This window comes from Pedobacter sp. WC2501, from assembly GCF_052682415.1.
In genome coordinates, this window is sequence record NZ_JBQZFI010000001.1 from 3,688,408 (window position 1) to 3,803,750 (window position 115,343).

The following is a 115,343-nucleotide window of genomic DNA, read 5'->3' on the forward strand; positions in this document are numbered from 1 at the left end:
ATAAAAGGCCACTACAGTAACAGAATCGTTTATTACAGTTGTCGCTTTGCGGCATTCGTAACCTGCAATCTGGCGCACATCATGCATAATTTTCCAACGGAGATGGGGGATAGTGTCTTTTAAAATGAAGTCTTCACCATTTATTGGTTTTCTGATTACCCTTGCTTTTTTGCTAAAATCGGTATACATTTCATTGGTATTCTCACCAGCAATAAAGAAGAAATTATTATCGTTTAAGGTTTCCTTTGGTTTAACCTTATAAATGGAGCTACTGTCGTTAAAACTATAATCCCAGCTGGAAGTCCTGTATTTGCTCATTTTATCTTTAGCATCGTCTGACATCCAATCGTTTTCTGCCAATTGCTGCTTTTGGTTTATCTTTTTCTCAAATGTTATTTTTGCACTTCTGATGAAAACAGTTTGTGCCCTGATTATGGTAACTGCAAAAAATAAAATTATGCTTAATCCTAAATATTTCATCTGATGTTATTTTTTGTCTTGTTTAACAAAGTTTCCGGTTAAATTATAGGTGACACCAATCAGGACATACCTTGGAATAAAACTGTTGGTGTTCTCACTAATACTGTTGCCGCCAACGTATCGATTGTAACCTATTTTTTCGGCTAAAATATCTGAAATCGCTACTTTTAATTCCAGTTCCTGGGCTTTAAGCATCTTCTTTGATAAATAGGCATTCCAGATGGCAACATTTACCGGCTTGCTAAATGAAGTATTGGCAGGTTGGTATGATAATGATATTGAGGTATTGAATTCGGTATTGTATGGCAGTTCTATAGTGCCGGAAATTTCATGGTTATGGAAAAAGTTTTTACCATTATTTATGGATCCGATGGATGAGCTACTGTTTGAAAAGGTAAAGGATGGATCGTACTGAACTTGAAATTTATCGCTGTAATAACTGAAACGAGGACGTAAACTGATACTGTTGTTTGCATTTTCATTCAGTTTATTGTTTAAAATAGAAACCGAGTTTGAATGGTTATAGCTGGCATTTAAGCCTGTACTAAAATTAATTTTGCTGAAACTTTTATTAAAACTTGCGCCTGCGTAAAAATTGTTATTACCATTTAGATTGATGTAACTGCTTGTGGTTTTGTTTACCTCATCTACTGTGTTCATGCTTACCACTGCATTTTTGGTAAAACTGTAGCCCCCATACACGTATGCATACATTTGCGATTTTTGCTGGTAGGTGTTTAAATTAAAGCCAAAATTATTGTTGAATGATGGTTTTAAATTTGGATTACCTTTTATTTCGTAAAGTGGATTGTTTATTTGCCTGATGGGTTGTAGTTGGTCTAAGCTGGGCTGTCGCGTATTGCCGTTATAGTTTAAGGATACACTAGTGTTTTTACCAAGTTTATAGTTGAAGTTACTCTGTGGTGCCCAGTTTAAATAATTGCGGTCAAATTTGTTGCTGCGGTCTAAATCATTCAGCTCGAATGTTGTTTGTGTAGCCTCTGCACCGCCAGATAAAGTAAATTTCTTTGCCCGATATTGTAATACCACCTTACCTATATTCGAAAAATTATTGAAATCGAAATTATTACTTAGCGAATCGATCCGTTTATTATTTAATGACTTATCGAAAACCAGTTTATGACTATTGGAGTTTACCGTTTTAAAGCTATAGGCGGTTTGCAAGGAGAATTGTTTGTTCAGCGGTTCAGTATACGATATTCTTGCGCCAAGTGACGTTTCCCTGCCCGAGTTATCATTGAGGAAGTCCTGAGTGATCGGCGGCCCTTTTGATATACCACTGTCATCATAATAATTGGTGACACTTTTACTGTTTCCGATACTGGTGCCGTTTTTGGTTTCTGGTTGTAAATCGATAGACAGCGTTCTTCCTTTTTTGGCAAACTTTTTCGAATAATTGATATTGCCGTTAAATAGATTGTCAACTCCGTTACTGTTGTTTGTTTGATCACTGTTGTTTACAAAAAATCCTACGCCGTTTTTGGTTTCGTTAGTGCTTTTGTATTCATTACTGTTTTTGTTTTTGCTCGCAGCAAATGATATTTTTAATGTAGACAGTGAGTCTATCTTAACATTAACACTTCCTTTTAAACCTTGGCCCGAACTCTTAGTTTCGCTGTTTGCACTGCCGGAACTAAAGAAATTTGTTCCATTAGGCAATAGTGACTGGTTTTTAGAGGTTGTTCTATCTATAACATCCCGATTGTTACCTTTATAATTGAGTTTCAGACCTACTTTATTTTCATTCCATTTATCTGAGAAATGTGCACCATAACTGGTGATATCAGGCAAGCCGTTTGTTGGCGAGAAACCATCATCATCTCGATTGCCGTACATAATCATAACGGTACTGCCATCATCACCAACTTCAATTACATCATAATCATTTCCTTTTAATCTGCTCATGGCTTCACTTGCTTTCGAATCCTGGTTGGTATTAGAGTTAAATCCAAATACTGCAGCTTTTAATTTACTTTTGTAGATACCAGCCATGCCCCCAACGTTTTTAAAATGATTTAAATCACTGTTGGCATCCAGAGTGCTGAGATAGCCATTTTTAGCATTCTCCTTGAGTTTAATATTCATCACCTTCTCTTTGGCATCACCCTCTTTTATTCCGGATAATTCTTCCTCTTTGGTTTTTTTGTCGTAAACCTGAACCTCACTAACTGCATTAGCCTTTAAGTATTTCTGAGCCAGAAGCGGATCATCGCCAAAAAACTCTTCTCCATCAACCAAAAGCGTATTTACGTCTTTTCCACCTGCTTTTATTGCACCATTTTTATCTACCTCAATTCCCGGTAATCGCCTTAACAGATCCTGCAAGTTGGCATGTGGCTTAACTGCAAAGCTGTCTGCCTGGTAGGTTATCGTGTCGCCTTTCATGCTGATAGCTTGTTTTTGTGCCTTAATTGTCACCTCATTCAAAAGTGTAGCTTTGCTATCCATCGCGATATTACCCAGATTAAATTTCGATGAATCTGACAACTGGATGTCTCTTATATAATCGGCCATTTTAGGAAAGGTGATGACTAAAGTATAATTGCCTTTTTTTAGGTTCGATAACTCGAATTCGCCATTGGCCTTGGCCCGCGTATCTTTAACTAAAACGGAATCTTTACCTGATATCAGCAGGATAGAACTGTTTTGTAATTTTTTTTTCTCAACCGTATCAACAACGACGCCTTTTATGCTTGCTTTTTGTGCGAGTGCTGGAAAAAATAGTAGTGAAAAAATAAAAACAGGGAAGAGTTGCTTGAGCATGTATGTTTTAGAGAAACGTTAAATAATCTGTGTTTGGTTATGTGCTCTAAAATACAACTATTTGTTTAGTTTATGAATAAATGTTAAAATATTTTTTTATAGTGGAAAGAGGAGGGAAAGCTTAATGTACAGAATGATGGCATTTTATTTCCCTGCTGCCAAAATCAATTTTTTGATGAGTACAATCTGTCCTAAATGATAATAAATGTGTTCAATTACAGCTTCTATATTCCGCAGGTAAGTGCCATACTTTTCGTTTACAAATATCTCGTTTAACTTTTTATCTGGCATTTTTTCTACTGCGATAGCAAAAACTGAAGCATTGTCAAATAATTCTGAAGCTAATTTATTCCAATCAGCTTCAGAATGTATAGGGGGAAGATCGAAACTATATTGGTCTTTTATTTCTAGCAGACCACCATTAAATACAGTTAAAATTCCGGCTAAATAATAATTGATATGATAGGTTATGGCCGCAATGGTATTCAAATTTTCTACCTGATGGATGGCCTGTTGCCAGGTAATTTTTTCTAACTGATCTCTATAATTGGTATTAGCTATCCAATAGCCATTTAAAAAAATCTATTTTAAGCGATTTGCAATAAAATCAGATTTTTTCATAAGAAAGATTCCTTAAGCAAATTCGTTATGGCTTTTTTCAGCAAGTTCGATTACCTCATCTGCTAAATAATCAGTTAAACCAACCGATGCGCTGGTTTGGATTAATCGTTGTTTTAAAGATTGAGGCAAATCATTAAGCGATTTATCGTCGTCAAGGATAATGAAATCATCATTATTATCTTGTGATTTAAACCAGTTTAGGATTTCACTCTTTCTGTTCACTAAATCGATGTTATCAGGAAGGCGGCCAATTTTGCTTAAACTGATATTTCTTGTTTTAAAAATATCGAGCCATTGATTCAAACTGTACTTAAACTTGTGCGAAGTGGTAAGAACAATTTCAAAATCATGATTATAGAGGATTTTATTTAGTGCTTTAACTGCTTTTGGATTAAACTCAACAAAGCCATCTGCTAAAATCTCTGGTCTTCTCCATGAGTTAGCAGGTACCATTACTCCGTCTATGTCTAATAATAAAAACATAATACAAATTTACGTTTTATTTTGTCAATTCGAATATTTTTTCTAGCGATATATTGTTAAAATTTGCGTCTAACTCATTCATTCTCTTGATCTTTAACTCAGTGTCCCATTCTTCATCAACGAATTCTACTTTGTGCCATTCACATAGATTTGTTGCGCTGGTTTTACATGATGGTACCCTGCCTAGATCAATATCTGCCAATATCGAACTAATTAACGGTGATGACCATCTATTATAAAGTTATCACTTACCTTAATGTCATCAAATTTAATTCCGTTAATCATCTTTTTATACATCCGGTTAATTACCGGTATCGAAAGTTTGGTATGCGTTGAAAGTAAGTCAATCCTTTTTAACTTTAAATTTTCAGAAATAATTTCGCTATTGATATCCCCCATATTATTCTTTTTATAAATTTCATGGGATGTTTTTAGTGCTTAGCTAGCATCAAAATATGATGTCTGATTTATAGATAAAACATTATCGAACTAAGCAGAAAATAAGAATAGATTTTAGCGCAACTATATATATATGTTACCCCTTCAAATAAATATAGTAATTAATTTTATGATTAGGAAATAGCTTAGCAACAATTATAATAAATTTTCACCTTCTGCTCTTTTTCGCTCCAGGCAATATAGATGTTATTCTCTTTGCCTAAACGGTATTTAAAGCCGTTTAAACCTGATTTTTTTAGTTCCTCATAAAGGGCTTTATCGGGGGTGTATTTATCAGCCTTATCTTCAGGCATTACTGCTGGCTCCAGAAAATTATCATCACTGAAAAAGTCGTCTGCAATGGTTTTTAAGAAAATAACCTGGTCTTTCTCTTTCGAAAGGTCAACATTGGGGTCGGTATTGTTAACCAGTTCTGTTCCCTTGATTTTAGCATTGTAAATCTCTTTTCCATCAGCATTTTTGATTGTAAAATTCAATACCATTTCCTCTGGTTTTCTGCCGGTAAGTTCTATCTTAAAAGTGTCCAAACGTTTTAAATCGGAAAAAGATTTAGCCAGACTTTGGTTCACATTTTTAAACTCAATGGCATTGGTTTCTTTTTTGCCATTCGAATTACAGGCAACAAGCGCTAAAAGACAGATAGCAAGGAAGAGCGATGTATTTCTCATATTTCAAAACTACAAATTTTATCATGTGGTTTAAAATTAAAAGGAGTGACCACCCGATAACCACGATTGAAAATCGAAATATCGATTAGGCAATTTGCTGTTTAAATTATTCTGAACAATAAAATAATTTCCATAGTCTAACGATAATGAAGCGTGTTTGCTTTGTGACAGGTAAACTAAAATACAAAAATATTAGCGATACCATTAAATGTTTTTGGATGGGTCAATTTTGTTATTATATTTGCGTAACTGATTACGTAATTTATGTTATGAATTTTTTTGAAGAAGTAGGCAAAGTAGCCATTGGCAGCAGGTTAAGAATGTTGACCGATAAATTGACTGAAGATGCCGCTCAGATTTATAAGTTGTATCAGATTGATATGCAGCCCAAGTGGTTTCCTGTATTTTATGCTTTAGTCCGGGAAAAAGAAAAAACAATTACCGAACTGGCTAGAGATATTGGCCATTCCCATCCATCTGTCAGCAAAATTATCAGTGAGATGCTGAAAAAAGGTTATGTTAAAGAAAGTAAAGACAAAGCCGACGGACGTAGAAATGTAGTGAGCCTTTCTAAGAAAGGCGTGGAGATCTCGAAAGAAATAAAAGATCAAATCATTGATGTAAATGCCGCTATTGAAGAGATCTCGGCACAAGCACAGCATAAACTTTGGGAAGCAATAGGCGAATGGGAATTTTTATTGGAGCAAAAAAACTTGTTAAGAAGAGTAATCGAAAAGAAAAAGGAAAGAGATAGTTTAAAGGTTGAAATTGTAGATTACCTGCCTAAATACCAGGAAATATTTAAGTCGCTGAATGTAGAATGGATTTCACAATATTTTACCATGGAAGAATCTGATTATAAAGCGTTAGACAATCCTCAAGGCTATATTTTAGATAAGGGAGGTTTTATTCTCGTTGCGCTTTACGAAGGTGAACCCTTGGGCGTTTGTGCATTAATTAAGATGGATGATGGCGAATATGATTTTGAACTCGCCAAAATGGCCGTATCGCCAAAAGCCCAGGGAAAAAATGTTGGGTTTTTACTGGCGAGTGCCATTGTTGAAAAAGCCAGGTCATTAGGTGCCTCTAAAATTTATTTAGAAAGCAATACCATTTTAAAACCAGCCATAAATCTTTACCATAAATTGGGTTTTAAAAAAGTGGCTGGCAAGCCTACGCCTTACGCACGATGTAATATTCAGATGGAACTGGTGGTAAAATAGTCTAAAGTCGGTAGTCCGGAGTCCGAAGAGGATTGATCTCAAGTCATTAGCACTTGGCCATGAACCATCAAACTATCAACCATGAACCAACCAATGAACTAATGAGTAATAAACCAATAACCTTAGTCGTGCTTCAGCGCCTCCAATAGATTATTTAATTTCAATAAATCTTCAGGGGTATCTATTGCAACTGTTTCAAGGTCGGTAACTTTGGTTTGGATATAAAATCCATTTTCAATCCAGCGCAGCTGTTCCAAACTTTCGGCAATCTCTAAAGAGGATGGAGGAAGTTTGGTAATGGCTTTTAACGACTCCGTGCGGTAACCGTAAATCCCGATGTGTTTATAAAACTGGTGTTTCTCTGCCCATACACCTGGTTCACCATTTCTGATAAAAGGGATTGGACTTCGGCTAAAATACATCGCCCTGCCATTCACATCAATCACTACTTTAGGGCTATTGGGATTGTATACACTTTCCTGACTTTGAATAGATTTGATTAATGTTGCTAGCTGTACTTTTTCTTCAATAAAACAGCTTGCCAATAAATCGATCTGGGCAGGTTCGATAAAAGGTTCATCGCCCTGGATATTGATCACAATATCGTATCCTGTTAAAGTTTCAATCACTTCTGCGCACCTGTCCGTTCCGCTTTGGTGATTAGATGAGGTAAAGATAAATTCTCCACCAAATCTGGTCACTTCATCTGCAATCCGTACATCATCGGTGGCAATTACTACTTTTGATAAGCTTTCGGCTTTCGATGCTTGCTCATAAACCCTCTGGATCATGGTTTTTCCGGCAATATCTACCAAAGGTTTTCCGGGAAAGCGGGTAGAGGCATATCGCGCCGGAATAATGCCTATAATCTTCGCATTTACTGATGAATTTTTATCAATCATATGTTATTCAGGTAAAATTGATAAAAAGCAAATACAAATATTCAACCATTTACCACAATTTAACTCCACTTCAGAGGATTGGATTAAAATAAACCGTTAATCTCCGCCTCAATAGATTGGATTACCGTTCCTAAATCTTCCGGATTATTGGTGAAATCTAATTTATCCTTATCTAAAATTAATAATTTTCCGAGTTTATATCCCTTAATCCAGGCTTCGTATTTTTCGTTTAGTTTAGAAAGGTAATCAATACGGATACCAGCTTCGTATTCACGGCCACGGCGCTGAATATTGTTAACCAATGTAGGTACCGATGCACGCAGGTAAACCAATAAATCTGGTGGTTTAATAAAAGAGGTAATATTGTCAAAAATAGCCCTGTAATTATCGTGATCGCGGGTGGTCATTAAGGCCATATCGTGGAGGTTTTCTGCAAAAATATGTGCATCCTCGTAAATGGTCCTGTCCTGGATTACGTTACGTTTATTAACCTCAATATCAGTGATTTGCTGAAAACGGCTGTTCAGGAAATAAATCTGAAGATTAAAGCTCCAACGTTTCATGTCGCTGTAAAAATCTTCCAGGTAAGGGTTATTATCTACAGCTTCGTATAAAGCTTCCCATCCATAATTCTTAGCCAATAAGCCTGTTAAGGTAGTTTTACCGGCACCTATATTTCCTACAATTGCTATGTGCATATTTTTTAGATTGGAGATGTGAGATGTGAGATGTGAGACAGAGATATAATCTCAAATCTAATGTCTCGCTTCTCAAATCTATTAATTATTAAAAACTTTTAAACCCGATTAAACTGCGAACCTCTCTGATGGTTTTTTGAGCACTTTCACGAGCCTTTAATGCACCATGTTTAGCCACCTGTCTTAAATAGGAATCATCTTTGGCAATATCCTGAATGCGCTCGCGCATAGGCGCAGTAGCAATAATCATGTCTTCTGCCAGTTGCTTTTTGAAATCGCCATAACGGATCTGCATTTTGTTGTACAGGTCGTCAAAATGCTGATGGGTATCTACGCTTGATACCACTTTCATTAAATCGAAAAGGTTCTGGATAGGTTCAGGTTTTGGTTGGTTCTCTTCTGTTGGACCACCATCACTAACCGCTCTCATTACTTTTTTACGAATGGTTTCAGGATCATCAGATAGGTATACCGCATTGGCTTCACCTTCTGATTTGCCCATTTTGCCTTTTCCATCTAAGCCTGGTACTTTAACCAGTTTATCAGAGTAGCTAAAAGCGTATGGTTCAGGGAAATATTCTGTATTATACAATCTGTTGAAACGGTTTCCGAAAGTACGGGCCATCTCTAAATGTTGTTCCTGATCTTTTCCAACAGGTACTTTGGTCGCCTTATGGATTAAAATATCGGCTGCCATTAATACCGGATAAGTTAATAAACCTGCATTTACGTTATCGGGGTTGGCACGTACTTTATCTTTAAAAGAAGTACTACGCTCTAATTCACCCATATAAGCGTTCATATTTAGGTATAAATATAGTTCCGCAATTTCGGGAACATCACTTTGTATATAAATAGTGCTATTTTCTGGATCGATTCCACTTGCCAGGTACTCAACCAAAACATGTTTAATATTTCCATGTAAATCGGCTGGAGTTGGATGTGTAGTTAAAGAATGTAAATCGGCGATAAAAAAGTAGCAGTTATATTCGTTCTGCATTTGAACAAAGTTTTTAACTGCACCATAATAATTACCCAAATGTAATTTTCCTGTTGAGCGAATGCCGCTCACCACTGTTTCTTTCATAATGGCACGAAATTAAAAATAAAATACAAGCAAATCATAAATCGCCTCGATTTTAATGATAAGATTTTTAGTGTAGTCGTCCTCTCGACCGTAGCACAGCGCAGAGATTTGCATATTAGGTTTCCCTCTAATGGTTGATGTCTCACCGACCACAAGAATTTATTTAATAGATTTGAAAATGAAAGTCAGCATTTCATCGGGGGTTTCAGTCCTTCTTTCCGTTGCAAGTCCTCGCTGCGCTGTGGGCTTTACACTTCAATAAGGTTTATAAACAAAGGTTTCTACAAACGTGGAGCCGTTTTAACCTGCTAGCATCATTGAATCCAGAGTCTTCATCAAGCGGTCGTCATCTCCGGAGCGTAGCGAAGTGGAGAGATCCGTGAATTGGTTGTTCCTCACCACAATCTTAATCCTTAGTTTGAAATATCAAACTATTTTATATTTTTGGTATATCTATGATCAACTTTCTAAGGCAAGTACACCGGGTTTGGTTTCTATTCTGGATACTGTTTTTTTTCGCTCTGTTCTATCCTTTATATTACATTACGTCACGTAATGAGAAATATTACGGTATTTTAAACTTTTTCCGTAAAGCCAATAGTTTTTTATGCAGCCTGTTTTCGGGTGTTTTTTTTCGTTACCACTACGAAGAAAAGCTTAATCCTAAACAAACTTATATTTATTGCGCCAATCATACCTCTAATCTGGATATTATGATTTTTTGCATCATGGGGCGTGGTAAATTCCATTTCATGGGAAAAGATGAGTTATTGAATAATCCTGTATTGGGTATTTTCTTCAAAACCATCGATATTTCTGTAAACCGCGACAGCAAGATTTCTGCTTTTAAAGCATTTAAAAAAGCTGGCGAAAACCTTGAAAAGGGGATGAGCCTGGTCATTTTTCCGGAGGGTAAAATTGATGACCATTATCCACCGAAATTAGGCGAATTTAAAAATGGTCCGTTTCGTTTAGCCATCGATAAAAATATCCCTCTGGTGCCTGTGAGTATTACCAATATTTGGAAAATTAATTGGGATGATGGCGCAAAGTATGGAAGTAAGCCGGGAATTTGCGATATTTACGTCCACAAACCCATAAACACCTCAACTTTGGCTGATGTTGATTCTGATGTATTGAAAGAAAAGGTTTACAAATTGATAGATAGTAAGTTAGTATAGATGAATTTAGACGCAAAAACCATCCATAAAATAGCCGATCTGGCTCGAATTCATATTGATGAAAAGCAGGTGGAGACACTGATTCCTGAAATGAACAAAATTTTATCATTCATGGAAAAGTTAAATGAATTGGATACTTCGAATGTAAAACCGTTGGTTTATATGAACGAATCAGTAAATGTTTGGAGGGAAGATGTAGTTAAGCAGGAAATAACTACAGCTGATGGTCTGAAAAATGCAGCAAAGCATACTGACCAATTTTTTATGGTCCCAAAAATTATTGAAAAGTAATGGTGTAATCGTCATGCTGACCTGTAGCGCAGCGGAAAGCTACGCAGTAAATTTAATTCAGCATTTTTAAGCTTAACATTTGTTTGGTAATTTTTATCCCTCTTGTAACATCTTACCCTTTACGCTTGTCTAAAAAAGAAAAAACATGGAGAAACCACTCATCACTATAAAAGAAATTGGCCGTAAATATGTTATTGGATCTGAAGTGATTCACGCTTTAAAATCAGTTTCTTTAGATATCAATAAAGGCGAATTCGTAGCATTGATGGGGCCATCTGGTTCTGGTAAATCAACCCTTATGAATATTTTAGGCTGTTTGGATACACCTTCAAGCGGAACATATATTTTAAATGGAACGAATGTAAGTCAAATGAGTGATGATGCCTTGGCAGAAGTACGCAACCAGGAAATTGGTTTCGTTTTCCAAACTTTTAACTTATTGCCACGATCAACATCTCTTGATAATGTTGCTTTACCTTTAATCTATGCCGGAACAAGTAAAAAGGATCGGGATGCGAGGGCAGCTAAAGCATTGGAAAATGTTGGTTTAGGCAATCGTATGGATCATAAACCCAACGAACTGTCAGGTGGTCAACGTCAGCGTGTGGCAGTGGCCAGGGCTTTAATCAATAATCCTTCTATTATTCTGGCCGATGAGCCAACCGGTAACTTAGATACCAAAACATCAGTAGAAATTATGGGCCTGCTTGAAGAAATTCACAGTAAAGGCAATACCATTATTTTAGTTACGCATGAGGAAGATATTGCACAGCATGCCCACCGCATTGTACGCATGCGTGATGGTTTGATTGAAAACGATTATTTAAACACCGATATAAAAAATGTATCTCCACGCTTGCAGGCCTTTAAAGATAACGGCAGCGATTGGGAAAAAATAAACTAGCACTAAGGTTTAAGGCTTAGGGCGTAAGGTTTAAGGCTTTTAAAACCCTATACCTTAAACCTTTTGCCTTTAACCTTTCTAAATGAAAATCTACACTAAAACTGGCGATAAGGGCCAAACATCACTTATTGGTGGTACGCGTGTACCTAAATATCATTTACGTATCGAAACCTATGGCACTGTTGACGAGTTAAATTCGCACATCGGTTTAATTATGTGTCAGGATATTGAAGCGTACGACCAGAAACTGCTAAAAGAGATTCAGGATAGGTTATTTACCATTGGCTCGTCGCTTGCTGCAGACCCGGAAACATCTAAAATGAAGATCCCCGATCTGCACGATACTGATATTACCCTGTTGGAAAATGAGATGGATCTGATGAACGACAAGTTGCCTGCCTTAAAACATTTTGTGCTACCTGGCGGAAATACTGTTGTTTCTTACTGCCATATTGCACGCTGTGTTTGCAGAAGGGCAGAACGTTTGACAGTTGCACTTGCAGAAAATAGCTTTGTAGATGAGCGGGTAACAGTTTATCTGAACCGTTTAAGCGATTATTTATTCGTTTTGGCACGAAAACTGACTGTCTATTTTGAGGCTGAAGAAAATGTTTGGATTCCTCGGGTATAATAGTGGAAAAATAAGTTTGTTTTGCTCAAAAATTTTAATATACTTTGCGCAATAATAAGAATTTAATTGAATTGAAGATATGTATTGGACATTAGAATTAGCATCGCACTTGGAAGACGCACCATGGCCTGCAACTAAAGACGAATTAATTGATTATGGTATCCGCTCTGGTGCCCCGGTAGAAGTAATTGAAAACCTACAGGCATTAGAAGATGATGGCGAGCCTTATGAAACTATTGAGGAAATTTGGCCTGACTACCCAACTAAAGAAGATTTCTTCTTTAACGAGGACGAATACTAGGATTGTAAAACAGATAAAAGAACCTTTCAGTAAAACTGGAAGGTTTTTTTGTTTATTATTTTAATGATGTAAATCAGCAAGATAAGCGAAATCTTTACATTTTCTAAACAAAATCTAAAAGCCGTGTGTTAATAATGCAAAAATGTAACATTACTTAAAAAAAATTAACACTATGGGAAATTTATTGTACTTAGTCGCAGTAGTATTGGTGATACTATGGGTGATCGGATTTGTATTTCACGGCTTCGGCGATGTTGGTAATATAATCCACGTATTATTGGTAATCGCAGTAATTGCCATCTTATTAAAAGTAATTGGCAGGGCAGCGTAAAAATATATCGCACCGACATTCATTCGTTTAGAAGTGGGGAACACCTTGAAATAGATGGATTAAAAAAAGGAGTTTCATTTTTGGAACTCCTTTTTTTGTTATAAAAAGATGTTGATAAATCTTGAACTCCCTTGCGCAAAGTTTATGATGATCAGTATTTATTTTCTTTGCTCAGAGAATCAGAAAGATTTTTAAGGAACATTTCCCGTATAACAGTGGTTTTCCCTATGTCCCCTTATTCAATTTGTATTCGAAACCTTGTTATTTCAACCTTATTTTCATCATTTTTAAATCTCGTGAGGTAACAAGACTATCTAAACAGTACTCAAATTGTACATCATGCCTCCAATAATCGCACATTGCCAATGTAATCTAGATCAGCATCCAGTCCAAATGCACAAAATATTTCCATTTTGATCTCCCTATTAGCAGGGTTTCGCAAATCATGGCGCAGGGTGTAATGATTGGGGTCCCAAAAAGAGTCGTTGGATTTTTCTTTTATGCACTTTTCAAGATTTGTATCAGTCAGTCCATAACCTATCGATTCATTGCGATATGGATTTTCATCATCATAAGAATTTTTACCTTTCAGCGTGAGGTATTTATTAAATTTCGATATATTAGTTTCTCGATAAATTAGGCCATACTGCAGATACACGATATTTTTATCACCTGATGTGATACTTCGCGAGTAAGAAATTAGCATGTCTAATTCATCTATCCTTAGCGGTATATGGCCAATTATGATGTTTTGACCATAATAAAAGTGATTGTCCATAACGGCCTCAGATGGTAAGGCCAATATAGAAGATAATTCTTCGAGGTCTACATCCAGTTGATCACTTATTTTATGGTACACTTTTACGATTAAGGGTTTACCCATTAAATGGGCTAATCCATAATTCTTTTGTTTTTTAAATTCATCAGTTTTTCTAAGCTTGGCAACATCCATTAGAATTCTTCCAAAACCCCAGGTCCTTCGATTAATCTTGAATGCAAAGAAATCTTCTTCTTTGAACTTGTAATGCTTGCGAGTTGCATTTTTATAGTTTTCAATTTCCTCTAAATCAGTAATGGAACTCTCTTTTACCCACTTCTCCACCCAGTTTAGGGTATCAGAAAGATCACCTTCCTTCGAATTTTCAGAAAAATAAGTGGTTTGGGTAGTGTAATTGGAGATCGAAACATAGTTATCTTTTCTAAAAGAAAAGTAAACCCCAAACGGACTAAATGATTGGGTTGCCGTGTAATTGAGTTTCTTAGGTTTCCCTTTTTCGGTTTTGGGAAGCAAAATATGTCTGTCTTCGGCAGTTCGTTCACAAAGTTCTTGTTCAACATAACCCTCTTCATCTGATGTGATCCTTTTTCTGATGATGTCGCCATCAAAGTAAAGCAGCATACCATTCAACGGAATTACTTCCCAGTGATTCTCCACCAGGCAGAGACCAAGATATCTCCGTTGTTCATTAGATAGCAGAAATGGTATTTTTTCCATAGCCGGTTATTTATTGGAATTCAGGATATTAACATAGGGGAAAGAAATGTGTTTGATCAAAAACTGAATATATGGTCAGATCTTTTTACCATTGTTAAAATAAATTCATTTCTCCAGCAGCACTTATGGAATTTCTTAGTTGCGATGTTTAACCTTTAGGTACTGGGAATTTAAATTTAACCAGTAGATTTAGCTAACCTAAATCAATGATCTTTCCTACAGCTTTTAATTCTTCAACAATAGCTCTGCCAGCTCAAGATCAATTGGATAGGTGATTTTAATATTTCCTCTTTCTCCTTCGATGATATTAATCTCATACCCGATAGATTCTACCACACTTGCATCGTCGGTGAAATGGGCTTTAAACTCCTGGTTGTAGGCTTCTTTAAGAATATTGTGGCTAAAAGTCTGAGGTGTTTGAACCAGAAAGATTTCATCACGATTTAATGCCGTTGTTTTGTCGTTTCTAAGCAAGCGTACGCTATCGCTGGATTGTACTGCCGCAATAACATTTCCCTGTAGCTCAGCTGCTTTAAAACAGTTGTCTATAAGAGATTTGGAAACGAGTGGACGTACAGCATCGTGAATGGCAACATAACTTTCCTCTTCAATAGCGGAGATTGCATTTTTTACAGAGTAAAAACGCTCTGTTCCACCGTCGATAACCTGATGCGGTACATGGAAATTAAATTCTTCGCATAATCTGGCCCAGTAAGCCTGTTGATCTTTGTTTAGGACTAATAAAATTTTAGGTTGAGTATCGCTTTGTGCAAAAGCTTTTATCGTATGCATTAAAACCGGAAGGTTTTTGAGCAGTAGAAATTGTTTTGGGGTTTCTGTTTGCATCCGATTGCCAGAACCGCCTGCTACAATTATAGCGTAGTATTTCATTTTTGAAGATATGAGATGATAGATTTGAGATATGAGACTTGATTTAACTCAAATCTCATATCTCAATACTCAAATCTATATAATTAGCATGGCATCGCCATAGCTGTAAAATTTATATTTTTCTTTTACTGCAACCTCGTAAGCATTCATTACATTTTCATATCCGCCAAATGCACTAACCATCATCAATAAAGTAGATTCTGGGGTGTGGAAATTGGTAATCATTGAGTTAGCAATACTAAAGTCATAAGGAGGGAAGATGAACTTACTGGTCCAGTCGTTAGCTGCTTTTAAGGTTCTGTTAGCAGAAACAGCCGATTCGATAGCACGCATTGAAGTGGTTCCTACCGCACAGATTTTTCTTTTCTCCTCTAAAGCTTTGTTTACAATGTTCGCATCTTTTGGTTCGATGATAAACTGCTCCGAATCCATTTTATGTTTGGTTAAGTCTTCAACCTCAACCGTTCTGAAAGTCCCTAAACCAACATGTAAAGTTACTTCTGCAAATTCTACACCTTTAAGCTCTAGGCGCTTCATTAACTCACGACTGAAGTGTAAACCAGCAGTTGGAGCTGCTACTGCACCCTCGTGTTTAGCGAAAATAGTTTGATAACGTTCTTTATCATCGGCGGTAGCTTTACGTTTGATATATTTAGGAAGAGGGGTTTCACCTAAAATTTCAACGTTTTTTCTGAATTCTTCATCAGTACCTTCAAATAAGAAACGGATAGTACGGCCACGTGATGTGGTATTATCTACAACCTCAGCAACCAATAAATCGTCGTCGCCAAAGTATAATTTATTGCCTACGCGGATTTTACGTGCCGGATCTACCAAAACATCCCATAAACGTAATTCCTTGTTTAATTCACGTAGTAAGAAAACCTCGATGGTTGCACCGGTTTTCTCTTTATTACCATATAAACGGGCTGGGAAAACCTTGGTGTTGTTTAATATCATTACGTCTTTGTCATCGAAATAACCTAAAACGTCTTTGAAAATTTTATGTTCAATTTTACCGCTGTCTTTGTGTAAAACCATCAGGCGAGCTTCATCGCGTTGTTCTGCCGGATTGTTGGCAACTAATGATTCAGGTAAGTTGAATTTGAATTGTGATAATTTCATTCTTGATGAATTTTTTGAGGTGCAAAAATACGAATTTAATTTTTCTTTTCCGTATTTTATCAAACGCAATTTGTGTATATTATGTTTTGAACATTTTAAATCAAATAATACAGTGCGATTAATGCATTGTAGACGTAAAATTAATTAGTTTTGAAGATAAGCTGTAACCTTTTGAGAGGCTTTGCATCTAACCTTTAATTATGATAATCTTTAGGCTAATAGGCGAGAGTTTCCGTTTTGCATTTGATGCACTGCGCCAGAATAAATTGCGCACCATGTTATCGCTTCTGGCTATAACAATTGGTATTTTTACCATTATCGCTGTATTTTCTGCAGTAGATACCTTTCGTGGTAAATTGCAGGCCAGTGTAGATAAATTAGGTTCTAACACCATTTATGTTCAAAAATGGCCCTGGAGTTTTGGTGATAATTACCCTTGGTGGAAATATATGAACCGTCCTCAGCCTTCGTTACGCGATTTTGAAGCCCTGCGGGAACGAATTGAAAATGCACAAGGCGTTACTTTCGAAATATCGACCAGCGATAGGACCATCAAATATAGAAGTAGTTCGGTTGAAGGGATTTCGGTATGGGCGGCATCGCACGATTTTAATAAAACCTGGAATTTCGAACTTCAGGATGGACGCTATTTTACTGAAAATGAAAGTAAAAACGGATCACCTGTTTGTATTTTAGGTTCTGATATTGCCGATGGACTTTTTGATGGAGATGCGGCGGTAGGTAAACAGGTTCAGATTTTAGGAAGAAGATTGACTGTGGTAGGCGTTTTTAAAAAAGAAGGGGAAGATATGTTGGGTACTTCTCTTGATAAAAATGTAAATATTCCCATTGCTTTTGCGAAAGGTGTTTTAGATATCCAGAGTGAACGTTATGGTCCGCAAATTACCGTTCGTGGTAAGGATAATGTAAGTTTAGAAGAAGTTGAAAGCGAATTAAAAGGCTTAATGCGTTCCATCCATAGAATTAAACCAGGCCAGGAAGAAGATTTTGCATTAAATAAAACCACTATTATTTCTAACCAGTTAGATTCGATGTTTAAAATGGTGAATATTGCCGGTTGGGTAATTGGTGGATTTTCGATTTTGGTTGGTGGTTTTAGTATTGCCAATATCATGTTCGTTTCGGTTAAGGAACGTACCAATATTATCGGTATCCAGAAATCATTGGGCGCTAAAAATTATTTTATCCTGCTTCAATTCATATTTGAATCCATCTCGTTATGTATTTTAGGTGGTTTGCTGGGTTTATTACTCGTCTTTTTACTCGCGCTGGGGATTGGTGCTGCCACAGATTTCCATATTATATTGGGCTTGAATAATATTGCCTTAGGTATTGGAATATCGATCATTATTGGTACGATCTCTGGTTTTTGGCCTGCATATTCAGCCTCGAGGTTAGATCCGGTAGAGGCGATTAGAAGTTAATTCAGTTGATAGTTTTTAGTTAGCAATTTGCAGTTGTCTGCACTTACCGTAGTGAATAAACCTTATTGAAGTGGAAGCCCGCAGCATAGCGAGGACTTATAACGGAAAGAAGGACTGGATTCTCAGATGAAATGCTTGCTTCATTTTCAAAATATAAAGAAATACTCTTATGAGGTCTAAATTAAATAAGAAGATTTCTGGCGATAAAATCGCCTTTCTCATTAATCCTCGTTACAAACGAGGACTATAGTAGTTGACAGTTTTTAGTTTTCAGTTGCACTTACCGTAGTGAATAAACCTTATTGCAGTGGAAAGCCCACAGCGCAGCGAGGACTTGCAACGGAAAGAAGGGCTGAAACCTCCGATGAAATGCTGGCTTTCATTTTCAAATCAAAAATATTATTCTAGTGGCCAGTGAGGAACCAAACACAAAGGGACTTGTTGTTATAGATCTCTTCACTACGCTGTGCTCTGGTCGAGATGACGGACTGGAGATGGGGATGTAGTCAAGATGATTAGATTATGCCATAGAAATTCGGCTGAAGACCGTTTTCAGTTGCACTTACCGTAGTGAATAAACCTTATTGCAGTGGAAAGCCCACAGCGCAGCGAGGACTTGCAACGGAAAGAAGGGCTGAAACCTCCGATGAAATGCTGGCTTTCATTTTCAAATCAAAAATATTATTCTAGTGGCCAGTGAGGAACCAAACACAAAGGGACTTGTTGTTATAGATCTCTTCACTACGCTGTGCTCCGGTCGAGATGACGGCCTGGAGATGGGAATGTAGTCAAGATGATGATCATACTATAGAAAATAAAACCCCTCGCTAAATTTAATAACGAGGGGCTTTTATTATATTAAGTCAACTGAAAACAGCCAATTGCAAAAGACTAGGCTAATTTACCTAAAGCTTCTTTAATTCTTCTTAATGCTTCAACTAAACTTTCGTCGGATGCTGCATAAGATAAACGGATATAGTTATTGTTTCCGAATGAATCTCCACCAACGGTTGCAACGTGACCAACGTTTAATAAATATAAGGCTAAATCTGATGAATCTTTAATTACGTTTCCATCTGCATCTTTTTTACCGAAGAAAGAACTGATTTCAGGAAAGAAATAAAATGCTCCATCAGGAAGATTTGTTTTTACGCCTGGAATTTCGTTTAACAAATTGTACACCAATTCTCTACGGCGTAAAAATGCTTCTTTCATTTCTAAAACACTTGCTAAACCTTGCTCGTAAGCAACAATCCCGGCTCTTTGTGCAATAGAACATGTTCCGGAAGTTGTTTGTCCTTGCAATTTATCGTTGGCGGCTGCAATTTCCTTATTGGCTGCAATGTAACCTAATCTCCAGCCAGTCATAGCAAAAGCTTTAGAGAAACCATTAACAATGATTACGCGGTCTTTAATGCTGTCAAATTGAGCAATAGACTCGTGTTTATCAACAAAGTTGATGTGTTCATAAATCTCATCAGATAAGATATAGATATTTGGATTTTTTTCGAAAACGGCAACCAGGGCTGCTAATTCTTCTTTGCTGTAAACCGAACCTGTTGGGTTACAAGGCGAAGAAAACATAAATAACTTCGATTTAGGCGTAATGGCTGCTTCTAATTGTGCTGGAGTAATTTTGAAATCACTTTCGATATCCGTATCAATAAAAACAGATTTTCCTTCTGCCAGGGTGACCATTTCTGAGTAAGAAACCCAGTAAGGTGTCGGGATAATTACTTCATCTTCCGGATCGATCAAGGTTAAAATAACATTCGATAAAGATTGTTTTGCACCTGTTGAAACCACGATCTGAGAAATATCATAATCCAGGTTGTTTTCTGTCTTTAGTTTGTTTACGATTGCCTGGCGCAGGTCTGGATAACCCGGTACCGGTGAATAACGTGTATAATTTTCGTCTAATGCCTGTTTAGCAGCATTTTTGACGTGATCGGGTGTATTGAAATCGGGTTCGCCAACGCTTAAACTAATGATGTTAATACCCTTAGACGCTAATTCGCGACCAAGTTTAGTCATTTTAAGGGTTGCAGATTCGGAAAGGTTGTTGATTCTTTTGGATAAGGTGCTCATGGTTAATTACTTTGAGCGCAAATATATAAACCAAATATTATTCTGCACTAAAAAAGACATAGTTTTTCTTATTTAATTTATTCGATAAGCGTATTTTTGAAAAAAATATCCTTGTGTCGGTAAAAAAGAAAGCGATAATAATTTCTCTAGTGGTGAGTGTGGTGCTGATGCTGGCCAAGTTTGCAGCGTATTTTATTACGGGATCAAACGCCATATTAACAGATGCGGCGGAGAGTATTGTAAATGTAATAGCCGGGAGTTTTGCTTTTTATAGCATCTACCTAAGTACACAACCCCGCGATGAAAATCATCCTTATGGACATGGTAAAGTTGAATTTTTTTCTGCATTTGTTGAAGGAATATTGATTTTGATTGCGGGCGTAGTGATTATTTTCAAATCATCGTACAACTTTATTTATCCTCATGTAGTGGGTGAGCTTTTAACCGGAACGCTGATCATTGGTATTACTGGCTTGATTAATCTGATTGTTGGTTTGTATCTTATAAACGTTGGTAAAGATGAACATTCGGTTACCTTGCAGGCTGATGGCAAACATTTATTAACCGATACTTATACAAGCGGTGCAATTGTGATTGGATTAATTTTAATTCAGTTAACAAATATTATTTGGCTGGATAGCTTACTCTCTTTTTTTGTAGGCTTTTACATTGTTTATTCTGGTTATAAACTCACCCGTGGTTCGGTGGGTGGTTTAATGGATGAAAGCGATTTTACCCTGGTTGAAGAAGTAGTAGATGTTTTGCAGAAGAACAGACACAATCCCTGGATTGATGTACATAACCTGCGTACGCAGCAATATGGCCCTGAATTTCATATTGATTGCCATGTAACATTGCCCTATTATTTTGACTTGAATAAAGTTCACCGCGAAATCTCGCAGATTGATGAACTGATTAATAAAAACGGCTTCCGTAAAGCAGAGCTTTTTATACATGCAGATCCATGTTTGCCCGAATGCTGTAATTATTGCCACATGAGCGAATGTCCGGTGAGGGCAGAGGCCTTTAAAAAAGAAATTGTGTGGACGCCTGAAATAGTAATCAAAAATAAAAAGCATTTCGAAAATGAGCTACTTTAATGTCAGGGTTTATGGATTGTTAATTAACCAGAATAACGAGGTTCTGGTGAGTGATGAAGAGGAATACGGTTTTCGTTTCAGTAAGTTTCCTGGTGGTGGATTAGAGCTTGGCGAAGGCTTAATTGATGGATTAAAACGTGAGTTTATGGAAGAGTGTAATGCTGAAATTGAAGTATTGTCTCATTTTTATACCACAGATTTTTTTGAAAAATCTTCATTTAATGATAGCCAGGTGATTAGCGTGTATTATCTCGTTAAAGAAAAAGCTCCGTTGCTATTGGCCTTTAAGGATACGATTTACGATTTCGATGGATCAGGCGAAATTCTTCAGGCTTTCAGGTGGGTAAAAATTGAAGATTTAAACATTGAAGATATCACCTTTAAAACAGATAAAACTGTAGCTCAGCTTTTAAAAAATCAATATTCAGTTAAAGTATAATATGATGCCCGATAATTCCCAAGTCTCAGCCTCTTCCGCCAAACTCAATTTAACAGAACGCGATAAAAAGGTAATCTGGCACCCTTATACCCAAATGAAAAATGCACTTCCTCATATCCCAATTGTTAGGGGAGAAGGAGTATACGTTTTTGATGAGGATGGAAAAAGGTATATCGATGCGGTTTCATCCTGGTGGGTGAATATTCATGGTCATTCACATCCTTATATTGCACAAAAAGTAGCTGAGCAACTCAATGTACTCGAACATGTAATTTTTGCAGGTTTTACGCACGAGCCCGCTGTACTACTTGCAGAAAGGCTTTTACCCATATTGCCTGGCAAACAAGATAAAGTTTTTTACACTGACAACGGATCAACAGCAGTAGAGGTTGCCTTAAAAATGTGCCTGCAGTACTGGGACAATAAGGGTACTCCTAAAACGAAGATCTTAGCTTTTAAAAATGCCTATCATGGCGATACTTTTGGCGCCATGTCAGTAAGTGGGCGCAGTATTTTTACCGATGCTTTTAATAGTTTATTATTCGATGTTGAGTTTATCGATCTCCCCGATGAGGGCAATATCTCAAATCTAACCTCTCATATCTCAAATCTTAAAGATACCGCTTGTTTCATTTTCGAACCCTTAATTTTAGGTTCGGGTGGTATGCTGATGTACGAGGCCAAATATCTTGATGAACTGATTGCTGCCTGTAAAAAAGCATGTATATTAATTATTGCTGATGAGGTAATGACGGGGTTTGGCCGGACAGGCACTTACTTCGCCTGCGAGAAATTAGACCACAAGCCTGATATTATCTGTTTGAGTAAAGGTTTAACCGGCGGTACTATGCCTTTAGGTATCACGACCTGTACCGATGAAATATTTGAAGCGTTTTTAAGTGATGATAAATTAAAAACATTATACCACGGACATTCTTTTACTGCTAACCCGATTGCCTGTGTAGCATCTTTAGCAAGTTTAGATATATTATTGCGGGAAGAAACACTGGCTAATATTAAAAGGGTAGAGGCTAAACACGCTTTGTTTTTACAGGAGATTAAATCGCATCCTAAAGTTAAAGCGGTTAGGCAAACTGGTACCATTATCGCTATTGAGTGGGAAACAGGAAATGAAACTTCTTATTTAAGTAATCTGCGTAATTTATTGTATGCCTACTTTTTAGATAAAGGAATTATATTAAGGCCATTGGGCAATATTATTTATATCCTTCCACCATATATAATCAGCGATGAAGATCTGGATTATATTTATGCAGCGATAAAATCAGCTTTAGAAGAAGTATAGGCGCTTTTAGGTCGTAGCGAGACGCTACCAATGCTATTAAGTTAAGCTATTTATATGTCTGGTGCAACCTGCTTTTATTTTGCCGAACTTTAATTCTGGGAAAGCTTCTTGTTGGCTTTACCGCAACTACAGTTTTAGAAATTTGCTCTATTAGCCGTTTAATTATTGTTTTCAGTTTTGATCCCATGACTAACTCAATTAGGCTGTTCCTAACAAATCTGAATGCATTTTGCCAGTTGAAGATATAATCGTATCTTCTTTTATCCGTGTTTTTTTCAATCGTGTCCTGTGCGGTAATCCCCAGTAAAGCAACGAGATTCATCATGAAAATATGGGCCTCAAATTCCTGGTGTATGCCTTCTGGCTTACGGCTACCAAACTGCTCGAGTTTCATTTTGGGCTTGAGCTTTTTAAAACCCTCTTCAATCCCCCACCTGAAAGTATAAAGCTGGTTAATATCTGCTAAGCTGATATTCTTAGGCTCAAGTGAGGATATCAATAGTTCGATCTCACCTGTTGTTAGTTTGATTTTCGAAACTCTTACTTTTATGGGTTCGCAATCTTGCCCATGCTCGGCACAGGTCCTTTTTTCCCTTAAACTTGGTTGCCACTCCGTAATAAAATCCTCAGATGGATTATTCATTACCTGTTTGGCAAAGGTAGAATTCGATGAGCTAACCCTGATACAAAAGTCACTTTTCTGTTCGATAAGCCTCTTGAATATATTGAAGTAACCAAATCCCCTGTCTAAGATAAAAATAGCCTTATCGACCGCCAGGTTGTTTAGGCAATCCTTGAAAAGAGTTCTCTCTGAGTTCTTCATCTCGCTTATCCGACTCGCCAATACTGTCTTTGTGTTGATGTCAAAAAGCATAAACAATTGGGCAAGACAACTTTTGGCACCATTTTCATTTTCAGAATAAACGCCAAAGTGTTTTTTTATACCCGGTGATGCAGGCAGCGAGACCGTTGAGCCATCGCCGGCGATCAACTGAAAGCCTTTCCAACGTCTAACATAGTGTCGTTGATGAAAATCCACAAGTATGCTGTTCAGATCCTTAAAAAATGAAATTTCGACCTTATAACGAGCCAGTGAGAAAGCTGCCCCAGTAACTGTTTTGACTTTGAATTTGGGCAATAGAGTTGAAATATTGTATTCAACAGATTCCTTGAATAGATTCAAAATTGAGGTAACTACGATAGGAAAGGTAAGTGAGCGCTTTCTGATGAAAAACTTTGCTTTGGTAATATACTTCTCAGGGGTCGGATTTTTTTGAATAAAATCACATGTTTTTTTTAGGAGAAACGATATGTTTCTCCTTGGAAATATTGCTGGAAATTAAACTCATGTATCTTTTTTGATTGTATATAAATATACAAAAAAACTATCTGAAAATCCCAAAACCCTTAACTTAATAGCATTGGAGACGCTACGACCAGTATTAGGCTTTAGTTTATTTTTCTTTTAACAAAACTAACCCAAAGGCATTTTGCTCATGTCCATATAAAGGATACTCCATCTTTGTCCATCAAGGTCAATAAAACCACAGCCATACATCCAGCCATCTTTGTATCCCGGCTCGCCATAGAGTGTACCGCCTGCAGCTACCACTTTTTGAGCAAGGTCATCTACTTCTTCCGGACTTTCTGCATCAAAGGAGAATAATACTTCGCCGCCATTACGTTTATCGGCAATACTGGTTCCTGCAAAACCCTCGTATAATGCTTCTTCGAAAAGCATAATGGCTAAATTATTTTCTCCTACTAAAAAGCAGGCCGAATCTTCGCGGGCACCGTACTGGAGGTTAAGTGTAAAACCAAGTTGCGTAAAGAATAATTTAGACTTGTTAATGTCTTTTACCGGAAGGTTTATCCAAAGTGATTTTGTCATAACGTTTTATGTTTTGTTGTAAGTAAAGATAGGGAACCGATTGTGGGGTTGACCTTGCTGAAAGCGAAAAATTACAGGGGTATTTGAGACAATTATTAAATCAACATGTTTTTTTAGAAGCTATAATGCGATGGATCGTCATTCCCAACTAGATTGGAAATCTTAATTTAATAGGCTTTAAAATTAGCTAAGCACTTTGTTATTAATGCCTGAGCCCAAGGGCATGTACATAATTAATTGTAATATTTTCTACCGCTCTCTGCCGCGGGGCATGGCAGTTTTCACAGTTAATGTTGTTTTTAGCTGTGTTCAAGAATGATACGCATTCTGGAGCGCCAAAGTACCCAAAGCATTTTGTCAATCCAGCAATGAGCCTTTGCACAACCCCATGCGCATCAAAAAAACAGCGGCACTTTGTTTAATCAGATATTGTTGTGTTTATTTGGTCTGATTGAGCCCTGCGGGGTTTGTGTTCAATATTTTTTAAAATTAAATCATCGTTAATGAACACAAAACCACTGCGTTTCAGGTTTGTTAATGCCAATTTATCTGGACTGCATCTGTTTTTTTGATTTCCCCGGCTCTTGGGATTGACAACGTTCTTCGCTAAGGGCTGTGATATTTTAAAGCAAGCTAGCATAGCGGCTTAAATTATGTTTAAAAAGTATATATCCACATAATATGCCAGGAGGGAATGACGACCTTTCAAAAATATTAAGGCAATTTATTTATAACTTATACAATTTCTGTGGATGTTGTTCTGCATAATTCAGAATTAAATTTAAAATATAACTGTTGGATTGATAAATGGATAAATCGTTCTTGATCGGCGCTAATCCATCTGCCAGGTAATTTTTATCTGTAAAATAACCCATTCCATAAAATTTTCCGTTTTCTACTACTAAACAACTAAATTCTTCCTCTTTCCGGCCTTCATCTACCAATGCGAAACTTGGTTGCTGATTTTGAACATCACTTAATGCTGCATTTAGTTTTTTGTTGTAAACGGCCACGGTTTCTATTCCACTGCAGGCACCAAAACATTGCCCATTTTCGTGTGCATAACATTTTGTAGCTGTTTTTTGCAAATAACAGAGCTTTGCACAAAGTTGGTATTTATTAACCAGTTGGTTTAAAAAATTATAACCTTCCAATAAACTGTTAAAACTCTGTATGGCATTATTATTCTTTTTATGTTTATCAACGGCTAAACGCAGGTAGCCGTTCTGATCTTCGAAAACGTATAAATCATATTTATGTTCATAACGTTTCATTGCCCGGTTATTTTCAGGCCATAGGCGCTTAATTTCATTAGCTTCTAAAATTAAGGCCATCAGTTCAGTTCCGCAGATCACGAAGTCAACATGATGGATGGTGCGTAGAAAATCCTGTCGCTGCCGATTGGGTGTATTACCGGTAAAATGACTGGCTACGCGTTTTTTAAGGTCTTTAGCCTTACCTACGTAAACAATTTTGCCTTTACTGTCTTTAAAATAGTAAACCCCAGGCTGATTGGGCAATCTTAAAATAGAAGCTTTATCTAAGTGCGGCGGTAAAACCTGCTCTTTAGATGTTTTCTTCAGCATTTCTGCTATTATGCCTTCCTGATCATACTCCAGCAATAAATTGAACAGGATACTGGTAGCGTCTGCATCTCCTGCTGCCCTGTGCCGGTTTTGAATCGGTATCTCCAAGGCGGTACAAAGTTTCCCTAAGCTATAAGATGATTTGCCAGGAATTAGTTTTCTGCTCAACCGTACCGTGCAAAGTTTTTTGCATTGTAAATCGTATCCTGCAGCTGCTAGATGATGTTTCAAAAACGAATAATCGAAGTTTACATTGTGTGCTACAAAAACCTTATCGCTTAAGAGTTCATAGATTTGTAAAGCAACATCATCAAAAGCTGGTGCATCCATCAACATGCCATCATCAATACCTGTAAGTGCTGTAATATAATCAGGTATAGGTTGTTTTGGATTGATCAGGGTAGTATATGATTCTACAATCTGATTGCCATCATGAATGTTAATAGCAACCTCAGTAATGCCATTTGCTGAGGCATGACCACCAGTGGTTTCGATATCTACAACTGCGTATAACATTAAATTAATTTGAAATACAAATCTATGCTAAAATAATTAGTATAAAAATAATTTTGATTATTTCTTTAGCACAAAAAAAGCGGTTACATATTTAACGTAACCGCTCCCTTATTTTGTATGTAGCTGTTATTTAAGTTTATTGAGCAGTTTGCTTAAATTAGGTTTAATACCTACAGAAATTGGTACAGTATTAAAAGCCCTGTTCTGGATCTTACTAAAACCATACATGTAACTGGCCTCTACAAACAAATTAGCGCCACCAATATTGTATTCAATTCCGCCACCACCTTCGGCAATGCCTAAACCATTTGATTTATTATCTTGTGTAACCTGCAAAGTTGATGCATTAACCGCTGCCTGTGGGGTAAGGATAATTCCACCACCTGCACCAGCAAAACCATAAAAGGCCCATTTATTTACAATTTTACGGTAACCCAATGCCACATTTAATAAATAGGTGGTAGCTCTTCCTTTTTGAAGGGTATAGGTATATCCCGCATCTGGAGTAATCTGATTAAAAGTAAAGGCGTGTAAACTTACCTTGGGGTAAAGGAATAAACCGCCATCGCCTAAACCAAGGTTTAAACCTAATGATGTTGAAAATTTAGGCTTAAAATAATCGGAAGTTTCACCCATTGGGAATGCAAATCCAATTCCACTCATCGAGTAGAGTTTGTCAGGCCTGTTTTGTGCCAATACTCTGGTTGATACCATGGTAACCAGCAATAGAAGCGGTGTTAGTAGTTTTAATTTCATATCTGATTTTTTAATTTTCGGTTAAAGCATCTACTTTTCTGAGTAAATCTGCTATATTAAAAGGTTTTTCTAAATAATCATCGGGGTGGTATTTTTGTGATGCGATGTAATTTTCATCATATCTCGCCGATGCCATTATAATTGGTATATGCGCTGTTTCAGTATTTAATTTTAATTCTTTAAATACGGCACGGCCATCCATTCCATTTAACATGATATCCAAAATGATCAGATCGGGTCTAAAATCTCTTATCGTTTTAAAAATATACCGTGGGGAAAGTAGTGGATAAACTTTATAATGTTCGGTTTCTAATACTTCCTGGAAAACTTCTAACACATCTGGATCATCATCCACAATCAGCACTCTTTTCAAAACAGATAAATCAATTAAACAATAAATAGATTATCCTAATACAAAGTTCTGGACGTAATGTTTTGAATATGCATTAAAATGAATTGGCAATGCTGATGATGGGCGATAAAAGACTATATGCTGGAATCAGAACCGGGTCTTTCTTGCGGCAAATTGTTCTTGATGAAGTTTGCAAAAAGTTCTGTAAAGGTGTCTGAAATGGTAAAAGATATTTCGCCCGAGAGCAGTATTTTATTATTAAGTACACTTTTGATATGCTGTTTTGCAATTACAACAGAAGGGGTAATCTGAATAAATGCGGAATGCTCTTTTAGTATTTTCAAGGTCTTGATAAAATTAGATTTCGAACTCAAAAAAGCATTTTTTGTAGTTTTAAACTGAATATCGTATCCTATTTCCTCAACAGCAATTAACTCATTCAGATCTATTCTTACCAGGTCGCCGTTTTCTCCTTGTAAAGGGATATAAAAGAAATGATCGTCTAAAATGGAAAAAGGATGTTTTGCTTTTTTTCCGGTTGGATAAAGGTTATTTATCGTTTTGGCTAAATGTAAAATAGAATAGGGCTTAAGCAAATAAGCATCCGCCTCTACTTTAAAGGCATCAATGGCATACCTTGGGTGTGCAGTAGTGAAAACGAGGTATGTGGTTTTTTGTCTTAACAAGCTTGCAAGTTCGATCCCGGATAGTGAGGGCATCTCGATATCCATAAAAATAATATCAACAGGGTTAGACGCCGATATTTCTGTCAGGGCCTGGAGCGGTTCAGTGAAAATTTGGATAAGCTCTAAATCAGGCAGCTTTTCCATATATGCCGTCAAGCTCTCTAGCGAATGAGGATCGTCATCAATAGCAATACAACTTATCGACATTTCTTATAGTTTAGTTGATGCAAATTACAATTTCAGGCAGTAAAACGAAAAAAAAACATGTTTGCAATGTATTTTTTATGCATTCGGCAAGGAAAAATAGCTTTTTTTTGAGATGATGTATGATTTGAAAATTTTAATTAAAATTATTAAAACAGTTCCTTATTCCATTTTATAACCATATTATTTTGAAATATTTGTTTAACCAGCAACATTTAATTAGGGAACAGGTTGCGGCTAAACGCTTGCAAGAAGGTAATAGTACAAAAATCAAAGTCAAAATTTAATAAAAAAATATTTAATTGCTTGTATCATAATATATTATATTTTGAAACGTATTAATTTATAGATATATTTAATAACAGAATAATTATCCTCAATTATTAAAACAATATCCCATGGAAAATAGAATCCGCAACCTCAACAGATTAAACGTATCTATTACAAAAAAGGTTATCGAACTGCAGGAACAAGGTTACGACTGTGATTTTCTTTTGCTGGCCAATGGTAGTTTGCAATGTATGCAAACAAATTTAAATTATCCGTTGAGTACAGTAGCTATTAAACAGAGAGAACATGGCTACGATTTCTTTAGCCAATCTTATAAAAATGTTCATACCATAGAAACCGGTAATGGTGAGAAAGGCGTATTACTTACCGAAAAGCTATTTTAACTTACTGTTTCCCGGCCTTCTGATTTATGCTTAACCTAAGATTGAAATTTACTATTCTTAACAGGGTCTATCATAGGCTACTGGCATGAACAAAGAATGATCATGCTGTTCAAGGTCTGTCTTAATGCCATCTAATTCATTTCAATATTTCTTCAAGCTAAGCAGAGCCCAATATGATAAAATTTAAGGAAACTTGTTTTTGTTACAACCTCATCGAATCAAAGCGTTCAATTCTTCGTTTTTAAACTATTTACCTTACCTGAGGTGTTCTTTAACATAAATTTGCTACACATGGAGTAAAAAACTTTTTCTTCTCTTTTTTGTTTAAGTTTTATTGAATATATTTAAACAAAATAATGACTTACTCCATTGCAGATCTTGAACAGCTTTCGGGCATCCATTCTCACACCATCAGGATCTGGGAGCAGCGTTATAATGCGTTGAGTCCATTGCGATCTCAAGGCAATACGCGTTTATATGATGATCAGCAGCTTGTAAAACTATTAAACATTGTAACCTTAAATAAAAGCGGCTTAAAAATTTCTAAAATCTGCAGTCTCTCAGATGAACAGATTGATGAACTTCTCGATCAACAATTTTCTCGTCCTGCTGATGATAAGCAAGATGATTATTATGTTTCTCAACTTATAAAGTATGGTCTGGCTTTTGACGAGTCCTCTTTTAATCATTTAATTGATCAATGTATCGATCAATTCGGGCTTTCTGACTGTTACCGGAAAATAATATATCCCTTGTTATTACGCCTGGGTTTAATGTGGCGAAAAGACGATATTTGTCCTGCGCACGAGCATTTTTTATCAAATATTATCCGTCAAAAAATATTTTCCCATGTCAATAATCTTCCTTTAACTCAGCAATCAGGTCAGCGTTGGCTGCTTTTTTTACCGGAAGACGAAGATCATGATATCGGGCTGCTTTTTGCCAATTATATGCTGCGGATGCACGGTCATCAGGTTATTTTTTTAGGTAGCAAAGTTCCGTTGGATTCGATTAGCCGAATATTTTCAACCTTAAATGTTGGCCATGTTCTGCTTTTTATGATAAAATCCCAATTAGCGTCTGTAGCACAACAATATATCGATCAATTGTCTGAAATATGCCCGGCCACTAAAATCCACCTTGCCGGAAATAGTGAGGTTATCGGCAAACTAAACCATATCGATCACATCAACTGGATTAAAACGCTTGATGAATTTGAAAAAACAATAGAATACCCTGTTTTACATGAAAGAAATTTTTGATCAACTATCTGCCGATTGTAGCCGGCTTACCACTAAATCATATAGTACGAGCTTTTCGCTTGGAATTTATTTTCTTGGTAAAGAACTACGCCAGCCTATACATTCTATTTACGGCTTTGTACGTTTAGCAGATGAAATTGTAGATAGCTTTCATCATTATGATAAGGAATTTTTATTAGCAAAATTTAAGGAGGATACTTTCCAAGCCATTAACCTGGGAATAAGTTTAAACCCTATCTTAAATTCATTTCAAAAGGTTGTGAATCAATACCAGATAGATATGGAACTGATTGTTCTTTTTCTAAGAAGTATGGAAATGGATCTTTCCACACAGAAATATACTCCTGAACTTTACAACGAATACATTTTAGGTTCTGCAGAAGTAGTAGGGTTGATGTGCCTAAAAGTTTTTACCTATGGTAGCGATGTAGGTTATGAACAGTTGAAACCTTATGCCATGAAATTAGGTTCTGCATTTCAAAAGGTTAATTTTTTAAGGGATGTTAAAGCTGACCATCAGGCACTTAACCGGAATTATTTTCCTAATGTTAATTTGGCAGCGTTTTGTGATAATCAAAAAAGGGAAATCGAAAAAGAAATTGAACTAGAATTTGCGATGGCACTAACCGGTATTAAGCTATTGCCTGCTGCTTCCAGAAATGGCGTATATTTATCATACATCTATTATAAAAAACTATTTGCAAAGATAAAGCGCTTAAGTGCTGAAAAAATAATGACTGAACGGATCAGGATTTCGAACACCCATAAGGTTGGTTTGATGTTTGATTCAATTATCCGTAATAAGTTAAATGTAATTTAAATGGAAGAGCAAGTTATTCTGGTTGACCTGGATGATGTGCCCAGAGGGCAGATGGATAAGATGGAAGCTCATGAAAAAGGTATGTTACACCGTGCTTTTTCTGTTTTTATTTTTAATTCTAAATGCGAACTGCTGCTGCAGCAAAGAGCACTGCACAAATACCATTCGATGGGTTTATGGACGAACACCTGCTGCAGTCATCAGCGGATTGGAGAAAGTAATATGCACGCGGCTAAGAGGAGGTTGATGGAAGAAATGGGGATCGATTGCGAATTAAGCTTTTTGTTTAAATTTACTTATAAAGCAATATTTGAAAATGGCTTAACGGAACATGAGGTAGACCATGTTTTTTTTGGCATGAGCGATAAATTACCCGTTATAAACCTGGACGAAGTAGCATCTTTTAAGTATGTGGATCTGGATACTTTAACAAAAGATATTAAGGTTAATCCAGATGCCTATACACCATGGTTGAGAATCTCTTTAGATCAGGTGATCGCACATGCATCAACAGCTAAAACAAAAAACGGGCATACAGCCTAAGCCATATACCCGTATCTAAATTAACGCTCTCGAGGACAAATATAAGGCTACTTTTGAAAATTCCTAAAATTTAATATTTCTTTTACTTTAAGATTATAGTTCGAGGTATCGTAAAAGGTTTTACTATAATTTAAATACTTAATATTTAGTGTTTTATGTTTTTCGCTAAAAAAAATAAACTAAAAAATATTTTTTAGCTAGAGGTATAGTTTCTGGCATTTTTCGCAAAAGTAAGTCTGACGATGTGTTTTGCCAAGTTCCTTTTTCTCTATCTTGTGTTTAAGCGGGCACGCTTTCTGATTGTATATCTCCCAATGTTTACTTAATGTATTTTCCTTTTTCCATTTTAAAAAATCGAAACTATAATTCCTGGCCTCCTTAACCAATGCCTTTAATTTTGCAGGTGGTAAATTTTCAATTTTGGTCAGGGGATGTATGCGGGTACGGTATAAAACCTCATTTTTAATAATATTACCTACTCCACTAAAAATTTGCTGATCGAGCAATATATCGCAAACCATTACCTGGGGATTTTCTTTCAATGTTTTAATAGCTGCGCTACTGCTCCATTCATCAGCCATTACATCGTTTTCCCAATTGTAATGTTTTTTAACGTTTCCTTCCAAAAGGTCAACTTTGCAGGTATAGAAATTTAATTCATCTTTTTTAAAGATCAGGCCCAGCTTTAATGGCGTTTTTTTGCGCTCGTTAATTAAATAACTGCCAAATAGCATAAAATGAATGCGGATGGTGAAATCGTTAAAACAGATCAGGAAATGTTTACCCCAACTCTTAAAATCCTGGATCTTTTGATGGAGCAATCTATCTTTGTCGAAATCTTTTACATTACCTGCCACTTCCAGCACTTCAGGTTTACCCAGATGAAGTTCCTTGATTAAATCTTTTAATATTACGATTGATGGGCCTTCGGGCATATTATTCTTCCTCCAGTTTCTGGAATTTATATTTGTCTTTAATGTTGCTGTTAAAATATCTTCCTTTTGATCCGGATGCCTTTAACATCTTGTAAATCTTTTCAGGAACATTCTTGTACAGATAAACCATGCCGGTTACAAAAATGATTTTTAGTGTTTTTGTAGCTTCATCATAACTAAAATATTTGATTACTGATGATGGCATAATATCAGGGTTATACCTTAAAAACAGCGCCTATTACAAATGGTTTCAATCATTATTGAGTGTTAATTCTTCTTTCTGGACTTTGATTTTTTCCTTCTTCAAATCGATACGGATGATATTGTATAAGCTCATATAAACGTTTGCTATCCATACTATCGAAAAAAAAGAAATAATATAGCCACGCCAATCGGGATAAATCAATGTGAATTTGGTAATAAAGAGCAATATTAAGGTTACATAGTGACTAAAGCAGTATTCGCATGTAAATACATAAAAAAATTTCCTTTTTACCAGTTGATTGCAGTTTTTAGAGCGATTTACGCAGAATTCACGTGCTTCCCTGAAAATCTCTTCTTTAGTAACTGTCCACGCGATGCAGGCTACAGGCAAAGCCATAATAAAGAGATAATATAGGTGTGTTTCCATAGTAAATACAACCTTTAACACTTGAAAATGTTTACTCAAGCCATGAACATTTTAATCATATTTATGTTAAATAAAATATAGCTAATTATTATTTTATGGAAAGATCAGAAATTATATCTCTATTAGAGGTAATTAACCAACAGGTAAGCTCTTCAGTTTTAGGTGGCATGGAAGAAGAATATGAAGAGTTGGAAAGCATGGGGCTGATTAAAATTAACCGCGAATCGGTGCAATGGTCGTCTGCGATAACTCCTGCCGGCATTGCTTATTTGGGGCACGATTGATTCGGTTATTTAAAACCGAAAAATCGTTAGTCAGTCTGAGCGTAGTCGAAGACTATTTAATAAATTAAATTCTTGACCATATAAGAAATATAAGGTCATGTAAGGTTGCGTGTTCTTGTATGGTTAAAATGATTTGGAATCTGTGTAATCATTCAATATCAAGATTATTTTAATTTAACTACTGTTAGTGCCCAGTAGCCCTGATGGCAATGGAAATCCCTTTTGGATGATCGGTGAATTGTCTGATTTAATGATTTTAACCAAAAGGATTGTAATGTACAGCAGGACTGAACCCTTAATAATGGTTACTGACATTGCGCTTCAAAAAACAACTGGCAATTTTTAACGATTGATCTGTAGACCTCCTACCAATATCTTTACGACTAAACTTTGACTAATTTATTTTTGGAATTCTGCTAAATTTGCACCAAGTTTAGAATTGTGCCCAAAATAAATGGCTATTCTATCTGCAGATATGAACGATTTACAACTTAGAACGGTAAATGTAACCAGATACGTTACGCCTTTGCGCGAGGGAGGCTCTATGCCTGCCATTGCCGAGGCTGATGATAACTTTTTATATGTACTGAAATTTAGAGGGGCAGGGCAGGGTACCAGGGCTTTAATTGCCGAACTAATTGGTGGCGAAATTGCCCGTTATTTAGGTTTGCGCGTACCTGAATTGGTTTTTGCCAATTTAGATGAAGCTTTTGGGAGAACAGAGCCCGACGAAGAAATTCAGGATTTGCTAAAAGCCAGTGTGGGTTTAAATTTGGCATTGCACTACTTATCTGGCGCAATAACGTTCGATCCAACAGTAACTACGGTAGACGCTAAACTCGCCTCGCAGATTGTATGGCTTGATTGTTTTTTAACCAACATGGACCGTACCTGCAGAAACACCAATATGTTAGTGTGGCATAAGGAACTTTGGCTAATCGACCACGGTGCTGCACTATATTTTCATCATTCCTGGCAAAATTGGGAAGAGCAGGCTATTAAACCTTTCTTTTTGGTAAAAGACCACGTATTGTTACCATGGGCTACTGAACTGGAAAGTGTAAATGAAGAATTTAGTAAACTACTTAATGCTGAGAAGATTGAATCTGTTATTAATTTAATTCCTGACGACTGGTTGGAAGGCGAAACGAACTTCGAAAGCAAGGTAGAGCACCGTAATGCCTATACGCATTTTCTTACTACCAGATTAGCTCATTCAACTATATTTTTAAAAGAAGCACAGCATGCAAGGGAAATTCTTATTTGAGTATGCTGTGATTCGCGTAATGCCCAGGGTAGAACGTGAAGAGTTTATTAATGTGGGCATTATTTTGTTTTGCGCCAGGCAAAAATTTCTAAAAAGTGTTTTTTTCCTGGATGAGAAAAGAGTAAAGGCTTTTTCTGCAGAGATAGATTTAGAAGAGCTAAAAGAGAACTTATGTGCTTTTGAGAGAATAAGTACGTCTGCGAAAGGATCAGGTCCAATTGGTCAATATGACCAGGCTTCCCGGTTCAGGTGGCTTACCGCAACTAGAAGTACGGTAGTGCAGTGCTCAAAAGTACACCCTGGATTTTGTGATGATGCTGAAGAGACTTTATTGAGGTTGCATCAGGAGCTGGTTCTGTAGCGCCATGCGCATGGCGCTAAGCGTTTGAATTAACTTTATGAACAAAAATATATTCAGTTCCTGAACAATCCATCAATTAATCAGTTTACAATTGGCAGTTTTTAGTTAACAATCAAGCAATCCAACAATTAATCAGTTTAGCAATTCAACAATTAACTAATTTCCACAAATAACCCATCTACCTTGCCAAAAGAATATTTCAAAAAACTTCAGGATCTGCTTGATACCGAACGCAACGAAGATTTACAATCGTACCTAAAACTTACTGAAAATACCTCGGCTGCAGATAGGAGGGCCCTGGGGCTGACCTGGTATCCTATTGCAATCAGGAATACAGAAATAGGCCGTGGCGATTATTTAACCGTTGAACTGGAAAGAACTACCCATCAGGATTTTTCCCATCAGTTCCGTTTTGGTTCTGCGGTGGTATTATTTTCTAATCACGATGCCAAAGAAGATCGGATAGAGGGAATTATAACGCATCAAAGTGGTAGCCGGATGAAAATCAGCTTCCGTGTTGATGAATTACCAGATTGGACCAGAGATGGCAAACTCGGTGTAGATCTACTTTTTGATAATAACAGTTACGATGAAATGCAGAGTGCCCTTAAACAGGCCACACATCTGGCAGAAAATGAATCAGAAAATAAACTGATCCGTATTTTAACGACGGGAGAAAAACCATCATTTCAGGGAGAAGAGAAATTTATCATTCCCAATACACTAAACGACTCGCAGCAATTAGCGGTGAATAAAATTATAGCAGCCGATCATCTGGCTGTGGTTCATGGCCCGCCAGGCACCGGAAAAACGACAACACTGGTACATGCTATAAAATCATTGATTAAACACAGCGATCAAAAAATCCTGGTGGTAGCGCCAAGTAATACTGCTGTTGATTTACTTACAGAGAAGTTAGCCGCTGAAGGATTAAAAGTAATCCGTGTAGGTAATCCGGCGAGGGTTTCAGAAAGATTGCTTGCAGCTACTCTTGATCATCAAATGGCCGATCATCCGGAGATGAAAACCATTAAAGCTTTAAAAAAACAGGCCAGTGAATATAAAAACATGGCCCATAAATATAAACGGAGTTTTGGTAAAGCAGAACGGGACCAGCGTAAGGCACTGTTTGATGAAGCACATAAAATTGGAAAAGAAGTAGAAAAAACGGAGCAGTATATTATGGATAATCTGTTTACCAAAGCACAGATTATTACTGCCACTTTAGTAGGTGCTAACCATTATACCGTTCGGAATTTAAAATATAATACGATTGTAATTGATGAGGCGGGACAGGCCTTAGAACCAGCTTGCTGGATACCAATTTTAAAGGCGCAAAAAGTAATACTGGCTGGCGACCATTTTCAACTTTCGCCAACTATAAAATCTAATGAAGCAGCCAGAAATGGTTTAAGTAATACTTTATTAGAAAAAGCAGTAAATCTTCATCCAGAATCAGTTGTGTTGCTAAACGAACAATACAGGATGAATAAAGATATTATGGGTTATTCATCCCAGGTATTTTACAAAAATGCGTTAAAAGCCCATCAGTCTGTTGCCGATCATTTATTATTTACTGGCGATCAACCGATTCAGTTTATTGATACAGCAGGCTGTAGTTTCGACGAAAAATTAGATGGAACCAGTACAACCAATCCGGATGAAGCCGCATTTTTGGTTAAACATTTAACGCACCTGGTTGGCAATTTATCCGCTATTTCTACAACAGATGCCTTTCCATCCATTGCAATTGTTTCGCCTTATAAACAGCAAGTTCAGATATTAAATGCCCTGGTTCAGGAAAATGAAATTTTAATTCCATACCGGCATAAAATTGCGGTAAATACGATTGATAGTTTCCAGGGACAGGAACGTGATGTAGTTTATATCAGCCTGACCAGGAGTAATGGCGATGGAAGTATAGGGTTTTTATCGGATACGAGGAGAATGAATGTGGCCATGACGAGGGCCAGGAAAAAGCTGGTTGTGATTGGCGATAGCGCTACCTTATCGAAATCTAATTTTTATGCGGAGTTTATCCAATATGCAGAAAAACTGAATGCCTACCACAGCGCCTGGGAATTTATGGATTTATAGCCAGAAATGTTAATTTATACCGGTTGACATGCTGTGTTGTGCAATTTGGCGCTAAACCTTTTCCAGTTTCTTTTCTTCTGCGAGTTTGCCCGATATACTTGCCCCTGCAATTAACAGTTCGTGCGTAATGGTTTTGGTGTATTCTGTAATTTCGGATTTAAAATCTTTTACTGATGAACCTGAACGGATTTCTTCCAGTCTTTTTTCCCATTGTCCGGTAAGTTCAGCCTGCGCGATCTGTTTATCCTTCACTACTTCGTAAACAGCCAAACCTTTATTGGTAGGGACAAGATTTCGCTTTTCCCTTGTAATATATTCTCTGGTAATTAACGTTTCGATAATGGAAGCACGTGTTGCCGGTGTACCTAAGCCACTATCTTTCATGGCATAACGTAATTCTTCGTCTTCAATTTCTTTACCGCAGGTTTCAAGCGCTTTTAATAACGAAGCCTCGTTATACATTGGCTTTGGTTTAGTCTGTTTTTCTAAAAGCGATTTTTCGGTAATAGGCAATTGTTCGCCAGCAGCAACTTTTGGTAATGCTGCATTGTCTTCATCTTTTTTATCATCTTCAGGGTCGTTAAAAACAGCCCGCCAGCCTGCAGAACGGATTACCGTTCCATTGGCTACAAAAGTAACTCCTGATTGAATGGTTATTTTGGTTAACTCTTTGATACATTCCTGGTGAAATGCCTCGATCATACGCCCAACAAGCATATCGTATACCGCTTGTTTATCCGGACTCAATCCATACGCCTGTTCGCCAGTAGGTAAAACAGCATGGTGATCGGTTACTTTTTTAGCGTTAACACTTCGTTTATTTAAAGCAATGGTTTGCAGAAACTGTGCTTGTTTTCCAAAATCAGCATGATCGGTGAATTTTGCAATCAGATCCGGAACGCCGGCAAAAACATCATCGCCAATATAGCGAGATCCGGTACGCGGGTAAGAAACCAATTTGCTTTCATACAGGTTCTGTAAGATATTAAGTGTTTGATCAGCAGTATATCCTTTTTTCTTATTAGCTTCCTGCTGCAAGCTGCTTAAGTCGTGCAGTAGCGGAGGGGGTTCCTTTCTTGGCTTAGCTTCTACAGCCGTAATGTTTCCACCTGTTGGAAAGCCAGAGGCCACATCCTCTACAAGCGCAAATAACTTTTCTACCTCTTTCTTTTCCTTATAGTTGGAGGTTGATATAGCCTTAAAAACCTGTTCATCTTTAGCCAGCAAAATGCTGATCTGGTAATAGGTTTGGGGAACGAAATTTTTAATCTCTAAAAAACGGGCACAAATCATCGCGAGGGTAGGTGTTTGTACGCGTCCCAGCGAAAGGACTGTTCTATTGCCTGCAGAAATACTTAATGCCTGTGTAGCATTCATTCCCACCAGCCAATCCGATTCAGAGCGACAATGGGCCGAATTAAATAAAGTATCGTAATCTGTTCCGGGTTTTAAATTTCTGAATCCATCTTTTATCGCTTCATCTGTTTGCGAAGAGATCCAGAGGCGTTTGAATGGTTTTTTGCATTTCAGGTAATAATAAATGTACCTGAAAATCAATTCACCCTCACGCCCCGCATCCGTTGCTACAATAATTTCGCTCGCCTCATCAAAAAGTTTTTTTATCGTATCTAATTGTTTCCGAACGGCCGGATCTTCAACAAAACCATCTTTCGTTTTAATTTTCCTGACAGCAAGTTTGAACTTTTGTGGAAGCATGGGTAAATGTTGCTTCCTCCAGCCAATAAAACCATAATCCTGAGGAGGAGCCAATTGTAATAAATGCCCAAATGCCCAGGTAAAAGAATATCCTTTACCTTCAATGTATCCATCTTTTCTGGTGGTTGCTCCGAAAACTTTAGCAAGTTCACGACCAACAGAAGGCTTTTCTGCAATTACAATCTTCATGAATGGGCTTATCTTCTCAAGCGCAAAGATGATTAAAATATCGGCAACAGATTAAAAAAATTACTCACAATGCCTTTTAATACTCATTTTGTGTAAACAATTATCAGATAACTTTGTCCATCACTTGAATCGTTAATTTTTATATCGGATTGATTAACAATTTAATAATATCGCCATCTAACTGCTGCAATTATTTTAATGAATGGATAAAATTTACGAACTGAAAGGAAATAAAATTAAAGTTGGACTTGAGCCTCAATTAATCCGTGTGTACAGCAATGCTCAACTTTGGGCTTATCTGGAGGGAAAAGCAGATGCAAGGCTTGAGCGGTTCGAGCTTTTGGTAAATACAATTAAAGCCGATTATGAACAGCATTTCGGTAAAACACTTGCTATTTCCAATGCTTCACTGATTGTAGAAATCCTGGTACATGTGTACTGCGATTACCTGGGTTTATACTTTAACCGTATTGTACAAATAAGATGGATTCAGGATTTTGTTGAAAAACTGCTCAAGCGTGCCGAGGTTGTAGATTGTGGTGAAAAAGATGTGGACAGCAACCGTTGGGTTTGGGATTTGCTTGCAGGCAGCAAATCACTTTTCATTAAGATCCTGCCGAAAAAACTAAATGCCAAAAATATTAAGCACCATTAATCCATTTGAGCTGCTAAAATCTGTTCCTGATTTAGTATAACACTTGCAGCAAGTGTTTCATTTAAAAATGATGAATTGTACTGCTGGTCTGAATTATTGATAAACAGCACCGTCCGGTCTGAAATGGTATTGATGACCTGATCGGCGAGCTTAGCCGGAACAGCAGGGCAACCCTGGCTTCTGCCCAATCTACCTAATTGATCAATGCTTTTTTGACTTACATAACTGGCGCCATGAACCACAATTGATCGTTCTCTGGCATTGCTGTTAAAACCTTGGTCCATACCATCCAACTTGAGCGAACGACCATGCTTACCATTATAAATCTCGCCGGTTAAATAGAAGCCTAAACTGCTCTGGTTTGAGTTGATGTTATTTGAGAAAGATGAAGGTTTATCGCCACCACTGTTTTGTCCGTGTGCTACCCAAGTGTTTAAAATTAGCTTTTTACAGGCTAAATCGATTATATATAAACGTTTTTTAGTGCTTTCCTGATCGAAATCAGCAATTGTTAAAATAGATTTAGCATGTAATAAACCAGAATATTTCATGTTATAAAACCCGGTTAATGCCTTTTCGAAAACCTGTTCATTTAGTCCTGCAGAATCTAAATGAATTTCGTGGTATATATTTAAGATGTATTGATTGTACAGACTGTCTGCCGCTATATTTTTAATCGTATCTTGTTGTGTTTGGGGTCGATCTATCGCTTTCCAACTTGTTCCGACAATGCTCATGCCCACTAAAAAAATCGTAGCAATGTCCAGGATGTATTTCTTCATTCAGTATGGTTTAGTTTGATGTTGAGTTATTTATACGGTTGTTTTGCTTAAATGTTGCCCAAATCAATTCTGTAGTGCTACAATTACATTTGGTTTTACATTCTTGTGACTTAAGGCATGAGCATATAGCTTTTAGGAATTTCAATTTAACTGCTGAAAATGAATATCGCTAACAATCGCTTTTATTTTGTGTTATGTATTAAACCTGTATTATGAAAATTTTATTAACCGGAGCGAACGGTTATATCGGCACCAGACTTATCCCTTTATTGTTAGAAGAAAAGCATGAAATCGTTTGTATGGTTAGGGATAAGCGCAGGTTTGTTTCAGCTTCTGATTTAAGTGATCAGGTGAAGGTTATTACAGGTGATTTACTCGATGCAGAAAGCTTAAACGAAATTCCAACAGATATTGATGCCGCATATTACCTGGTCCATTCCATGTCTTCAAGTCAAACAGGTTTTTCTGATATGGAGAAAGCTTCTTCCGAAAACTTTTCGGCAGCCATACGAAAAACCAATTGCAGGCAGATTATTTATTTAACTGGCATTGCCAATGACGAACATCTATCTAAACATCTGGGATCAAGGTTAGCGGTAGAGGAAGAACTTAAATCATCAGGAAAAGCCTGCACCATTTTAAGAGCGGCTATTATTATCGGTTCGGGAAGTGCCTCATTTGAAATTATTAGAGATTTAACTGAAAAAATTCCTTTCATGATTACGCCCAAATGGGTGGAAACACGCTGTCAGCCAATTGGCATACGCGATGTTTTAGCTTATCTGATCGGTGTACTGCACAATGATAAAGCTTATGATCAAACTTTCGATATCGGCGGACCTGATGTGCTAACCTACAGGCAAATGCTTTTGGGCTATGCTAAAGAACGTGGGTTGAAACGATGGATCATTACTGTTCCGGTACTAACACCGCGACTATCTTCTTTATGGTTGAACATGATTACGCCTGTACCTTATTCATTAGCCCGTAGTTTGGTAGATAGCATGAAGAATGAAGTAATATGTAAAGATAACCGTATCCATGAAGTTGTACCAATAAAATGTTTAAGCTATGCAGAAGCTTTGCACTTAGCTTTCGAAAAGATCGACCAGAATTCTATTGTTTCGAGCTGGAAAGATGCCCTGAACCGGGGTTATTTAAATTCTAATTTTATGGATCAGATTAAGGTGCCACAAAATGGAACCTTACAATATAAAGTTAAAATGCCTTTTGAACGCAAAGCGGAAGAGGTATTTGAAAATATCTGGAGTATTGGAGGGAATAGGGGTTGGTATTTCATGGATTGGTTGTGGCATTTGCGCGGCTTTTTAGATAAAATGTTTGGTGGGGTAGGTACCAGAAGAGGCAGGACCAGCAATATCGATTTACAGGCAGGAGATGTGCTCGATTTCTGGCGTGTACTGCTTGCCGATAAAAAGAGTAAAAGATTGTTACTATATGCTGAAATGAAAGTACCTGGTGAGGCATGGCTTGAATTAAAGCTGGTAGAGTTTCATGGAAAAGCTTTTTTATCACAAATCGCTACTTTCAGACCAAAGGGTTTATGGGGTAGAATGTATTGGTATGCCATGTGGCCATTTCATATTGTTTTATTTAAAGGGATGGCCCGGGAGATTACCACTTACAAGCCCGATAATTAAAACTATTTGCTTATTTTTGCTGCATAAAGAATGTAAAATGCCAAACGAAGAAAATGATTACTCTTTCTGGACCAAATATAAGAGATTTGCTTCAACAGAAATTTTGATGTACCTGATCATGATCATTGGTATTGGGCTCGGGATTATTTTTTTAAGCTAAGGGCGCTTTGTTTCCCACAGATTAGGCAAAAAAGAAGCGCAGATTTTTACCAATTATTAAAGAAGTCGTCTATTTCTTTAAGCTAAGGGCAAGTTTTAAATAATCAGCCGAATTTACAGCGTTAATAAATTTCGAGAAGTCCGCATATTTTTCTGCAGGAAATGTTCCATCGTTCAAAATAAACTTTCTATAGTAGGTTAATTTCTTGCCTTCCACAGATATTTTACACACATATTGCCCAAAATCGCTTTTAAATGTTTTATCCTGTCCGATAATTAATTTGGTATCTACATTATCAGGTAGGGTATATACAATCGTATCTTCATCGGTATAACCACGGTTAATGTATACAGGCAATATTCTGTTTTTAATTTCGGGGATTGATTTTTTGATGTTAAAGGCATTAAGCTGTAAAAACATTTTATTGCTATTAACAGGCGCATAATTGCGTATATTAAGGGTAATTTCTTCCGTTAATTTGGGTGCCATATCCTTTTTCTGTGCAAAGGCTACTGCATCAAAATCTATATTATCAATATTGTAGGTTTCTTTAAGTAGTTTATGTTGTTCGGTAATGGATTTGCCGATCAATTCTTCCTGATTTTCGTATTGTGAACCCTCGTAAACCGTATTCATTTTCCCGGTTATGTTTCCATCGGCTTCGATGATGAGGTTTGCTTTGCGGATCTGCAGGTTCTCTGCAGTTGTTAGTTTTGGCGTATGCAATAGTTTTCCGCCATCGGCAGTACAGGCCAGTACCAGTCTATCATCAGTAAAATCGCTTAAAAAGCCGAAGGGAATTTTTTGGTTCGTGCATTCTAACCAGGTGGTATCACCCTTTAATGGCATACATAGAATGATATGATTGCCTTGCACCATACTGGCGTAGGTTGGATCCATACTTTTCTTTTCGGAACCAGCTGATACTACACAGTAATAAGAATCTATATTTGCTGCATTGAGCAGGCTTTGCATATAATTTACCAAAGCTTTACAGTCGCCATAGCCCAAACGGTCTACTTCACTTGCTGCAATGGGCTGTAAACCACCGATACCAATCTGTACGCTGATATACCTGGTTTTATCTTGTAAATACTGATAGATTTTACGCGCTTTATCTTTGTCTGTTTTTTCGTCTTTTACCAGATCTTTTATCAATTCAATGGTAGCAGTTGGCAGTGCTTTACGCTCTGCCAACAAATTGTCATAAATCCATGTACCCAGCTCTTTCCAGTCCGTATAACTGCCTTTGTGGTTGTAATAATAGAATGCTTGCGGTGTAATCTGGATGTTGGTGGCATAAGTTTCGTGAGCAGGACTGTAGGGCTCAGTTCTAACGGCCATGATATTATTTACTTTCCAGATTGTTTTTTTCTGCTTCTCATCAGTTAAAACGTCTGGTGTTCCGCTATAATTATTGGTTTTAATTCTTACCTGGTCTGTCGGCTTACAAATAAAAATATAGGTACTTTTTTCCACTGAAACATCATCTGCTGGTTTAGGGCTCCAATGGGGGATAATCAGATTTTGCTTATTTCTAATTTCATAATTGTAAACCAGGGTGTAAGGATATTGGTTTACCGATGGCAGATAATGTTTTACACGGCTATCAACAAATAAGGAGAACCCATCGGCCGCACTCATATCAGCAAAATCATTCTGAGAAAACTTGTTGGTGAGTTTGCCTACACTATTGTAAACTTCTCCCTTTATGCTTTTAATCGAAATATTTTTATCGTAATAGATGGCCAAACGGGCCTCATCTTCTCCATTTTGGTTAAAAACTGTAATAGCTTTTTTTACATTGAGCATTACGTTATCAGGTGAGCGCATATCGACAGTTATTTCCTCATTACGGATACAGGCATTGGCGCGGTTACGGAGGTTAGCAGGAATTAAATCAACATCGTAATTGTCTTGTGCAAAGCTTATTACAGAAACTAAAAGGAAGGAAAACGTGGTGAATAGGAATCTCATTTAATTTGCCTGTTTTAATAAAAATTCTGTTTTCTGGTTCTGGATGATTTTGCTATAGAATTCCTTTAAGAAAAGATATTCTTCCGGCTGATAAATAGCATTGTTAAACTGTAAAATCTGACTCATCGAAATGGTGTTTTCATCTAAACCCGTTTGCAATAAATACCTTCCGCCAGCATTAGGTAATGCTATGGCCATATCTTTTGGTTTTTCCAGCAATTGATATTTTTCTGGTAAAAGCACATTGATGATAATCCGCTCATCGGATGCCGCGCCCAGATCAACGGGGTAGGTACGTTCGTTTAAATTAAACGGATTTTTTGAAATGGTACTGATAAAAAACGGGCTGAAATAAAACTGGTCTTTAATGGTGCCATCGTTTATGGTAAACTCTACCTCATATTTTTCTATCAAAGAATTTTCTACACTATCCAGGTTCGAAATTTGATGTTCCAAGATCTTAATTCTGGTTAACCGTTCATCCAATTTCTCTACATATTCATCCGGAGAACTGTAACGTAGAATATCTTTACGTTTGTTATATGCCGCATAACCCATGGTATGGGTGGTTAAAGTACCAATAATTTTTCCATCCGTAGTCATTTTCCCTATAAGGATATAACTGGTAGTTGCTTTCTGGCTTGCCGTTAAATCGATCCAGTAAGATGGTTTTTTTAAGTTGATTACCCTGCCTTGATCGTTAATACACCGTAGGGGTAACAAACCAAAAGGTAAAAGTGGTTCAGTAGCGTCCAATAAATAGCTTTTATCGGCAATATTTACTTTAGCTACCAGGTAATTAAAATCACTCATAACCGGATAAAGTTTGTTTACTGTTCCGTTATCACGGGTAGAAAGGATAACAGCCTCTGCATCTAAACCAGCTGCAGAAAGTGCTGCAATTAAGCTTAGGTTAACATCGGCTATGTTGCCCGATCTGTTTTCCAGTGCTTTTTTGATGTTATCTTCTGAGTATTTTCCGTAATAATTATTCCACTTGATCTGTTTTTTGATGTAATTATAAACGGCTTTTGCTTTATCTAAATCGGTAGCAGTTCCTTTTGTGATTTCTGGAATGAGGTCTTTAAAAACATCTTTCCTTTTCATCTGGTCGCCCAATGTTTTATAAGATGACAGCTCATAATCAATATCTTTCCACGTTTTGGTATAGGACGTTTTACTACCATTTAAATTCTGAACATCCGAAAGCTCGAAATAGATGGCCGATTTGAAGTTACTCGGGGCGGTCATGTTATCTTCCTCAATAAATGCCGGAATATTTTTCATCACGTAGGTAATTTTTGAGCAATCTATAGCAACGCCTGAAAGCCTTAAACATTCTTTGCTCAATTCTGATTTTTGATCAGTCAGTTTTTGAAATCCGCGTAAAGAAACGTTATAGTTGTAAATGCCTGGGATATAAACCAAATATTCGCTAATCACCTTTGGAATGTCGCCTTGAAACTCCCAGGTTCTGAAATTAAATAAGTTAGGCGATTTTAACTTGTAACTATATTCAATTATTGAGCCTTCTTTGAGGTTTGGAAGGGTAAACTTGGTCAATCTGGTATATTTTGACCGGTTTTCGGTAAAAATGGCTTTTTTGTCCATAACCGTTTCTACAAAATTATTAAAGGTAGAAGCTTTTAAATCACTGATCGTCTCTTCGCTGGATTCATCTTTATAGGTTGGAATAACAATATTAGCTTCTTTAAAACCTTCTTTATTGTAAATTTTGATTTTTACATGGTATTCAAAATTCAGTTCTAACCTCCCTGTATTATCGTCTAGTTGAATAGATGCAGTACCAAATTCTTTTAAAACAATCGCATTTGCATTACTGTCTAATTTTTTTCTGTCGAATTCGTAATCGTCGTAGGTAATTGCTCCGAAGTTAAAGTTTTGAGCATAAGTGGTTAACGATAAAGAAAGAAGGAATAGTATGGGAAATATTTTATTCATTTGAGCGTGTATAAATTGTCGCAATTTAACCCTACAAAGTAACATTCTAAAATAATTTGAAAATTAAATTTATAATTAATAAAGCTGTTTTACAGAACTAATGAAACCTTTTTAGCATTTTTGAAAAAAAAGAATTTGACATTCCGATTCAAATCTAATGTCGCCAATCTCACATCATAAGAAATGAAATTAAATTTAAAGCGCCCTTTAGCATTTTTTGATTTAGAAGCTACTGGAGTTAATGTTGGAGCTGACAGGATCGTTGAAATAGCGATTTTAAAAGCCATGCCAGATGGTTCTGAACTTGTTAAAACCTGGCGCGTAAATCCGGAAATGCCAATTCCTTTGCAAACTTCGTTAATACACGGTATTTATGATGAAGATATTGCAAACGAGCCTACCTTTAAAACTTTAGCTGCAGAAATTGCTGAATTTATTGGAGAAAGTGATCTGGCAGGATACAATTCAAACAAATTTGATATCCCTATGCTTTTAGAAGAATTTTTAAGAGCTGAAGTGGATTTTGAGATGAACAATCGAAAGTTTGTTGATGTACAGAATATTTTCCACCAAATGGAGCAACGTACCTTAAAAGCAGCTTATAAATTCTATTGTCAGGAAGATTTAATTAATGCGCATGCCGCAGAAGCAGATGTTATAGCAACCTATAAAGTTTTACTTGGACAATTAGAAATGTACAAGGAAACTGAGTTCGAAAGCAAACAGGGCGTAAAAAGTATTCCGGTTGTAAACGACGTCGATGCATTGCATATCTTCACCAACATTAATAAACCTGTAGATTTTGCTGGTAGGTTGGTTTACAATGATAATGATGAGGTATGTTTTAACTTTGGTAAACACAAAGGTAAAACCGCTGCTCAGGTATTTTCTGTTGAGCCCAGCTATTATGCCTGGATGAAAAATGGCGACTTCCCCTTATATACAAAAAAGAAATTAGACGAGGAATGGGCAAAGTTCAATGCGAAGAAAAACGAGAACAAAGCAGCGCGACCTCAAAATAACGCACCTGCCAATAAACCTCAATATCAGCAGAAACCTCAACCGAAGCCAGAAAAACCTGCAAAGCCGATCGATACGGATATGCTGGAACAATTGAAAATGAAGTTTGGCAAGTAGGGTTGTCTGGTTAACCACAGATAAAAAGGATAAACACAGATAATTAAGTGATTTGGAAGAACTTAATGCTATAACGGAGAAGATCATTGGAGCTGCTTATACAGTCTCAAATATACTTGGTTGTGGTTTCTTGGAGAAAGTTTATGAGAATGCGATGTTCTTGGAGATAGTAAAGCTTAACTTATCTGTGCTCAAACAAAAGCCACTACATGTTTTTTACGATGATCAAATTGTAGGTGAGTATTTTGCAGATTTAATGGTTGAAGAGGAAATTATTGTTGAAATTAAAGCTATAAAGGAATTAAATGAGATTCATCAGGCGCAGCTGATGAATTATTTGGTTGCTTGTAATAAAAGATGTGGACTGTTAATCAATTTTGGGAAGCCAAGAGTAGAAATTAAAAGAATGCTAAATGGCTATTAAACTTTGTATAAAATCTGTGTTTATCTGTGTCCATCTGTGGTAAAAAAATACATCATGAAATCTATAAAAATATTTTGCCTTCTATTGTGTACTGCAATTTATGTAAATGCGCAAACCACTTTACCGATAGAACCGGTATTTCAGAAAACCTATCAGAAAGAAACCAGAAATGCGAATGGGAAACCCGGTAAGCATTATTGGCAAAATACTTCAAAGTATGATTTGAATGTAGATTTTAATCCTGGCAGCAGGTTATTAAAGGGTAAGGTTCAGGTAACTTATACCAATAACAGTCCTGATACTTTGAAGGAAATCTGGTTTAAACTTTATCCAAATCTGTACAAAAAGGGGACACCAAGAAAATCAAACCTGGCAGAGTCTGATCTTGGTAATGGAGTTGCGATAGAAAAAATGGTTGCGAACGGAAAATCAATCACCGATTTTAAAATTGATGGAACAAATATGACCGTTAATGTTCCTGCGGTTATACCAGGCAAAACCATTAGCTTTTCTATCGATTATAGCTATACGTTAAATAAGGGCTCACACATGCGTACTGGTCAGGTAGATGAGGGTTCTCATTTTGTAGCCTATTTTTTTCCCCGGATAGCAGTTTACGATGATGTGGATGGCTGGAACAAATTTCCTTACACAGGTGCAGAAGAATTTTACAATGATTTCGATCAGTTTAATGCTTCAATTACGGTGCCGGGAGGTTACGGTGTCTGGGCAACAGGAGATCTGAAAAACCCTTCGGAAGTTTTCCAGAAAGATATTGTTTCGAGAATGTTATCTGCCGAAAAGAACGATGCTGTAATTGATGTGATTACCGATAAAGATTTAGCCGATAAAAAAGTAACGCAACCTAATGCTTATAACACTTTTAAGTTTGAAGCCAAAAATGTAACCGATTTTGTATTTGCTTTGAGTGATCATTACTTATGGAAATCGAGCAGTTTAGTGGTTGATCCTAAAACGAAAAGAAGGACACGTGTGGATGCTGTTTTTAACCCGAAACATAAAGATTATTATGAAGTGATTGATTTCGCCCGTAAAACAGTAGAATCTATGAGCTATACTTTTCCAAAATGGCCTTTTCCTTATAACCACGAAACGATATTTGATGGTTTAGACCAGATGGAATATCCAATGATGGTAAATGATAATCCGGTTGACAATCGTACAGATGCCATTACCTTAACCGATCATGAAATTTTCCATACCATGTTTCCATTTTATATGGGTATAAACGAAACCAAGTATGGCTGGATGGATGAAGGTTGGGCAACTATCGGTGAGTGGCTAATATCACCAATGATTGATTCTACTATTCTTGATGAATATGGCGTACAACCTACGGCGTCCTCATCTGGCGGGAAAGACGATACTCCGATTATGACCTTGACACCTGATTTAAAAGGATCAGGCTCTTTTACTAACTCCTATCCTAAACCTGGTTTAGCTTACTTGTACGTTAAAGATTATCTTGGAGATGAGTTATTTACTAAAGCTTTACACACTTATATTCAAAACTGGAATGGCAAACACCCAATGCCATACGATTTCTTTAACAGTATAAACGAGGGCAGTGGTAAAAATTTAAACTGGTTTTGGAAAGCCTGGTTTTTTGAAGATGGTGTGACCGATATGGCCATTAAAGCTGTAGATAAAACTTCAGGTGGATATACAGTAAGCATTGAAAATAAAAGTGTTAAGCCTTTGCCTATTGATTTAACGCTAACTTATGAGGATGGTTCTGTTGAAAAGAATCACAGTACTATTGGCGTATGGGAAAAAGGCGACCGACAGGTGAAAATAAATATAACAACTAATAGAAAGTTATCTAAAGTAGTAATGGGGAACCCGCACACGCCGGATAAGGTTAAAAGTGATAACAGCTTTTCGGTGAATTAGATGAATACCAAGGAAGTCAAGTCGAGCCGAGCAAATCGCCCAAAAACTTGACTTCCTTAACATAGTCAAGTTTTTGGGCGATCGTCATCCTGAACTTGTTTCAGGACCTATTTAACCCAATTCTTAATGATAGATGCTGAAATAAGTCCGATAGCTATCGGATCAGCATGAAGCTCGTATTAATCCATGAGTCTATAAACATACTTATTCAGGTTTCAGAAAATTGATATTCCTTTTTAGTCCGGTAAATTTGTTGCGCTTGACAATTTGTTAGTTGATCAGCTGTACATTATAAGCCGGGAAATAGTTGTCGTTGCTAACCAAGTGAAGATTTTCAATAATCGATTGAGATATAATCAATCGATCAAAAGGATCATTATTGAAATGCTCTAGCTTTGAAAGTTGGATGATATGATTTAATGTTATCGGTAATATATCAAATCCACTTTTCTCTATAATATTAAATATCTCTTCAATAGTTGAATTCAAATCTAGTCTTCCAAGAGAATATTTAATAGATAGCTCCCAATAACTCACTATACTAATAAAACATCTGTTATTTGAATCTTCAATAATGTTTTTGATCTTTTTCGAAAGTTTACCATTATTAGTGATAAACCAGATTACGATATGTGTATCAAGTAACAAGTTCATTAAAGATAATCCTCAAAGCCTTCTATTGGATCATTGAAATTATCCTTCATGTTGATTAAGCCCTTTCCTAAACCTGCAATTCTCTTTTGCGGTTTGATTAAAGACCTATCTTTAGCCATTAAAGAATCAATATAATCTGATACCCGCTTTTTTAGTTCAGTAGGTAAGTCTGCTAGCTTGGTATATAATTGAATATCAGTCATCATATCAAATATAATAAAGATTTGTGATTATTCGGGCTTAAGAAAATCGATATTCCTTTTCAGTCCATTAAATTTAGTGCGCTTAACTGCCGATCCTTTAAAAACCTTTTCAAAAACATCATCTGTAATTTCAGTCAGGTCTTTTGCATTCAAATCCAGTAAGCCATTCTCCGGCTTAAAGGCTTCTTCATTGTGTGCTTTAGAGAAACGGTTCCACGGGCAAACATCCTGGCAGATGTCGCAGCCAAACATCCAGTTGCTCATTTTATCTTTAAACTCATTTGGGATCTCATTTTTGAGCTCAATGGTGAGGTAGGAGATGCATTTAGTTCCATCTACAACCTGTGGTGCAATAATAGCATCAGTAGGGCAGGCATCCAAACAGCGGGTACAGCTGCCGCAGTAATCGGCCTGGTATGGATGATCGTAACCCAATTCCAGGTCAACAATCAATTCAGCAAGGAAGAAAAAAGAACCTTCGGTTTTGCTGATCAGGTTGGAATTTTTACCGATCCATCCAATTCCTGATTTTTTTGCCCAGGCGCGGTCTAAAACCGGAGCAGAATCTACAAATGCCCTTCCAGAAACTTCTCCAATATTTTCTTCTATAAAATGAGTCAGTTCTTTTAATTTCTCTTTGATTACAGTGTGGTAATCCTGCCCGTACGCATACTTGGAAATTTTCGGTGCATTGGGGTCTGACTGCTTTTCTTCAGTATAATAGTTTAGCGATAAAGAAATTACAGATTTAGCGCCATCAACCAGTAATCTGGGATCAAGGCGCTTATCAAAATAATTTTCCATGTATTTCATTTCGCCATGACGGTTTTGGTTGAGCCAATTTTCCAGCCTTGGCGCTTCCTCTTCAAGGAACTCAGCTTTAGCTATGCCACAGGCCATGAAACCCAGACGCAGGGCTTCATCTTTTATCAATTGGCTATATTTCGCATAATTGTTATACACCGGTCTGCAAAGATAAGGCTTAGGAATTAAAACATTTTCATTAATCACTTGTTCTAGCTACAGAAACTAAATTAATTAATTATGGTTCGCCCTGTTGGTTTAACACTATACAGGAGAGCTTTTAAAGCATTAGCTATGGAAAATATAGATCCACAACATACGGAATCAGGAGCAGCTCCTAAACCGATTGAAAAAGATTACGAAAGTCATAAAGAAGATCCCGGGCCAGCAAAACCAGCAGTTACAGAAAAGGACGAAAACGGAGGAGGACAAGCTTTGAAATGGGTGCTACCTCTGGCTGTAATTATTGGCCTGATTATCTGGTTTGTAATGAGAAAATAATTAGCTTTAGATTAAAAATGAAATGCCGGTACATTAATTTGACCGGCATTTTTTATAGCAATTATTTTAAAAGTTTAACCTGATAAAGATCTTTCCTCCTGTCTTTTAGCACCTTTACTGTTCCGTAATGATGTAGTTCGTCTAATAAATGTAAATCAACATCTACTACCAATACCATTTCAGTATTTGGCGTTGCTTCTGCTTTTATAGCATTGGTTGGAAAAGCAAAATCGGACGGGGTAAACACTGCTGATTGAGCAAACTGTATATCCATATTATTCACCTTTGGTAAATTACCTACACAACCTGCAATGGCCACGTAACATTCGTTTTCTATTGCCCTTGCCTGCGCGCAGTGGCGAACACGGGTATAACCGTTCTGTGTATCGGTTAAAAATGGTACAAATAAAATCTGCATCCCCTGCTCGGCATAAATGCGGCTTAATTCTGGGAATTCTACGTCATAACAAATCAAAATGCCTACTTTACCACAATCGGTATCAAAAACCTGCACCTTATCACCACCAATCATGCCGTAATATTTTTGCTCATTTGGTGTGATGTGGATTTTTCTGTACTCATCTATTTTACCCGTACGGTGACAGAGGTAAGTAGCATTGTAAAGTTTACCATCCTCAATAAGTGGCATACTGCCCGTAATGATGTTTGTATTGTAACTCAATGAATATTCATGCATTTTTTGTACAATCTCTTCCGTTTTTTCGGCAAGCTTTCGCATCGCCTCAATTTCCGGTAAGTGATTGTAGGGTTGCAACAGGGGCGTATTAAATAACTCGGGGAACATCACGAAATCTGATTTGTAACCGCTCAAAGCATCAACAAAAAATTCTACCTGTTCATAAAAAGCTTCCATATTTGGGAACAAACGCATTTCCCACTGCACCAAACCTAATCGAATGGTCATTGCCGAACGTGCCGAGGCATCAATACCCTGGTAATAAATATTATTCCACTCAATTAAGGTGGCATATTCTTTTGATTCTTTATCGCCAGGTAGATAATTTTTTAATACTTTTCTGACGTGAAAATCATTCGAAATCTGAAAAGTTAAAGTGGGATCGTAAATTTCTTTTGCCTTTACCTTATCTATATATTGTCTCGGGCTTAACTTCTCCGCATATTCATGGTAACCAGGAATTCTTCCGCCGGCAATAATGCTTTTGAGGTTAAGGCTTTCACAGAGTTCTTTCCTGGCTTCATATAGTCTCCTTCCTAACCGTAAACCCCGGTATTCAGGGTGAACGAAAATTTCGATGCCATACAGAGTGTCTCCATTTGGATCATGTGTTGTAAATGAATAATCACCAGTGATTAATTTATAGGTATGCCGATCGCCATATTCGTCGTATTCTACTATAATAGCCAATGAACAGGCCACAACTGTGTCATCCACTGCAATACAGAGCTGCCCCTCGGGAAAAATATTTATAAGTTTTGCAATACTTGATTTCGGCCAGATGGAACCACCCATACTGTCGTAGGCTTGTAGCATTGATTCTTTAAGATCCGCGTAATCTTCTAGCGTTAGTTTACGTAATTCAATATTCATAATGTTTGATTTGTAGCTATTGAACACAAAAGCTGCGTTAATGTTTTCTTGAAAATGTTAATAGGTTGTGAGGTTGTATTTTTGAGTATTCTTTTCTGGAATAAATTATTAAATTTAAGTAATGACGGAAAATGAAGTATCATATATCATTCGAGGAAGTATTTTTAGAGTTTATAATACGCTTGGACCGGGCTTACTCGAATCTGCTTATGAAGCTGCTTTAAAATATGAAATAGAAAAGGCAGGGTTATTTGTGCAAAGACAGGTTTCATTGCCCATGCACTATGAGGAAATTACCGTTGATGTTGGGTATAGATTAGATCTTTTAGTAGAAAAAAAGGTGGTCGTTGAATTAAAATCAGTGGAGTTTATTATGAATGTTCATCATAAACAATTGCTTACTTATTTAAAGTTGTCAGGTTATAAATTGGGATTATTGGTCAATTTTAATACTGATAATATTTCTGATAGTATTTTCAGAAAAGCTTATCGTTTAGATCTTTAACAACCTTGTGGCACTTTTCCCGCAAATTTAGCAGATCAGGCTCGCAGATTTAAAATGATTTTTTTTGATCTGTAGGCCATATATGCTATCTGTGATGATCTGCGTTTTTTATCATTTGGAATCTGCGGGAAAAAAGCATATAGCATTAAAACAACTTCCCGGTTTGGCCAGGATAATTTTTCTTTATTGCTTATAAGCCGCCTCGGTAACTTCTCTGCCACCTGAAGTACGCATGATATATCCTTCCTGGATTAAAAATAGTTCATAAACATTTAAAGTTATCGGGTTATAAACTGGGATTATTGGTCAATTTTAATACTGGATAATATCGTTTATATTATTTTCATAAAAGCTTATCGATTAGATCTTTAACAATCTTGTGGCACTTTTCCCATAGATTTAGCAGATCAAGCTCTCAGATTTAAAATGATTTTTTTTGATCTGTAGGCCACATGTGCTATCTGTGATGATCTGCGTTTTTTATCATTTGGATCTGCGGGAAAATAGCATAAGTATTAAAACAACTTCCCGGTTTGTCCCGGAAAATTCTTCTTTAGATGTTTATAAGCCGCCTCGGTAACCTCTCGCCCACTTAAGGTACGCATGATATATCCTTTCTGGATTAAAAATAGTTCATAAACATTTAAAGTTATCGGGTTATAAATTGGGATTATTGGTCAATTTTAATACTGATAATATTTCTGATAGTATTTTCAGAAAAGCTTATCGTTTAGATCTTTAACAACCTTGTGGCACTTTTCCCGCAGATTTGGCAGATCAAGTTCACAGATTTAAAATGATTTTTTTTGATCTGTAGGTTACATGTGCTATCTGTGATGATCTGCGTTTTTTATCATTTGGATCTGCGGGAAACAGTATATAGCATTAAAACAACTTCCCTGTTTGGCCAGGATAGTTCTTCTTTAAATGTTTATAAGCTGCTTCGGTAACCTCTCTGCCACGTGAAGTACGCATGATGTAGCCTTCTTGGATCAAAAAGGGTTCATAAACCTCTTCAATAGTACCTTCATCTTCTCCAACGGCCGTTGCAATGGTTTTTAAACCTACCGGACCACCCTTAAATTTGTCGATAATGGTAACCAGAATCCTGTTATCCATCTCATCCAAGCCATGCTCATCCACATTTAGTGCATTTAAGGCATAGCGGGCTATTTCGGTGTCGATATTTCCATTTCCTTTAATCTGCGCAAAATCTCTTGTTCTGCGTAAAAGTGCATTTGCAATACGGGGCGTACCACGGCTACGGCGGGCAATTTCATAGGCGCCTTCGTCACTTATAGGTGTTTTTAATATATCAGAAGAGCGTAGCACAATTGTAGTGAGCAACTTAGCATCGTAGTAAGCTAAACGGGCGTTAATTCCGAAACGGGCTCTTAAAGGCGCTGTTAACAAACCAGAACGTGTAGTGGCGCCAACCAGCGTAAAAGGATTAAGCGATATCTGTACCGAACGGGCGTTTGGACCAGTTTCGAGCATAATATCGATTTTAAAATCTTCCATTGCAGAGTACAGGTATTCTTCTACAAGGGGAGATAAACGATGGATCTCATCAATGAAAAGGATATCGCCTTCATCCAGGCCAGTTAATAGACCAGCCAGGTCACCAGGTTTATCCAATACCGGACCAGAGGTTACTTTGATACCGGTAGCCATTTCATTGGCAATGATATGAGAAAGTGTGGTTTTACCTAATCCGGGAGGACCATGCAGAAGAACATGATCCAAAGCCTCACCGCGGAGTTTCGCCGCCTGAACAAAAATCTTCAGGTTTTCCATCACTTTTTCCTGCCCCGTGAAATCTTCGAAAGCCTGCGGCCTCAAAACCCTTTCAATATCACGATCGGTAGGGGTCAGGTTGCTTGCTTCAGGATCCAGGTTCTCATTCATACGGCAAATATAAAATTAAATGCTAAAAAAATTAGGATTTTTTAAATTTATCAGAAACGACTAGTTCTTTTGATCCTGCTGTGTATTGATAAAAGCCTTCGCCGCTTTTGGCTCCTTTTTTACCTGCGGCAACCATATTTACCAGTAAAGGGCATGGTGCATATTTAGGGTTGCCAAAACCATCATGTAATACTTTTAAAATTGCCAAACAAACATCCAGACCAATAAAATCGGCTAACTGCAAAGGCCCCATAGGGTGTGCCATTCCAAGTTTCATCACGGTATCGATTTCGTGCACACCTGCAACGCCTTCGTATAGGGTATAAATGGCCTCATTAATCATGGGCATTAAAATGCGATTGGCCACAAAACCAGGATAATCATTTACCTCAACCGGAACTTTCTCTAAACTTTGAGAGAGTAGCATGATGGTACTGGTCGTTTCATCACTGGTGGCATAACCTCTTATTACTTCTACTAACTTCATTACCGGAACCGGGTTCATAAAGTGCATTCCGATTACCTGATCACCTCTTCCGGTTACAGCAGCAATTTGTGTAATGGAAATAGAGGAAGTATTGGAAGCGAGAATAGCATGTGCAGGTGCATACTCATCTAGATCCTTAAAAATTTTCAATTTTAAGTCTACATTTTCGGTAGCAGCTTCTACAATTAAATCGGAACTTTGAACACCATCCTTAATTGATGTGTAGGTAGAGATGTTATTCAGAGTGACCGCTTTATCATCTTCTGTTAAGGTTCCTTTGGCAACCTGCCTGTCTAAATTTTTGGTAATGGTTTGTATTGCCTTGTCCAATGCAGGCTGATTGATATCAATCAGATTGACTTTATAATTGAATTGTGCGAAGGTATGGGCGATGCCATTTCCCATGGTGCCAGATCCTATAACTGCGATTTGTTTCATCCTTTAAAAGATTATAAAAAGAGAATTACTGGTAAACGATTAGTTAAATGAAGATCTTGCCTTAAAGCCGATCTCTTTTGATTTTGATAAACAACCTTATGGCGCTAACCTGGTTTTAGTCCAGATACCATTAGTCTTTTCGAAGTTTATCCTATCGTGTAACCTGCTTCTTCTTCCTTGCCAAAACTCTATTCTTGTCGGTTTTACAATATAACCTCCCCAGTGTGCTGGTTTCGCAATGCCTTTATCGGAACTTTTAGCTTTAAGTTCTTCAACTTTTTCTTCCAAAAATGTCCTGTTCGGAATAATCTGGCTTTGTGGTGAAACTACTGCTCCAATCTGACTGGCAATAGGTCTGGTGCTGAAATAGGCTTCTGATGTTTCTTTATCCAATTTTTCTACTGTTCCTTCAATTCTCACCTGTCTTTCAAGCTCTGGCCAGAAAAACACCAAAGCTGCATAAGGATTGCGTTTTAGTTCTTTTCCTTTAGCACTCAGGTAATTGGTGAAAAACCTAAAACCATCTCCATCAACGCCTTTTAACAGCACTATACGGGCATCTGGTCGGCCAGCTTTATCGGCTGTAGCCAAAGTCATTACATTTGGTTCGTATATCTGGGCATCAACTGCGTGTTGAAACCATTTTTGAAACTGGACAATCGGATCTTGGTCAACGTCAGATTCGTCCAGTGAAGCGCTTTTGTAATCTTGGCGCAGGTTTTGTAGAAATTCATTTGTAACTTGCATTTAACAAAAATAGGCATCTTTTATGGTGTAACAAATGATTATCATCATGCTGAACAATATAAAACCAAAAACTGGCCGCTTACTCATCTCAGAACCATTTATGGCCGACCCGAATTTTAAAAGATCTGTAGTGCTGTTAACCGAACATGGTGATGATGGAACAGTAGGTTACATTCTTAACCAGGTAGGAAATCTGATGTTGAACGACGTAATTCAGGACTTATGGGATGCAAAAAATTACATTTATTTCGGTGGACCTGTTGCTGCAGATACCTTGCATTTTATCCATAGGTGTTACGATAAATTACAGAGTGGGGAACCTATTGGGAATGGTTTATACTGGGGAGGAAATTTCGAAACACTTAAAATCCTGTTAAATACCAATGCCATAAGCCAGGACGAGGTAAAGTTTTTTATGGGGTATTCTGGCTGGGATTATGGACAACTTGATCGTGAAATTGATCAAAATGCCTGGATGGTGAGTGATACCTTTAACCCTGATCTCATTTTCAGTAATGATGACGAAAAGCTTTGGCGGGATGTAATTGTAAACCTAGGCCCGAAATATGCACATATTAGTAATTTTCCAGTAGATCCGAGTCTAAATTAATCAATTGGCGATTTTCAATTTAAAGGAAGACCAAATAATCTCAGAATACAGCGGGCGATGCAAAATTTATTTTCATTGCCCTTTTACATTTACGAAGGAATAACCTCATCTTTTTTATCAGTATGTCTTTAAAAGATCTTAGGATTTAATCTTAGATCCGTCACCCTGAATTCATTTCAGGGTCTATCATACTGGTAAGATGCTGAAATAAATTCAGCATGACGACCGCCTTGAGAAGCTGCACTAAAATGGCGATTTTAAATAGACTAATTACTCCTGACTTAGGACTCCAGATTATCTGCGCTTTCTTCAACTTTTCTTCTCAACTCATCTTTATAAGCCTGCATTTTAACCGTTAAAGATTCATCAGCAGTTGATAAGATTTGCGTAGCTAACAAACCTGCATTTTTAGCAGCGTTTAAGGCAACCGTAGCAACCGGAATACCATTCGGCATCTGTAAGATTGATAAAATACTGTCCCATCCATCTATAGAGTTTGATGATTTAACCGGAACACCGATTACGGGTAAAGTAGTGATAGAAGCCACCATCCCAGGTAGGTGAGCAGCACCGCCAGCTCCTGCAATAATCACTTTTAAGCCACGGCCTTGTGCTTCTTTCGCATAATTAAACATGCGTTCTGGTGTTCTGTGCGCAGAAACAACCGTAATTTCATAGTTTATTCCAAATTCTTTTAATACATCAGCAGCATCTTGCATTACAGGTAAATCAGATTTGCTACCCATGATAATGCCTACTAATGCCGAATTTGAATTTCCTTGACTCATATCTATTTTATTTCTTTGTTAACTTCTTTTAAAATTTTGTACTTCCACTTCGCTGTTAGTTCCCCCTTCAGCGGGCTAGGAAGCTATGCAATTACCTTCAATGTTTTTTGTACAAACCTTGCTTTTTCGATGGCTTTTTCCCTGTCAATATCTACAATGGTTACATGGCCCATCTTGCGGAAAGGTTTAGTGTATTTTTTGCCATATAGGTGAACATAGACGCCGTCGATAGCTAATATTTTTTCCAGATTTTCATACCTGGCTATACCTTCAAAACCTTTTTCGCCAAGTAAATTAATCATAATGGCATTGGTAATGCTGCTGGTATCGCCTAATGGCAAGTTATAAATTGAGCGTAAATGCTGTTCGAACTGAGAAACATAGTTACCTTCAATAGTCTGATGGCCGCTATTGTGCGGACGAGGGGCTACCTCATTAACTAATAATTCGCCATCTTTGCAAACAAACATCTCAACCGCTAAAATTCCGGTAATATTCATCGCAGAAGCTATGTTTTTGGCAATATTTTCTGCCTTTTGTTGCAAACTTTCAGCAAAAGTTGAAGGGGAAATTAAAAATTCTACCAGGTTGGCTTCAGGATTAAATTCCATCTCAACCATTGGGAAGGTTTTCATATCACCATTGGCGTTCCGGGCCACAATTACTGCTACTTCTTTTTCAAAATCGACCAGTTTTTCAATAATACAAGGCGCATCAAAAGCATTCTCAAGATCGGTGGCATTGTTGATTTTCATTACGCCTTTACCATCATAACCATCTTTCCTCAATTTCAAAATGTATGGAAAATGGAAAGGACTGTTCTCCATATCTTCCTTGGTATTTACAATCTGAAAAGGGGAAGTAGGAATGTCATTTTCCTTGAAAAACTGTTTTTGTACGCCTTTATCCTGAATTAAACGGATCACCCTCGATTGAGGAAAAACTTTTTTACCTTCTTTTTCCAATTGCTCAAGCGCATCGATATTTACTTTTTCAATTTCAATGGTAATAATATCAGCTTTCTTTCCAAAGTTGTAAACGGTGTCAAAATCGGTAATGGAGCCATTTTCGAAATAATTTGAAATGTGTTTGCAGGGAGCATCCGGATCTGGGTCTAAAACTAATGTAGTTACATTGTAATTGATTGCTTGTTGAATGAGCATTCTGCCCAATTGTCCACCACCTAAAATACCTAATTTTAATTCGCTAATCTGTTTTGCCATGCGCTTGAAAATAATGCTACTTTTGTGCAAAAGTAACCATAATAAATTTTATTGATGAATGCTGATGCAATAATTATTGGTGCAGGTGCCTGCGGATTGATGTGTGCCGTGCAGGCAGGCTATTTGGGTAAGAAAGTAATTGTGCTTGAGAAAAATGAAAAACCTGGTGCCAAAATTTTAATTTCTGGTGGCGGCCGCTGCAATTATACCAATCAATTCACATCAGCTGAGCAGTTTATATCTGCCAATTCACATTTTGTAAAATCGGCTTTTACCCAGTGGACGGTTGATGATACCATTAGCTTTTTTGAGACTTATGGCATAACAGGCAAAGAAAAAACTTTGGGTCAATTATTTCCTGATGATAAAAATGCGAAGGATGTTGTTCAGGTTTTTACCTCCATCTGCGAGGATTTTTGTCAGGAAATTAGGTGTAATGCTGATGTAAAAGACATTGAAATATTACCTGATGGCTTTAAAGTAAGTTATGAGAAAAATGGTAAAACGGTTGTTTTAACGGCAGCTAAACTGATAATTGCCGCTGGTGGTCTACCTATTCCGAAAATGGGTGCTACCGATTTTGCCTTACGTTTTGCCAGAAAAAATGATCTAAAAATAATTGAAACTGCGCCGGCTTTAGTCCCCTTAACCATTACCGGTAAAGATGAAGAGTGGTTTGCCCAGCTTTCAGGCAATTCTGTTTTTTGTGAAGTCAGCAATGATGAAATCTCCTTCGAAGAAAATATTCTTTTTACCCATTGGGGATTGAGCGGTCCGGCTATTTTGCAAATCTCTTCTTTTTGGAGAAGGGGCGAAACCATTAACCTGAATCTGTTGCCCCATCAGGATATCGTAGCATTATTGGATGAGGAAAGAAAAACAAATGGTAAAACTTTATTATCTACGCTGTTAAACAGGATTTATACCAAGAAGTTTACTGATGCCTTAGGAAAATTTTTGCCTTTAAGCAAGCCTGTTGCAGCGTTAACAAAAGGAGAAATCGATTTAATTGAACAAACGATCCATCATTTTAAGGTTAAACCCGCAGGCGATAAAGGTTACGACAAGGCCGAGGTGATGCGCGGTGGGATAGATACTAATGAAATCTCTTCTAAAACCCTGGAATGTAAAAAAATACCCAATCTGTTTTTTGGTGGCGAATGTTTAGATGTTACCGGTTGGCTGGGTGGTTATAACTTTCAATGGGCCTGGGCCAGTGGTTTTGTAATTGCGCAGAATATTTAACGGTTGCTAAACCTATCAGGTTTTTTAAGTCTCTCAGGTGGTCAATATTATTTTGGAAATAGGCGGCTGTAATACTTCGGATTTGCAGCCCTGCTATCGTTCCAAGTCCTCACTCGTTCCTCGCTCCGGGCTTTCCACTTTATCAGGTTTATTTACCTAAAACAGTGGTTCTTTGGCAAAAAGCTCAGACGCAATAAAATCATTTAGGCTTTAAAATTTACGATTAAATTTAGTAAATTTGATATACTATGGAATCGTTAAAAGATATAATTTCAACAAATGCTGATATTTTAGGCGGTTTACCTGTCTTTGCAGGTACAAGAGTTCCAGTTGAAACCTTATTTTTCCATGTCGAAAAGGGAATCACCATTGACGAATTTTTAGAAGATTTTCCAAGTGTTTCTAAAAAGCAGGTTATTAGTGTCTTAGAAGTTGCTAATAAATTGATAACGTCAGATCATATAGATAAAATCTATGAAATTGCTTCTTGATGAAAACCTTCCCAAAAGATTAAAAGAACATTTCGAAGAACATGAGATTTATACTGTTCGTGATATGGGCTGGAATGGTGTTAAGAATGGAGAATTACTGAAGTTAATGATTGCGGATGAATTTGATGTATTGATTACTTTTGATAAAAATCTTCAGTTTCAACAAAATTTTTCAAAATATACACTTCCAATAATCGTTTTGAATGCATTTGATAATACTTATTTGACATTAAAAGAATTTATGCCACAAATTTTATTATCACTGAAATCGAATCTTAAAGTTGGTGCTAACATAATCACCTACAAATAAACATTTGGTATAATTTCCCAAGCCCATGGCTTTTTGAAAGTCTTAAATGTTCTCAGTTGAGAAAAATACAATACTTCACTGGTTTTCTTATTGGCAATATCCCTTCTGTGCAAATTACCAGCAGTGGTAAATAATTCGCGTGTTTTAAAATCGTAAACCCTTTCGGTCATATCTCCGGTATTTTGGTTAAAGTAAAGATTGATGGCGCTGGTTAAAAACCAATCGTTGTTTTCGAATTTAAAAGTATAGCCCAATTCCCAGCGCCACTCTGATCCTCCTTGAAAGCGGAGATAAAGTTGCTGGTCTTTAATCGCAGTCTTTTGCAGCGGGTCGCCCAGTTTACCACCTTCTTCCGAACGTAAAATGAAATCATTATTCTGTGTAGATAAATAATAATTTCCAGATGATTTGTCTTTAAAAAATAAAGCCAAAATCCTCGGTTTCTGTGTTTCTTTTATAATCGCGCTGCTGTTGTCGCCATAAACCCGGGTTTCATCAATTGCTTTGTCATATTCTAAAATTACTGCTAAATCGGCTAAACCATCGTTGTTTAAATCGCCGTAGGCCTGGTCGATAACTGTCCAGTCGGCAGGGGTAAACTGTTCAACAGAAGATCCTTGTGTTTTGATTTTAGGAAATATAAATGTTTTTTGCGCAAAGCTGAGTTGCGCGCAGAGCATCAGGATGTAAAGACAAAAAACTTTCATTCAGATAGAAAAGGTGTTGATGTAAGGATAAAACGTGTTAATTGGGCTTTTAGTTTACCATTAAGCTCAGAGAGAATTAACAGCCACGGAATTACTTAAAACACGGAAAATTAATCGCAGTTGATTTTCAGTTAGCACAATAGTGTTAAAATACAGCCTTAAACTTCCGAAAATCCCGTACTTTTGCAGAAAAAACAATTCCTTTTGAAAACCGAAATATTTGCCATTACGCCACCGTTTACTCAACTGAATACCCCATATCCAGCAACGGCGTATATAAAAGGTTTTCTGAATACCAAAAATATCAGCGCAACACAGGCCGACTTAGGAATTGAAGTAATTTTGGAATTGTTTTCTAAAAAAGGATTACAAGATTTATTTAGGGTAGACAATCAAAAACCTAAAAGCGACAACGCTAAACGTATTTTTGCTTTACAGGATGAATATTTAAAAACCATTGATGCCGTAATCGCTTTTCTTCAGGGAAAAAACCCAACCCTGGCCTTACAGATCTGTAGTGATGACTTTTTGCCTCAGGCTTCAAGGTTTGCTGCTTTAGAAGAATTAGACTGGGCCTTTGGAGCGATGGGTACGCAGGATAAAGCAAAACATATGGCCACACTTTATCTGGAAGACATATCTGATTATATTGTTGAATGTATCGACGAAAATTTTGGTTTTAGTCGTTATGCCGAACGTTTAGGCAGAAGTGCGAATTCTTTTGACGAGTTATACGGTGCCTTATTAAAAGAACCTACTTACATCGATCAGATCCTGATTTCGGTTTTAAAAGAGAAAATTGAAGCGGTACAACCTCGATTATTTTTGATTTCTGTTCCTTTTCCGGGCAATTTGTACAGCGCTTTCCGCTGTGCGCAATGGATAAAAGCCAATCATCCTGAAATCAAAATTTCCATGGGTGGTGGTTTCCCAAATACCGAATTAAGGTCGCTATCAGATGTACGGGTTTTTGAGTTTTTCGACTACATCACTCTGGATGATGGAGAGCTGCCAATCGAATTGTTGTACCATAATATTACGCATCCTATCCCGGCTGAAGCCCGCTTTTACAAAAGAACTTTTCTGCTTGAAAATGGCAAGGTGGTTTACCGTAATGATGCTTTCAGAAACGATTATAAACAAGCAGATGTAGGCACACCAGACTATACAGGCCTGCTTTTAGACAAATACATTTCAGTAATTGAAATTGTTAACCCTATGCACCGCATGTGGAGTGATGGAAGGTGGAACAAACTTACCATGGCGCACGGCTGTTATTGGGGTAAATGTACCTTTTGCGATATTTCACTGGATTATATTAAAGTTTACGAGCCTGTAGCCGCTAAGTTAATTGTGGACCGTATTGAGGATTTATATGCCAAAACGGGGCAGAATGGATTCCATTTTGTGGATGAGGCAGCTCCGCCTGCACTGATGCGTGAAGTGGCTTTGGAGATTATCAGAAGGAAATTAGCAGTTACCTGGTGGACGAATATCCGCTTTGAGAAAAGTTTTAGTCAGGATTTATGTTTGTTGCTCAAAGGTTCCGGCTGTATTGCTGTTTCAGGTGGATTGGAAGTTGCATCTGATCGTTTGTTGAAACTGATCGATAAAGGCGTAACGGTAGAGCAGGTAGCTAAGGTTACCCGCAATTTCACCGAAGCAGGAATTATGGTTCATGCTTATTTAATGTATGGTTATCCTACGCAAACGGTGCAAGAAACGGTTGATAGCTTAGAAATGGTACGCCAATTATTTGAAGCAGGTATACTACAATCGGGTTTTTGGCACCAGTTTGCCATGACGGCACATAGTCCGGTGGGGATGTATCCTGAAAAATTCGGGGTTGTAAAAGAAACAGAAGTGATTGGGAGTTTTGCCAATAACGATATCAATTACACGGATAAAACAGGCATTGATCATAATAAATTCAGCTATGGATTGAAGAAATCGCTCTTCAATTTTATGCACGGGATCTGTTTTGATTACGAACTGCAGGATTGGTTCGATTTTAAAATCCCGAGGACAAAAATTCCAGCCGATTTTATTGAAAAGGCATTAAACGACAGCGACCATTTTAATACGAAACCTACTGCAAAAGTAGTGTGGATAGGAGGAAAGCCTTCGGCAGATTATTTCATCAAATCCAAAAAGGGAAATACCTGGGAAATGGCCTCACTCACCTTCCACGATAAAAAGGAAACTTTTATCGTTCAAACCAATAAAAAAGAAGGAGAGTGGTTAACTGCTATCTTGAATAAAATTTCGATCTCTAATGAAAAAGTATATACTTTTCAGGAAGTTAAGACCGATTTTGAGACAGAATTGGAAAACTTTGAACTTTTCTGGTATTCGAAACCCATAAATACGTTAAGGGAATACGGGCTTTTAGTGCTGTAATTAAAAGATGATGATCGTGATCATTTATTTAGGTTATTATGCAAAATATAAAACAGCAAAAATGATTGGTGCAAAAACAAAATATAATCCTGCGCACATATACGCCCATTGGTCGAAAATGGGTGGTGTTTTATAATTTCTTCGTCTATAAGCTATAAATCCCATAATAATTGGTGCAATAAGTGCTAAATAAAAGTAAAACAAGTAGAAAACTGCTGACCATTGTAACAGAAAGAAAATAAAGACTATTTGAATCAGCCCACCATAATTAGCAAAAATCATAAGAAATTCTATGAGAAGAAAACTTTTTGATTTTTCCTGTTTTATTTTTTTTGCCAGGAGTATATAAAATATAATTCCAATTAAAGGAATGATTAAATAAATGATGATTTCTTTGGAATTCATAATATAAAAGTAAGATTTAACGTGAATAACAAAAATCAGATCTTCATTTTGAAATTCGTGAGAAAATAGATAATACAGATGAGTATAATCGAATTTATGATCAGCAATAACCAGGAAATAATGGATTTTCTATTTTTCATCAAGGCTATAAATGAAGTGATATAAGCCATTGCAATTAACACGAGGAATAAATTTACGGTTTGGATGCCCAGGATGTAGTAACCACTATATGAGAAAACCAGTATGCTTAATATTAAGAATATAACTGAAGCTGAGGTGTATAGTTTGTTTGGTTTCATCTTGTGCTTTCTTTAGCGCATTTTTTATCTTAATCTTGAGTTTTCATTCTACCAGGTCAATATCCTCAAATTTGAAATCTGAAGGAAATGTTTATCTCTTGTACTTAGCTTGAGTTTATGTTGTATTGCAGATGAGGCAATCCAAATATCGTTTTCAGGGATAGGCGTGCCTTTTTTTCTTAAATCGGCTTTAATCTTGCCATAAACCAATGTTGTGTCGTTATCAATTTCCAAAATGTTGTAAGTTGCTATCAACTGCTTAATATTCGCTATGTTTTGCTCAACTTTAACCGAATATTCTGCGCCATAAAATAGTTCTCCAATAACAATTGAGGATAGGTATACTTCAGATGTACTGTCAATGTGATTTGCAACGGAAATATCACCTTTCAATAAGGCCGAAATAATATTGGTATCCAATAAAACTTTATTTCCAGCCATCTAAGTCTATGTTTTCACAATCATCTTCAATAGCCTTATCCATTAATTCCATATCTGACTTTGAGATCATGCCTATAAAATCATGAGCTGACTTTTTTTTATCAGTTAATACTGATTTTTTTAAAACCTTTACAATATTCAAGTCTTCCAAATCCTTAAGAAGTTGGTATGCTTTGTTGTTATTGATCTGTAGTAGTACGGTTTCCATAAATCAAATTTACTTAAAATTAGATGATTATACTAAATAATTAATCACAGTTCGGAACGGTAAAAGTCCAGGTTTCTGATTCTCCATTTGGAATAATGTAGCCATTTCCCCTGATATTCTCGAACCACAATTTGCCACGAAGTTTTTCTCTTGTACCTACTTCATTTAAGGTAGCACTATCATAAAGGCGGCCATTGATCATCACATATTTGATTTTTTCCGAATTTCTAATGTCATCCAAAGGGTTAGCATCCATAATCACCATATCTGCCAGTTTACCTACCTCTAATGAACCGATTTCTTTGTTCATGCCCAGATAGCTAGCGCCATTTAATGTTGCCGCCCTAATGGCCTGCAGCGGGCTAAAGCCTCCTTGAACCAACATCCACAATTCCCAATGTGCCCCTAAACCCTGAATCTGCCCGTGTGCGCCAAGGTTAACCTTCGTACCACCATCGGCAATCTGTTTGGTCGCTTTTGCAATGTTGATGTGGTTATAATCGCTATATTCGGATGTGGTTCTGCGTCTTGACCTCGCGTCTATAATGGAGCGTGGGGTATAAGTCATTAATTTTTCGTTTTCCCAGACATTGGTTCTATCGTACCAATAATTTTCGCCCCACTGACCGCCATAAGCCACAATCAGCGTGGGAGTGTAGCCCACTTCGGTATTGTTCCAGAGCGTGGTTACATCTTTATAAACCGGTAATACAGGGATACTGTGCTCAATTCCGGTATGCCCGTCGGCAACCATATTCATATTGGTGAAAAATGTAGAACCTCCTTCGGGTACAACTTCCATTTTTAGCTGTCGTGCGGCTTCTAAAATCTGTTGACGCTGCTCCCTACGAGGTTGGTTGTACGATTTTACCGAAAATGCCCCAACTGCTTTCAACCTGCGTAAATTGGCAAGAGCATCATCTAAACTGTTAATCACTACCTTGAAATCGCCATCGGCACCATATAAAATGGAGCCTGTAGAATAAACCCTTGGACCAACCATTCTACCTGCCTTAAGCATTTCGCTCTGGCTAAAAACCATTTCGGTATTGCTTGATGGATCGTGCGAGGTAGTTACGCCAAAAGCTAAATTAGCCATATAACTCCAATCGTTCTGCGGTGTTATTCCATCCGGACTGGTTCGCAAGTGCGCATGAACATCAACAATGCCAGGCATAATGGTTTTGCCGTTTACATCAATTACTTTGGCATTGGCAGGGATGTTTACCGCATCAGCTTTCCCGATTGCAGTTATTTTATTTCCATCGGTAAGAATGGTTCCGTTTTCAATTACTTCATCACCTTTCATTGAAATGATTCTGGCACCTTTTAAAGCCACAATTCCGGTAGGTACATCAGCTTTTAAAACCAGATTGATATCGATAGCGGAAGCTTCTGTTTTAGGCGTAGTGCCATCAAAATTGAAAGCACTGTTTACATCAATGGTGAAATATTTCGGTCCTAATGTCCAATGCAGGTTTTTACTATCGTTGCTCCATTGAATGTATGTTCCACCGTCTGTTGTCACTTTTGTAACCGGAATAGCATTATTACCTGCCGATGCGTCCTGCGCCGTACCGATATTGATCATCGGTGTGATGTAAACGTTAAATAATTCATTAAACGCCACCCACTTATTGTCAGGACTGATGACGAACTGATTGGCATATTGTGAAGTAAAATGTGTTCTTTCATTTGCTCCGTTTAAATCGATACTTTTCAAGGCTTTTTTACCATCTGCATAACTTTGGAAATAAATGCGGGTATCGGTATTGTTAAACTGTGGACGGATACCGTTATCAGAGACCAAAGTTTTTGCGCCTCCATTTGCCGGCATCATGAAAATCCCCGTTCCGCGACCATAATTGTAACCCAAAACATCATTTCCGCTTCCTTTTCTGAAAACGATTTTATCTCCCTTTGCTGAATATTTAGGGGAGTAGTAAAAACCTTTTTCATCGCTTAGAGTGATGGTTTTACCTGATTTGAAATCGGTTCTTTTTATTGCTCCACGCAATTCATCGCTCCAGGTGGTATAAACCACATATTTTCCATCCGGACTAAAAGCCGGTTCAAATTCGAAATCCAAACCATTTGTTAATCTTTCTGGTGTTCCAGCTGGTAATTCTTGTTTGTATAGATATCCAGCTGCATTAAAAACGATGGTTTTTCCATCAGGTGAGGTTGTAAGTTGCCTCAACATTTTAGCCGAAAACTCGTTGCTGAAAACCTGCTGTTCAAAATGTAAAGCCTGTTGCACAGTTTGAATGGTATTGGCCTGAAAAGGAATGGTGCTGTTGATCAATGTACCTATTTCGGTTTTCCTGATTTTTCCTTTAGCATAAAAAATGATGCTCTTGCTGTCTGGTGTCCAGGCGAAATTCGGATAAACGCCAAAAATTGCCCATGTTTCCTGCTGATCGTGGGATAAATCTTCATTGACTGGCCACTCTTCGCCCGTTTTAAGATTCTGAACATATAGAGTAGATTTTAACCTTACCCGTTTTACAAAAGCAATTAAATTTCCATCGGGAGAAACCTGCGGGCGACAAGCACCTCCTTGCTCGTCAATTAAGGTAATTAATTTACCTGTCGTTAAATCAAGCTGGCGAATGGCATAAATGGTTCCGTTAGGATCTTTACTGTATTCGAAATTTGGACCAGGGCTCACATCTTCACTAAAATAAAGATATCTTCCGTCCGGTGAAACGTTGGGCTCACCCGCATCCTGCTGATCATTTTTACGTTTGGTTAACTGCACACCATCGCCACCATTTATGCTATACATCCACATTTCTCCGGCGCCTAATGATCGGCTGGCCGTAAAGTGTTTTCTTGCAATTAGGTATTCGCTGTTTGGCATCCAGGTGGCGTTATTCAATAACCTGAAACTCTCTTTGGTAACCTGTTTTTTACCCGAACCATCACGGTTCATGATCCAGATATTATCGCCTCCACTCTTATCGCTCGTATAAGAAATGTACTTCCCATTAGGGCTAAACCGTGGTTGAACATCCCATGCAACACCTCCGCTGATCAGTTTGGCTACTCCACCGCTAATGGGCATCACGTAGATATCGCCTAGTAAATCAAAAACAATTTCCTGCCCATCAGCGCTTACATCAAGATTCATCCAGGTACCTTCATCCGTATTTAGCGTGAAATTTTTTGTAGTGCCCTGGTATTTTTCGATATCCCATTTTTTTTCCTGGGCATAAGAACTGAAAAATAATAGTGAAAGAGCTGATAGAAAAAAGAGGTATTTCATTATGTATTAGGATGGTTATTTGAATAATTCGTGTATTTTTCTTTGAAGTAATTTTTTATCGGGTAGTTGTGTTTTGTATTCTGCGACTAAAGTGGGAGATAGACTTCTGCTCAATGCATATTCTACCACTTCGTTATCTTTATCTTTGCAGAGGAGAATACCAATACTTGGGTTTTCATTTGATTTTTTAACATCTCTATCTAAAGCTTCCAAATAGAAATTTAACTGACCTAAATGTTCAGGCTTAAATTTATCTACCTTTAATTCAAATGCAACTAAACATTGTAAGCCACGATGGTAAAAAAGAAGATCAATATAGAAATCGCTATTCCCAACCTGTATTTTATATTCTTCACTAATAAATAAGAAGTCTTTCCCAAGTTCAAGGATGAAATTTCGCATTTCCTGAACCAATTTTTTTTGTAAATCGCTTTCGTTGTGAGGCCCTGGAAGATTTAAAAATTCGAATACATAAGTATCTTTAAAGCTATTTTCCAGATCATTGTGTAATTCTCTCAACACTGTTGAGAGTTTTGTGTTTCCTATAATTGATCTTTCAAAAAAGCCAGATGAGATTTGACGATCTAATTCTCTAAAAGAATAATTCTCTTTTTTAGATAGCTTAATATAGAACTCTCGAGCTTCAGGGCTATTGCATCGCGAAAAGATAGCTAAATTATGTGACCAGCTAATTTCCCTCACCAGTGTTGAGAGTTTTGGATAATCTCTATAGCTTTCATAAAACTGTTTCATTCGCCAAAGGTTTTTATCCGAAAAACCTTTTAAATCAGGTTCATTCTTTGATAAAAATTCTGCTAGTTGCTTTACTACTGATAGTCCCCATTCGGCGTTTTTAACTCTGTTGTGTATATACTCACCAATATTCCAATATAGGTTTATTAATGTAGAATTAACAGTTTTCAATGCCACTGCCCGGGCATTTTTAATTAAGCTGATAACATCTGCAAACTGCGTTTCTAACATTTAATCCTTCTTATTTAGCAAAGTTAATAATCTTTTATAAAGATGATTTTTTCAATTTCTACAATAATAAATGGTGATTTTGGATTAAATGTATAGTTTTGATACCGCCGATTTATGACAGCAATAGAGATTTTACAAAAATATTGGGGACATCAAGCTTTTAGGCCTTTACAGGAAGATATTATTGCTTCTGTTTTAGAAGGAAATGACAGTTTAGCGCTATTGCCTACGGGTGGTGGCAAATCAATCTGTTTTCAAGTTCCTGCCTTGGTTAAAGAAGGAATCTGCATTGTCGTTTCTCCCTTAATTGCCTTGATGAAAGATCAGGTAGAAAACCTTAAATCGAAAGGGATTGAAGCCATTGCTATTTACGCTGGTATGGGAAAACGGGAAATCGATATTCTCCTTGACAACTGTATTTATGGAAAAATTAAATTCCTTTACTTATCTCCGGAGCGTTTATTAGCTGATTTGGTGCGTGTTCGTATTTCCTACATGAATGTGAACCTGATTGCGGTAGACGAGGCGCATTGCATTTCGCAATGGGGTTACGATTTCCGTCCGCCGTACCAACAGATTGCTAAACTCCGCGAAATTTTACCCAATGTTCCGGTGCTGGCACTTACGGCCACAGCAACTGATTTTGTAAGGAAGGATATTATCGAGAAACTGGAAATGAAAGACCCGCAGGTTTTTGTTAAAAGTTTCGCCAGGGACAATCTGAGTTATGTGGTTTTCGGTAATGAAGATAAATATAAAAAGCTGATCGATATCTGCCAAAAGGTAAAAGGAACAGGCTTGGTTTACGTGCGTAACCGCAGGGAGACTGCTGAAGTAGCCAATTTTATCAACAGGAATCAGATAAAAGCCGATTTTTACCATGCGGGTTTAGAACGCGATGTTCGTTTCCTGAAACAGGAAGAGTGGAAAAACAATAAAACGAGAATCATGGTGGCTACTAATGCTTTTGGGATGGGCATAGATAAGGCAGATGTTCGTTTTGTGGTGCATTTAGATCTGCCCGAAAGTCTGGAAGCTTATTATCAGGAAGCGGGAAGGGCAGGACGTGATGAAAAAAGGAGCTATGCCGTTTTACTGGCCAATCAATCTGATATCCTTGGTTTAGAATCCCGGTATTTAGATAGCTTTCCTTCACCGGATGAAATCCGAAAAACCTATCACTACCTTGGCAACTATTTTCAACTGGCATTTGGTGCCGGCGAAGGGCTAACCCTTGCTTTCGATATAGCTGATTTTTGTAAGCGATTTAATATCAGTGTTTTAAAAACAATTTCTGCATTGAAATTTTTAGAGCATGATGGTTATTTAACCTTATCAGAAAGTATTTTTTTACCATCGAGAATAATGTTTATTGCCAGTCATGAAGATATTTACCGTTTTCAGATTGAAAATAAGGCTTACGATGGCATAATCAAAACTATTTTACGCTCACATGGCGGCGCTTTTGATGGTTTTGTTAAGATTAATGAGGCGGATTTAGCCAAAAAAACAGGCCTGTCTTATCAAGAGATTATCGCTTTATTGAATAAGCTGCAGGCCATAGAATTACTGACATATATTCAACAGACCGATCAGCCACAGTTACAGTATGTTAGACCAAGGGTTGATATGGATCATTTTGATCTGGATGTGAAATACCTCGGGCTGAGAAAAGAGATTTTACACAAGCAGATTAATGCGGTGGTGGCTTATGCTAAATCTAATTTTTGCCGGAGTGTTCAATTGCTGAACTATTTTGATGAGCATCATGCTACAAAATGTGGTGTTTGCGATGTTTGCTTAGCTGAAAAAAGAGCCGAAAACCAGAACCAGGTGGGTGAAGAAATTGAATTTGAGATTATTTCTTTGCTACAAAAGCAAGCGCTAAGTCTTGATGATCTGGCTACCAATATTAAAAATGGTACTGAAGCTGAAAGAATTGATGCCATCAGAGAGTTATTAGATGCAGGTAAGATTAAAACTGATGGGAAGAAGTATTATCTTTAGATGTGAGATGTGAGATGTGAGATGTGAGATGTGAGATGTGAGATGTGAGATGTGAGATGTGAGATGTGAGATGTGAGAAAAATGCCTATCAAGTTAGCAATAAAATATTAGTTTTGTAATGAACTATTTAATCAGTGGTATCCAAACAATCAGTTTAGTCTTCCGAGAAGCGAAAAACAAATGATAGAAAAAGATAATAAGAAAACCATACGCTCCTGGGCTTTCTTCGACTGGGCAAATTCTGCCTATAATTTAGTAATTACCTCAACCATTTTTCCTGTTTATTATGTTGCAATTACTACAACAAAAGCGCATGGTGACGAAGTAACTTTTTTTGGTAAAACGTTTATAAATACCGTTCTTTCTAATTATGCGCTTGCTTTCGCTTACTTATTAATGGTGGTTTTGTTGCCGGTACTATCTTCCTATGCGGATGCGAAAGGCAAAAAGAAGTTCTTCATGAAATTGTTTACCTATGTCGGATCTTTCGCCTGCATGGGTTTATTTTTCTTCAAACTGGAAACTTTAGAAGCCGGAATTATTTGCTTTGTGTTGGCTGCAATGGGTTATGTGGGCGGTGTAATGTTTAACAATGCCTATCTGCCCATAATTGCTTCAACCGATAACCAGGATAAAGTAAGTGCCCAGGGATTTTCATACGGCTATGTTGGTAGCGTGATATTGCAGTTAATCTGTTTTGTTTTTGTGCTAAAACCCGAATTATTTGGAATTACGGATAAATCATTGCCGGCTCAAATATCATTTTTGTTGGTTGGTGTCTGGTGGTTTTTATTCGCTCAGATTCCTTTTAAGGCATTGCCTAAAGATGTGCCTAATCCAGGCTCTGTAAATAAAGGAATTATTAAAAGCAGTTTCGGTGAATTTGCAAAAGTGTGGAACCAGCTAAGGCAAATGAAGTTTTTAAAAACTTATTTAATTGCCTTCTTTTTTTATTCGATGGGGGTACAAACCATCATGCTTGCTGCTGCGGGTTTCGGCGCAAAGGTTTTAAAAATGGAATCGGGCAGTTTAATTGCCGTTATCTTAATCATTCAATTGGTGGCAATCTTAGGCGCATGGATGATGTCGCTTTTAGCCAAAAAAATGGGTAACATTAATGTTTTAATAATTGTAGTTTTGGTTTGGGTAGGTTGCTGTATTTATGGCTATTTTATAATTAATTCTACTCAATTTTATGCCTTGGCCGCCATTGTCGGCCTAATTATGGGCGGAATACAATCTTTATCACGGTCTACTTATTCTAAACATATTCCGGAAAACACAACCGACACCGCTTCATTTTTTAGTTTCTACGATGCCACAGAGAAATTGGCAATTGTAATTGGACTGTTTAGTTTTGCATTTATTGAGGGTTTAACACACAATATGCGCCAATCCATTATCGCTTTGGCATCATTTTTTATAGTGGGATTGGTGTTTTTAGTATTCCTGAAAAAAATCGAGCGCAATGAAACTGCAAAATTGTAAGTTTGCAGACTAAAGAATTTGTTGATGAAAGTAGAATTGTTTGTTCCCTGTTTTGTAGACCAGTTATATCCCGAAACCGCTTTTAATACGCTAAGGTTATTAGAAAAATCAGGATGTAAAGTAGAATACAACTCGAAACAAACCTGCTGTGGTCAGCCGGCATATAATGCGGGTTATTGGGATGAAGCTAAAGAAGTGGGTACAAAATTTCTGAACGATTTTTCTGAAAATACTTATGTGGTTGCACCATCAGCCTCGTGTGTAGGGATGGTAAAAGGTGGATTTAATGATCTTTTTACCAATACCATTGTACATAACAAATGCCGTAACTTACAATCGAATATTTGGGAACTTTCTGATTTCCTGGTAAATGTAGCTAAAAAGGATTATTTCGGGGCAGAGCTTGAAGGTAAAGCCGTTTATCATGATTCTTGTAGCGCATTGCGCGAATGTAAAATTAAGGATGAACCCCGCCAGTTGCTTTCTAAAGTACACGGTTTAGAAATGATCGAGATGGAAGATACCGATATGTGCTGTGGTTTCGGAGGTACTTTTGCCGTAAAGTTCGATGCCATTTCATCTGCTATGGCCGAACAAAAAGTTAATCATGCAATGGCCCAACAAGCTGATTATATTATTTCTACCGATTTATCCTGCCTTTTACATCTTCAGGGGTATATTGATAAAAATAACCTACCCATCAAAACCATGCACATTGCCGATGTGCTTTGTAATGGCTGGTTGGAGAGTACAGAATATTAACCTCCGGCCATGGTCTGTGTCCTCACAGACCATCATTATCATTATCATAATCAAAAATTTCGGTCTGTGAGGACACAGACCGAGGGGAAAAAACATTGTGCCTACAGGGTAGGATTAAACCTGCGAGGTTTTCTTTTAAAGAACCACAGTTTTTTGTTAAATAAACCTGACCGTCAGCGTTATCCCGATTTAAAGATCAATTTTAAATTTAAAGATATGTTCAATCGGGATTAAGCAAAGGGCAGGACTGCCGCAACCAAAGAACCACTGCAATTGCTTTTCAAAAACAACCTCCATTGTAAAGAATAAATTACATCTGTATTTAAAGGCCTTATTATGCTAATCCAGGCATTGATTTTAACAAAATTTAACACGCTTACATTACAATCTAAAATACCTTTGTTAAACCTTTTAGAGGCTTTCGTATCTAAAAATCAAAACAAAACCATCAAAATGAAAAAAATATTCATCGCTTTATTAGGAGTAATGTCGATTGCAAGCGTTGCAAATGCACAAAAAAAGACCTCCGGAGCAATACAATTCGAAAATACCATCGATCCGGCGGCGATGGCATCAGCCAGCGGTATACAGTTAACCGACCAGATGAAAGCCAGAATGCCTTCGTCTAGCAAAACCAATTTCGAGTTATTATTTACGGCTACAAATGCCAGTTATATGCCTGTTGAAGAAACGGAAGACAGCAATGGTGCAGGTGGCGGTGGCGGCGGAATGGGTCGTATGATGATGCGCTTTGGTGGTGGTGGCGGCAACCGTGAATACTACTATACTTTTGCGGATAAGGGCCTTAAAGAGGTGTTCGATTTAAACGACACCACTTATTACATGCCCAGTAAATTAACTTTATCTACTTCTGGTCCAATTGGTTCGATGAGGATGGGTGGTGGCAACCCCAGAGATACCACGAAGGCGCAACCTGCTCCGGCACCAAAAATAGAAGTGGTGAAAACAGATTCTACTAAACAGATTATCGGTTTTACCTGTCACCAGGCCATTGTAAGATCTACAAGAGCAATTAAGATATTGGATATGGATAAAAATGTTGTTGAAGAAACTAAAATCTGGTATACAAAAGATCTGGGTTTCGATTTTTCTCCAAATCCAAATATGTGGACAGAAGGTGCCGTTTTAGCTATTGAAGGTAGAGGCAACAGTTCAATTGCTAAAAGTATTGAGTATAGAAATGTGAGCGCAAAAGATGTAACTGCACCTAAAAAAGCAAAATTGATCACCGCTGAAGAATACAAAACTAAAATGGAAAACATGATGAAACGTTTTAGACAGAACAGACCTGGCGGTGGTCAGGGAAGAGCATTTGGAATGAATTAATTCATTCTACGAGACTTCCGAAGTTTGTGCTTTCGGCCAGCCCGCAGGCTAACTTCTGAAGTCTTATCATAAAGCCTTGAAAGTGTATCAGCTTTCAGGGCTTTTTTGTATCATTTTTGAAAGGGTTCTCTTTAGTTTTTGCATCTAGATGGAGAATGGCTATTATTGAGTTAAGATAATAATTAGCCAAATTGATTACAGTGGAGAACAAAACAAACTTATTAGCAACCAGGCCACATTTCGAAATTTTAGACGGATTGAGAGGTATAGCTGCCATTGTAGTGGTAATTTATCACTTTATGGAAATCGCCATTACCGATTACAATAAGAATTTTCTTTCCCATGGTTTTTTGGCGGTCGATTTCTTTTTCTGTTTATCGGGTTTTGTAATTGCATACGCTTACGATACACGAGCAGAAAATATCGGACTGTTGCAGTTTTTTAAGTTAAGACTGATCCGTTTGCATCCCCTGGTTGTTATTGGCTCTATTTTAGGTTTGTTAACCTTTTTATTTGATCCTTTTAGCGATTTTTATAGTATTTATGGCTTCGGTAAAACTGCTTTGTTATTTTTAACTTCATCTTTCCTGATTCCTTATCCGGTGATGCCAGAGCGTTATACCAATCTATTCTGTTTAAATGCACCGGCATGGTCACTTTTTTGGGAATATATTGCGAATATCTTTTACATCCTCATACTTTACAAACTGAATAAAAAAGTTTTGATTGCATTTGCATTAGTTGGAGCGGCAAGCCTTATTTATATAGGTGTAAAGGTTCCCAACGGCAATTTAGGTGGTGGCTGGGGCGGACAAAACTTTTGGGATGGAGGAGCAAGAGTACTGTACTCATTTACAGCCGGAATGCTGGTTTACCGTTTCAATTGGATCATTAAAAATAAACTTGGTTTCCTGGGGATGATAATCCTCTTGCTTATAGCCTTCCTTTTTCCTTATAGGGATGCTTATAACTGGATTACCGAGCCGATCATTGTATTGTTTTACTTTCCGTTTTTAGTTGCTTTAGGTGCGGGTGCCACACTAAATCCTTCAAAAAATATCTGCAAACTTTCTGGCGAAATATCATATCCCTTATATATGACACATTATCCGTTTGTTTGGGTATTTTTAACTTATGTGGCCGTGATAAAACCTGCAATGTTAACCTTATGGATAGTTATTCCGGTTTCAGTATTGATTTTAATTATGCTAGCTTATCTCATTATGAGGTTTGTGGATATTCCATTGCGTAAATATTTGAAAACCAAATTTTTGCTTTAATGTTATGATTAGTTCGTGGAGACACGAACCAATGCTGTTGAGAGATGAACCAAGGCGGTAGCAGATACTTAAATAAAATTTTTAAATGATAACGGTATATGAGAAATTTAAAGCTTGCTCTGTTCTTTTTTCCACTAAGTTTATTATTCAGTTGCACATCATCAACCAGTGATTATGCCTATAACGAAAAAGTAACTTCAATTTTTTTGCGCCAGATGAGGCAAATCGACGAAACGGACAGCGTTTTTAAAGATACTGCGAAAGTTTATATCAAAGGATTCCCGGATTCTATTTCCTTATCGCATAAAGCAGAAAACCTGGTTAATAATTTAAAAATGGAACTTGCTGATATTGCAGGTCTGAAACCAAGCAAGGCAGCTGAAAAGTTTAATGAAGGAGTTGTAGCCTACCTAACCGCTATAAACGATTATGGGAAAAAGGCAAAGGAAATGCTGCAGGCAAAAACGACTGGCGAAAAGAAAAAACTACATGATCAGCTGATGTTGAAATATGAAAAACTGAATACTTACCCTGACCGCCTATTGGCAATACAGAAAACATTCCTCAACGAAACAGGGCTTCAGCCAAAGTAGAATTTTAAGACACTCTGTTTAAATAGCAGGATAAATTTCGTACCTTTGCACAAAATAAAATCACATTGTAAGTGATCTTTAAAACTTTTTATTCAAACTTTAAATCATAGTTGTAGATGATTAACATTACTTTACCTGACGGTTCTGTCCGTCAGTACAAAAAGGGCACTTCTGCCCATCAAATTGCATTGTCAATTTCTGAGGGCTTAGCCCGTAACGTATTAGCCGCTGAGGTTAATGGCGAAGTTTGGGATTCAACGAGACCAATCGAATCTGATTCATCAGTGAAATTGTTAACCTGGAATGATACTGCCGGGAAATCAACTTTTTGGCATTCATCAGCCCACTTAATGGCTGAGGCTTTAGAAGCACTTTATCCGGGAACTAAATTTGGTATCGGTCCGGCTATCGAAACCGGTTTCTATTATGATGTAGACTTTGGCGACCGCGAATTTTCTTCGGATGATTTCAAAGCCATTGAAACCAAAATGATCGAACTGGCCAAACAAAAGGAAACTTTTGTGCGCGAAAGTGTAAGCAAAGCTGATGCGGTAAAATACTTCACCGAAAAAGGCGATGAGTATAAATTGGATTTAATTGATGGCCTGGAAGATGGTAAAATTACTTTCTATACCCAGGGTTCATTTACTGATTTATGCCGTGGGCCACATATTCCGAATACTGGTTTTGTAAAAGCAGTAAAACTGATGAATGTGGCTGGCGCTTACTGGCGAGGTGATGAAACTAAAAAACAGTTAACCCGTATTTATGGGGTAACTTTCCCTAAGGCGAGCGAGCTTACTGAATATCTTTTGATGATTGAGGAAGCAAAAAAACGCGATCACCGTAAATTAGGAAAAGAGCTGGAATTGTTTGCTTTCTCTGAAAAAGTAGGGATGGGTTTACCTTTATGGTTGCCTAAGGGAACTGCTTTGCGTGAACGTTTGGTTAATTTTTTAACCAAAGCACAGGCTAAAGCAGGTTACGAACAGGTTGTTACTCCACATATTGGTCATAAAAACTTATATGTAACTTCCGGACACTGGGAGAAATATGGTAAAGATTCGTTCCAGCCAATTAAAACTCCACAGGAAGGAGAGGAGTTCTTCTTAAAACCGATGAACTGCCCGCACCACTGCGAGATTTACAAAACAAAACCGCGTTCTTACAAAGATCTTCCTGTTCGTTTTGCTGAGTTTGGTACTGTTTACCGTTACGAACAAAGTGGCGAATTACATGGTTTAACCCGCGTACGTGGCTTTACTCAAGATGATGCACACTTATTCTGTATGCCAGAGCAAGTAAAAGAAGAGTTTAAAAAAGTAATCGATTTAGTGCTTTATGTATTTAAATCATTAGGTTTTGAAAGTTACACTGCTCAAATTTCGTTAAGAGATCCTGATAATAAATCGAAATACATTGGTTCTGACGAGAACTGGAGACTATCTGAAAATGCAATTATCGAAGCAGCTGCTGAAAAAGGCTTAAACACTGTTGTAGAATATGGCGAAGCCGCTTTCTACGGTCCAAAGCTGGATTTTATGGTAAAAGATGCTTTAGGTAGAAAATGGCAATTGGGTACTATCCAGGTTGATTATAACCTGCCAGAGCGTTTCGAATTGGAATATACTGGTAGCGATAACCAAAAGCACAGACCGGTAATGATTCACCGTGCGCCATTTGGTTCATTAGAAAGATTTATTGCCGTTTTAATCGAACATTGTGCCGGAAACTTCCCGTTATGGTTAAGTCCGGAGCAATTTATTATTCTTCCTATTTCAGAAAAATATGAAGAATATGCAAAAAAAGTTTTAGATGAACTAAATAATTCCGATATTCGCGGGCTGATTGACTTCCGTGATGAGAAAATCGGTCGCAAAATACGCGATTCAGAAGTTAAAAAGATCCCATACATGCTCATTATCGGTGATAAAGAAATGGCAGAAGGAAAAGTTTCTGTCCGTAAACATGGTGAGGGAGATTTAGGCGAGATGACGTTGGAAGAGTTCAACAATTTATTAAGAAAAGAAATAACAGTTTAAATTAAAATAGTACAAATTTGGCATTAGGAAGACCAGGATTTAACAGGGGACCACGTCCACCTTTTAAGAAAAAAGAAGCAGAGCATAACATTAATCAGTATATTAAATCGCCCGAAGTGCGTTTAGCTGGCGATAATGTTGAACCGGGGATTTATCCTTTGGCAAAAGCTTTGGCACTTGCTGATGAACTGGAATTGGATTTGGTAGAAATATCTCCAAATGCCGTACCGCCAGTTTGTAGAATTATTGATTACAGTAAATTTGTTTACGAGCAAAAGAAAAAGCAGAAAGAAATTAAATCTAATGCGAAACAAACTGTAATTAAGGAGATTCGTTTTGGTCCTAACACCAACGACCACGATTTCCAGTTTAAATTAAAGCATGCAGTAAGCTTTTTAGAGAACGGTGAGAAAGTTAGGGCTTACGTGCATTTTAAAGGTAGAGCAATTGTTTACAAGGAGCAGGGAGAGATTTTATTGTTAAAATTTGCCCAGGCTTTAGAAGATGTAGGAAAAGTAGAGTTATTACCTAAGTTAGAAGGTAAACGTATGTTCCTTACAGTTGCGCCTAAAGTAGCAAAAAAATAAAAATAGGTTTATAAATTAAAAAACAGGTTATGCCAAAAATGAAAACCAATTCCAGTGCTAAAAAGCGTTTTTCGCTTACTGGAACAGGTAAAATCAAAAGAAACAACGCATACAAAAGTCACATCTTAACAAAGATGAGCACTAAACGTAAACGCGCCTTAGGTCAAACAAGTATCGTATCTGATGCTGATATGGGTAACGTTAAACGTATGCTTTGCATCGGAAAGTAATTTATTAATTTCACCAGGTATCAGGCCTTAAGCTTCCGGTTAAACGGAACGCCGCTTACCAAAAAACAACAACAACATGCCACGTTCGGTAAACGCAGTAGCTTCGAGAAGAAGAAGAAAAAAGATCCTTAATTTAGCCAAAGGTTATTGGGGAGCAAGAAGTAAGGTTTATACTGTTGCTAAAAACACAGTAGAGAAAGGTTTGCAATATGCATACCGTGACCGTAAAGTTAAGAAAAGAGAATTCCGCGGATTGTGGATCCAACGTATCAACGCTGGTGCACGTCAACACGGTATTTCTTACTCTCAATTAATCGGTAAACTAGCTTCAAAAGAAATCGGTTTAAACCGTAAAGTATTGGCTGATTTAGCAATGAATCACCCAGAAGCTTTCAAAGCTGTAATTGATGCAGTAAAATAGAAATTTTCGCTTAGGCGATAATCATATTTAAAAAAGGTTCCGATGCAAATCGGGACCTTTTTTGTTAAACAGACTCAGACTTACGAGGTCTACCTGCACTATGCCCATCAGACCTCGTAAGTCTTGCAATGTGAATAATGAAATGATAGGTGCTGAAACAAGTTCTGTATAATGGATTTTCTAAAAAAGGTCGTTACCCTGAACTCTAGCGCGGAAGCTACGCAGTAATTTATTTCAGGGTCTTTTTAACTAACATATTTAATATAAGATAGATGCTGAAATAAATTCAGCATGACGGCCGGGTATTGGAAACGCTGAGCGCTAAACGCTATGCCCTCAACCCAAACTATTCGTAAACCTCATCCTGATTCCGCTTTGAAAATTGAGGATAATTTTAAAGATTTCAATCAGCGTTACTTTTTCAATTTTAGTCAAACTATCAATTTCAATAAAGTTATTAGGGGCAGCCTGATCATTGATAATGAGGTTGGCCTGATGTTTTAATCTTAAACCCATCAGGTAATAGTAGGATTGTGAAAGTTCGGTAAATTGTTCTTCGCTAAAAACACCCAGTTCTTTTAAAGCCTTTAAACGCTCGCCGGTATTTTCTTTCTGAAAAATCCTGTTCTGTAAAGCATAAACCCTGGCTAAGTCTACAATAGGGGTCATGGCTGTTTTAATATCAAAGACTTCTTTTTTATGGATTTTTTGCGTTCTGATATTTCTAAAATAAGTGAGAGGTGGTTCGTAGAGCAAGGCATTTTTGGCCAGGTATACGTAGAATTTTTCGATGGGTTTTTGTAGTTCTTCATCAACAAAAGACCTTAGACTTTCCATAATGGCCAAATCACCATAAATGGCTCTGCAATCGAAAAATGCAGCAAATTTTACAGCAGCCTCAGGTAAAGCCTCTTCTATCCAGTTTTTGTAATTATACTTCCAGTGCGATAGTGAATGCGTCCAGTTAGGGTTGGTGGCCATATAATCACCATCGCAGTATACAAAACCCACAAAATTTAATTTATCAGACACCTGGGTAGCCAGATCGAGAAAATAAGAACGTACAGCTGCTCTATTGTCTTCTCCGGTATCTTCGTAAATAATGGCATTGTCCTGATCGGTTTTTAAGCTAAGCTCTTTCCTCCCTTCGCTACCCAAAACCATAAACACAAATTTTGCAGGTGGCGGGCCTAATTTGGCGATTACTTCTTCAATAATTTTAAAGGAAATAGTATCGGCAATAGTGGTAATTACTTCGTTTACAATTTTCGAATGTACACCCCTGGTCAGCAACTGAGAAACTATGCCTGGTACTTTCTGCCATTTTAGCTTTAAATCGCTGGTATTTACAGCCGATTTTACGGATTGGATAAAAACTAAGGGAGACTCTGCCTGCTCGCTTAACAGGCGATTCCTGCTTAGAAAACCTACGTAATTACCATTGTCGTTTACCAATAAATAGCGCGATTTTTTGCTGAACATCATCAATATCGCCTCATACACATAGGCGTCAGGAGTTATGGTCACAATATCAGTGTCCATTACTTCGTCAATCGGCAAATTTGCATTCAGTTGTCTGGCAATTACGTTATCTCTTAAAGTAATATCGGTTACGAAGCCCAGATAAATGTCCTGATCATTTTTAATAAATAGGCAGCTGGTTTTCTGTTCAGACATTTTAATTGCAGCTTCAAAAATAGGTGTGCCAGGACTGCAACTTACTATCTTTTTGAAAGTAATGTCTCCAATACGGGCGGTATAAATTTGATCAGCTAGTTTATCTTCCATTAAAAAGTCCCTGTAAAATTCTTTTAAACGAAAATTCTTTTTCCTTTTTCTTCTCCAGGTTAAAAGTATGCTCCTGATGGTAGGCTGAAGTTAAGCTAATTTTGCCTGTTTTTAACAAATGAAAGAAAATCTTTGCCGTGTTTAGTGTATCAGATAAAGCATTGTGGATATTTTCGGGTACTTCATTAAATAAAACGGTATAAAATTTATCCAGTTTTAAATGACTGATCACCGTATTGGTAATGTAGGGTGCGCTTGCCTTCATCGTACAGAAAAAAGTCAGGGTTTTAAATATGTTTTCTTTTCCGATGCGGTATAATTCAACATTTACCATGTGATAATCGAGTTCAATAAAATGCCCGATGACTAAAGGTTTATATTTTTCTATATCTTCAGAAAACTTCATCATCACATTTTCTTTATCCTCACCGTACTCATTCAGGTATTCAGGGGTAATTTTATGGATTTTTAATGCCGCCTTATCAATGGTGAAACCGGTATTTTTAATGTAGTGATTCTCCCGTTTAATTTCCTGATAGGACTGATCATAGATAATCCAGGCAATTTGTACAATATGAGGCCAGTTCTTTTCTTTAGAATAAGGTGCCGTCCAATTTCTAGGCAGGCCTGAAGTTTCGGTATCAACGACGAGGAAGTATGCTTGCAATTTTGAATGGTTAGCGTATAAGATTGATCTATTTCAAAGGTAATTATTTAAGAATATAAACTATAATTATTCATTCATCCTTTCAATAAATGCGATTATAATTAATGGGAAATATTTAAAAGACACTATTGGGATATACTTAGTGATGTCAGATGTTACCATCTGACACTAAATATTTTTTGGAATTGAAATTTCAATTCCCGTTTTTAGTCAATGAGTTAAGATTTTTTATAGTCAGATGGTAACATCTGACTACACAGCTAAATATTTTTTGGAATTGAAATTTCAATTCCCGTTTTTGGTCAATGAGTTAAGATTTTTTATAGTCAGATGGAAACATCTGACTACACAACTAACTCAAATGCCATTATTTACTAATCAGTAAAAATGCTACTGCGGCTAATACGGAGCCTATTATAGGACCAACAATTGGTATCCAGGCATAACTCCAGTCGCTACTTCCTTTTCCTTTCATTGGGATTAAAAAGTGAACAATGCGCGGGCCTAAATCTCTTGCCGGATTTATGGCATATCCGGTTGTTCCACCTAAACCCAAACCAATTACCCATACTAAAAATGCTACCGGAATTGCGCCAATTGAGCCTAAGCCAATAGGAGTGGTAACGGTTTCTTTCGTGCCCATACTGGCATCAGTGAAATAGAAAATCACAAATATTAAAACGAAAGTGCCGATAATTTCTGATAACAGATTTGAGGAGACATTTCTGATGGCAGGAGAGGTGGCAAAAGGGGCGGCCTTTAAACCCTGATCATCAGTGGCATTGAAATGGTCTTTGTAAATGAGCCAGACCAAAAAAGATCCTGTCATTGCACCCGCTAACTGTGCCATGATGTAAAATGGAACCAATGCCCAGCTAAAGCCTTTTCCAATAGCAAGTCCGAGGGTTACAGCTGGATTTAAGTGTGCCCCACTATTAGGGCCGGCAACAACAACTCCTATAAATACAGCAAGTGCCCAGGCCGTTGTAATCACAATCCAACCACTGTTATTGCCTTTAGTACCTTTAAGTACTACGTTAGCTACTACACCATTTCCTAAAAGAATCATTAGTGCTGTACCAATAAACTCTGAGAGATATACGTTCATTATAAAATTTTAAGCGATTTGTAAATTAATATATTAGGTTCAATTAGATTAACAGCAATTTGTAATAAGCATCTATTTATATAAGCCAAGGATGCTGTCTCATAAATATAGAATTGTCATCCTGAGCTTGTCGAAGGGACAGGCTCAGTGTGACAAATTTGATTGAATGCATTTATGTTACAGCCCCGACGACAGTCATTTATTAGCCCTCAGCATTTACCCTGGCCGCTTTTACGGCCCTGTTCCAGCCTTTTATTCTTTCGCTGTTATCAATTCCTTCCTCAGCAACAAAGGTTCTGTTAATTTTCCATTGCGAACGGATCTGATCGATACTTTCCCAGAAACCGATAGCCAATCCGGCCAGATATGCAGCGCCAATAGCGGTAACTTCTGTTACATCTGGTCTGATTACTTTACAGTTTAACAGATCGGCCTGAAACTGCATTAATAAATCGTTGGCCGTAGCACCGCCATCTACGCGGAGTTCGGCAATATTTACACCTGCATCTGCCTCCATGGCCTTTAATACATCCATGGTTTGGTAAGCAATGCTTTCTAAAGCAGCCCTTGCAATATGCGATTTATTTGTTCCACGTGTTAATCCGGTTATCGTTCCGCGGGCATGCTGATCCCAGTGTGGTGCGCCTAAACCTGCAAAAGCGGGCACTACATATACACCATCGGTATCTTTTACCTTTTTGGCGAGGGTTTCTACATCTGCAGACCTTGAAATAAAGCCCATTTCGTCCCTTAGCCATTGTACAACCGCACCACCTATAAAAATACTTCCTTCAAGCGCATAATTTACCTGGCCGTTAATCTGCCAGGCGATAGTGGTTAACAAGTTATTGGCAGAAATTTTTGGCTTTTCTCCAATATTCATCAGCATGAAACAACCTGTGCCGTACGTATTTTTTACCATGCCGATTTCTGTACACATCTGACCAAAAAGTGCCGATTGCTGGTCGCCTGCTATACCTGCAATTGGGATTTTAGCTGCCAATATTCTTCCGGCAGTTTCGCCATAAACCTCGCTTGATGATTTTACCTCTGGCAACATTGCTTTTGGAATGGAAAATAATTCGAGTAGTTCTTCATCCCAGTTAAGGGTATGGATATTATAAAGCATGGTACGTGAGGCATTGGTTACATCGGTAACATGTTTTTCGCCTGCTGTCAATTTCCAGATCAACCAGCTGTCTATGGTGCCGAAAGCCAGTTTTCCTGCTTCAGCCTTTTCGCGTGCACCTTCTACATTTTCCAAAATCCAACGGGCTTTGGTTGCAGAAAAATAAGCATCGATAATGAGGCCTGTTTTCTCCTGGATTTTACCCGCCAAACCTTTGGCTTTAATTTCGTCGCAATAAGCAGAAGTACGCCTGTCTTGCCAAACAATAGCATTATAAATGGGCATTCCGGTTTCTTTATCCCAGACTACTGTGGTTTCTCGCTGATTGGTAATACCTATGGCGGAAATATCGTGTACAGTTAGACTGGCTTTTACAATTACTTCGGTAACAACGGCCAGTTGTGTCGACCATATTTCCATCGGATCATGTTCCACCCATCCGGCTTTGGGATAAATCTGCGTGAATTCTTTTTGCGCAATGGCAACAATTTCACCGTCGTGGTTAAAAATAATGGCTCTCGAACTTGTGGTTCCCTGATCGATAGACAAGATGTATTTGCTCATAATTAATAATTTGGTTAGCGGGCTACGCCATTATAGTTATTTTACTGGTTGATGATAAAGGTAACCATCAGCTAATTTATTAAAAATTTCAATCTGACCGGCCTCCCAGTTTTCATCTGCTGATAATTCTCTGGCCAGGAGCGAGGCAACCCGTGGTGCCATATCCTTTGCAGCCTGTGCATCGATAAATAATATCCTAAGCCTTCTGCTTAAAATATCCTCTACGGTTTCTGCCATTTCGTTTCTTGCAGACCAAAGTACTTCGGCTTCTGTAAATGGAAACGCAGGATTTAATTTATTTCCAAGCGCCGGATCTTGCGCAATTAAAGCTTCAATTTTACTACGATCGGATCCATATATGGCTAAATGGCCATTTCCAATAGTTGCCGTGCTGCCATGGATACTTAAATTTTGAGTTACGCATGCTTTCGGTTCTAAACCTGCATGGCTAATGGCCAAATCAACCGTTTCTTCCGCCATTCGGCGATAGGTAGTCCATTTTCCACCGGTTATGGTAATTAACCCCTTTGCAGAAACAATCAGTTTATGATCTCTGCTAATTTCCTTGGTACTATTTCCATCACCATTGGTAGGGGCGGCCAATGGTCGTAAACCAGAGAACACGCTTAAAATATCTTTTTCAAGAGGCACGCGGTTAAAATAGCTTGCCGCAGTACTCATAATAAAATCTACTTCTTCTTTTAAAGCCCGAGGCTCAAGGCTGTGTTCATTTAATGGGGTATCAGTGGTGCCCACAAGCAAATGATTATGCCAGGGAACCGCAAACAATACACGCCCATCAGAAGTTTTCGGGATCATTAAGGCCGATTCACTATTTAAAAAGCTTTTTTCCAATACCACGTGCACCCCCTGACTGGGGCGTACCATCTTTTTCGAATCTGGATTGTTCATGTGCAGGATATCATCTACAAAAACACCTGTGGCATTAACAACTACTTTGCCCTTAAACTGTGCTTTTAAGCCTGTGATGGTATCTTCTATCTCAATTCCCGTAACGGTTTCGCCATTTTTTAATAAACCATTTACTTTGGTGTAATTTAATAATGTAGCGCCTTTCTCAATGGCTGTTTGAGCAATATTGATCGCTAAACGGGCGTCATCAAACTTTCCGTCATAATACCTGATGCTTCCTTTTAATCCTTTTTCTTTGATGCCAGGCATCATACTTAGGGTTTCTTTTTTAGAGAAAAATTTAGATTTTCCGAAACTGTATTTTCCTGCCAGCCAATCGTAAAGCGTAAGCCCGGTTAAATATTTTATAACAGAGAACCAATCGTAACAGGGAATCAAGAATTGTTCTTTGTCTACCAGGTGCTTCGCATTTTGTTGTAACAGGCCACGTTCTTTTAAAGCGTGTTTAACTAAACCGATATCGCCCTGTGCAAGGTAACGAACGCCGCCATGTACCAGTTTGGTACTCCGACTGGATGTGCCTTTGGCAAAATCAGATTGTTCCACCAGTAGCGTTTTAAAGCCACGGCTTGCAGCATCTAAAGCGGTACCCAAACCTGTAGCACCTCCGCCGATAATAATAAAGTCCCAATTGATGTTATCTGCCAGATGATGCGCGTGTAATCTCTTCATTAGGTTTGCGAAAAATAATAAAACGAAACAATACGCAATTATAAGAAATCATAATCGAAATAATTTAATATCTGCGTTAAAAATTTATTAAATATTTGTGTAAAATATTTTAAAGCATGTTTTTATTACTAATTTGCAGCACGCTAATTAAATATATTATGATGAATTTGGCTGAGAGGCACCAGTTTATTTTAAGTCGACTGCAACGTGATCAGTACATCAATGTGGTTGATTTATGTAAGGAACTGAAAGTGTCGTCGGTAACAATAAGAAAGGACTTAAAACTACTTGAAGACAAGAGCCTTCTGTTTAGAACACATGGAGGTGCAACCGTAAACAATCCATATACGGTAGATCGTCCGGTTAATGAGAAAGAGAAAATACAATCTACCGAGAAGAATAAAATCGGGATAGCTGCAGCAGCATTGCTGAACGATAACGATTCTATTGTGATTGCATCGGGTACCACAGTGCTTTATTTTGCGAAGAACATTGCACCGGCAACAAACTTAACCGTGGTTACGTCTGCATTAAATGTAGCCTTGGAATTGATGCGCGAGCCGAGTATCGAAGTGATCCAACTGGGTGGTCTGCTGAGAAAAAGTTCTTCCTCCGTGATGGGTGCTTATGCGGAACAGGTTTTGCAGGATTTTTATTTCAACAAATTGTTTTTAGGGGTAGATGGCATTGATCTGGATTTCGGATTAACTACCACAAATGCTATGGAGGCGCATTTAAACCGCAAAATGATTGGTGCTTCACAAAAAACAATTGTACTGGCCGATTCTACCAAATTCGGTAAAAGAGGTTTTGGAAAGATATGCGGATTAGAAGAAATTGACCATATTATCACAGATAAAGGAATTTCTGAACAAATTGTAAAACATTTAGAGGGCTTGGGTGTTACTGTAACTATCGTGTAGCGCGTTCCACGCGAACGGTACATCCCAAACATATAATTTGAACATGGAAAAAAAACGAATACACATTTTAGAAGACGATCAGGAGATCAGAAACGTGATTGAAATCCTGTTAAAGGAAGAGGGTTTTGAATTACAGCTTTCCTCATCTTTTGCAGAGCTGAAGAAAAATATCCAGGATGCAATGCCTGATCTTTTCTTATTAGATGTAATGTTGCCAGATGGAAACGGAGCGGAAATTTGCGAAGATTTAAAAACTGATATTTTTACCAAACACATCCCGATTATTGTAATGTCTGCACAGAACAATAGCGAGCAAAAAGCGATTGATGCATTTGCAGATGATTACATCAGCAAACCTTTCGATATTTACGATGTTTTAGAACGCATTAATGCACAGTTGAAAAGAAGTTCAGAAAACAGGACTAAAGTTTAGTTGAAAAACAAAATAAGAAAAAAGAGAGAAGCTTAACCGGCTTATCTCTTTTTTTACACTCAATTATACAGCCAACTCACTACTTTATACTGTCTCTTTCCATCTTTATCAATTTATTAACAGAGATATCATATATAAGAACGAATTTTGAGGTACTGGTTACATAATATTTGTTATTATCTTCTTTTTTTAAGAAAAAAGCACCATTCTTAAGTTTTATATCCTTTTTAATTGTCATTTTCTTTATTTGATCAGCATCTGTTTGAGCAGATGTTATCAAGAAAAGCGCTGAAAGTGCAACGAAGCCATATAATGACTGTTTACCAAGTATAAAATAAAGAAAAATAATTACCAAACCAGATACCATGTACAAAACACATTGTAGCTCATTAAAGTGACTAACGTAAGTATACAAGCCTAATGTAAGACAGATAAATATTCCGATGCTAAACTGTAATCTATACTTCCAAAAATGTAAGGAAAATGTTATTGCAAGAGTGACGAACAATAAAAGCAACGATATGTACAAAAGTAATGTTGCCTTATAATAAAGAAGATAATATACATCACTAAAGCTAAAGCATAATTCAAAATAATCTCCATGAAATTCTTCAAACAATAATCGCCAGTATGTGAATGTTGCTATCGGTAATATAATAGAAAATGTTGCTACTAGCCCAGTAATATCTATTCCCTTGTTTTCTGTGACCTGATTATCTGCCTGTTGCTTAATTCTCGTCAAATATGATGAAATTTTTTGAAATAAAATGCTGTAGATGTTTCGCAATCTATTTAATCTCTTCATTGGTTTCTGTATATTGTTTAATGAATAAATGTAATATTTTAATATTCGATTACCACTTTACCAATGGTTTTACCACTTTCCAATAAACGATGGGCTTCTTTCAAGTTTTCTACCGTAAATCCCTTTAGCGTTTGGTTTAACGTCGTTTTAAGTGTGCCATTGTCGAATAATTTGGCCAGTTCATTTAAAATGTGATGTTGCTGTTCCACATCATCAGTTTGATACATGGAGCGGGTGTACATCAGTTCCCACGAAAACGTGACACTTTTGTTTTTTAATTTGTTTAGCGCAATAGGCGTGGCTGAGCCTGTTATCGATACGATATGGCCCTGCGGCTTAATCAACTCAACCAGGTCATCCCAATAACTGTTCAGGTCTACAAAATCGAGAATAAAATCCACTTCCTTAAAACCTGCCGCACGTACTTCTTCAACCAGGTTTTTATGATTTACCACTACATCGGCACCCATGGCTTTACACCAATCTTTTGTTTCTGGTCGTGAGGCCGTCGTAATCACTTTTAAGCCACTTACTTTCTTCGCCAGCTGTATGGCAATGGAGCCAACGCCGCCTGCACCACCAATAATCAGGATGCTTTTTCCTTTATCTTTTTGCTCACTGATGCGGATGCGGTCGTACAGTGATTCCCAGGCGGTAAGCGCTGTTAACGGCAGGGCGGCTGCTTCGGCGACAGTTAATGTTTTAGGTTTTAAACCTACAATACGTTCATCAATCAACTGGTATTCGGTGTTTGAGCCGCTTCGCGTTAAATCTCCGGCATAATACACTTCGTCTCCGGCTTTAAAAAAGGTAACGCCTGCGCCAACTGCTTCAACTGTGCCAACAGCATCCCAGCCAATTACTTTGGGTGTATCCAGTACAGTGTCTTTCGCGCTGTTCTGGCGGATTTTAAAATCAACCGGATTTATGCTGATGGCCTTTATTTTTACAAGCAGGTCGCGTCCCTCTGGTTGTGGAACAGGTGTTTCAAACGCGATAAAACTTTCGTTTTCGCTTATTGGGAGTGAGGTTTTAAATCCTATGGCTTTCATTGCTGATGAATTATTTTAATTAAATATATTGTTTTTATATAGCAAATATAAACTGATATAGTTTTGTAAAACGTTGGCTTTTTAAATTGCAAAGGGAATGAGCCTTAAAGCCTTTAGAAGCTCCATTTACAGGTTAGCTGGTCTAAGAGGTAAATTTAATCCTGTAAAAACATCTCAAAGTGCCTAATGTGCATTAAATCATAACAATATGTGATGGGCGTCATAAATATCGAACCGTTAAGCTTTGATATTTATTCTTGTAAATCAATGTGTTATGAGAAATAAAAATATTAGCAAAAGCTCCGGCACCGTTAAGGTGATTTTTATTTCATTAACGCTGTTATGGGCCTTCTTATTGGTATTTAATGTTTTTGGAGTGTCCCTTAAAAACAATGAATCTGTAGATACCGATTCGCTGTCTCTTAAAAAAGAAATCGCTGGCCTGCGTCCAAAACTGAACTACCCCAATCTGGTTGAGCGTTTTTATCAGGAAAGGTTATATAAGCGTGCCTGGGTAATGCAGGATACTGTAAAATCAGATGTTTGGATGTCGATGTTATTGATGGATTGCGTATTGCAGTTTGGTTTGAACAGAAATGATTTTCATCCAGATCGGCTCACTTACGATGCGCTTCGTCCGCTTACCAAACCAGGAGCCAAAGTACAAGAGCAGGAAGTTTTTGATATTTACTTAACGGATGCCCTGATTACGCTAATCAATCATCTTCACTACGGTAAATTTAACCCGGTGGTTAACACCGAGCGATTGGAATCGAAAATACCTTTGGGTTTTGATCCGGTGTTACAGCTCGGGAAAGCCATTGGGCATCCAAATTTTATGGTCAACGTTACCTCTGCCCAGCCACAAGCAAATATGTATAAAAAGCTCCAGAATTATCTCCATTTGGTTAAAGGGCAATATATAGACGATTGTTATGAGTTTCCGGAAGGTGAGGCCAGAAAAATGGCCATTAATATGGAACGGTTACGCTGGATAAATACCGGCGATCGTTATTTTATACAGATCAATATCCCCTCATACACACTGAAGTTAGTAAAGGATGATAGCGTAGTGTTATTTAAAACCGTTGTAGGCAAGCCTTCCAGTCCCACACCAGAATTGGAAAGTATGGTTAACAACATCATCACTTCGCCAGACTGGAAAGTTCCGCATAAAATATTTAGGAACGAACTGTTACCAAAAATATGGAAAGATTCAGCCTACCTGATCAACAACCATTACAGTATTTACGATCGGAAAGAAAACATGGTGCCTTTAACCAGAGGTACCATTGCGGCCATTAAGGCTAATCCTAACTTATATCATGCCAGGCAGTCATCTGGTTGCGATAATGCACTAGGTAAGGTTGTATTCAGGTTTCCGAATACTTTTGATATTTACCTGCATGATACCCCGGAACAGCAATTATTCAAAAAACAAGAAAGGGCCTTTAGCCATGGCTGTATCAGGGTAGAAAATGCGGGTTTACTTGCCGAACTGTTATTGCGGAATGATGGAGCAGCCGATAAAGTGCCTGCTTTAAAATCATCGATGCTTAACATAATTAAAAAAGATTTTCGCCTTAAAAACACTGTTCCGATAAAAATAACCTATATCACCTGCGAAATTAGAGATGGTCAGCTTAGTGTATATCCTGATATCTATCACCGCGATCAGGTTTTGGAAAATTTAATGTTTCCCATCAATAATAAACTTGTAAAAAAGTAAGGTGCTTGTAATCACTTTTGGTTTTGCCTATGGCTCACAGTGTTCTCATTTAAGACCTAATTTGTGTCGATTTTGTCCGGATGTGTAATGTCATTATTTAAGCCATTGGCACAGGTAAAAAAATAGCCACAGATAAAAGGATGTACACAGATATAAAAAGCTGCGTTTATCTGTGTGCATCTGTGGTTAAAAACCTTAAAGTAATAACATTTCCTGAGGGTTATTTTTAGTCGCAAAAAGTGATCGCGCTCATTTTTTGGTTTGAGCCTTATCATCACTATATCCATTAAAGCAAGGTAGTTTTGCTGTAGAAATTATTTGATCCTTCGTCATATCGGGGATCATTTTACATCAAAAAATACCATGTTACACACCTTCCATATTCCCGTTTTAGGCCTGGGTTACTCTATCGATACTCCATTAAAAGTTGCCAGGTATGGCATTTCTTCCGTACTCTCTATTGTTGACGATGAACTGGTGGAACGGATGCGTGCTTATCACTCACAAAACAGATCGGTGGATTTCGAGGCGATTGCTAAAGGTGAAACCGATAGCCGTAGCCGACGCATTACCGCATACCTCAACTTTTTATCTGATTGCATCAACCAGGATTTTAAAGCTTTAAAACAGCAGGATTTTAAGCAAGGGAATGATATATGCCGCTATTTCGAACTTTTGCCTGATAACTCAAAATTAAAGCATGGCTACGAATTGATGATGGAGTATCCTGAAGGTGAAACCAAACAAAGTTTTCAATCTGTACTGAAAAATGCCATGCGCATGGGCAGTATTGATGTTAACATTATGGCCAAGGTGGATAAAATGAATTATGTGAATGGCGAATACACTGGTGATGGTAATACCGATGCATTAGCGGCTTTACGCGGTTTTGCAGAAAGTAAACTCAATGCCTCAGTGGTACTTTCCGCAGGAATGAACCCCAAATTATACAGCTATATGGAACATTTTGCCGACTTTTTTCCAGGTGAAAATGCTTCATTAAAAAAGAGGATTATCTTAAAAGTTAGTGATTTCAGGTCGGCTTTGATCCAGGCTAAATTTTTGGCCAAAAAAGGATTATGGGTATCAGAGTTCAGGATCGAATCAGGGTTAAACTGTGGCGGCCATGCATTTGCTACAGAAGGGTATCTGCTGGGACCGATTCTGGAGGAATTTAAAACTAAAAAAATCGACATGTATCGGGAGCTTTTTGAAATATATCAGCTTGCCTTGATGCAAAAGGGGATTTCAGTCGAAAAGGAATTTAAACAAAAGATCACGGTACAAGGCGGAATCGGAACCGCGGCAGAACATAAATTTTTGCTGCAGCATTACCATCTTGATGCCACGGGCTGGGGAAGTCCTTTTTTATTGGTGCCGGAAGTGACCAATGTAGATGCCGATACCTTATTACAACTCACTGGTGCAACAGCACAGGATTTTTATTTAAGCAATGCCTCTCCACTGGGGATCCGTTTTAATAATTTTAAGAACAGTACCATAGAACAGCAGCGGACCGAGCGGATTGAAAAGGGCCGGCCCGGAAGTCCATGTACCAAGAAATACCTCTGCAACAATACCGAATTTACCGAAGAGGCCATTTGCACCGCATCGCGTGAATATCAGCACTTAAAGATCAAAAGCCTTAAAACATCCGGACTAACTGCTGAAGAATATGAAAAGCAATTTAACGAGGTTACCGGAAAAGTATGTCTTTGCGAAGGACTCTGCTCTTCCACTTACCTGAAATATAATATCCTTAAACCCAAAGAAAATAAGGCAGTGGCCATCTGTCCGGGGCCAAACCTGGCCTATTTCTCCGATGTATACTCATTTGATGAGATGGTTGGGCATATTTATGGTAAAATTAACCTCTTGGAGCAGGTAGAGCGGCCGCATGTTTTTATCAAAGAACTTAACCTCTATATCGATTACCTTCAGGAAGATATTAAACAACAGTTGCAGCATTTCAGCGACAAAAAGATAAAACAGTTAAATGGTTTTAAACAGCAGCTGGCGGAAGGAATCAATTATTATAAAAAACTCTTTAGCGAAATGGCAGATCATGCTTCTGATGAGTTTAAGCAATTATATGAACAGTTGGCAAGTTCGAAAAATAAACTCGATACACTGATTATTGGCTAAGAAAAAAGATCGGTAATACTTTTATCTATATTTACGGAGATATACTTGAAGCATAATGGATAGGTCGAAATTTTTAGATGCAATTATTGAAAACGCTATTGATGGGATTATTACCATTGATGACAAGGGGATTATAGAACATTTAAACCCTGCGGCGCTTGAGCTTTTCGGTTATGGCAGGGAAGAATTGGTAGGTAAGAACATTTCAGCTCTGATGCCTGAACCCGATCATTCACGTCATGATGGATACTTGTCCAGGTACGAACATACTGGGCAGAAACACATTATCGGCATCGGGAGGGAGGTTTCGGGCAAGCGTAAAGATGGTTCTATATTTCCGTTCAGGCTCGGGGTGAGCGAAATTAAATTTAGCGACCGTAAAATTTATACGGGTTTTATCCACGACCTGAGTAAAGAAAAAGCCAACGAGGAACAGATTAAAAGTTATACCGAAAAACTGGAAGTTAAGATAAAGGAACGTACGCAGGACCTGGTTAAGCTCGTGTCGGAACTGGAAATGGCCAAGGAAAATATGCGTGCACTTTTTCAAAAGGAAAAGGAACTCAACCAGCTTAAAACCAGGTTTGTATCTATGGCTTCGCATGAGTTTAGAACGCCGCTCAGTTCGATTCAGCTTTCAGCATCCCTCATTGATAAATATACCACCAAACAGGATGCGGCTAGTGTAGAAAAACATACTTTAAAAATCAAAAATTCCATCAATAACCTCACTACAATATTAAACGATTTCCTTTCACTCGAGAAACTCGAGGCCGGGAAAGTGGAGGCATCAGCACATGCTTTTAACATCATCAGCTTTGCTGAAGAAATAGCAGAAGAGATGCAGATGATGACCAAACAGAACCAGCATATTATTTACGAACATACCGGAACAACCGCAGAGGTTTGCCTGGACCCGAACCTGCTGAAGAATTGCATTATCAATCTGATTTCCAATTCGATCAAATACAGTGGCGAGGATACCCTCATCCAGTTCAATTCCATTTTAAAGGATGATGAACTGATTTTAGAGGTTAAAGACAATGGGATTGGTATTCCGGCAGCCGATCAGGGCAATCTGTTCGAACCATTTTTCAGGGCACACAATACCGGCGATATTCCGGGAACAGGACTAGGGCTAAACATTGTAAAAAGATATGTTGGCCTGATGAATGGCACGGTAACCTGCAATAGCGAGCAACACTCGGGTACGGTATTTACACTTACCTTTCCCTTTAAAAATAATTTTATAGTTTAAGATCTATCCCATGAACAAGAAAGTTTTAATCATTGAAGATAATGACGACATCAGGGAAAGTACTGCTGAAGTGCTTGATTTGGCAGGTTATAAAACTTTTATGGCTAAACACGGAAAAATCGGTGTTGAAATGGCTGTTAATCATCTACCTGATGTAATTCTGTGCGATATTATGATGCCTGAACTGGATGGATATGGGGTTTTGTACCTGTTGAACAAAAATCCTAAAACGGCCAATATTCCTTTTATTTTCATCACCGCAAAAACAGAGCGTGCAGATATGAGAAAAGGCATGGAAATGGGGGCAGATGATTACCTCACCAAACCCTTTGATGATACGGAACTTTTCAGGGCGATAGAAAGCAGGTTTAAAAAAAAGCAGCAGGCCACTAGTTTTAATTCAACGGAAGGTAATAGTGAAACGGTAATGGATGAATTGCGCAAAAAAGGTAAACCGAGAGCGGTAAACAGCAAACAGATAATTTATATTGAAGGCGATGAACCCACACACCTCTATTACATTAATAAAGGACAGGTAAAAACCTACAAACGTTTTAAAGATGGGAGGGAACTTTCTTCAGGGCTTTACCATGATGGAGACTTTTTTGGTTACGAAAGTTTATGCAATGGCGAGCTATATGCAGAAAATGCCGCAACGCTAACCGAATCGGAAATCATCCATATTCCCAAAGCAGATTTTATGGAATACCTGCTCAGCCACCAGGCCGTATCTAAAACATTTATCGGTCTGTTATCCGGAAACCTGCGCGATAAAGGAAAACAGATGCTCCAGCTAGCCTATTCATCTGTAAGAAAACGCGTAGCCGAAGCTTTATTACAGGTGGCAACAAAATTTGGCGATGGCACGGCTGATAGCTGCACCATTCGCATCTCCCGCGATGACCTGGCCGCACTGGTAGGTACCGCCAGCGAAACTGTAAGCAGAATGCTGGCTGATTTTAAAGATGAAAAACTGATCGATAAAACCGGTAATGCCATTAATATTTTATCTATCGAAAAACTGAGGAATATTAAACAATAGCGTTCATTAGCCATGGGTTCATTGGTCATTGATTTATTTGGTTAATTGTTTAAATTGGTTAACTGAGGATAGGGTGTTGATTTCCAAAGAGATCGTCCTTTAGATTTGTTTTGATATTTTATTTAAGGATACCAAATTATTTACTTTACTTAAATTATAAATCAGATTACCTAAAACGGTAGCGGCACATTAATATATCGTCAAGGTTTTTATGCCTAAGAAATGATGCAATCCGCTACCGTTTTTTCCCTTAGTGACCAGATAACAATTAGGGTAATACCCATTATTAAGGACTAGGATCGATGGGGTAAAATTTAGGTAACTGTACAAACATAAAAAATAACAGGATGATTGGCACTACAAAATTTTTTATCGGGATTGATGTTTCCAAACCCCACTTCGATGTTGCATTGATGGCCGTTGTGGACCATGTAAAACAGGAGATAGCAACCGCACGGTTTGACAACACAGCTCCAGGGATAAAACTGTTTGACAAATGGCTAAAGTCTCACAGAGTTATATTCAGTAATGAATCTTTGGTTGTGATGGAAAATACCGGGATCTATCACCGTCTGCTATGGACTTTCTGCAGCAACAGGAACCTGCCCATCCACATCGGGAATGCCGCCCATATCAAATGGAGTTTTGGGATAGCCAGGGGCAAAAACGATAAAATAGACAGTATCCGGTTATGCAGTTATGCGTTCAAGGAAGCGGATGAGCTAAGCGCTACAGCTGCCCTGGATCCCGAGCTGATGCTATTGAAAGATCTGGTATCAGCGAGGACTAAACTGCTCAAACAAAAATCTGGCATTAGCGTTTCTGTAAAAGAACTTGGCAATGTTAATGGGAAAGAACATCAGAAACTGATTGAAAAAGCACTTAAAAATGCAATTGATGGTATAGTCAAGTCAATTAAGAACCTAGAAGACCAGATCAAAAAAATTATCAACGGAAATCAGGATTTCAAGCGGAACTATAAATTGTTGATCAGTATTCCCGGTATAGGGCATGTTACGGCGGTATACCTGATTGGCTGCACGGGGAATTTCGTTGGGCAGCCCAGCGGAAAAGAACTGGCCTGTTATGCAGGGGTTGCCCCATTTGAACAGACCAGCGGTATAAGTATCAAAGGTAAACCCAGGGTACACCGCATGGCCAATAAAGAGCTCAAAAGGCTGCTCCATATGTGTGCATTATCTCTAATTCAACACAATCAGGAATTCAAGACATATTACAATAGAAAAAAAGATGAAGGCAAGCACAGCATGAGCATAATTAATGCCGTTAGAAACAAGATAGCTTTAAGAGTTGCTGCAGTTATAAAAAATCAAACCAGCTATAAAAATAACTATAAAATAGCTGCTTAAAATTTGTTTTTATCATAACAATCATTTCGAGCGGAGTGCAACGCAGTCGAGAAATCTATCTGGATAGGTCTCTCTATTTCGCTGCGCTACATCCGATAGTATAGGATCGAGATGACGATCGTATTGTAGAATCTATCCAAATCTTAACTTCTAAATTATTTCACTGGCTCATTTTAGATCGATTAATCCACTCCACACGCCAAACGCTCAACTCTACACTTAAAATGTAACCAGTATCATTTTTTTCTCTAAGCATTCTCACCTGTTACTTTACGCTTCCTCCATAGTTTTGTATACATAAACATTGTATATGAAAGCTATAGCTTACAACATTAAGCCCGATGAAAAGGAATGGTTGGTACTGGCCAATTATAAAAAACACGATATCACCATAATTGCCAATAGCTTAACAGCCGATACGCTTTCATTTGCAACCGGCAAAGAGGCCCTTTTGGTTTTTAATAACGATGAGCTGAGTGGTAATATGATATTGGAACTTAGAGCGCTCGGTATCAAATATATTGCAACTTCATCTTCACAAACAGATCATCTCGACCTTACTGCTGCGGGGCTTGCTGGTATCAAGATTGCCAATGTGCCATTGCTTGCCGATCAGGCTGATACCAAAGCGAGGATGGAGCAGGTTATTAAAAATCTCGATCAGTGGGCCGCTGGTAAATGCGTGGGCAAAGCCTGCTGTTGCCAGAATGAGTGTGCAACCGCTAAAAAACTGTAAAGATGGAAAGCGCCGAATTGCTTAAAAAATATAACGTAGCCGCTCCACGTTATACCAGTTATCCAACCGTTCCCTACTGGGATATTGAAAATTTTAATGCAAATGGCTGGCTGGGCAGCGTAGCGAATACTTATGCCGACTATAAAGAGGAAGGAATCAGTTTGTATATCCACCTTCCGTTTTGTGAAAGCCTATGTACCTATTGTGGTTGTAATACCCGTATTACCAAAAATCATTCGGTAGAAGTACCGTACATCCTGGCTGTACTTGCTGAATGGCGCATGTATGTAGATGCCTTGCAGGAAAAACCTAAATTAAAAGAACTTCACCTTGGCGGAGGAACGCCGACTTTTTTTAGTGCAGAAAACCTCGGGCTGCTCATTAACGGAATTATGCAAAATGCTACTTTGGCTTCCGATGCCGAACTCTCCTTTGAGGCGCATCCGGCCAATACCACCAAAGCACATTTAACAGCACTTTACCAGCTTGGCTTTAAAAGATTAAGTTTGGGGATACAGGATTTTGATCCCAAAGTTCAGTTTTTGATCAACCGCTTTCAAACACCTGTGCAGGTAGCTAGAGTAACTTGCGAGGCAAGGGAAATCGGTTATACTTCCATCAATTTTGATTTGATTTATGGGCTCCCCGGACAAAGTATTGATGGATTGGAGCGCACCATAAGCGATGTGATTACCATGCAGCCAGACCGCATTGCCTTTTACAGTTACGCCCATGTGCCCTGGTTAAAACCTGGGCAAAGACACTATACCGAAAAGGATATTCCCGCCGGAGATGAAAAATTTGCACTTTACCAGTTTGGCAGAAATTTACTGCTTGAGGCTGGTTATGAGGATGTAGGTATGGATCATTTTGCCCTGAAAAGCGATCTTTTGTTTCAATCGATGGCAACAGATAAACTCCACCGGAATTTTATGGGTTACACCAGTCAGCATACCCATTTACTTATCGGTCTCGGTGTTTCGTCGATCAGCGATAGCTGGACAGCCTTTGCACAGAACCCTAAAACGGTAGAAGCTTATTTAGATAAAATAGCACAGAAATTATTACCTGTAGAAAAAGGACATTTTTTAACCGATGAAGACCTCGCTGTAAGAAAACACATTCTTAATATCATGTGCAGGGCCAATACTGCCTACAGCGAACGCATTCCCGAAAAGGTATATGAACGGCTTTTGCCCTTGTTGCTCGATAAACTGGTATGGGTAACTGAAAAAGAAATCAGGATTACTACCAAAGGAAAATCCTTCCTGAGAAATGTCTGCATGGCATTCGACGAGAAATTATGGCTTAAGCAACCTAAAACACAACTATTCAGTTCATCAATATAACAAACGATTACAATGGAAGATCAAAGTAAAACCACAACCAAAGCCATTTGCTACCACTGTGGGGAAGATCTGCCCAAGGTAAAGTATCAAACAGATGATAAAGATTTTTGCTGTACGGGCTGTATGGCTGTTTTCAAAATCCTTTCCGAAAACAACTTATGTAATTATTATGTGTACAACAATAACCCCGGCAGACAATTAAAAAATGAAAGCCATTTAGAATACCTCGACGATCCTAAAATTATCGATCAATTGCTCGATTACAAACATGAAAGTTCGGGCATCATTACGTTTTACATTCCCGCCATCCATTGCAGCTCCTGCATCTGGTTATTAGAACACCTGTATAAAATCAATCCCGCTATTTTCAGCTCACGGATCGATTTTCTCAAAAAGCAGGTTACCATAAGTTTCAATCATGAGGAAATCTCTTTGAGGCAGCTCGTAGAAACCTTAAATCAGATCGGTTACGAACCTTTAATTAGTCTGCAGGATGTAGTAAAGGCACACAGCAGTTCGGTTGATAAAACTTTAGTATTGAAAATTGCTGTCGCAGGGTTTTTAATGGGCAATGTAATGCTTTTTAGCTTTCCAGAATACTTTGGCTTGTCAGGTTTTGAAAAACAGTTCCAGTCCTTATTCGGCTGGTTAAACCTCGCATTCTCCATTCCGGCGGCATTTTATTGCGGGCGGGATTATTTTACCTCGGCCATTACCAGTATCAAACACAAACACATCAATTTAGATACGCCTTTGGCACTAATTATTGCGGTATTGTTTTTACGTACCGCATTTGAAGTCATTTTTGCCACCGGACCAGGTTTTGCCGATACGTTAACAGGTCTGGTTTTTTTGCTCCTCATGGGAAAATGGCTTAAACAGCGTACCTACCATCACATTTCTTTCGACCGCGATTACCGTTCTTATTTCCCTATTGCGGTTACTACTTTACAGCAGGGTAAAGAAAAACCAGTATCCATCAACGATATCAAAATCGGTGATCGGTTGTGGATCAGAAATGGAGAACTGGTACCTGCAGATGCCATTTTAATGAAAGGAGATGCCTGGGTGGATATGAGTTTTGTTACCGGCGAATCGGAGCCGATACATAAAGTGCTGGGCGAAATTATTTATGCAGGGGGCAGGCAAACCAACGAAGCCATAGAACTCGAAGTGATCAAGCCGGTTTCGCAGAGCTACCTTACCGGACTCTGGAATAACGAGAATTACAAAAACAACATCGAAAAGCAGAATTTTAACGATTCTGTTGCAAAATATTTCAGCCTCGGGGTTTTTCTGATTGCATTTTCGGCTACAGCTTTTTGGTTGTTTCAGCACGATAGTCACAAGGCCTGGTCGGCATTTACCGCCGTTATTATTGTGGCCTGTCCTTGCGTACTGGCTTTAAGCACACCTTTCACTTTATCTGCTATCTTATCCGTTTTTGATAAAAAAGGATTTTATGTAAAAAATACAGATGCGGTTGAAGAACTCGCCAAATGCGATACCCTGATTTTCGATAAAACGGGTACCTTAACCAGTAATGAAAATGCCGAAATCTCCTTTAGTGGTTCCTTAACAAACGAAGAAAAACTGATTGTGGCTTCGCTGTTGCGCAACTCCACGCATCCCTTAAGCAGGCATATTTTAAAGGCTTTAAACGTTGAAAGATTTTATTCACTTAACGATTATAAAGAAGTGGTGGGTAAAGGTTTATCTGCCCGGATCAATAATCATACTATTTATGCCGGACATTTATCCATGTTGCCTGTAACCGTAAAATCGGTTGGGGAAACCGGTGTGCATATTGTGATCGACCGTGCTTATAAAGGTTGTTTTGATATCAAACAGCAGTGGCGGCCCGGATTAGCTCAGCTGGTTTCGAAACTCTCTGAATTTAACCTGCAGGTGTTATCGGGCGATACAGATAAAGACCGTTCCATGCTGACGACTATTTTCCCGGAACACAGCACCATCAGGTTCCGGCAGCGTCCGCACCAGAAACTGGACGCCGTTTTAAACCTCCAGGAAAGCGGGAATACCGTAATGATGCTTGGCGATGGCTTAAATGATGCCGGAGCTTTAAAGCAGAGTAATTTTGGGATCGCCTTAACCGATAACATCAATAATTTTACGCCAGGCTGCGATGCCATTCTGCAGGGTGGCGCATTAAATCTCCTGCCACATTTTATCCAGCTCAGCAAAGACGGACTTAAAGTGATTAAAATAAGTTTTGCCATTGCCATTGCCTACAATTGCATTGGTATTTATTATGCGGTACAGGGAACACTTTATCCATTGGTTGCTGCGGTGCTGATGCCCGTTAGTACCGTTACCATCATATTATTCACCACCCTGGCCACCCGCTGGTTTGCACGTAAAAATAAACTGATATGAATATCCTCTACTTTTTGGTTGGCTGCAGCATTTTAATGGCACTCATTTTTCTTGGCGCCTTCTTTTGGGCTTATAAAACGGGTCAGAACGATGATGTGCATACCCCTGGCATCCGCGTATTGTTCGACGATGAAGTGATTGCCGGAAAAAGTGAAGAAGATCACTTTTCCAGCTAACCGCCATCATCCTTTATCTCTTGGTTGCAGGATACCTTTGGTGTACAAAACTTACAAAATTCCGCTTCTATTATGCAGCTAGAAAAATTTACTTACGATAACAAGATTGTCAGAAACTTTGGCATTGCCACCCTGGTTTGGGGAATTATTGGGATGACTGTTGGACTGCTTGTTGCCATGCAGCTTTTTAAGCCGGCAATGAACATGGGCAACCAGTATACCACTTTTGGCAGGATCAGGCCTTTGCACACCAATGCCGTTATTTTCGCCTTTGTGGGAAATGCCATTTTTATGGGCGTTTATTATTCGCTTCAGCGTTTACTTAAAGCCAGGATGTTCAGCGATGTGCTCAGCAAGATTCATTTTTGGGGCTGGCAACTTATCATCTTATCGGCCGTAATTACCCTTCCGCTGGGTTTTACCACCTCACACGAATATGCCGAACTTGAATGGCCAATCGATATTGCCATCACCCTTATCTGGGTGGTTTTCGGCATAAACATGTTCGGTACCATTATTAAAAGGAGAGAGCGCCACCTCTATGTGGCCATCTGGTTTTACATTGCCACTTTTGTTACCATCGCGGTGTTGCACATTGTAAACTCTTTTGAGTTGCCCATTTCTTTTATGAAAAGCTACTATGTGTATGCGGGCGTTCAGGATGCATTGGTACAGTGGTGGTATGGGCATAATGCCGTGGCTTTTTTCCTCACTACGCCTTATCTGGGCATGATGTATTATTTCCTGCCAAAAATGGCGGGCCGACCAGTTTACTCCTATAAACTGAGTATCCTGCACTTTTGGTCGCTAATTTTTATCTATATCTGGGCTGGTCCCCATCACTTATTATACACCTCATTACCGGGTTGGGCACAATCGTTAGGCGTTGCTTTTTCCATCATGTTAATTGCACCAAGCTGGGGCGGTATGATCAACGGTTTGTTGACCCTTCGTGGCGCCTGGGATAAAGTAAGGGAAGATGTGACCCTTAAATTTATGGTGGTTGCCCTTACTGCTTATGGTATGGCCACTTTCGAAGGTCCTTTATTATCGCTAAAACAGATTAACGGGGTAGCGCATTTTACCGATTGGATTGTAGCCCACGTACATGTTGGCGCTTTGGGCTGGAATGGCTTTTTAACTTTCGGTGTATTGTACTGGTTAATCCCTCGTATTTATAAAACAGAACTTTACTCTAAAAAACTGGCGGGTTTCCACTTTTGGATCGGTACTTTGGGTATCCTTTTTTATGCCATCCCGATGTATTGGGCAGGTTTTACACAAGGGCTGATGTGGAAAGAATTTACACCTGAAGGTTTATTGAAATATCCTAATTTCCTTGCTACAACCCTGCAGATTATCCCGATGCATGTTTTACGCTCAATCGGTGGTGCACTCTATTTAACAGGGGTAATTGCAATGACTTATAACCTGGCCAAAACCATGCTGGGCGCTAAACTTGTAGCCAACGAAGCTGCAGAAGCCATGCCATTATCTAAAATTGTAGTGGATAGTAGTCCTGCCGATAAAGCCTGGCACCGGGTACTGGAACGCAAACCAATGAAATTTATGGTGCTTTCGCTGATCATTATCCTCATTGGTGGAATGGTAGAAATGATGCCAACTTTTACCATCCAATCTAATGTACCCACTATTGCAAGTGTAAAACCATATACTGCGCTAGAATTACAGGGGAGGGATCTGTACATCAGGGAAGGTTGTGTAAACTGCCATTCGCAAACCGTTCGACCTTTCCGTTCAGAAACCGAACGTTATGGAGAGTACAGCAAGGCTGGAGAGTTTGTTTACGATCACCCGTTTTTATGGGGCAGTAAACGTACCGGACCAGATCTTCACCGCGTAGGAGGCAAGTATTCTGATGCCTGGCATTACAATCACCTGGCCGATCCTACTTCAATGTCGCCGGGAAGTATTATGCCTCCATATCCATGGCTAATCGAACAACAACTGGATATCAGCACTACTGCAAGTAAAATCAGAGCCATGCAAACATTGGGCGTTCCATATCCTGAAGGCTATGACAAACATGCCAATGAGGATTTAAAAATACAGGCTGAAAAAATTGCGTTAGACCTGAAGCAGAACAACATCAAAGTTAAAAGTGACCGTGAAATTGTGGCCATTATTGCTTACCTGCAACGTTTGGGTACAGATATTAAAGCCAATAAAGAAACCATTCCTTCAAATCAATAGAATATGTTCAATCAGATCAAAGATTTAGCCGGTGGCGAAATATACCTCGTTACCTCTCTGCTCATGTTCATGGTATTTTTTGTAATTGTTGGTGTTTACCTCTTCAAATTAAGCAAAAACCATATCAAAACCATGAGCGAAATTCCTTTTCAAGACCACAAAACCAATCAATATGAAGAAGATTAAACTATTGTTATTTTCACTGTTTTTATCAGCGGCAAGCTACGCTGCTGAACAAAAGGCAGCAGAAGCTATAGTACCTTCTCAGCCTGGATTAGGACTTAACCAATCTGAAATACTCATTATACTGCTTTTGCTTTTTGCTCTGGTACTGCTTTTTGTTTCACTAACGCTGCTCAACGCATTTAAAGTAATGTACCAGGAACAGTTAAACCCCACTAAATATAGCGGGCCTGTGAAGGAAGAGGCGCTTGATTACGATAGCTGGTTGAAACAAAAAACGGTAAAACCTTCAATATGGGCAAAATTATTGAGTTTAAAACCCATTGAAGAAGAAAAGAACCTGGTGATTGATCATTCTTATGATGGCATTAAGGAGCTCAATAACCCGGTGCCGGCCTGGTTCAACTTCCTGTTTTTTGGTACGATGATTTTCGCTGCAGGTTATCTCTTTTATTACCACATTGGTGGCTATGGAGATCTGCAGGATAAAGAATACGAAAATGAAATGGCCAAAGCGCAGGTAGAGAAAGCATCATATCTCGAAAAATCGGCTAATGCCATTGATGAAAGCTCCGTAAAGTTTGATAATACGCCAACGGTACTGGCAGATGGAAAAACCATATTTAACACCAACTGTGTGGTTTGCCATGGCGATAAAGGTCAGGGCGTTATTGGCCCTAACTTAACCGACGATTACTGGTTGCATGGCGGTGGCATTAATAACGTGTTTAAAACCATTAAATATGGCGTTCCGGAAAAGGGAATGATTAGTTGGGAGAAAAACCTTAACCCTAAACAGATCAGTGCTGTGGCTAATTTTATATTGTCGTTAAAAGGAAGCAATCCAGCGGGTGCCAAAGCTCCTCAAGGAGAAAAATACGAAGCGAAAGACTTAAAAGACAATGAGATGAAAGCAGCGAAAGATAGTGTAAACCAAGCCCATGTTACCAAAAAATAAGCCGGAAAGTAAGGGCAGGGGAAGAAATTTCATTTACCCTAAAAAACCATCGGGTAGATTGTACAACTACCGCAAATGGGTAAGTTATGTACTGCTGTTATTTTTGTTCTCCTGTCCGTTTCTAAAACTCAATGGAGAGCAATTGGTACTGCTGAATTTCATCGAAAGGAAATTTGTTTTCTTTGGGCTGATTTTTACCCCGCAGGATTTTTACCTTTTCGCACTGGCCATGCTCATCTTTATCATCTTCATTGTATGTTTTACAGTGGTATTGGGCAGGCTGTGGTGCGGATGGGCATGTCCGCAGACCATTTTTATGGAGATGGTGTTCCGTAGGATCGAATATTGGATAGAGGGCGATGCCAGTAAACAAAAGAAGCTGGATGAAGGACCCTGGACCACCGAAAAGATATGGAAAAAAGGAAGCAAACATGTTATTTTCCTGCTGATCTCTTTTGCCATTGCCAATACCTTTCTGGCTTATATGATCGGCTCTGATGTGCTGTATAGAATCATCACCGAACCCATTGCGGGCCATGTTTCAGGTTTTATATCCATCTGGCTGTTTACTTTTATATTTTATGGCGTATTTGCTTACGTGCGTGAAGTGGTATGCACTGTTATCTGTCCTTATGGAAGGCTTCAGGGGGTACTGCTTGATAACCAGAGCCTCGTAGTAGCTTATGATTTTACCAGGGGCGAACCCCGTGGACGTTTACAGCGAAATACATTGGAACAAAAAACAGGCGATTGTATAGATTGTGGACTCTGTGTGCAGGTTTGCCCTACAGGGATCGATATCCGCCAGGGAACACAACTCGAATGTGTGAACTGTACCGCCTGCATCGATTCGTGCGATGAAGTTATGTTGAAAATAGGCAAACCCAAAAACCTGATCGGTTTCTTTAACCAGGATTTTATTGCGGAGCGGAAACCTTATAAAATTGGATTAAAATCTTACGGCTATGCTGCGGTTTTATTCGTGGTATTAATGGTTTTTTCTTCGCTGATTTATAAAAGAGAAAATATCCAGACCACCGTTTTAAGGGCCAGCGGCACTTTATACCAAAGCAGGGGGGCGGATAAAACCAGTAACCTGTACAATGCAGAGTTGGTGAACAAAACCAATAAGGCGGTAACATTTACTTTTAGGTCGCAGGATAGTAGTGATCAGATCGATTTTATTCAGCAAGCAACTGTTTTACCGAAAGAAGGTACCGTGCACCTCACTTTCTTTCTGATCAGGAAAAATAATTCGATTAAAAAATACAAAACAGATGCGGTTTTCGAAGTGCTTGCCAATGGCGAGGTGTTGAGTACCGCCACAACTAGTTTTTTCGCACAGCCGGAGGGGAATGATTGAAGGAGAGAATGATTGAATGATAGAGTGAGAGATTGATTGAATTAAAGGATGATTGAATGATAGAGTAATAAAATTAGAGAATAATAGAATTATAAAATGATTGAATATTGAATGATTGAATATGCGATTTCCCTTTAAACATTCTCTCATTCAAAACTCACTCATTCATTCATTGATAACTCACTCATTCAAAACTCACTCATTCACTCATTAAATTAAAAACAAAACGTATGAACTGGGGAACAAAAATAGTAATGGGGATGTTTGCATTTATGATGTTTATCGTGGGGATGGTGATTTACATGTTCCATGTGCACGGTAGGGATGCCCTGATTGAAGAAAATTATTATGAAAAGGGAATTAATTACAATGCCGAATACGATGCCAAACAGAATGTATTAAACGATGATGCCAAGCCTAAAATTACCATTACCCATACCCAGATTGTAATACAGTTAAAAGACAGCGCGCAATATGAGCTCGTACTGATGCGGCCTGCCAACAGCGATGATGATGTTAAACGGAAAGGAAATACCACCGGAACTTCACATCTTATCCTGGTAGATAAAACTAAAATGGCTAAGGGAATGTGGTTTATCAACCTTTCATGGCATGCTGGGGGCAAAGCATATCTGTTTAAAAACGACATTACCTTATGACAGACTATCTGCCATTGGCATTTTTAATGGGACTGTTTGGAAGCCTGCACTGCGCGGTAATGTGCGGTCCCATTATGTTAGGCATGCCCTTCAGAAAACAGGATTTCTTTAATAGTGCGGTTCAGCTTTTGTTATATCAGCTCGGAAGAATAGCAGTTTATACCATTTTAGGTTTGCTGGTTGGTGTTTTAGGAAATAGCATTCGACTATTCAGTGATCAGAAAACGTTGAGTATACTTATTGGTTCTATATTAATCCTATTCACCGCCTTACAATTTAATAAAAGGTATAGAAACCGTTTTTCAACGCTTCAGTTAAAGGCGATGAGCCCGCTGAGCAAATTAATGGGTAAGGTATTCAATTTGAAGCTATGGGGATTGTTTGCAGGTATGCTTAATGGCATTATCCCCTGTGGCATGGTTTACCTTGCCCTGGCAACGGCATTAAACACGGGCAATGTTAAATCGGGTGCTACTTTTATGTTTCTTTTCGGACTGGGTACTACGCCATTAATGCTCATGATCTCGCTCGGGGGAATTTTTTTGAAAAAATACATCCGTTTTAACACCAATAAACTTATCCCCTGGCTAATGCTTTTTATGGGCGCTTTACTCATCATGCGCTCCGCCGATTTAGGTATTCCGTTTTTTTCTCCCAAAAATACAGGCGGTTATGGGCATTCGATAGAGTGCAGGTAGATGAGTTTGGAGTTGGGCGTTTGGAGTTTGGCGGGAGTTACGCATATACTAGCGCAAGTCTTAGTGGTGAGGATAATGTGGGCTGGCTGACTTGTGCTTTTTGGGATTTTTGTAGGAACCAATGATCTGTTAACCGATTAACCGATTTGCATGAACCAATGACCAGTGAACTAATGGACATAATTCATTATTGCGTACGTTTCTTCTCCTCCTCACTTGCCGAGGTTCTTTTCCTGGCTGCTGTAGGATTACCGCCCAATCGGTACGAGAAACTTAAAGTAGTACTGCGTGTATCACTTTTCTCATAAAAACCATTGCGTTGGTTTTCATAGTTTACATCAATCCGATAGGCATTACTATAAAATATATCGTTTACGGCCAGCCTTAAAGTTCCTTTACCTTTTAACAGACTTTTGCTTATACCTGCACTCACATCATAAAGCTTTGCAAGTTTGTAAATGCCCTGTATGGTAGGGGAAGAATACCATGCGCTGATTTCTGCTTTTAAACCTTGAGCCTTATTTAATGTAAAAGTATGGTTAGAACTTAGATAAATGCCCCAAACATGATAATCATAACGGGCCTGTAAATATCCTGACTTTTCCTGACGGTAGGAGCCCTGTCCATAATTGTTGATTTCCCACCACGAAGCCGGCTTGATCGGAAAAGATGCTGAAAAGCCTATTTCCTGACTTAAATCAAGGTTCCTCTGGGTATCATAAAAGAGTTTTGAGCTATTATCCTGTACTGTGATATTACTAAAATAATCAACTACCCGCCTCAGGTAAAATGAAATACTATATTGCTGTTTGTAGGTATAACCCAGTTCGCCATGGTAAATAAAAGCAGGTTGCAATGCTGGGTTGCCCTCCAGGTAAGTGTAGGGGCTGGTATAAGATTTAAAAGGGTTAAGTCTCCAATATTCTGGACGGCTGATTCTCGAATTATAGGTGAGGTTGATTTCATTGTCTTTATTCATTTTATACACCACGAAAAGTGTCGGGAAAAGTTTAAAATAGTTATTCTGATTGTTGGTGTTTAATACGACCGATTTTCCATTTGTTCGGGTGTATTCGCCGCGCAAACCGCCTTCAAAACTCCACTTGCCTACATCTCCTGTAATGCTGGCATAAATGGCTGATATATTTTCGGCATATTCAAAACGGTCGCTGCGGCTGTTTACCAATTCCGGACCTGTAGCTGGATTGTTGTAAAAATCGAAACTGTTGCGCGTACGGATACTACTGTATTTCAGACCAGATTCAAAGGTCCATTTCTTCCAGAACTTATCCGTATAATCTATTTTTCCGGAATAGATATCAATATGTTGATCAGAAGGTGTAAAAATATGGTATTGATCAGAAAGCGGATTGCCGTTACCAGATATGCCATAAGTATCTACCTGCTGGCTGTTATTATTCTGATATGGCACATAATCTAAATCCACATTAATATTACGGTCGTTGGTATCCAGTTTAATCTTGTAATTAAGATTAAAGCTATATTGGTAAACATTTCCATTAGAAACGTTTTGTGTATGGAGGATAGAATCAGGTAATGGTTTATGGTTATTTACAATCGTGGTTAATACCTGGTTCGGCATGCTGTTGTTGCCATTGTAGCCATTTACCAAAATACCGATCACCTGTTTATCAGTAAGATTGTAATCAGCACCTATTTTATAACTATTAGCATTCCCCGAGCGTAGGCCCGATTTTTCATTCCGCCAATCCGAATAGTTTTCAGGCGAAGCGAAAATGACATATTCACTTTCTGTATGATCCTTTTTGCGTCGGCTATAACCGTAACTGCCATATACATTCAGCTTGTCTTTTCTATAATTAAACACCGTACCTGGATTATAGCTGCTATAGGTTGATTGGGTATAACCGCCAGAAAGTACCACGTTAAAGCCATCACCTTTTGGTTTTTTAGAAATAATATTGATTACCGCACCACCCTGGGCATCGTACTTGGCGGTTGGATTAACCATAATTTCTATTTTGGCAACATTGTCCGATGGCAAACTCCGGAGATAGGCCGCCAGGTCTTCACCCGATAACCTGATGGGCTTATCATCCATATAAATGACCGCGCCTTTGTTGTTGGCTGTTACCCCGCCATCAAAACGTGTTTGTACACCCGGTGCTTTACCTATCGCGTCCCAAACCGTAGCACCGCTGGCGATAATGCTGTTTTCGACATTGAATATCACCCTGTCTATTTTTCTTACAATAATCGGTTTTGAAGCCGATACCGTTACCTGGTCCAGGGTTTTATCGTCATTGTTCATCATTATGGTTACTGAATCCATCGGAAGATTTAGCGCTTTGCTCAGATCCTTATATCCAACAGCCTTAAACATCAAAACGAAATTGCCTTTGAGCGGTTGCGGGAAACTGAACAGCCCGTTTTTTGAAATCCGGATGGCTACGGTCGAATCTGCATGGCGCAGGCTAATGGTTACCCCATCTATGGGTTCTCCATTTTTATCGGTTACCAAACCTTTACGCAATTGTGCAAAAGCAATTAAAGGAAAGCAGAAGAATAGGAGTAAGGTTAACTTTTTCATGTTTCAAAACTAGTTCCAAGTCATGTAAAGCAGCGTTAATCTCGGTTAAATATGGTTAAATCTTCCGCCCATGCTTCCATTGATAAAATGAATTGTTCAATTTAGAGGGATGGAATGGATAACGTCAAGATATGTTTTTCCTTTGGCGGTGATTACACTGATCATTAGTCTATGCCTGCAATGTGCCTGGATACGGCAATTGTACCTGGCACAAAAACAGGATGTTAAAACCAAACTTGAATCTATTGTAAGCAACGCCTCCAAACAGATCGTTTACCGAAGCGTGTCAAGGGGGCGCGAACGGAGCAGTCGTTTTAAGCAGTTTTTTCTTTCTTCAGAATGGTTTTCATTGAGGCAGGCCTTTGATGAACTGACGTTGGATAACCTGCATAGCCAGTTTCATTATGGGATCGATAATGATAGCACTGTTGTTGAAATGAGGATGTCTTTTCTCAATGATCCGAAAAAACACTTTAAAATTTCTTCATCATCAAAAACGGATAACATGACTCCTCGTCAGGTTTCATCAGATGATCAAAGAGATTTGAAAAGTCTGGATAGTCTGGTGAACCGTCAACTCCAACAGTTCGGCCTCAGGATCAATAGGAATTATGCCTTATACGATTATTCCAGCGGAAAATTGATCAAAACGGTTCCTTTTACCAAAAGCAGTATTTCTTTTACCAGCGAGCGTTATACCTACAACTTAAAGTTCTTGCACAGATACCAGCTTGTGGTGGGCAATATTTTTTGGATTGTTGTTTTTCAGATGCGTTATTACCTGATCTCATCCTTTATGATGCTGATCCTTACCGCTGCGGCTTTTTACCTGCTCATCAGACTGATGAAAAATCAGCAGCTTTATGCACAGGCGAGGATGAGTTTTACCAGCAATATGACGCATGAACTCCAAACGCCAATCTCAACGATTGCGGTTGCTCTTGAATCCATCAGCAAGTATCATTTAATTGATGAACCCGAAAAGCTAAAGAATTATATCAATATCAGCCGCCATGAATTACAGCGCCTACAGTCGATGATTGAAAAGGTACTTAAACAGGAGCAAATGGACCTGGGGAAAACGAAACTGCAGTTTAGCCTGTTCGATGTTCAGCCACTATTGCAACAGGTTATTTACGCCATGGATATACAGGTGCAGGAGAAAAATGCGGAACTTATACTTTTACAATCGGATGAACCTGTTTTTATCAAAGGTGATGCCATGCATATTTCGAATGTATGTTATAGCCTGATTGACAATGCGTTAAAATATTCTCCTTCTCATGCTAAAATTGAGGTATCCTGCAGTATTGCCGATCATCAGTTAACAATCAGTTTTAAAGACAATGGCCCGGGGATAAATGAAATTTATCAGCAGCAGGTTTTTGAACGCTTTTTCAGGATTTTTAATCAGGATAATATACACAATGTGAAAGGCTCTGGATTGGGGCTTCATTATGTTAAACAGGTAGTGGAGCTTCATGGCGGACGTGTTGTGCTACAGAGCAAAATAGGAAAGGGATGCAGTTTTATGGTTATTTTGCCATTATATGAAGAAAATTAAGGTTTTATATGCAGAAGATGAGCCTTTTTTGGCTCGTATTGTTTTCGATGGCTTAAGCAGTAGTGGTTACGAGGTTAATCTTGCTGCAGATGGAGCGCTTGCCTGGAAACAATTTATAGCAGAAAAGCCCGATATCTGTGTGCTCGACATCATGATGCCGCAAAAAGATGGTTATACATTGGCGGCTGAAATCAGAAAATCGGATCCCAATATTCCCATTATCTTTTTGAGTGCCAAAGCCCTTACCGAAGATGTGGTGATGGGATTTAAAAACGGAGGTAACGACTACCTTAAAAAACCTTTCAGTATTGATGAGCTGCTGGTGCGGATGGAATCGCTGTTAAACAGATTTGGTCCTGTGAATAAAGATGAAAATGAGGTAAATAAAAAATACCAGTTCAGAAACTGTGAACTTGATCCTGTTGGCCAAAAGTTAAAAACTTCTGTAGGCGAATATTCACTTTCTTATAAAGAAACCGTTCTGCTCGAATTGTTATTAAAGAACCGAAATAACATTTTGGAAAGGGA

Annotated in this window: 111 protein-coding genes (2 of these 111 only partly in view); 60 read left to right on the forward strand and 51 right to left on the reverse strand. The window is 38.0% G+C overall.

Annotation, left to right across the window (positions count from 1 at the left end):
- The 6 genes from ACUN24_RS15545 to ACUN24_RS15570 all read right to left on the reverse strand — a co-directional run.
- Positions 1-480 carry the 5' portion of a GLPGLI family protein gene (locus ACUN24_RS15545; protein ID WP_445563326.1) on the reverse strand. It extends 282 nt beyond the left edge of the window, so 480 of the gene's 762 nt are visible here — the first part of the coding sequence; it begins with the start codon at positions 478-480; the stop codon falls past the left edge of the window.
- 6 nt (positions 481-486) lie between these two features.
- Positions 487-3,264, reverse strand: a complete 2,778-nt coding sequence (locus ACUN24_RS15550; protein ID WP_445563327.1) for an outer membrane beta-barrel protein — start codon at positions 3,262-3,264, stop codon at positions 487-489.
- A 144-nt stretch (positions 3,265-3,408) separates the two neighbouring features.
- Positions 3,409-3,753: a DUF1572 domain-containing protein gene (locus ACUN24_RS15555; RefSeq protein ID WP_445563328.1), complete on the reverse strand. Its 345-nt coding sequence runs from the start codon at positions 3,751-3,753 to the stop codon at positions 3,409-3,411.
- A 144-nt stretch (positions 3,754-3,897) separates the two neighbouring features.
- On the reverse strand, positions 3,898-4,368 hold the full coding sequence (locus ACUN24_RS15560) for an HAD domain-containing protein (protein WP_445563329.1): 471 nt from the start codon (positions 4,366-4,368) through the stop codon (positions 3,898-3,900).
- Positions 4,369-4,581: 213 nt separating this feature from the next.
- The gene (locus tag ACUN24_RS15565) at positions 4,582-4,767 is read right to left on the reverse strand and encodes a hypothetical protein (protein ID WP_445563330.1); all 186 of its coding nucleotides are present in this window, start codon (positions 4,765-4,767) and stop codon (positions 4,582-4,584) included.
- Positions 4,768-4,952: 185 nt separating this feature from the next.
- Positions 4,953-5,495, reverse strand: a complete 543-nt coding sequence (locus tag ACUN24_RS15570; RefSeq protein WP_445563331.1) for a hypothetical protein — start codon at positions 5,493-5,495, stop codon at positions 4,953-4,955.
- 269 nt (positions 5,496-5,764) lie between these two features.
- Between ACUN24_RS15570 and ACUN24_RS15575 the strand changes: the two genes are divergently transcribed.
- Entirely contained in the window at positions 5,765-6,718 is a 954-nt protein-coding gene (locus ACUN24_RS15575; RefSeq protein ID WP_445563332.1) for a bifunctional helix-turn-helix transcriptional regulator/GNAT family N-acetyltransferase, read from the forward strand.
- 122 nt (positions 6,719-6,840) lie between these two features.
- Here ACUN24_RS15575 and kdsB read toward each other — a convergent pair whose 3' ends face one another.
- The 3 genes from kdsB to trpS all read right to left on the reverse strand — a co-directional run bounded on the left by kdsB (position 6,841) and on the right by trpS (position 9,405).
- Positions 6,841-7,620, reverse strand: coding sequence for a 3-deoxy-manno-octulosonate cytidylyltransferase (gene kdsB / locus ACUN24_RS15580; protein WP_445563333.1), 780 nt, complete (start codon positions 7,618-7,620; stop codon positions 6,841-6,843).
- Between the two features lie 83 nt (positions 7,621-7,703).
- Positions 7,704-8,318 (reverse strand): deoxynucleoside kinase, encoded by a 615-nt coding sequence (locus ACUN24_RS15585; RefSeq protein ID WP_090500686.1) that lies wholly within the window; start codon positions 8,316-8,318, stop codon positions 7,704-7,706.
- A gap of 88 nt (positions 8,319-8,406) precedes the next feature.
- A complete protein-coding gene (gene trpS / locus ACUN24_RS15590; protein WP_132397380.1) occupies positions 8,407-9,405 on the reverse strand; it encodes a tryptophan--tRNA ligase in 999 nt (332 codons plus the stop codon).
- Positions 9,406-9,860: 455 nt separating this feature from the next.
- On the opposite strand from trpS, the gene ACUN24_RS15595 reads away from it, so the two are divergent.
- The 6 genes from ACUN24_RS15595 to ACUN24_RS15620 all read left to right on the forward strand — a co-directional run bounded on the left by ACUN24_RS15595 (position 9,861) and on the right by ACUN24_RS15620 (position 13,044).
- The gene (locus ACUN24_RS15595) at positions 9,861-10,586 is read left to right on the forward strand and encodes a lysophospholipid acyltransferase family protein (RefSeq protein WP_445563334.1); all 726 of its coding nucleotides are present in this window, start codon (positions 9,861-9,863) and stop codon (positions 10,584-10,586) included.
- Positions 10,587-10,877, forward strand: a complete 291-nt coding sequence (gene gatC, locus ACUN24_RS15600; RefSeq protein ID WP_445563335.1) for an Asp-tRNA(Asn)/Glu-tRNA(Gln) amidotransferase subunit GatC — start codon at positions 10,587-10,589, stop codon at positions 10,875-10,877. It begins immediately after the preceding gene.
- Between the two features lie 145 nt (positions 10,878-11,022).
- Positions 11,023-11,781 carry an ABC transporter ATP-binding protein gene (locus ACUN24_RS15605; protein WP_445563336.1) on the forward strand — a complete coding sequence of 253 codons (759 nt, stop codon included), beginning with the start codon at positions 11,023-11,025 and terminating at the stop codon, positions 11,779-11,781.
- 82 nt (positions 11,782-11,863) lie between these two features.
- Entirely contained in the window at positions 11,864-12,412 is a 549-nt protein-coding gene (locus ACUN24_RS15610) for a cob(I)yrinic acid a,c-diamide adenosyltransferase (RefSeq protein ID WP_445563337.1), read from the forward strand.
- 79 nt (positions 12,413-12,491) lie between these two features.
- Positions 12,492-12,713 (forward strand): DUF2795 domain-containing protein, encoded by a 222-nt coding sequence (locus tag ACUN24_RS15615; protein WP_010603503.1) that lies wholly within the window; start codon positions 12,492-12,494, stop codon positions 12,711-12,713.
- 172 nt (positions 12,714-12,885) lie between these two features.
- Positions 12,886-13,044 carry a lmo0937 family membrane protein gene (locus tag ACUN24_RS15620; protein WP_138823867.1) on the forward strand — a complete coding sequence of 53 codons (159 nt, stop codon included), beginning with the start codon at positions 12,886-12,888 and terminating at the stop codon, positions 13,042-13,044.
- A gap of 337 nt (positions 13,045-13,381) precedes the next feature.
- Here ACUN24_RS15620 and ACUN24_RS15625 read toward each other — a convergent pair whose 3' ends face one another.
- From ACUN24_RS15625 to queA, 3 genes are all read right to left on the reverse strand, one after another.
- On the reverse strand, positions 13,382-14,539 hold the full coding sequence (locus ACUN24_RS15625) for an immunity 26/phosphotriesterase HocA family protein (RefSeq protein WP_445563338.1): 1,158 nt from the start codon (positions 14,537-14,539) through the stop codon (positions 13,382-13,384).
- A gap of 225 nt (positions 14,540-14,764) precedes the next feature.
- Positions 14,765-15,430 (reverse strand): 2-C-methyl-D-erythritol 4-phosphate cytidylyltransferase, encoded by a 666-nt coding sequence (locus ACUN24_RS15630; RefSeq protein WP_445563339.1) that lies wholly within the window; start codon positions 15,428-15,430, stop codon positions 14,765-14,767.
- A 75-nt stretch (positions 15,431-15,505) separates the two neighbouring features.
- Positions 15,506-16,555, reverse strand: a complete 1,050-nt coding sequence (gene queA / locus ACUN24_RS15635) for a tRNA preQ1(34) S-adenosylmethionine ribosyltransferase-isomerase QueA (protein ID WP_445563340.1) — start codon at positions 16,553-16,555, stop codon at positions 15,506-15,508.
- 200 nt (positions 16,556-16,755) lie between these two features.
- Between queA and ACUN24_RS15640 the strand changes: the two genes are divergently transcribed.
- Positions 16,756-18,000 carry an ABC transporter permease gene (locus ACUN24_RS15640; RefSeq protein WP_121283306.1) on the forward strand — a complete coding sequence of 415 codons (1,245 nt, stop codon included), beginning with the start codon at positions 16,756-16,758 and terminating at the stop codon, positions 17,998-18,000.
- Between the two features lie 891 nt (positions 18,001-18,891).
- Here ACUN24_RS15640 and ACUN24_RS15645 read toward each other — a convergent pair.
- On the reverse strand, positions 18,892-20,088 hold the full coding sequence (locus tag ACUN24_RS15645) for a pyridoxal phosphate-dependent aminotransferase (RefSeq protein ID WP_445563341.1): 1,197 nt from the start codon (positions 20,086-20,088) through the stop codon (positions 18,892-18,894).
- 113 nt (positions 20,089-20,201) lie between these two features.
- On the opposite strand from ACUN24_RS15645, the gene ACUN24_RS15650 reads away from it, so the two are divergent.
- The 3 genes from ACUN24_RS15650 to bioA are packed head-to-tail and all read left to right on the forward strand — an operon-like array spanning position 20,202 to position 22,933.
- Positions 20,202-21,188: a cation diffusion facilitator family transporter gene (locus ACUN24_RS15650; protein WP_445563342.1), complete on the forward strand. Its 987-nt coding sequence runs from the start codon at positions 20,202-20,204 to the stop codon at positions 21,186-21,188.
- Positions 21,175-21,627 carry an NUDIX domain-containing protein gene (locus ACUN24_RS15655; RefSeq protein WP_445563343.1) on the forward strand — a complete coding sequence of 151 codons (453 nt, stop codon included), beginning with the start codon at positions 21,175-21,177 and terminating at the stop codon, positions 21,625-21,627. The genes ACUN24_RS15650 and ACUN24_RS15655 overlap by 14 nt, the downstream gene beginning before the upstream one ends.
- Position 21,628: 1 nt before the next feature.
- Positions 21,629-22,933 (forward strand): adenosylmethionine--8-amino-7-oxononanoate transaminase, encoded by a 1,305-nt coding sequence (gene bioA / locus ACUN24_RS15660; RefSeq protein WP_445563344.1) that lies wholly within the window; start codon positions 21,629-21,631, stop codon positions 22,931-22,933.
- Between the two features lie 46 nt (positions 22,934-22,979).
- Here bioA and ACUN24_RS15665 read toward each other — a convergent pair whose 3' ends face one another.
- The 6 genes from ACUN24_RS15665 to ACUN24_RS15690 form a co-directional block, all read right to left on the reverse strand.
- A complete protein-coding gene (locus tag ACUN24_RS15665) occupies positions 22,980-24,263 on the reverse strand; it encodes an IS4 family transposase (protein WP_445565140.1) in 1,284 nt (427 codons plus the stop codon).
- A gap of 144 nt (positions 24,264-24,407) precedes the next feature.
- The gene (locus ACUN24_RS15670; protein WP_445563345.1) at positions 24,408-24,824 is read right to left on the reverse strand and encodes a VOC family protein; all 417 of its coding nucleotides are present in this window, start codon (positions 24,822-24,824) and stop codon (positions 24,408-24,410) included.
- A gap of 728 nt (positions 24,825-25,552) precedes the next feature.
- Complete coding sequence (locus ACUN24_RS15675; RefSeq protein WP_445563346.1) at positions 25,553-26,926, reverse strand: exonuclease domain-containing protein; 1,374 nt, start codon at positions 26,924-26,926, stop codon at positions 25,553-25,555.
- Positions 26,927-27,052: 126 nt separating this feature from the next.
- Entirely contained in the window at positions 27,053-27,682 is a 630-nt protein-coding gene (locus tag ACUN24_RS15680) for a hypothetical protein (RefSeq protein WP_445563347.1), read from the reverse strand.
- 10 nt (positions 27,683-27,692) lie between these two features.
- Entirely contained in the window at positions 27,693-28,046 is a 354-nt protein-coding gene (locus tag ACUN24_RS15685) for a response regulator (protein WP_445565141.1), read from the reverse strand.
- Between the two features lie 122 nt (positions 28,047-28,168).
- Positions 28,169-28,927: a LytR/AlgR family response regulator transcription factor gene (locus tag ACUN24_RS15690; protein ID WP_445563348.1), complete on the reverse strand. Its 759-nt coding sequence runs from the start codon at positions 28,925-28,927 to the stop codon at positions 28,169-28,171.
- Positions 28,928-29,322: 395 nt separating this feature from the next.
- Between ACUN24_RS15690 and ACUN24_RS15695 the strand changes: the two genes are divergently transcribed.
- The 4 genes from ACUN24_RS15695 (at position 29,323) to idi (ending at position 32,223) form a co-directional block, all read left to right on the forward strand.
- A complete protein-coding gene (locus ACUN24_RS15695; protein ID WP_121283314.1) occupies positions 29,323-29,598 on the forward strand; it encodes a hypothetical protein in 276 nt (91 codons plus the stop codon).
- A gap of 356 nt (positions 29,599-29,954) precedes the next feature.
- Positions 29,955-30,860, forward strand: a complete 906-nt coding sequence (locus ACUN24_RS15700; RefSeq protein WP_445563349.1) for a MerR family transcriptional regulator — start codon at positions 29,955-29,957, stop codon at positions 30,858-30,860.
- Positions 30,844-31,680 carry a phytoene/squalene synthase family protein gene (locus ACUN24_RS15705; protein ID WP_445563350.1) on the forward strand — a complete coding sequence of 279 codons (837 nt, stop codon included), beginning with the start codon at positions 30,844-30,846 and terminating at the stop codon, positions 31,678-31,680. Before ACUN24_RS15700 ends, ACUN24_RS15705 begins: the two co-directional genes overlap by 17 nt.
- Positions 31,681-32,223, forward strand: a complete 543-nt coding sequence (gene idi / locus ACUN24_RS15710; protein WP_445563351.1) for an isopentenyl-diphosphate Delta-isomerase — start codon at positions 31,681-31,683, stop codon at positions 32,221-32,223. It abuts the gene before it with no gap.
- A gap of 197 nt (positions 32,224-32,420) precedes the next feature.
- Here idi and ACUN24_RS15715 read toward each other — a convergent pair whose 3' ends face one another.
- The 3 genes from ACUN24_RS15715 to ACUN24_RS15725 are packed head-to-tail and all read right to left on the reverse strand — an operon-like array spanning position 32,421 to position 33,789.
- Positions 32,421-33,158, reverse strand: coding sequence for a DNA-formamidopyrimidine glycosylase family protein (locus tag ACUN24_RS15715; RefSeq protein ID WP_445563352.1), 738 nt, complete (start codon positions 33,156-33,158; stop codon positions 32,421-32,423).
- 1 nt (position 33,159) lies between these two features.
- Positions 33,160-33,363: a KTSC domain-containing protein gene (locus ACUN24_RS15720; protein WP_445563353.1), complete on the reverse strand. Its 204-nt coding sequence runs from the start codon at positions 33,361-33,363 to the stop codon at positions 33,160-33,162.
- 45 nt (positions 33,364-33,408) lie between these two features.
- Entirely contained in the window at positions 33,409-33,789 is a 381-nt protein-coding gene (locus ACUN24_RS15725; protein ID WP_445563354.1) for a hypothetical protein, read from the reverse strand.
- Positions 33,790-33,884: 95 nt separating this feature from the next.
- Between ACUN24_RS15725 and ACUN24_RS15730 the strand changes: the two genes are divergently transcribed.
- From ACUN24_RS15730 to ACUN24_RS15745, 4 genes are all read left to right on the forward strand, one after another.
- Positions 33,885-34,073, forward strand: a complete 189-nt coding sequence (locus ACUN24_RS15730) for a hypothetical protein (RefSeq protein ID WP_090987306.1) — start codon at positions 33,885-33,887, stop codon at positions 34,071-34,073.
- A 454-nt stretch (positions 34,074-34,527) separates the two neighbouring features.
- Positions 34,528-35,340 (forward strand): HipA family kinase, encoded by an 813-nt coding sequence (locus ACUN24_RS15735; protein ID WP_445563355.1) that lies wholly within the window; start codon positions 34,528-34,530, stop codon positions 35,338-35,340.
- Positions 35,318-35,701, forward strand: a complete 384-nt coding sequence (locus ACUN24_RS15740; RefSeq protein ID WP_121283321.1) for a DUF3037 domain-containing protein — start codon at positions 35,318-35,320, stop codon at positions 35,699-35,701. The genes ACUN24_RS15735 and ACUN24_RS15740 overlap by 23 nt, the downstream gene beginning before the upstream one ends.
- A 183-nt stretch (positions 35,702-35,884) precedes the next feature.
- The gene (locus tag ACUN24_RS15745; RefSeq protein WP_445563356.1) at positions 35,885-37,798 is read left to right on the forward strand and encodes an AAA domain-containing protein; all 1,914 of its coding nucleotides are present in this window, start codon (positions 35,885-35,887) and stop codon (positions 37,796-37,798) included.
- Positions 37,799-37,849: 51 nt separating this feature from the next.
- Here ACUN24_RS15745 and topB read toward each other — a convergent pair whose 3' ends face one another.
- Positions 37,850-39,703: a DNA topoisomerase III gene (gene topB, locus ACUN24_RS15750; RefSeq protein WP_445563357.1), complete on the reverse strand. Its 1,854-nt coding sequence runs from the start codon at positions 39,701-39,703 to the stop codon at positions 37,850-37,852.
- 202 nt (positions 39,704-39,905) lie between these two features.
- Between topB and ACUN24_RS15755 the strand changes: the two genes are divergently transcribed.
- The gene (locus tag ACUN24_RS15755; protein WP_445563358.1) at positions 39,906-40,358 is read left to right on the forward strand and encodes a hypothetical protein; all 453 of its coding nucleotides are present in this window, start codon (positions 39,906-39,908) and stop codon (positions 40,356-40,358) included.
- Here ACUN24_RS15755 and ACUN24_RS15760 read toward each other — a convergent pair.
- Positions 40,355-41,140 carry a murein L,D-transpeptidase catalytic domain family protein gene (locus ACUN24_RS15760; protein WP_445563359.1) on the reverse strand — a complete coding sequence of 262 codons (786 nt, stop codon included), beginning with the start codon at positions 41,138-41,140 and terminating at the stop codon, positions 40,355-40,357. The two genes, ACUN24_RS15755 and ACUN24_RS15760, sit on opposite strands and share 4 nt — an antisense overlap.
- 212 nt (positions 41,141-41,352) lie before the next feature.
- Here ACUN24_RS15760 and ACUN24_RS15765 point away from each other — a divergent pair, with 212 nt between their 5' ends.
- A complete protein-coding gene (locus ACUN24_RS15765; RefSeq protein WP_445563360.1) occupies positions 41,353-42,801 on the forward strand; it encodes an SDR family oxidoreductase in 1,449 nt (482 codons plus the stop codon).
- A gap of 229 nt (positions 42,802-43,030) precedes the next feature.
- Here the strand turns inward: ACUN24_RS15765 and ACUN24_RS15770 are convergent, their stop codons facing one another.
- Positions 43,031-44,938 (reverse strand): DUF3857 domain-containing transglutaminase family protein, encoded by a 1,908-nt coding sequence (locus ACUN24_RS15770; RefSeq protein ID WP_445563361.1) that lies wholly within the window; start codon positions 44,936-44,938, stop codon positions 43,031-43,033.
- The gene (locus tag ACUN24_RS15775) at positions 44,939-46,900 is read right to left on the reverse strand and encodes a transglutaminase domain-containing protein (protein ID WP_445563362.1); all 1,962 of its coding nucleotides are present in this window, start codon (positions 46,898-46,900) and stop codon (positions 44,939-44,941) included. It abuts the gene before it with no gap.
- A 183-nt stretch (positions 46,901-47,083) separates the two neighbouring features.
- Between ACUN24_RS15775 and ACUN24_RS15780 the strand changes: the two genes are divergently transcribed.
- The 3 genes from ACUN24_RS15780 to ACUN24_RS15790 are packed head-to-tail and all read left to right on the forward strand — an operon-like array spanning position 47,084 to position 50,375.
- The gene (locus tag ACUN24_RS15780) at positions 47,084-48,037 is read left to right on the forward strand and encodes an exonuclease domain-containing protein (RefSeq protein WP_445563363.1); all 954 of its coding nucleotides are present in this window, start codon (positions 47,084-47,086) and stop codon (positions 48,035-48,037) included.
- Between the two features lie 52 nt (positions 48,038-48,089).
- A complete protein-coding gene (locus ACUN24_RS15785) occupies positions 48,090-48,461 on the forward strand; it encodes a GxxExxY protein (protein WP_445563364.1) in 372 nt (123 codons plus the stop codon).
- Positions 48,462-48,515: 54 nt separating this feature from the next.
- Positions 48,516-50,375, forward strand: a complete 1,860-nt coding sequence (locus ACUN24_RS15790; protein WP_445563365.1) for a M1 family metallopeptidase — start codon at positions 48,516-48,518, stop codon at positions 50,373-50,375.
- A 270-nt stretch (positions 50,376-50,645) separates the two neighbouring features.
- Here ACUN24_RS15790 and ACUN24_RS15795 read toward each other — a convergent pair whose 3' ends face one another.
- The 3 genes from ACUN24_RS15795 to queG are packed head-to-tail and all read right to left on the reverse strand — an operon-like array spanning position 50,646 to position 52,195.
- Positions 50,646-51,029 (reverse strand): type II toxin-antitoxin system VapC family toxin, encoded by a 384-nt coding sequence (locus ACUN24_RS15795; protein ID WP_445563366.1) that lies wholly within the window; start codon positions 51,027-51,029, stop codon positions 50,646-50,648.
- A complete protein-coding gene (gene vapB / locus ACUN24_RS15800; protein ID WP_445563367.1) occupies positions 51,029-51,235 on the reverse strand; it encodes a type II toxin-antitoxin system VapB family antitoxin in 207 nt (68 codons plus the stop codon). The genes ACUN24_RS15795 and vapB overlap by 1 nt, the downstream gene beginning before the upstream one ends.
- Before the next feature lie 24 nt (positions 51,236-51,259).
- On the reverse strand, positions 51,260-52,195 hold the full coding sequence (gene queG / locus ACUN24_RS15805) for a tRNA epoxyqueuosine(34) reductase QueG (RefSeq protein ID WP_445565142.1): 936 nt from the start codon (positions 52,193-52,195) through the stop codon (positions 51,260-51,262).
- Positions 52,196-52,330: 135 nt separating this feature from the next.
- Here queG and ACUN24_RS15810 point away from each other — a divergent pair, with 135 nt between their 5' ends.
- Entirely contained in the window at positions 52,331-52,537 is a 207-nt protein-coding gene (locus tag ACUN24_RS15810; RefSeq protein WP_086545979.1) for a hypothetical protein, read from the forward strand.
- 61 nt (positions 52,538-52,598) lie between these two features.
- Here the strand turns inward: ACUN24_RS15810 and ACUN24_RS15815 are convergent, their stop codons facing one another.
- The gene (locus ACUN24_RS15815; protein WP_445563368.1) at positions 52,599-54,107 is read right to left on the reverse strand and encodes a GNAT family N-acetyltransferase; all 1,509 of its coding nucleotides are present in this window, start codon (positions 54,105-54,107) and stop codon (positions 52,599-52,601) included.
- Between the two features lie 121 nt (positions 54,108-54,228).
- Here ACUN24_RS15815 and ACUN24_RS15820 point away from each other — a divergent pair, with 121 nt between their 5' ends.
- Positions 54,229-54,612 carry a GxxExxY protein gene (locus tag ACUN24_RS15820; RefSeq protein WP_445563369.1) on the forward strand — a complete coding sequence of 128 codons (384 nt, stop codon included), beginning with the start codon at positions 54,229-54,231 and terminating at the stop codon, positions 54,610-54,612.
- A 183-nt stretch (positions 54,613-54,795) separates the two neighbouring features.
- Here ACUN24_RS15820 and ACUN24_RS15825 read toward each other — a convergent pair whose 3' ends face one another.
- From ACUN24_RS15825 to pdxH, 5 genes are all read right to left on the reverse strand, one after another.
- Positions 54,796-54,915, reverse strand: a complete 120-nt coding sequence (locus ACUN24_RS15825) for a Holliday junction DNA helicase RuvB C-terminal domain-containing protein (protein WP_445565143.1) — start codon at positions 54,913-54,915, stop codon at positions 54,796-54,798.
- Between the two features lie 212 nt (positions 54,916-55,127).
- Positions 55,128-55,217 carry a hypothetical protein gene (locus ACUN24_RS15830; RefSeq protein WP_445563370.1) on the reverse strand — a complete coding sequence of 30 codons (90 nt, stop codon included), beginning with the start codon at positions 55,215-55,217 and terminating at the stop codon, positions 55,128-55,130.
- Between the two features lie 280 nt (positions 55,218-55,497).
- Positions 55,498-56,520: a Holliday junction branch migration DNA helicase RuvB gene (ruvB, locus tag ACUN24_RS15835; RefSeq protein WP_121283333.1), complete on the reverse strand. Its 1,023-nt coding sequence runs from the start codon at positions 56,518-56,520 to the stop codon at positions 55,498-55,500.
- A 31-nt stretch (positions 56,521-56,551) separates the two neighbouring features.
- The gene (locus ACUN24_RS15840) at positions 56,552-57,445 is read right to left on the reverse strand and encodes a 3-hydroxybutyryl-CoA dehydrogenase (protein ID WP_445563371.1); all 894 of its coding nucleotides are present in this window, start codon (positions 57,443-57,445) and stop codon (positions 56,552-56,554) included.
- Positions 57,446-57,541: 96 nt separating this feature from the next.
- Positions 57,542-58,192, reverse strand: a complete 651-nt coding sequence (gene pdxH / locus ACUN24_RS15845) for a pyridoxamine 5'-phosphate oxidase (RefSeq protein ID WP_445563372.1) — start codon at positions 58,190-58,192, stop codon at positions 57,542-57,544.
- A 46-nt stretch (positions 58,193-58,238) separates the two neighbouring features.
- Between pdxH and ACUN24_RS15850 the strand changes: the two genes are divergently transcribed.
- Complete coding sequence (locus tag ACUN24_RS15850) at positions 58,239-58,802, forward strand: YqgE/AlgH family protein (RefSeq protein WP_445563373.1); 564 nt, start codon at positions 58,239-58,241, stop codon at positions 58,800-58,802.
- A gap of 281 nt (positions 58,803-59,083) precedes the next feature.
- Here the strand turns inward: ACUN24_RS15850 and purE are convergent, their stop codons facing one another.
- Together purE and ACUN24_RS15860 are read right to left on the reverse strand one after the other, a co-directional pair.
- The gene (gene purE / locus ACUN24_RS15855) at positions 59,084-59,590 is read right to left on the reverse strand and encodes a 5-(carboxyamino)imidazole ribonucleotide mutase (RefSeq protein WP_445563374.1); all 507 of its coding nucleotides are present in this window, start codon (positions 59,588-59,590) and stop codon (positions 59,084-59,086) included.
- A gap of 83 nt (positions 59,591-59,673) precedes the next feature.
- Positions 59,674-60,813 (reverse strand): 5-(carboxyamino)imidazole ribonucleotide synthase, encoded by a 1,140-nt coding sequence (locus tag ACUN24_RS15860; RefSeq protein WP_445563375.1) that lies wholly within the window; start codon positions 60,811-60,813, stop codon positions 59,674-59,676.
- A 54-nt stretch (positions 60,814-60,867) separates the two neighbouring features.
- On the opposite strand from ACUN24_RS15860, the gene ACUN24_RS15865 reads away from it, so the two are divergent.
- From ACUN24_RS15865 to ACUN24_RS15875, 3 genes are all read left to right on the forward strand, one after another.
- Entirely contained in the window at positions 60,868-62,058 is a 1,191-nt protein-coding gene (locus ACUN24_RS15865) for an NAD(P)/FAD-dependent oxidoreductase (RefSeq protein ID WP_445563376.1), read from the forward strand.
- A 248-nt stretch (positions 62,059-62,306) separates the two neighbouring features.
- The gene (locus ACUN24_RS15870) at positions 62,307-62,549 is read left to right on the forward strand and encodes a DUF433 domain-containing protein (RefSeq protein WP_025144700.1); all 243 of its coding nucleotides are present in this window, start codon (positions 62,307-62,309) and stop codon (positions 62,547-62,549) included.
- Positions 62,533-62,859 (forward strand): DUF5615 family PIN-like protein, encoded by a 327-nt coding sequence (locus ACUN24_RS15875; protein ID WP_445563377.1) that lies wholly within the window; start codon positions 62,533-62,535, stop codon positions 62,857-62,859. The genes ACUN24_RS15870 and ACUN24_RS15875 overlap by 17 nt, the downstream gene beginning before the upstream one ends.
- Here ACUN24_RS15875 and ACUN24_RS15880 read toward each other — a convergent pair.
- On the reverse strand, positions 62,850-63,566 hold the full coding sequence (locus tag ACUN24_RS15880; protein ID WP_445563378.1) for a hypothetical protein: 717 nt from the start codon (positions 63,564-63,566) through the stop codon (positions 62,850-62,852). The genes ACUN24_RS15875 and ACUN24_RS15880 overlap by 10 nt on opposite strands.
- A 204-nt stretch (positions 63,567-63,770) precedes the next feature.
- On the opposite strand from ACUN24_RS15880, the gene ACUN24_RS15885 reads away from it, so the two are divergent.
- Entirely contained in the window at positions 63,771-65,966 is a 2,196-nt protein-coding gene (locus tag ACUN24_RS15885; RefSeq protein ID WP_445563379.1) for a B12-binding domain-containing radical SAM protein, read from the forward strand.
- A gap of 36 nt (positions 65,967-66,002) precedes the next feature.
- Here the strand turns inward: ACUN24_RS15885 and ACUN24_RS15890 are convergent, their stop codons facing one another.
- The 5 genes from ACUN24_RS15890 to ACUN24_RS15910 all read right to left on the reverse strand — a co-directional run bounded on the left by ACUN24_RS15890 (position 66,003) and on the right by ACUN24_RS15910 (position 71,571).
- Positions 66,003-66,371 (reverse strand): hypothetical protein, encoded by a 369-nt coding sequence (locus ACUN24_RS15890; RefSeq protein WP_445563380.1) that lies wholly within the window; start codon positions 66,369-66,371, stop codon positions 66,003-66,005.
- A gap of 347 nt (positions 66,372-66,718) precedes the next feature.
- The gene (locus ACUN24_RS15895; RefSeq protein ID WP_445563381.1) at positions 66,719-67,111 is read right to left on the reverse strand and encodes a type II toxin-antitoxin system VapC family toxin; all 393 of its coding nucleotides are present in this window, start codon (positions 67,109-67,111) and stop codon (positions 66,719-66,721) included.
- A complete protein-coding gene (locus ACUN24_RS15900; protein ID WP_445563382.1) occupies positions 67,098-67,319 on the reverse strand; it encodes a hypothetical protein in 222 nt (73 codons plus the stop codon). The genes ACUN24_RS15895 and ACUN24_RS15900 overlap by 14 nt, the downstream gene beginning before the upstream one ends.
- Positions 67,320-67,359: 40 nt before the next feature.
- Entirely contained in the window at positions 67,360-70,587 is a 3,228-nt protein-coding gene (locus ACUN24_RS15905; protein ID WP_445563383.1) for an amidohydrolase family protein, read from the reverse strand.
- Positions 70,588-70,602: 15 nt separating this feature from the next.
- Positions 70,603-71,571 carry a PDDEXK nuclease domain-containing protein gene (locus tag ACUN24_RS15910; RefSeq protein ID WP_445563384.1) on the reverse strand — a complete coding sequence of 323 codons (969 nt, stop codon included), beginning with the start codon at positions 71,569-71,571 and terminating at the stop codon, positions 70,603-70,605.
- A gap of 114 nt (positions 71,572-71,685) precedes the next feature.
- Here ACUN24_RS15910 and ACUN24_RS15915 point away from each other — a divergent pair, with 114 nt between their 5' ends.
- The 10 genes from ACUN24_RS15915 (at position 71,686) to rplT (ending at position 82,328) form a co-directional block, all read left to right on the forward strand.
- The gene (locus ACUN24_RS15915) at positions 71,686-73,578 is read left to right on the forward strand and encodes a RecQ family ATP-dependent DNA helicase (protein WP_445563385.1); all 1,893 of its coding nucleotides are present in this window, start codon (positions 71,686-71,688) and stop codon (positions 73,576-73,578) included.
- A gap of 180 nt (positions 73,579-73,758) precedes the next feature.
- Positions 73,759-75,066 carry an MFS transporter gene (locus ACUN24_RS15920; RefSeq protein WP_445563386.1) on the forward strand — a complete coding sequence of 436 codons (1,308 nt, stop codon included), beginning with the start codon at positions 73,759-73,761 and terminating at the stop codon, positions 75,064-75,066.
- A 24-nt stretch (positions 75,067-75,090) separates the two neighbouring features.
- Positions 75,091-75,828: a (Fe-S)-binding protein gene (locus tag ACUN24_RS15925; RefSeq protein WP_445563387.1), complete on the forward strand. Its 738-nt coding sequence runs from the start codon at positions 75,091-75,093 to the stop codon at positions 75,826-75,828.
- A 453-nt stretch (positions 75,829-76,281) separates the two neighbouring features.
- A complete protein-coding gene (locus ACUN24_RS15930; RefSeq protein WP_445563388.1) occupies positions 76,282-77,175 on the forward strand; it encodes a hypothetical protein in 894 nt (297 codons plus the stop codon).
- A 200-nt stretch (positions 77,176-77,375) separates the two neighbouring features.
- Positions 77,376-78,455, forward strand: coding sequence for an acyltransferase family protein (locus ACUN24_RS15935; protein WP_445563389.1), 1,080 nt, complete (start codon positions 77,376-77,378; stop codon positions 78,453-78,455).
- A 98-nt stretch (positions 78,456-78,553) separates the two neighbouring features.
- Positions 78,554-79,048 carry a hypothetical protein gene (locus tag ACUN24_RS15940; RefSeq protein WP_445563390.1) on the forward strand — a complete coding sequence of 165 codons (495 nt, stop codon included), beginning with the start codon at positions 78,554-78,556 and terminating at the stop codon, positions 79,046-79,048.
- A gap of 116 nt (positions 79,049-79,164) precedes the next feature.
- Positions 79,165-81,090, forward strand: coding sequence for a threonine--tRNA ligase (thrS, locus tag ACUN24_RS15945; protein ID WP_445563391.1), 1,926 nt, complete (start codon positions 79,165-79,167; stop codon positions 81,088-81,090).
- 17 nt (positions 81,091-81,107) lie between these two features.
- Positions 81,108-81,677 (forward strand): translation initiation factor IF-3, encoded by a 570-nt coding sequence (gene infC / locus ACUN24_RS15950; RefSeq protein WP_056872808.1) that lies wholly within the window; start codon positions 81,108-81,110, stop codon positions 81,675-81,677.
- A 29-nt stretch (positions 81,678-81,706) separates the two neighbouring features.
- Positions 81,707-81,907 (forward strand): 50S ribosomal protein L35, encoded by a 201-nt coding sequence (gene rpmI, locus ACUN24_RS15955; RefSeq protein ID WP_108198956.1) that lies wholly within the window; start codon positions 81,707-81,709, stop codon positions 81,905-81,907.
- Between the two features lie 76 nt (positions 81,908-81,983).
- Complete coding sequence (gene rplT, locus ACUN24_RS15960) at positions 81,984-82,328, forward strand: 50S ribosomal protein L20 (RefSeq protein ID WP_025144714.1); 345 nt, start codon at positions 81,984-81,986, stop codon at positions 82,326-82,328.
- 336 nt (positions 82,329-82,664) lie between these two features.
- On the opposite strand, the gene ACUN24_RS15965 is transcribed toward rplT, so the two are convergent.
- The 5 genes from ACUN24_RS15965 to ACUN24_RS15985 form a co-directional block, all read right to left on the reverse strand.
- Entirely contained in the window at positions 82,665-84,116 is a 1,452-nt protein-coding gene (locus ACUN24_RS15965) for a DUF294 nucleotidyltransferase-like domain-containing protein (RefSeq protein WP_445563392.1), read from the reverse strand.
- A complete protein-coding gene (locus ACUN24_RS15970) occupies positions 84,106-84,783 on the reverse strand; it encodes a 3'-5' exonuclease (RefSeq protein WP_445563393.1) in 678 nt (225 codons plus the stop codon). Before ACUN24_RS15970 ends, ACUN24_RS15965 begins: the two co-directional genes overlap by 11 nt.
- Before the next feature lie 367 nt (positions 84,784-85,150).
- Positions 85,151-85,891, reverse strand: a complete 741-nt coding sequence (locus tag ACUN24_RS15975; RefSeq protein WP_445563394.1) for an MIP/aquaporin family protein — start codon at positions 85,889-85,891, stop codon at positions 85,151-85,153.
- Positions 85,892-86,093: 202 nt separating this feature from the next.
- Complete coding sequence (gene glpK, locus ACUN24_RS15980) at positions 86,094-87,584, reverse strand: glycerol kinase GlpK (protein ID WP_445563395.1); 1,491 nt, start codon at positions 87,582-87,584, stop codon at positions 86,094-86,096.
- A 36-nt stretch (positions 87,585-87,620) separates the two neighbouring features.
- Positions 87,621-89,189, reverse strand: a complete 1,569-nt coding sequence (locus ACUN24_RS15985; RefSeq protein WP_445563396.1) for a glycerol-3-phosphate dehydrogenase/oxidase — start codon at positions 89,187-89,189, stop codon at positions 87,621-87,623.
- A gap of 158 nt (positions 89,190-89,347) precedes the next feature.
- Between ACUN24_RS15985 and ACUN24_RS15990 the strand changes: the two genes are divergently transcribed.
- Both ACUN24_RS15990 and ACUN24_RS15995 read left to right on the forward strand, forming a co-directional pair.
- Positions 89,348-90,112, forward strand: coding sequence for a DeoR/GlpR family DNA-binding transcription regulator (locus ACUN24_RS15990; RefSeq protein WP_025144720.1), 765 nt, complete (start codon positions 89,348-89,350; stop codon positions 90,110-90,112).
- Positions 90,113-90,155: 43 nt separating this feature from the next.
- The gene (locus tag ACUN24_RS15995; protein WP_025144721.1) at positions 90,156-90,545 is read left to right on the forward strand and encodes a response regulator transcription factor; all 390 of its coding nucleotides are present in this window, start codon (positions 90,156-90,158) and stop codon (positions 90,543-90,545) included.
- A gap of 79 nt (positions 90,546-90,624) precedes the next feature.
- Here the strand turns inward: ACUN24_RS15995 and ACUN24_RS16000 are convergent, their stop codons facing one another.
- Together ACUN24_RS16000 and ACUN24_RS16005 are read right to left on the reverse strand one after the other, a co-directional pair.
- A complete protein-coding gene (locus ACUN24_RS16000; RefSeq protein WP_445563397.1) occupies positions 90,625-91,350 on the reverse strand; it encodes a hypothetical protein in 726 nt (241 codons plus the stop codon).
- A 38-nt stretch (positions 91,351-91,388) separates the two neighbouring features.
- Positions 91,389-92,402: a zinc-binding alcohol dehydrogenase family protein gene (locus ACUN24_RS16005; RefSeq protein WP_445563398.1), complete on the reverse strand. Its 1,014-nt coding sequence runs from the start codon at positions 92,400-92,402 to the stop codon at positions 91,389-91,391.
- Positions 92,403-92,676: 274 nt separating this feature from the next.
- Here ACUN24_RS16005 and ACUN24_RS16010 point away from each other — a divergent pair, with 274 nt between their 5' ends.
- From ACUN24_RS16010 to ACUN24_RS16080, 15 genes are all read left to right on the forward strand, one after another.
- Positions 92,677-94,131 carry a L,D-transpeptidase family protein gene (locus tag ACUN24_RS16010; protein WP_445563399.1) on the forward strand — a complete coding sequence of 485 codons (1,455 nt, stop codon included), beginning with the start codon at positions 92,677-92,679 and terminating at the stop codon, positions 94,129-94,131.
- Between the two features lie 363 nt (positions 94,132-94,494).
- A complete protein-coding gene (locus tag ACUN24_RS16015; protein ID WP_445563400.1) occupies positions 94,495-96,276 on the forward strand; it encodes a hypothetical protein in 1,782 nt (593 codons plus the stop codon).
- Positions 96,277-96,331: 55 nt separating this feature from the next.
- Positions 96,332-97,534, forward strand: a complete 1,203-nt coding sequence (locus tag ACUN24_RS16020) for a PAS domain-containing sensor histidine kinase (protein WP_445563401.1) — start codon at positions 96,332-96,334, stop codon at positions 97,532-97,534.
- 10 nt (positions 97,535-97,544) lie between these two features.
- Entirely contained in the window at positions 97,545-98,576 is a 1,032-nt protein-coding gene (locus ACUN24_RS16025; RefSeq protein ID WP_445563402.1) for a response regulator, read from the forward strand.
- A 347-nt stretch (positions 98,577-98,923) separates the two neighbouring features.
- On the forward strand, positions 98,924-99,946 hold the full coding sequence (locus tag ACUN24_RS16030; RefSeq protein WP_445562528.1) for an IS110 family transposase: 1,023 nt from the start codon (positions 98,924-98,926) through the stop codon (positions 99,944-99,946).
- 310 nt (positions 99,947-100,256) lie between these two features.
- Positions 100,257-100,682 (forward strand): lactate dehydrogenase, encoded by a 426-nt coding sequence (locus tag ACUN24_RS16035; protein ID WP_315421039.1) that lies wholly within the window; start codon positions 100,257-100,259, stop codon positions 100,680-100,682.
- Positions 100,683-100,684: 2 nt separating this feature from the next.
- On the forward strand, positions 100,685-102,031 hold the full coding sequence (hemN, locus tag ACUN24_RS16040; protein WP_445563403.1) for an oxygen-independent coproporphyrinogen III oxidase: 1,347 nt from the start codon (positions 100,685-100,687) through the stop codon (positions 102,029-102,031).
- Between the two features lie 12 nt (positions 102,032-102,043).
- A complete protein-coding gene (locus ACUN24_RS16045) occupies positions 102,044-104,428 on the forward strand; it encodes a heavy metal translocating P-type ATPase (protein ID WP_445563404.1) in 2,385 nt (794 codons plus the stop codon).
- Positions 104,425-104,604: a cbb3-type cytochrome oxidase assembly protein CcoS gene (ccoS, locus tag ACUN24_RS16050; protein WP_445563405.1), complete on the forward strand. Its 180-nt coding sequence runs from the start codon at positions 104,425-104,427 to the stop codon at positions 104,602-104,604. The genes ACUN24_RS16045 and ccoS overlap by 4 nt, the downstream gene beginning before the upstream one ends.
- A gap of 72 nt (positions 104,605-104,676) precedes the next feature.
- Complete coding sequence (gene ccoN, locus ACUN24_RS16055; RefSeq protein ID WP_445563406.1) at positions 104,677-106,818, forward strand: cytochrome-c oxidase, cbb3-type subunit I; 2,142 nt, start codon at positions 104,677-104,679, stop codon at positions 106,816-106,818.
- A gap of 3 nt (positions 106,819-106,821) precedes the next feature.
- Complete coding sequence (locus ACUN24_RS16060; protein ID WP_132397247.1) at positions 106,822-107,004, forward strand: hypothetical protein; 183 nt, start codon at positions 106,822-106,824, stop codon at positions 107,002-107,004.
- Positions 106,991-107,959 (forward strand): cbb3-type cytochrome c oxidase N-terminal domain-containing protein, encoded by a 969-nt coding sequence (locus ACUN24_RS16065; protein WP_445563407.1) that lies wholly within the window; start codon positions 106,991-106,993, stop codon positions 107,957-107,959. Before ACUN24_RS16060 ends, ACUN24_RS16065 begins: the two co-directional genes overlap by 14 nt.
- On the forward strand, positions 107,943-109,322 hold the full coding sequence (gene ccoG / locus ACUN24_RS16070) for a cytochrome c oxidase accessory protein CcoG (protein WP_445563408.1): 1,380 nt from the start codon (positions 107,943-107,945) through the stop codon (positions 109,320-109,322). The genes ACUN24_RS16065 and ccoG overlap by 17 nt, the downstream gene beginning before the upstream one ends.
- Before the next feature lie 230 nt (positions 109,323-109,552).
- Positions 109,553-109,981: a FixH family protein gene (locus tag ACUN24_RS16075; protein ID WP_445563409.1), complete on the forward strand. Its 429-nt coding sequence runs from the start codon at positions 109,553-109,555 to the stop codon at positions 109,979-109,981.
- Positions 109,978-110,679, forward strand: coding sequence for a sulfite exporter TauE/SafE family protein (locus ACUN24_RS16080; protein ID WP_445563410.1), 702 nt, complete (start codon positions 109,978-109,980; stop codon positions 110,677-110,679). The genes ACUN24_RS16075 and ACUN24_RS16080 overlap by 4 nt, the downstream gene beginning before the upstream one ends.
- A gap of 187 nt (positions 110,680-110,866) precedes the next feature.
- On the opposite strand, the gene ACUN24_RS16085 is transcribed toward ACUN24_RS16080, so the two are convergent.
- Positions 110,867-113,251, reverse strand: coding sequence for an outer membrane beta-barrel protein (locus tag ACUN24_RS16085; RefSeq protein ID WP_445563411.1), 2,385 nt, complete (start codon positions 113,249-113,251; stop codon positions 110,867-110,869).
- A 109-nt stretch (positions 113,252-113,360) separates the two neighbouring features.
- Between ACUN24_RS16085 and ACUN24_RS16090 the strand changes: the two genes are divergently transcribed.
- On the forward strand, positions 113,361-114,815 hold the full coding sequence (locus ACUN24_RS16090) for a sensor histidine kinase (RefSeq protein ID WP_445563412.1): 1,455 nt from the start codon (positions 113,361-113,363) through the stop codon (positions 114,813-114,815).
- On the forward strand, positions 114,802-115,343 hold the 5' portion of the coding sequence (locus ACUN24_RS16095) for a response regulator transcription factor (protein WP_445563413.1). The gene runs 151 nt beyond the window's last position; the window shows 542 of its 693 coding nt (coding positions 1-542); it begins with the start codon at positions 114,802-114,804; the stop codon falls past the right edge of the window. The genes ACUN24_RS16090 and ACUN24_RS16095 overlap by 14 nt, the downstream gene beginning before the upstream one ends.

Bases quoted from the DNA above. Each gene is read 5' to 3' on its own strand.
- ACUN24_RS15550 (WP_445563327.1), bottom strand. From the start codon at position 3,264: ATGCTCAAGCAACTCTTCCCTGTTTTTATTTTTTCACTACTATTTTTT.
- ACUN24_RS15560 (WP_445563329.1), bottom strand. From the start codon at position 4,368: ATGTTTTTATTATTAGACATAGACGGAGTAATGGTACCTGCTAACTCA.
- ACUN24_RS15565 (WP_445563330.1), bottom strand. From the start codon at position 4,767: ATGGGGGATATCAATAGCGAAATTATTTCTGAAAATTTAAAGTTAAAA.
- ACUN24_RS15570 (WP_445563331.1), bottom strand. From the start codon at position 5,495: ATGAGAAATACATCGCTCTTCCTTGCTATCTGTCTTTTAGCGCTTGTT.
- ACUN24_RS15575 (WP_445563332.1), top strand. From the start codon at position 5,765: ATGAATTTTTTTGAAGAAGTAGGCAAAGTAGCCATTGGCAGCAGGTTA.
- kdsB (WP_445563333.1), bottom strand. From the start codon at position 7,620: ATGATTGATAAAAATTCATCAGTAAATGCGAAGATTATAGGCATTATT.
- ACUN24_RS15585 (WP_090500686.1), bottom strand. From the start codon at position 8,318: ATGCACATAGCAATTGTAGGAAATATAGGTGCCGGTAAAACTACCTTA.
- trpS (WP_132397380.1), bottom strand. From the start codon at position 9,405: ATGAAAGAAACAGTGGTGAGCGGCATTCGCTCAACAGGAAAATTACAT.
- ACUN24_RS15595 (WP_445563334.1), top strand. From the start codon at position 9,861: ATGATCAACTTTCTAAGGCAAGTACACCGGGTTTGGTTTCTATTCTGG.
- gatC (WP_445563335.1), top strand. From the start codon at position 10,587: ATGAATTTAGACGCAAAAACCATCCATAAAATAGCCGATCTGGCTCGA.
- ACUN24_RS15605 (WP_445563336.1), top strand. From the start codon at position 11,023: ATGGAGAAACCACTCATCACTATAAAAGAAATTGGCCGTAAATATGTT.
- ACUN24_RS15610 (WP_445563337.1), top strand. From the start codon at position 11,864: ATGAAAATCTACACTAAAACTGGCGATAAGGGCCAAACATCACTTATT.
- ACUN24_RS15615 (WP_010603503.1), top strand. From the start codon at position 12,492: ATGTATTGGACATTAGAATTAGCATCGCACTTGGAAGACGCACCATGG.
- ACUN24_RS15620 (WP_138823867.1), top strand. From the start codon at position 12,886: ATGGGAAATTTATTGTACTTAGTCGCAGTAGTATTGGTGATACTATGG.
- ACUN24_RS15625 (WP_445563338.1), bottom strand. From the start codon at position 14,539: ATGGAAAAAATACCATTTCTGCTATCTAATGAACAACGGAGATATCTT.
- ACUN24_RS15630 (WP_445563339.1), bottom strand. From the start codon at position 15,430: ATGAAATACTACGCTATAATTGTAGCAGGCGGTTCTGGCAATCGGATG.
- queA (WP_445563340.1), bottom strand. From the start codon at position 16,555: ATGAAATTATCACAATTCAAATTCAACTTACCTGAATCATTAGTTGCC.
- ACUN24_RS15640 (WP_121283306.1), top strand. From the start codon at position 16,756: ATGATAATCTTTAGGCTAATAGGCGAGAGTTTCCGTTTTGCATTTGAT.
- ACUN24_RS15645 (WP_445563341.1), bottom strand. From the start codon at position 20,088: ATGAGCACCTTATCCAAAAGAATCAACAACCTTTCCGAATCTGCAACC.
- ACUN24_RS15655 (WP_445563343.1), top strand. From the start codon at position 21,175: ATGAGCTACTTTAATGTCAGGGTTTATGGATTGTTAATTAACCAGAAT.
- bioA (WP_445563344.1), top strand. From the start codon at position 21,629: ATGATGCCCGATAATTCCCAAGTCTCAGCCTCTTCCGCCAAACTCAAT.
- ACUN24_RS15670 (WP_445563345.1), bottom strand. From the start codon at position 24,824: ATGACAAAATCACTTTGGATAAACCTTCCGGTAAAAGACATTAACAAG.
- ACUN24_RS15675 (WP_445563346.1), bottom strand. From the start codon at position 26,926: ATGTTATACGCAGTTGTAGATATCGAAACCACTGGTGGTCATGCCTCA.
- ACUN24_RS15680 (WP_445563347.1), bottom strand. From the start codon at position 27,682: ATGAAATTAAAACTACTAACACCGCTTCTATTGCTGGTTACCATGGTA.
- ACUN24_RS15690 (WP_445563348.1), bottom strand. From the start codon at position 28,927: ATGTCGATAAGTTGTATTGCTATTGATGACGATCCTCATTCGCTAGAG.
- ACUN24_RS15695 (WP_121283314.1), top strand. From the start codon at position 29,323: ATGGAAAATAGAATCCGCAACCTCAACAGATTAAACGTATCTATTACA.
- ACUN24_RS15700 (WP_445563349.1), top strand. From the start codon at position 29,955: ATGACTTACTCCATTGCAGATCTTGAACAGCTTTCGGGCATCCATTCT.
- ACUN24_RS15705 (WP_445563350.1), top strand. From the start codon at position 30,844: ATGAAAGAAATTTTTGATCAACTATCTGCCGATTGTAGCCGGCTTACC.
- idi (WP_445563351.1), top strand. From the start codon at position 31,681: ATGGAAGAGCAAGTTATTCTGGTTGACCTGGATGATGTGCCCAGAGGG.
- ACUN24_RS15715 (WP_445563352.1), bottom strand. From the start codon at position 33,158: ATGCCCGAAGGCCCATCAATCGTAATATTAAAAGATTTAATCAAGGAA.
- ACUN24_RS15720 (WP_445563353.1), bottom strand. From the start codon at position 33,363: ATGCCATCATCAGTAATCAAATATTTTAGTTATGATGAAGCTACAAAA.
- ACUN24_RS15725 (WP_445563354.1), bottom strand. From the start codon at position 33,789: ATGGAAACACACCTATATTATCTCTTTATTATGGCTTTGCCTGTAGCC.
- ACUN24_RS15730 (WP_090987306.1), top strand. From the start codon at position 33,885: ATGGAAAGATCAGAAATTATATCTCTATTAGAGGTAATTAACCAACAG.
- ACUN24_RS15735 (WP_445563355.1), top strand. From the start codon at position 34,528: ATGGCTATTCTATCTGCAGATATGAACGATTTACAACTTAGAACGGTA.
- ACUN24_RS15740 (WP_121283321.1), top strand. From the start codon at position 35,318: ATGCAAGGGAAATTCTTATTTGAGTATGCTGTGATTCGCGTAATGCCC.
- topB (WP_445563357.1), bottom strand. From the start codon at position 39,703: ATGAAGATTGTAATTGCAGAAAAGCCTTCTGTTGGTCGTGAACTTGCT.
- ACUN24_RS15755 (WP_445563358.1), top strand. From the start codon at position 39,906: ATGGATAAAATTTACGAACTGAAAGGAAATAAAATTAAAGTTGGACTT.
- ACUN24_RS15760 (WP_445563359.1), bottom strand. From the start codon at position 41,140: ATGAAGAAATACATCCTGGACATTGCTACGATTTTTTTAGTGGGCATG.
- ACUN24_RS15765 (WP_445563360.1), top strand. From the start codon at position 41,353: ATGAAAATTTTATTAACCGGAGCGAACGGTTATATCGGCACCAGACTT.
- ACUN24_RS15770 (WP_445563361.1), bottom strand. From the start codon at position 44,938: ATGAGATTCCTATTCACCACGTTTTCCTTCCTTTTAGTTTCTGTAATA.
- ACUN24_RS15775 (WP_445563362.1), bottom strand. From the start codon at position 46,900: ATGAATAAAATATTTCCCATACTATTCCTTCTTTCTTTATCGTTAACC.
- ACUN24_RS15780 (WP_445563363.1), top strand. From the start codon at position 47,084: ATGAAATTAAATTTAAAGCGCCCTTTAGCATTTTTTGATTTAGAAGCT.
- ACUN24_RS15790 (WP_445563365.1), top strand. From the start codon at position 48,516: ATGAAATCTATAAAAATATTTTGCCTTCTATTGTGTACTGCAATTTAT.
- ACUN24_RS15795 (WP_445563366.1), bottom strand. From the start codon at position 51,029: ATGAACTTGTTACTTGATACACATATCGTAATCTGGTTTATCACTAAT.
- vapB (WP_445563367.1), bottom strand. From the start codon at position 51,235: ATGATGACTGATATTCAATTATATACCAAGCTAGCAGACTTACCTACT.
- ACUN24_RS15810 (WP_086545979.1), top strand. From the start codon at position 52,331: ATGGAAAATATAGATCCACAACATACGGAATCAGGAGCAGCTCCTAAA.
- ACUN24_RS15815 (WP_445563368.1), bottom strand. From the start codon at position 54,107: ATGAATATTGAATTACGTAAACTAACGCTAGAAGATTACGCGGATCTT.
- ACUN24_RS15820 (WP_445563369.1), top strand. From the start codon at position 54,229: ATGACGGAAAATGAAGTATCATATATCATTCGAGGAAGTATTTTTAGA.
- ACUN24_RS15830 (WP_445563370.1), bottom strand. From the start codon at position 55,217: ATGCGTACCTTAAGTGGGCGAGAGGTTACCGAGGCGGCTTATAAACAT.
- ruvB (WP_121283333.1), bottom strand. From the start codon at position 56,520: ATGAATGAGAACCTGGATCCTGAAGCAAGCAACCTGACCCCTACCGAT.
- ACUN24_RS15840 (WP_445563371.1), bottom strand. From the start codon at position 57,445: ATGAAACAAATCGCAGTTATAGGATCTGGCACCATGGGAAATGGCATC.
- pdxH (WP_445563372.1), bottom strand. From the start codon at position 58,192: ATGCAAGTTACAAATGAATTTCTACAAAACCTGCGCCAAGATTACAAA.
- ACUN24_RS15850 (WP_445563373.1), top strand. From the start codon at position 58,239: ATGCTGAACAATATAAAACCAAAAACTGGCCGCTTACTCATCTCAGAA.
- purE (WP_445563374.1), bottom strand. From the start codon at position 59,590: ATGAGTCAAGGAAATTCAAATTCGGCATTAGTAGGCATTATCATGGGT.
- ACUN24_RS15860 (WP_445563375.1), bottom strand. From the start codon at position 60,813: ATGGCAAAACAGATTAGCGAATTAAAATTAGGTATTTTAGGTGGTGGA.
- ACUN24_RS15865 (WP_445563376.1), top strand. From the start codon at position 60,868: ATGAATGCTGATGCAATAATTATTGGTGCAGGTGCCTGCGGATTGATG.
- ACUN24_RS15870 (WP_025144700.1), top strand. From the start codon at position 62,307: ATGGAATCGTTAAAAGATATAATTTCAACAAATGCTGATATTTTAGGC.
- ACUN24_RS15875 (WP_445563377.1), top strand. From the start codon at position 62,533: ATGAAATTGCTTCTTGATGAAAACCTTCCCAAAAGATTAAAAGAACAT.
- ACUN24_RS15880 (WP_445563378.1), bottom strand. From the start codon at position 63,566: ATGAAAGTTTTTTGTCTTTACATCCTGATGCTCTGCGCGCAACTCAGC.
- ACUN24_RS15890 (WP_445563380.1), bottom strand. From the start codon at position 66,371: ATGAATTCCAAAGAAATCATCATTTATTTAATCATTCCTTTAATTGGA.
- ACUN24_RS15895 (WP_445563381.1), bottom strand. From the start codon at position 67,111: ATGGCTGGAAATAAAGTTTTATTGGATACCAATATTATTTCGGCCTTA.
- ACUN24_RS15900 (WP_445563382.1), bottom strand. From the start codon at position 67,319: ATGGAAACCGTACTACTACAGATCAATAACAACAAAGCATACCAACTT.
- ACUN24_RS15905 (WP_445563383.1), bottom strand. From the start codon at position 70,587: ATGAAATACCTCTTTTTTCTATCAGCTCTTTCACTATTATTTTTCAGT.
- ACUN24_RS15910 (WP_445563384.1), bottom strand. From the start codon at position 71,571: ATGTTAGAAACGCAGTTTGCAGATGTTATCAGCTTAATTAAAAATGCC.
- ACUN24_RS15915 (WP_445563385.1), top strand. From the start codon at position 71,686: ATGACAGCAATAGAGATTTTACAAAAATATTGGGGACATCAAGCTTTT.
- ACUN24_RS15920 (WP_445563386.1), top strand. From the start codon at position 73,759: ATGATAGAAAAAGATAATAAGAAAACCATACGCTCCTGGGCTTTCTTC.
- ACUN24_RS15925 (WP_445563387.1), top strand. From the start codon at position 75,091: ATGAAAGTAGAATTGTTTGTTCCCTGTTTTGTAGACCAGTTATATCCC.
- ACUN24_RS15930 (WP_445563388.1), top strand. From the start codon at position 76,282: ATGAAAAAAATATTCATCGCTTTATTAGGAGTAATGTCGATTGCAAGC.
- ACUN24_RS15940 (WP_445563390.1), top strand. From the start codon at position 78,554: ATGAGAAATTTAAAGCTTGCTCTGTTCTTTTTTCCACTAAGTTTATTA.
- thrS (WP_445563391.1), top strand. From the start codon at position 79,165: ATGATTAACATTACTTTACCTGACGGTTCTGTCCGTCAGTACAAAAAG.
- rpmI (WP_108198956.1), top strand. From the start codon at position 81,707: ATGCCAAAAATGAAAACCAATTCCAGTGCTAAAAAGCGTTTTTCGCTT.
- rplT (WP_025144714.1), top strand. From the start codon at position 81,984: ATGCCACGTTCGGTAAACGCAGTAGCTTCGAGAAGAAGAAGAAAAAAG.
- ACUN24_RS15965 (WP_445563392.1), bottom strand. From the start codon at position 84,116: ATGGAAGATAAACTAGCTGATCAAATTTATACCGCCCGTATTGGAGAC.
- ACUN24_RS15975 (WP_445563394.1), bottom strand. From the start codon at position 85,891: ATGAACGTATATCTCTCAGAGTTTATTGGTACAGCACTAATGATTCTT.
- glpK (WP_445563395.1), bottom strand. From the start codon at position 87,584: ATGAGCAAATACATCTTGTCTATCGATCAGGGAACCACAAGTTCGAGA.
- ACUN24_RS15985 (WP_445563396.1), bottom strand. From the start codon at position 89,189: ATGAAGAGATTACACGCGCATCATCTGGCAGATAACATCAATTGGGAC.
- ACUN24_RS15990 (WP_025144720.1), top strand. From the start codon at position 89,348: ATGATGAATTTGGCTGAGAGGCACCAGTTTATTTTAAGTCGACTGCAA.
- ACUN24_RS15995 (WP_025144721.1), top strand. From the start codon at position 90,156: ATGGAAAAAAAACGAATACACATTTTAGAAGACGATCAGGAGATCAGA.
- ACUN24_RS16000 (WP_445563397.1), bottom strand. From the start codon at position 91,350: ATGAAGAGATTAAATAGATTGCGAAACATCTACAGCATTTTATTTCAA.
- ACUN24_RS16005 (WP_445563398.1), bottom strand. From the start codon at position 92,402: ATGAAAGCCATAGGATTTAAAACCTCACTCCCAATAAGCGAAAACGAA.
- ACUN24_RS16010 (WP_445563399.1), top strand. From the start codon at position 92,677: ATGAGAAATAAAAATATTAGCAAAAGCTCCGGCACCGTTAAGGTGATT.
- ACUN24_RS16015 (WP_445563400.1), top strand. From the start codon at position 94,495: ATGTTACACACCTTCCATATTCCCGTTTTAGGCCTGGGTTACTCTATC.
- ACUN24_RS16020 (WP_445563401.1), top strand. From the start codon at position 96,332: ATGGATAGGTCGAAATTTTTAGATGCAATTATTGAAAACGCTATTGAT.
- ACUN24_RS16025 (WP_445563402.1), top strand. From the start codon at position 97,545: ATGAACAAGAAAGTTTTAATCATTGAAGATAATGACGACATCAGGGAA.
- ACUN24_RS16030 (WP_445562528.1), top strand. From the start codon at position 98,924: ATGATTGGCACTACAAAATTTTTTATCGGGATTGATGTTTCCAAACCC.
- ACUN24_RS16035 (WP_315421039.1), top strand. From the start codon at position 100,257: ATGAAAGCTATAGCTTACAACATTAAGCCCGATGAAAAGGAATGGTTG.
- hemN (WP_445563403.1), top strand. From the start codon at position 100,685: ATGGAAAGCGCCGAATTGCTTAAAAAATATAACGTAGCCGCTCCACGT.
- ACUN24_RS16045 (WP_445563404.1), top strand. From the start codon at position 102,044: ATGGAAGATCAAAGTAAAACCACAACCAAAGCCATTTGCTACCACTGT.
- ccoS (WP_445563405.1), top strand. From the start codon at position 104,425: ATGAATATCCTCTACTTTTTGGTTGGCTGCAGCATTTTAATGGCACTC.
- ccoN (WP_445563406.1), top strand. From the start codon at position 104,677: ATGCAGCTAGAAAAATTTACTTACGATAACAAGATTGTCAGAAACTTT.
- ACUN24_RS16060 (WP_132397247.1), top strand. From the start codon at position 106,822: ATGTTCAATCAGATCAAAGATTTAGCCGGTGGCGAAATATACCTCGTT.
- ACUN24_RS16065 (WP_445563407.1), top strand. From the start codon at position 106,991: ATGAAGAAGATTAAACTATTGTTATTTTCACTGTTTTTATCAGCGGCA.
- ccoG (WP_445563408.1), top strand. From the start codon at position 107,943: ATGTTACCAAAAAATAAGCCGGAAAGTAAGGGCAGGGGAAGAAATTTC.
- ACUN24_RS16075 (WP_445563409.1), top strand. From the start codon at position 109,553: ATGAACTGGGGAACAAAAATAGTAATGGGGATGTTTGCATTTATGATG.
- ACUN24_RS16080 (WP_445563410.1), top strand. From the start codon at position 109,978: ATGACAGACTATCTGCCATTGGCATTTTTAATGGGACTGTTTGGAAGC.
- ACUN24_RS16085 (WP_445563411.1), bottom strand. From the start codon at position 113,251: ATGAAAAAGTTAACCTTACTCCTATTCTTCTGCTTTCCTTTAATTGCT.
- ACUN24_RS16090 (WP_445563412.1), top strand. From the start codon at position 113,361: ATGGAATGGATAACGTCAAGATATGTTTTTCCTTTGGCGGTGATTACA.